The following is a 114023-nucleotide window of genomic DNA, read 5'->3' on the forward strand; positions in this document are numbered from 1 at the left end:
TGAAGGACGGCCAGCTCGTGCAGGACGTGTTCACCCGCAAGATCTTCGCGAAGGACGTGTGCGGGATGCACATGAGCGCTATCCAGATCACGACGGCCGGCGCGATGTGCGCGGTGCTGGATCTGTTCCGCGAAAAGAAGCTGCCGCAAAGCGGTTTCATCCCGCAGGAAAAGGTGTCGCTGAAGGCGTTCCTCGCGAACCGCTTCGGCAAGCTGTACGAAGGCGGCACGATGGAGCGCGTGCACGAAGTCGCCTGACGATCGGTCCCAGGCACGAGGGCCGTGCGACGCCGGGAGCGCAACAGCGCTTCCGGCGTTTTTTTTGACGAGCGCGTCGAAGCCCTTCGCGGCTTCGCGGATCGCATTGGCGTCGGCCGAATCGACACGTTGCGTCGCGATGCCTTCACGCGACATGGTGAAGCGACGAGGAGCAGGGCGGTGCGCGCCGCTCAGGCGGGCAGCGGCGGGACGATCGTTGCCGCCGGCGGGGGCGGCACGATGCGGTACAGCAGCGCATCGATGTCCGCGTCGGACGGTGCGGTGTTGTCGAACATCACGATGCCGTCGCATTCGTGGCCGGTCGGCACGAAGCGGCGTTGCCGGTATTCGTCCCAGTGCGCGAGCTTGTACGCGTCGTTCGGATTGCCGCGCGCGACGATCCGCTGGTGCGCGACGTCTTCCGAGGTGTGGACCCACACGACCGTCAGCGCGACGTCCGGCCCGATGCCGAGCCACGTGCGGTCGAGGATGCGCCGGTCACGCACTTCGCGCGACAGCGGGCCGACCACGAGCGCGCCGATGCCGAGCGCGAGGTTCTCGCGGGCCGTGTCGAGCAGGCCCTGGTATTCGGGATCGCGCAGATGCTTCAGGTAGAGCGGGCTGTCGCGGTCATTCGGATCGGAGGTGAGGGCGCCCATCGCGGCCGAGCTGTAGCGGCCGTAGAGCGTGTCCTTGTCGAGCAGGCAGAAGGCTTCGCCGGTCGCGCGCATCAGCGGCCCGATCAGCCGCTTCGCGAGCGTGGTCTTGCCGGTGCCGGCATGACCGCAGAAGAACACCAGGTGCGTCACGAATACCGGCTCCCCGAATCCGTGCGCGGTGCGGCGGTGCGCTTGCCGTCGCGCGAGAACACTTCCGCTTCAAGCCACATCGCGTTGATGATGCCGAAGCCGAGCGCCACGCCGATGCCGAGTATCCACGAGAAATACCACATGGGTCTGTCTCCTTGAAGGTTGGGCGGCACGGCCGTGCCGTGCACTTGTCGAAGCGATGCCGTGCGCGAGCCGCGGCGCACGCAATCCGATCATGACCAATATCGGCGTGCCGCGCAAGCCGGGCCGCCCGCGCGGCAACCCGGTAAACTGGTGCGATAACGGCAACATGACGGACATCATGCTGATCAACTGTGCTGCATACCAGGACGGCCGCAAGCTGGCCGATATCGATATCGACGCCATCAGCGAATACGTGTCGAAACCCGAGTGTTTCGTATGGGTCGCGCTGAAGGATCCGACGCCGGACGAGATCGACCTGATGGGCGAGGAATTCGGGCTGCACGAGCTCGCGCTCGAGGATGCCCGCAAGGGGCATCAGCGGCCGAAGATCGAGGAGTACGGCGATTCGCTGTTCGCGGTGCTGCACACGGTCGAGCTCGACCACGACGGCGAATTCAATGTCGGCGAGCTGAACGTGTTCGTCGGCCCGAACTACGTGCTGTCGATCCGCAACCATACCGAACAGGACTTCCGCGCGGTGCGCAAGCGCTGCGAGCGCGAGCCGCATCTGCTGCAGGAAGGGTCGGCGTTCGTGTTCTATGCGTTGATGGACCAGGTCGTCGACCGCTATTTCCCGATCCTCGAGACGCTCGGCAACGAGCTCGAGGAACTCGAGGACCGCATCTTCACCAAGGCCACGCCCGCGTCGTCGCGCGCGATCATCGAGGATCTCTATTCGCTGAAACGCCGGCTCGTGATGCTGCACCAGCACACGGCGCCGCTGATCGAGCCGCTCGCGAAGCTCACCGGCGGACGCATTCCGCAGGTCTGCAGCGGGATGGAGCATTACTTCCGCGACGTGTACGACCACCTGCAGCGGATCGTGAAGACGATCGAAGGGCGGCGCGAGATGGTCGTGACCGCGATCCAGGTCAATCTCGGGATGATCTCGCTTGCGGAGAACGAGGTGACCAAGCGGCTCGGCTCGTTCGCCGCGCTGTTCGCGATACCGACGATGATTGCCGGCATCTACGGGATGAACTTCGCGAACATGCCCGAACTGCACCTCAAGTACGGCTTCTACGGCTGCATCGGCGTGATGGTCGTAGCCGATCTCGCGTTGTGGTGGCGCTTCAAGCGGGCGGGGTGGCTGTAGCCGTGGCCCCGTGCACCGTCAGCGCGGGGCGTGCTTGCCGACCACGACGCGCCACGGACGCACGCGCCAGGACTTGACGAGGCCGTTCTGCACGTAGGGATCGGCGCGCGCGAACGATTCGGCGGCTTCCGGCGAATCGCCTTCGAACACGAGCACGGCCTGGTCGGCCGGATCCTGCAATGCGCCTGCGAGCACGAGTTCGCCGCGTTCGGTTGCCGCCCGCGCGAGTGCGAGGTGCTCGGCGCGGTACTGTTCGCGCCGGGACAGGTAATCGTCGACGAGTTCGTAGATCAGCTGGTAATGCATGGTCGCTCCCGGAATCGGCCGCCGCGGGATGGCGGGTGTTGGCTCAGTATAGGGCGAGGTTCTGTCTTTGTCGGCGCGGTTTGCGGTGGCCTCATTGGTGCGTGGCCGGCCGATCCCCGGCGTGCGATGACGACGGTTTTCAGGTCTCGACGTTCTTCCTTAAAATGCAACTAACGGTCTGGCGCAGATCCGCCATCACATGTGGTGGGGTCCTCGTACGGGAACCGTTACCGCCCGTTGCGTCTCGTTGTGTCTTCAGGAAAGGCGGGGGGCAGGCAGACATGTTCCATGCGGATTCCGGGCCCGGATTGCGCGCGCCGGAAAAAGGGGGCCGAAGCCGGGGCGAGCGTCGGTGCGGGCGTCGTGCGAGGGCGTTTCCATTGGCCGCAATGCGACCTATGCTGAACAAACCCGGAGCGAACTTCGTTCGTCCGATTCGTCCAGAGAGGTGTGCCATGCCTGTATCAGCCACCCTGCAGGATTGCCTGCGCCAGAAGTCATCGCGGTACGAAGTCGTGTACCACCCGTATAGCCATACCAGCATGGAGACGGCCGCCGCCGCGCATATCCCCGGCGATCGCCTCGCGAAAACCGTGCTGCTCGAGGACGACGAAGGCTACGTCGCCGCCGTGCTGCCGACGTCGCACGCGGTGCGGCTGTCGGACCTCTGGGTCAAGACCGGCCGCCATCTCGTGCTCGCCAGGGAAATCGAACTGCGCGAACTCTTCAAGGATTGCGACCTGGGCGCGTTGCCGCCGGTGTGCATGGCGTACGGGATGAAGACGTTCCTCGAGGAACATCTCGCGCAGCAGCCGGAAGTGTATTTCGAGGCCGGCGACCACGAAGCGCTGATCCACATGATGCAGGATGAATTCCTGTCGCTGATGGAGACGGCCGAGCGCGCGCATTTCTCGCACAAGATGCAGGGGATGTGGTTGTCCTGATCGTCCTGTTGCGGGCGGTTTGCGGTGGTTGGAGACGGCGTCTGGCGGGCGGCCGTCGGGGGCATTGCGTGCCGCAGGTTTTTGCTGAGGCGGGGTTCACGCTGCAAGAAAGGTGGCTGCGCGTGACTGGTGAGGAAGGAGGCCGGTGGTGTGCGGCGGGGATTTCAGGGGCGTTTTCGGGTGAATTTCATATTTGACATAATCTCAATTATCGATAGTTTTGGTTGTAGTAGCTTTTTAGAAATGTCGTGTTCTGGCTACTTAGAAATGTCGTGTTTTGGCTTGTAGGTTGATCGCCGACACCCCACAGGGAACGCCGGCGATGAACGCGACTGGGACGATAACGATGACGATGCGTGAAGTGGATCGGCTGAAGGTCATTGAGGCGGTGGCCGAGTGCCGGCTCAAGCCCGGCCAGGCAGCCGAACGGCTGGGCCTGAGCGTGCGCCAGGTGGAACGGCTGGTCATCCGGTATCGCGAGCGCGGGCCCGGTGGTGTTGCTTCGGGCCGACGCTGGCCTGCGAGAAGCTCCCAGAATGTCACGGGCGGAGTTGCCTTCCGGCCGGACGCATCGTTGCCGGTTCACATCGACGCCCCGGGCGAGACCGTCATCGCCCGGAGCGCACCGGCCTACGTCGTCACGCTGGCGCTGGGTTCGAGCGCAGAGTGGTTTTCCCCTGCCCCGGGACGGATCTTGAACCAGATCGAGTACATGGCCGGCAGAAACACCAACGTCAGAACCGTTCCGGCGAATGTTCCTCCGATAAGCGTATAAGCCAGCGTGCCCCAGAACACGGAATGGGTAAGCGGAATGAACGCAAGCATCGCGGCGACCGCAGTCAGGATCACGGGCCGCGAGCGCTGCAGCGTTGCCTCCACCACCGCATCGAACGGCGTCATGCCCGCGCGCGCATTCTCTTCGATCTGGCCGATCAGGATCAGCGTGTTGCGCATCAGGATGCCTGAGAGCGCAATGAGTCCCACCAATGCGTTGATGCCGAAGGCCTGATTGAACAGCAGGAGTGTCGGCACCACACCGATCAAACCCAGCGGACTGGTCGCGAACACCATCATCGTGGCGGAAATCGAGCGCGTCTGAAAAATGATGATGAGCAGCGTCAGCGCGATCATGATCGGGAACAGCGGCGCGAGCGCAGTTGTCGCCTTGTTGGCCTCCTCGATGGAGCCGGCCTCCTCGATCCGGTAGCCGCCCGGCAGCTTCGCGATGATGGGCTGAAGCTGCGCGAGCATCGCGGTCGACACATCGGGCGGTTGCAACCCTTCGGCGATATCGCCGCGTACGGTGATCGTCGGCGTTCGGTCGCGCCGGCGCAGGATCGGATCCTCCATGCGGATGTCGACTTTGCCGACCTGCGAGAGCGGCACCCGCTGCCCTGCGGCGCCGATCAGCGTGAATCCGTCGATCCGTTGCGGGTCGAGCCGGATGTCGCCCGCAGAACGCGCGACGAGCTCCACGGAACGAATGTCCTCGCGCACGTGCGTGACGGGAATGCCGGTCAGCAGGAATTGCAGTTGCTGCGCGACCGAGCTGGACGTCAGTCCGAACGCCCCGAGCCGATTTTGATCGAGCGTGAAATGCACGGTGGGAACACGCGGCCCCCAGTCGGCGTTCACCGTTCGCATCATCGGGCTGGCGTTCATGGTCCGTTCGACCTGTGCGGCGATGGTGCGCAACGTCTGGGCGTCCGGGCCCATGACCCTGAACGCAACGGGGTAAGGCGAGTAAGGGCCGAACACCAGCTGCGTGACGCGAACCTGCGCTCCGGGCACCAACCCTTCGGCGATGACCTTGCGCAGACGGAATTTGAGCGCTTCCCGTTGTCGCTCGTCATTCGTGCGGATCACGATCTTCGAGAAGGACGAATCCGGCAGCTCCGGAGACATGGCCAGATAGAAGCGCGGAGCGCCCTGCCCGATGTACGAGGTCACGATCTGCGCTTCCGGCTGCTTCGCGAGCCATGCCTCGACCTTTTCCGTTGCCGACGCGGTCTGCTCGATCGAAGTCCCATAGGGCATCTGCACTTCGACGAGCACTTCCGGGCGATCGGAAGTCGGGAAGAATTGCTTCTTCACGAGCCCCATGCCCATCACGGCGACCACGAACGATGCCACCACGATCCCGGCGACCATCCACTTGCGCGCGACCACGCGCCCGAGGAAGCGGCGAAAGCGCCGGTAGTTCGGCGTGTTGTAGATCGCCTCGTGGCCGCCTTCGATTACGGCGATGTCGGGTAACAGCTTGACGCCGAGGTACGGTGTGAAGACGACGGCCACGATCCACGAGGTGACCAGCGCGATGCCGACGATCCAGAACATGTTGCTGGTGTATTCGCCGGCCGTCGAGCGCGCAAAGCCATTCGGCATGAAGCCGACAGCCGTGACCAGCGTGCCCGACAGCATCGGTGCGGCCGTGTGGCTCCACGCGTAAGCTGATGCCTGGACGCGGCTATAGCCCTCCTCCATTTTCACGACCATCATTTCGATGGCGATGATCGCGTCGTCGACGAGCAGGCCGAGCGCGAGAATCAGCGAACCGAGCGTGATGCGGTCGAAGCTCTTGCCCGTTGCGGCCATGACGACGAAGACGCCCGCGAGTGTCAGCGGCACCGCCGCCGACACGACGATGCCGACACGCCATCCCATGCTCGCGAAGCTCACGACCATCACCACGAGCAGCGCGACAAAGAACTTCACCATGAATTCGTCGATGGCCGAATGGATGTTGACGGCCTGGTCGGTCACTTTCGTGAGGCTCACGCCCAGCGGCAGCCCGGCATTGATCGATGCGACTTCCGTGTCGAGCGCCTTGCCGAGATTGAGCCCGTTCCAGCCGTCCCGCATCACGACGCCGAGGAGCAACGCCGGTTCGCCTTTGTTGCGAATCTGGAACGTGGCCGGGTCTTCGTAACCGCGTTCGACGGTCGCCACATCGGAGAGCTTCAGTGTGCGGCCCTGAACGACGATCGGCGTGTCACGGATGGTCTGCAGCTTGTCGAAGGCGCCTTCGACACGAATGAAGACCTGCGCGCCCGCCGTATCGATCGAACCAGCCGGCGTGAGAACGTTCTGGTTGTTCAGCGCGGCAAAGATCTCCTGCGGCGTCACGCCGAGCGTCGCGAGCCGGTCGTGCGAAAACGACACGTAGATCCGTTCCGCCTGCTCGCCGATGATGTTCACCTTCTTGACGCCCGGCACATGAAGAAGCCGCTGGCGCAATCCCTCGGCGTCGCGCACCAGCAATCGTTGCGGCTCGCCTTTCGCCTTGAGCGCGAACAGCGCGAACGTTACGTCGGAATACTCATCATTGACGAGCGGGCCGATCACGCCGGGCGGCAGGTTGCCCGCTTCGTCGTGCAGCTTCTTGCGCGCCTGATAGAACTCCTCGGGCACGTCCGCGGGCGGCGTACTGTCGAGCAAGGTCACGGTGGTGAAGGCCAGCCCCGGACGCGTATAGGTCTCGGTCCGGTCGTACCAGCGCAGCTCCTGCATGCGCTTTTCGAGCGGCTCGGCCACCTGGTCCTGCATTTCCTGCGCGGTCGCGCCGGGCCATGCCGTAATGACCGTCATCGACTTGACGGTGAATGGCGGATCTTCGGCCCGCCCCAGTTTCAGGAAGGCAATCACGCCGGCGATCGAAATCAGGATGATCAGAAACAGCGTGACCGAGCGCTCCCGCACCGCAAGAGCCGACAAATTGAAGCCGCTCATTGCGCTGCTCCTTGCGTGGAGACGGATGCCGCGGCCAGCTTGTCGTTGGCGAGACGCACGCGCTCTCCGTCGTGCAGCAACTGGGCACCGAGCGCGACGACCTGGTCGCCTTCGCGAAGATCGCCAGTCACCGTCGCACTGTCGTCGCTCAATGCGGTGACACGAACCTTGTGCCAGGTCACACGCGATTGAGATCGATCGACGGTCCAGACGCCGGTGCCCGTGCCCGGATCGAACAAGGCGCCGACCGGCACCACCATGCCGGCCTGTGTCTGGCCGGCATCGCCGGCGAGATCGATGGTCACGGTCGCGCCGAGCGGTGCATTCGAGAGCGCGCCCTCGAGGACGTATCTCGCCTCGTAGGTCCGTGTCAGCCGATCGGCAGAATCGGAGAGCTGGCGCAGGACGGCGGGAACGGGCTTCTGGTCCGCGCCGTAAAGCGTCGCCGCGGCAATCGAGCCGGACGCGGGACGCAGCGTCTCGGGAAGCTGGACGACGGCCTCGCGGGGGCCGGCATGCGCGAGCCGCACGACGATTTGTCCCGGCGCGACGACCTGGCCCGGCTCCGCCAGCGTCTCGACCACCACGCCGTCGGCGTCCGCCATGACGACGGCGTATCCGGAAGCATTGTTGGCGAGCACGGCCTGCGCCTGCGCTGCGACGAGCTGGGCCCTGGCGGAATCGGCCGCCGCCTTGAGCTGGTCGTAGGTCGATGCCGACACCGCGCCCGCCCCGACGAGATCCCGATACCGCGCCTCGTCGGCAGCCGTCTGCGTCGCGCGCGCCTGCGCAGCGTCCACGAGTTTCTGCTGCGCACGGGCCTGCAGCCCCAGATCGATCGGATCGATGCGCATCAGGGGCTGGCCGCGCTTGACCGTTTGGCCCGCGTCGACCAGTCGCTCGATGACTTTACCCTGAACGCGGAAACCGAGATCGCTCTGAACGCGGGCGCCCACGACACCCGAAAACGACCGGCTCGTACGCGCCGCACCGTGAACGGCGCTTGTACGCACAAGTGGCGCCTCGGTACGCGGATCAGCAGCCGGATGCTCGCCGCATGCTGCGAGCGCAAGCGAAGCCAGGCCCAATGTGTAGACAAGACGATGGCGCCGGAACATGAGATCCCCTCTCGCAAAGAACAGGAGACCTCATTCTGATACTAGTGACCAAATCAGTCAATAGTCACAGCGAGATTCATGGAGCAAGACTTCTGAGTACCAGGCTCGCGAGTTGGGCCGTCGCCTCTTCCGCGCCATCGAGGTTGTACTGCAGCAGCAAGGGATTGAAGTAAGGCTTCATCACCAGAAAGATCGCATTCACCGCCTCGTCCGGCGGCGTCTTGCGTTCGAATTCGCCGGTTTCTCGTCCGAGCCGCAGGATATCGGCGATGAGTTGCCGGATCTGGTCCTCATAACTCTGGACAGATGGCCAGAGCGATTCGGCCGACACGGCGGCAATATCGTAGAGCTTGCGATCCTGGAAGAAAAGCTGGCCTCCGGTTGAAAGTAAGGTCTTGAACATGCAGCGAAATTTTTCCGTCGCACTGTGCGCGCCGTCGATGTTTTCCCTGACTGCGGCGATCATCGCGGCGAGGCGATTGGCGCAGATGACCTGACCGATCGCCTGTTTGGAGTCGAAAAACTTGTAAATATAGGCTTTTGAAAACCCGATTTCCTTCGCGAGATCGGAGACCGTGGTTTTTTCGTAGCCGTAACGGCTGAAGTATTCCGTCGCGGCGTCGACGATCTGGGCGCGAACTTCGTGGTCCGAGGGGCCACGGGACGAAGAGGTGGAGGGAGTCGGTTTGTTCATGCCTCAAGCTTAGTCCGACGCTCGTCAGTTGACAACGTGTGACCATATTGTATATTGGTCACTATATTTCCCCTCCCGTTGTCGCTCCCGAGATGATCATGCCCTTGCGCCGTCCACTTGTTCTCCTGACTAGCGTCGCCGCCCTTTCGGCGTGCGCCGTGGGTCCCGACTACCGCCGCCCGGATGCGCCGCTGGCGCAGCACTACATGACCCAGCCGCCCGCCCGCGCGGCAAAGGCGCCGGTTGCCGATCTGTCCGCATGGTGGGAAAGCTTCAACGACCCGCTGCTCACGCATTACGTTTCGCTGGCGCTGGCCCAGAACCTGGACCTGGCCCAGGCCGTCGCGCAAATCACTCAGGCGCGCGCGCGCCTCGGCACGGCCAACGCGGCGCTCCTGCCGTCGGCCTCGGTTTCCGCGTCGGCGGCACGAGCCTATCAGTCTGTCGATACGCCGTTGGGGCGATTGCTCAATGCCACGCCGGGGTACGAGCGCTGGGGCACCGAGTACGAAACCAACCTGGAGGCCGGTTGGGAGATCGACATTTTTGGCGGTCTGCGCCGTCAGCGTGAAGCCGCGCTCGCCGATTACTCGGCAACGCGGGCGGCGGCAGTCGCCACCCGGCTTGCCGTCGCAGCGCAGACCGCCGATATCTACGTCACGATCCGGGGGCTCCAGGCCCGTCTGGATATCGCGACCCGGCAGGTGCAGACGCAGCAGGCGCTTCTCGCAGACGTGAAACTCCTGTATTCGAAGGGCGCGGCGGCCGACTATCAGGTTCAGCAGGCGCAAGGTGCGCTCGACCAGGTGCAGGCCAGCGTGCCCGTCCTCCTCGCGGCGCTTGATGCGGCGTCGAACGCCCTCGACGTGATGCTCGGTACACCTCCTGGCACGCACCGGGCAGAGCTGGGCTCGCCTTCCCCGATCCCCGTCGCGCCGGCGCTCGCGGAAATGGGCACGCCAGCCGATCTGCTGCAAAGACGTCCCGATCTGATCGCCGCCGAACGTCACCTCGCCGCCGCCAATGCGCGCATCGGCGCTGCGATCGGCGAGTACTACCCGACGGTCTCGCTGAACGCCTTCCTCGGCAGCGCGACCTCGGCCGCCGCCGGTACGTTGTTCTCGGGCGGCGCCAACCAGGCGGCCGGCCTCGTCGGGCTGCGCTGGCGACTGTTCGATTTCGCCCGCATCAGTGCCGATGTCGACGCGGCGAAAGGCGCCGACGCGCAAGCGCTCGCGGCCTATCGGCAGGCCGTGCTCCGCGCCTCCGAGGACGTCGAAAACTCGCTCTCGTCATTGGTGAATCGAGAGGCGCAGGCTGCCACGCTGTCGCATGCCGAGTCGTCGTTTTCCCGCGCCAAGGATTCCTCGATGACCGCGTACCGCAGCGGTGCAGCGAGTTTCATCGACGTATTGCACGCCAACGAGACGCTGCTCCAGGCCGCCGACGCGCGTGCACAGGCACAGACGGAATCCGCTCGTGCAGCGATCTCGACGTTCAAGGCGCTCGGCGGCGGCTGGGACCCGGCATCGCACGATGCGCAGACGTCGTTGAGCTCACGCTGACGCCACCGCCCTGCACTGGCGCGCGCAATGGAGCCTCCGCACGTTCCTGGTTCGCGCAATAGCGCACCGCACCATTGACGTGCGCGTCGCGCCCGCAATCGGAGAGCGTCTCGCGCGTCACGACACCAGTCGCGCGCCAGTCATCGAATTGCGCTAAATTGGGCCTGTTTTCATTTGAACCCGCCGTCGGGTAAAGGCACACGACGCCTGTACGGGCGCACTCCAAGGCGCGATGAATGAACGATAGGAATCACGTCGATTTCGGGCAACCCGTTGCAGACGACGCCCTCGCCAAACGGTTTCTACTGCGAGATGCGCCCACCGTGCGGGCCGGCATTTTCTCCCACGGGCAGCCTATCTCGTTCACACGGTTGACGAACCCCCGGCCTCAACCGGGGCGCTCGCTCACGCCGCAACCGGAGGAAGCCTTTGTCTTTCAGATGCCGCTGATACTGAGCCCCGATCCCGGCCTCCGTTATTCAGGCGGTAACCTCGATGCTTCCGCGTCGTGCAGTCCCGGCAGCTGCTTTCTGCTCGACCTGCGCTCGAGCCCCACGCGCCGTCTCGACATGCCGTTCGATACCATGCGGCTCTATCTGGCCCAGAGCGCGATCGAGGAATTCACCGATCAAAAGCGGCGCCGGCGCATAGGCGGACTCGTGCAGCCGCATCTCGGCGCCAGCGACCCGGTGCTGTTCAGTCTTTCGCATACGCTGCAGGCGGTCCTGCAGCAGCCCGACCTGACGAGTGCGCTGTTCATCGATTACCTCGCGCTGGCGTTTTGCGAACACGTCGTCACACGATATGGCCGAGCCGATCCGGCGCTCCGGCCGCGCCGCTCCGGACTCGCTCCGTGGCAGATGCGGCGCATCGAAGATTATTTCGCGTCCCACCTGCACGACAATCCTTCGATTGCCGATCTCGCGCGCGAGTGCAATCTCTCCACCAGCTATTTCGGTGAAGCCTTCAAGCAGACGACCGGCAGCACACCCCATCAGTGGCTGCTCAAGCGCCGCATCGAGCGCGCGAAATCGCTGTTGCGGGAAACAGATGCGAGCCTGGCCAGCGTCGCATCGGACTGCGGATTTTTCGACCAGAGTCATTTTTCGCGCGTGTTCTCGCGCCTCGAAGGGTGCGGGCCGAAAGACTGGGCGCAGCGGAACCGATAGCGCCGGACAGGTGCGAACGTCGTTATCGGCGCTTGCGCGCTCGCTCGATATGCGTCGACGCGCGACGCACCACCGCCTCTGATCCGAGTCCAACCACTGCCCCGGTGTTCGACGGCCGTCCGCGATTCGTCCATCGAATCGTTGTTTTATACAAGATCGTTCTGGCACCCGACAGGTACGCTTCTCTCACATCGACTCGTCGATGCCCGCGCGGCTCGTCACGGATCGAGCGGGTGGCCGTCGCGGTATGGCCGTTTCTTTTCACCGCACCCGCCGGGATAGCACGCTGATTTGCCCGTAAAGTTTCGCGCGGCCGCCAGCCTGGAACGGTATGGCGCTGCGCCGGTCCGCCCAACCCTCCTGGAGTCGAGGCATGAAAAACGGCGATACGTCTACGCGTCTTGATCACGCAACGGGCGCGCCCGTTGCCGACAATCTGAACATCGAAACGGCCGGCCCGCGCGGCCCCGCGCTGCTGCAGGATATCTGGCTGATCGAGAAACTCGCGCACTTCGACCGCGAGGTGATTCCCGAACGACGCATGCACGCCAAAGGATCGGGCGCGCACGGCGTATTCACGGTAACGCACGACATCACGCGCTACACCAAGGCCAAACTCTTTTCGGAAATCGGCAAGGCAACGCCCGTATTCATGCGCTTTTCGACGGTCGCCGGCGAGCGCGGCGCCGCCGATGCCGAGCGCGATATCCGCGGCTTCGCGGTGAAGTTCTATACGGAAGAAGGAAACTGGGACATCGTGGGCAATAACACGCCCGTGTTCTTCTTCCGTGATCCGCTGCGTTTTCCCGATCTCAACCACGCGATCAAGCGCGACCCGCGCACGGGACTGCGCAGCGCAAACAGCAACTGGGATTTCTGGACGCTTTTGCCGGAGGCGCTTCACCAGGTCACGATCGTCATGAGCGACAGGGGCATTCCGCGCAGCTATCGCCACATGCATGGTTTCGGCAGCCATACGTTCAGCCTGGTCGATGCCGACAATCGGCGGACGTGGGTGAAGTTTCACTTCCGTACGCAGCAAGGCGTCGCGAATCTGACGGACGGCGAAGCCGAACAGCTCGTGGGCAAGGACCGCGAAACGCATGGCCGCGATCTTTACGAGAGCATCGAGCGCGGCGACTTCCCGCGCTGGACACTCTTCATTCAGGTGATGAACGACGACGAGGCCAGATCTCTGCCGTTCAATCCATTCGACCTGACCAAGGTCTGGCCGAAAAGCGATTTCCCGTTGATCGAGGTCGGCGTACTCGAATTGAACCGCAACCCGGGCAATTATTTCGCCGAGGTCGAGCAGGCGGCCTTCTCACCCGCGAACGTCGTGCCCGGCATCGGCTTTTCGCCGGACAAGATGCTGCAGGCACGTCTGTTCTCTTACGGCGACACGCAACGGTATCGGCTGGGCGTGAACTTCAATCACATTCCCGTCAATGCGCCGAAGTGCCCCTTCCACAGCTACCACCGCGACGGCGCCATGCGCACCGACGACAACCTCGGCGGCACGCCTTCTTACTATCCGAACAGTTCCGGCGAGTGGGAAGTGCGGCCCGATCTTCACGAGCCGCCGCTGAGAATCGAAGGCGACGCCGCGCATTGGGACCACCGCGTGGACGTCGATCACTTCGCGCAGCCGGGAAACCTGTTTCGCCTGATGAGTCAGGCGCAGCAACAATTGCTGTTCGACAACACCGCACGCCAGATGGCCTCCGTTCAGGCGCATATCCAGGAACGCCACATCCTCAATTGCACGAAGGCCGACCCCGAGTACGGCGCGGGTGTTCGCGAGGCCCTGGCAAGAATCGGGGCGACGACTGCAGCCAAGTAGCCAGCCATTCGCGTGCGGCGTCCGCCACGACGCCGGCGTCCGCTCACATTTCGATGGAGGACCGTCATGTCAGAGTTCATTCAGGATGTCGCGGTGCCCGACAGTCAGCTTGCGCAGGAAATTACCGAGTTCGTGCGCGACACGTCCACCCCGCTGCTCTTTCATCATTCGAGCCGCGTATATTTGTTCGGTGCGCTGGAGGGTGTGCGCCGCGGCCTGAAATTCGATCCGGAACTGTTGTACGCCGGTGCCATGTTTCATGACGTCGGCCTCACCGGAGCGTACAGCAGCGCCACCGAACGCTTCGAAGTCGACGGGGCCAATGCGGCCCGCGACTTTCTCTCGGGCCGGGGCATCGACGCGGCCGACATCGATCTCGTCTGGACGGCGATTGCGCTGCACACCACGCCCGGCATTCCGCGCCATATGCACCCGGTCGTCGCGCTGGTGACCGCCGGGGTCGAGATGGATGTGCTCGGACTGTCGTACCACGCGTTCACGCACGAGGAGCGCGAAGCCGTGACGCATGCGCATCCCCGCCCGCCGCACTTCAAGGAAGAGATCATTCAGGCGTTCTACGACGGCATCAGGCACAAGCCGGAAACCACGTTCGGCAACGTGAAAGCCGACGTGATCGCCGACAAGGAGCCTCATTTCCATCGGGGGAATTTCTGTTCCGTCATCCGCAATTCGGCATGGCCGGGTTGAAGGTGCCGTGTCCCGCGCATCGATGCCCGGCCAGTCGCGCCGCGCCACCCGATCGCGATCGTACGCAGGTCCGCATAGGCAGAAAACACCGGCGATCGCATTGGGCGAGACGGCATGCCGGTGTCCATCAACGGAATCATTCACACTGAGGTGAACATCATGGGCAAGCTTGCACGGAAAGTGGCCGTCGTAACCGGTGCGTCGAAGGGTATCGGTGCCGCCATCGCCAAGGCGCTCGCGGCAGAGGGCGCGTCGATCGTAGTGAACTACGCAAGCAGCAAGACGGGCGCGGATGACGTCGTGTCCGCCATCACCACGGCCGGAGGAAAAGCGGTTGCCGTCGGAGGTGACGTGTCGAAGGCTGCCGATGCAAAAGGCATCGTCGATGCGGCGATCGAAACGTATGGCCGCCTCGACATCCTCGTCAACAACTCGGGCGTCTACGAGTTCGCCCCGATCGAGGCGTTCACGGAAGCGCAATACCGCAGGCAGTTCGACATCAACGTGCTCGGCGTGCTGCTCACCACACAGGCCGCCGTCCAGCACCTGGGCGAAGGCGCCAGCATCATCAATGTCAGTTCGGTCGTCTCGACGCTCACACCGGCGACGACTGCCGTCTACAGCGGCACGAAAGGCGCGGTGGATTCCATCACCGGCGCGCTCGCCCGTGAACTCGGGCCGCGAGGCATTCGCGTGAATACGATCAATCCCGGCGTGATCGTGACCGAAGGCGCGCAAAGCGCCGGGGTGATCGGATCGGAGTTCGAGAGTTCCGCGGTCAGCCAGACGCCGCTCGGGCGCGTGGGCAGACCGGACGACGTTGCGTCGATTGCGGTTTTCCTCGCGTCCGACGACGCAAAGTGGCTGACGGGCGAGCATATCGTCGCCAGTGGCGGCATGCGATGACGCAGGTTCGCGAAACCGCGCACGCACGGTCGGCCTCAAAATCGACGAAACAAGCGTGACGGTCGTTCTGGATTTCTCACGCGTCAGTGCGTCGTCACGTCCAGTTGAAGCGTGACGACCGAAGTTACCGACACGAAACGTCGACGCCCGTACTTTGCAAGTGTGACCTGCATTCGCGGGTCACCTCCCTCTCCCGCTTTTCACGCGTTTTTCGTTCGTTGAACGGTGCGTGGCCGCGGATCGGCGTCAGCACGATCGCACACGCCGGGTTCACGCCGACGTCGCCTTTGACGCTTATCCAATGGCGATCATGAAGCTATGGAAAACACTCCAGGTACCGACGATGTCACGAACGGCATCAGCGACCGGCATCGCTGGGACAGGATTCTCGACGTCCTGCGATCGCCTCCGGCCGCACCGCCCTTTCCGGGAGTGGATGAGCGTGCGTGCATGAGCCACTCAAACCTGGAGGCCGTCCGCATCGTGATTCTCGAGCGCCCGTCAACCGACACCGTTCTCATCTCGTGGAGCAGCTCGACGGCGTGTCGATATGGCGAACAGACCTGGCGGAGAGTTGTTGCCCGAGAGGACGGGGTTTGCATTCTGACGGGCGACTCGATTGCCCGGGGGGATTCGGTCTTTCGTCCAAAGCGCACGCGGAATGCGATGTGCAGCAACTCGATGGCGATGATCAAGGCGTCGTCCATCGATCTGACGCGGTATCGGGCCGGTCAGACATCGGCCAGGTTGGTCGAGGAGCTCGAGCCCTCGACGCCAGACCGGCTCGGAGATCGGCACGCAGATGCTTTCCCCGATCTCGAACCGCACTTTGCCCCACTGTTCTCCGAGGCTTGAGTCGGAGGCCGACGTAGGCGAGAAAACGGAGACGTACGGACCGTTGCCGTGATTGCAGTTCGATTCGATGCGCCAGCAGATGAGCAAGCCCGGGCCGCGGACGGAACAGGAAGCGTATGCAGGTCAGGTCAGACACGTTTTCGTACTCGCCGGTTTCGATTCATATCGATGCTATTGTGATAAGAAAAGTTATCCGGACAGATCCGATAAGCCATCGAAGTACCCGACGTGTCCGAGCACACCATCGCGCGGCATTGACAGCACTTCCTCGCACGAATCCCGGATTTCACGGCGATTCGACGCGCGGTGTCGCCCGCGATTGCTGCTTCGTTCGCAGCCGCGTCGATTCCCCTTCCGCTGCAACGATCGCCGTCGCGGCCGCCCCGTTCTTTCCCGCATTTGTTCCCGCGACGCAAGACTGTTGGTCCACGGTGGGTGTTCGAACTCCGGCGCGACGCGCCTAAAGTCTGGTCCATCGGATTCATCGATCCGGTCGGCACCGAAGCCGAAAACCAGTCACCTGTCGAGGCATATCATGAGCACATCCAAAGTCATCATCGTCACCGGCGCATCGCAAGGCATCGGCGCGGAGACGGTCAACGCATTCCGCGCCCAGGGCCATCGGGTCGTCGCGACGTCCCGTTCGATCGGCGCGTCGGACGATCCCGATCTGGTCACTGTCGCGGGCGACATCGGCGACCCGGCCGTCGCGCGGCGGGTGGTCGATACCGCACTCGAGCGCTTCGGCCGGGTCGACACGCTCGTCAACAACGCCGGCGTGTTCATCGCGAAGCCGTTCACGCAATACACCGCCGACGACTATGCGGCCATCACCCGCGTGAACCTGGACGGGTTCTTCCACATCACGCAGCGCGCGATCGCGGCGATGCAACGCAACGGCGGCGGACACGTGGTCAGCATCACGACGAGCCTCGTCGACCACGCGAACAGCAACGTGCCGTCGGTGCTCGCATCGCTGACGAAAGGCGGACTCAACGCGGCGACGAAGTCGCTCGCAATCGAGTACGCGAAGGCCGGCATCCGCGTGAACGCCGTGTCCCCCGGCATCATCAAGTCGCCGATGCATGCGCCCGACACGCACGCGACGCTCGCCTCGCTGCATCCGGTCGGCCGGATGGGCGAGATGAGCGACATCGTCGGCGCGATCCTGTATCTCGATTCGGCGCCGTTCGTTACCGGCGAGATCCTGCACGTGGATGGCGGCCAGAGCGCCGGGCATTGAGCGGCGACGATGGGAGACTGCGCTGACGCGAATGGCGCGAATGGCGAACGGTGAGCGGAGCGCGGCGGTCCTGCAACGGCGCAGCCGCGCCATTCGCGCCCCGCTCTGCCCCGTTGCCGGCATTCCACCCCGGACGAGCCTAGCGCGCCCGCTTGCCGGGCGCCTGTTGCAGATGTTCGACGAGAAAGTCGACGAACACGCGCACGCGCGAAGACAGATAGCGCGCGTGGGGATACAGCAGCATGAACGGCCGCGACCGGCCGCCCTGGCCGGACAGCACCTCCGTGAGCGTGCCCTCGCGCAGATCCCGGTCGACGATGAAGCGATAGGTCTGGAACAGGCCCGCGCCGCTGCGCGCGAGCGTGACGCCGGCGAGGACGTCGCCCGACGTGCCGTAGCCGCCGGTCGTCGCGACGTCGATTTCCGCAGAGCCGTCGTTGAACAACCACGGAATCGGCCGGCCGCTGCTCGGGAGCTCGAACTGGATGCATTCGTGCGTGTGCAGATCGTCGACGGCGCGCGGCACGCCGGCGCGTTTCAGGTAGCCGGGCGTCGCGACGACAACGAGTTCCGCGTCCTCCAGCTTGCGCGCGACCAGGCTCGAATCCGCCGGCGCGCGGCCGCGGATCGCAAGATCGAAACCCTCCTCGGCGAAGTCGATGTTGCGGTTGCTCAGATGCGTTTCGACGCGCACGTCCGGATATCGCTCGCGAAACGCGGGTAACAGCGGCAACACGCGATAGTGTCCGTACGGCGTCGGCATGCTGATGCGCAGCACGCCGGCCGGCGTGGCCTGCTGGCCCGTCGCTTCGCGCTCGGCGTCGACGAGCTGCGAGAGCGCATCACGGCATTGCTCGAAATAGCGCCGGCCGGAATCGGTCAGGCGGATCTGCCGTGTCGTCCGCACGAACAGGCGTACGCCGAGACGCTCCTCCAGGCGCGCGACCGAGCGGCTGACCGCGGCCGGCGTGACGCTCGCAGCCGTCGCCGCGAGCGTGAAGCTGCCGAGTTCCGCGGCCAGGCAGAACAGCTCGATGCTGCCGAGCAGCAGGTCGTCGAATTTTCTCTGCATGGGGCGCTCCTGCTGCTTCGTGCGTGGCGTGGCCGGCAACGCGAACGTAGGCATCACGGAATCGCGCTCGCGGCGAGCCGGCGCGCGCCGTTTCGTCGCGTGACGCTGAAGCAGCGAGTGTGCATGAATCCCGGCCGGGAAACCAGCGTACCGACGACAGTCGCGGGCAACCGTTCGCGCCACATTGCGCCGCGCGCGATTCGTTACATCGCGTGTCGATTCAATTGCGCGAACGATATTTACCGGCTTCGATCGCCTCAATAGAGTGACTGACAGAGACCCGTGCGAGTGAATCTTCCTGGCCTGGGCGCCACTCAATCTTCCCCGAAGGAGCAAGCGATGACGATCGAACAGAAGCTGGCCGAACTCGGCCTCACGTTACCCGAACCGCCGCAACCGCTCGGCAGCTACACGGCCGTCAGCGAAGCCGGCAATCTATTGTTCATCTCCGGACAACTGCCGCTCGTCGACGGCAAGGTTGCCTATACAGGCCGCGTCGGCGAACGGCTGAACGTCGACGACGGGCGGCATGCGGCGCAACTCGCGGCGCTGAACGTGCTCGCGCAGATCCGCAAGCACCTCGGCGGGTTCGAGCGCCTGCATCACATCGTGCGTGTCGAGGGGCACGTTGCGTCGGCGGACGGCTTTTTCGGCCAGCCGGCCGTGATCGACGGCGCATCCGATCTGTTCGCCGCCGTGCTCGGCGACAAGGCCGGGCATGCGCGCTCGGCGTTTTCCCAGCGCCAGTTGCCGGCCGACGCAGCCGTGATTCTGGTCGTGATCGCCGAAATCCGGCCGGCGTAGCCGCGTTGCGGTTGCGCGGGCAGCCGCCGTTCCGACGGCGGCCGCCCTGTCCGCGCCCGGAATGTCGCGCGACGCGATCTTTTCGATATAAGGGATGGAACACCGCACATCCTTGCCTGGCAAGGCCGTACACGATCCAGATACATTGAAATACAAAATATCGTATGCGATTTAATCGAATCCGCTTGACGAGGTTCGGCGTCTCGACCAAACTGCATCGCATGCGATCGAATCGCATTAGATAGAACCTTCCAACCTGACGGAGTGAACGATGAGCAAGATCGAAAAAGTGCTGTACACGGGCAAGACGCATACGACTTCCGGCGGCCGCGACGGCGCGGCGCGCAGTTCCGACGGTCGCCTCGACATCCAGCTGTCGTCGCCGGGCACCGCCGGAACCGGCACGAATCCGGAACAACTGTTCGCGGCCGGCTGGTCGGCCTGCTTCATCGGCGCGATGCAGCTCGCGGCACGTGCGGCGAAGGTGACGCTGCCGGCCGATCTCGCGGTCGATGCGGAAGTGGACCTGGGCATGGGCGGCAACGCGTACTTCCTGCAGGCCCGCCTGAACGTGAGCGCGCCGGGGCTCGACCGTGACGTCGTGCAGCACATCGTCGACACCGCGCATCAGACCTGCCCGTACTCGAAAGCGACGCGCGGCAACATCGACGTCGAAATCCGCATCGTCTGAACGTTGAATCGGGCGGCCAGGCGCCGCCCTCCCGAATCTCCTGCCATTTTCTTGTCGAGGTAAATGATGAAGACCCAACTGATCGCCGCCCTGCTCGTCGCCGTGTCCGCTGCCGTTGCCGCGCCGGCCTTCGCCAGTGACGCCGTCGTGACGCGTGCGCAAGTGCGCGCCGAACTCGTGCAGCTCGAACGGACCGGCTACCCGCTGAATCGCGCCAGCGACGCGACCTACCCGGACAACCTGCAGGCCGCGCTGACGCAGATCCACGCGGACGACGCGGTGGCCAACGCACCGTCGAACGCGGGCTACGGCGGCGACGCCGTCGCGGCGACGCAGTCGGGCCGACGCGCGGTCGTGCAGATGGCCGAGCGTTCGATCTATTTCGGTCGTTGAGCGCGATCCGCGATTCCGGACGAATCGCGCCGACATGCCGCACACGCCTGAACGCCCCGTTTCTTTCCATTGAATCTGTCGAGGTAAATGATGAAAACCCAAGTGATCGCCGCCCTTCTCGTTGCCGTATCCGCCGCCGTTGCCGCCCCCGCCTTTGCCAATGAAGCCGTCGTGACGCGTGCGCAAGTGCGTGCCGAGCTCGCCCAGCTGCAGCAAGCCGGCTATGTGCCGGGCCGCGCGAACGATCCGCACTATCCGGACGACCTGCAGGCCGCGCTGACGCGTATCCATGCGAACGACACGGCCGCAGCCGATACGGCGACGTCCGGTTACGGCAGCGACGCGGCAGCCGGCACGCAGTCGGGCAGCCGTCCTGCCATGCGGGTCGCCGAGCGCTCGATCTACTTCGGCCATTGAATGAAATCGCGATCGGCGCCGATTGCCGGCGTGCGACGCCCACACTCCGATCACTCTTTTCTGTCGAGGTAAATGATGAAGACCCAACTGATTGCTGCCCTGCTCGTCGCCGTGTCCGCTGCCGTTGCCGCACCGGCATTCGCGACCGAAAGCACCGTCACGCGCGCGCAGGTGCGGGCGGAACTGGCCGCGCTCCAGAAGGCCGGCTACCTGCCGAATCGCCCGAACGATCCGAACTATCCGGAGAATCTGCAGGCCGCGCTGAAGCGGGTGCGCGACAACGCTGCGACAGCGGCCGATACCGACGCATCCGGTTACGGCAGCGACGCCGACGGCGCGACGCAAGCCGGCAGCCGGAACGTCGTTCGCACGGCCGAGCGCTCGATCTACTTCGGTCATTGAGCACCGCGCCGAAATCGACGACGTCATCCATCAAATAAAGCGCATGCGATATAATCGCATGCGCTTTTTGTTCGTCTGAGACCTGAATGGACGATCGCGTCTATGCTGTGCGACGAACGACCTTCAATCAGGGAGCAGGCAATGCGGCAAGCAACGACGGGGAACGAAGGAAGCGGAGCGCATCCGCTCGACAACGCCGTGTGGCATGCGCTCGCCGGCGAGCAGCAGCGTTTTGCGCTCGGCGACGAGCGCGCGCGGCGCTTTCCTCCCGAACTCGCGCCCTTTGCCGGCCTCGCCGAGCGCAGCCCGGCCGCTTTCGACGCGTTGCGCGCATTGATCGACACGCACGGGCCCGCGGCACTGGTCACGCCTGACGAGATCCCGACGCCGGGCGGATGTTTCGTGGTCCGGCGCGCGGTGCTGCATCAGATGATCTGGCAGGGAACGCCTGACGATGCGCAGCCGCTGGAGCATGTCCGGCTGACCGAAGTCGACGTACCGGCCATGCTCGAGCTGATCGCGGCGACGGAGCCGGGTCCGTTCGGCCCGCGCACGATCGAATTCGGCGGCTATCTCGGTGTACGGAGAGAAGGACGGCTCGTGGCGATGGCCGGTCAGCGACTGACTGCCGGCGGCCATACGGAGATCAGCGCCGTGTGCGTGGATCCCGCCTTTCGCGGCCAGGGCCTCGCGGCCGGACTGATCCGCGCATTGATCGCGCGGATTCGCGCGCGGGCGGAAACGCCGTTTCTGCATGTGCTGTCGTCGAATCGCGTCGCAATCGAGCGCTATCTGGCACTCGGTTTCACGATCCGTCGCGACATGCAATTGCTGGTGTTGGGGCGTGAGGATACCGGGACGGGCCAGCCCGAGCGTCAACCGTAAGCAACCGAGCGCAGCATTGCAAAAGTCGGTCCGGACGGCCGGAAAAGCATGGACATCGTGGAGGAAGCCGGCTGCAATCGTATCGCCGGCTCGACATCGAGCCGGCGGTCAGGCTATTCGTGCTTTACTCGTCGATCGAATCGATCAGGTTGCCGCGCAGCGTGACGATCGCCTTCTGCATCTTCGCGAATTCGTCGGGTTTGAGCCCGGTGGCTTCGACGAGATTCATGTCGAGCCCCTTCTCGCGCACGCGGCGACCGCTTTTCGTCAGGCTCACGACCACCTGACGCTCGTCCGACGGATCGCGGTGCCGTTCCAGATAACCCATCGCCTCGAGCTTCTTCAGGATCGGCGTCAGCGTGTTCGATTCGAGGAACAGCTTTTCGCCGAGCTGCCCGACCGTCTGGTCGCCCTCCTCCCACAGCGCAATGATCGTGATGTATTGCGTGTACGTGAGGCCGAGCTCCTCGAGGATCGGCTTGTAGGCCTTGCCGAACGCGAGGTTCGTCGAGTAGATCGCAAAGCACAGGAACTCGGACAGCTTCGGCGTGGCGGGCGATTGGGTTTCGGTCGGTTTCATGAGCATCCTCCATCGACACGGGAGCGTGTCGCAGATGAATGCATTATATATCGCGTGCGATCTTATCGGAAGCATGATTATCGTTTCCGATCGACAGCACGCGACGCGAGCGATGCCCGCTCACGCTCAGGCTCGATCGCCGTCGTTCCGGCCCCGGTGCTCGCCGTGCCGTTGCCGGCTGATCGACAGCAGCGAACACTGCACCGGATGCGCGATTTCGGTCGCGAGGCCGCCCGCGGCGAACAGCAGGATCGTCAGCCAGCGTTTCATGCATCCTCCACGACGGACAGGCTCGCGCCGTCGGCGACGGTCGCGTCGAGCGCATACGGTTCGACGCCTTCGAGGCAGCCGAGATTGACGCGCCAGCACGCGGGATCCTTGCGCGTCTGATGAAACGGGTAGACGCCGCACCGGCTGCAGAAAAAGTGACGGGCCGTGCGCGTGTTGAAACGGTAGGTCGTCAGCGCGTCCTCGCCTGCGACGATCTTCAGGTCGGCGGCGGGGAACATCGGGCTCATCAACGCGCCGCGACGGCGGCAAAGGCTGCAGTTGCAGCGAACGGCCGGCGCAAGCGCGGTCCGGACCTGGAATTTCACGGCGCCGCAATGGCAGGATCCGTTGAACCATGTAGCAGACATGTCGTGCTCCTCGAGAGGTGATGTCTGCTTTATAACGAACCCGGGCGGACGCGTTGTATCGCTCTGTATCCGCGCGGTGCGCAGACACAGAGCATTGCAATTTTGTCGCGAACGGTGCGGATTTCAGCGCCTTCCGGCGCGTCCGCCGCACGCCGCGTGATCCGGCACTCAGTCCAGCGCGTGCTGCAGCCGCGCGATGGCCGCCCGCGTCTCGCGCTCGAGCGTCGCGAACAGTTCCGCCGCCGGCAGCGACCGCACGAGCGGCGCCGCCTGCCCTGCCCACTGCGCGCCGTAGCCGAACTCGCCCTTCGCCTTCGCGGCCGCATGCAGCGCCTTGCCGGCGTCGTACGCGATCGGATAGGCGGGCGTCGCCGGTGCGTGCGGATCGTCGCCGAGCGCCGTCAGCCGGTTCGCGATGCCGCGCGCGACACGGCCGGAGATCGCGGTCGTGAAGGTCGTGCGGTGCGGCGCGTCGCCGAGGATCGCGCGGCGATAACCGTCGTCGATCGACGTTTCCGGACACGCGACGAACGCCGTGCCGAGTTGCGCGGCCTGCGCACCGAGCGCGAGCGCCGCGGCGATGCCGTCGCCGTCCATGATGCCGCCGGCGGCGATCACCGGCAGCGCGCATTCGCGCACGAGCAGTCGCGTCAGCGCGAACGTGCCGAGCCGGTCGTCGTGCGCCGTCGAGTCGAATACGCCGCGATGCCCGCCGGCCTCGATGCCCTGCGCGACGATCGCATCGATGCCGGCCGCGGCGATCTGGCGGGCTTCGTCGGGATGCGTCGCGGACGCGAACAGCGTGATGCCGGCGCGCTTGAGCATCGCGATCGCCTCGTCGGACGGCAACCCGAAATGAAAGCTCACGACCGCCGGTTTTTCCTCGAGCAACATCGCGAGCATCGCATCGTCCGCGACGAAGCTCGTGTAGATCTCCGACAGCGCCGCCGGCGGCGTCGCGCCGTATTCGCGGAACACCGGCGCGAGCCACTCGAGCCACGCGCGTTCGACCGCGGCATCGGCCCGCGCCGGCTGGTGGCAGAACAGGTTGATGTTGAACGGCCGGTCGGTGAGCGCGCGCGTGTCGCGGATCATCTTGCGCGCGCCGTCGGCGTTCGTCGCGCCGACGCCGAGCGAGCCGAGCCCGCCCGCGTTCGACACGGCAGCCGCCAGCGCGGGCGTGCTGACGCCGGCCATCGGCGCCTGGATGATCGGAGTGCGGACGCCGAGCGTGCGCAGCAGCGTCCGGTTGTCGGTCGGTCGATTCATGTCGTTGCCTCCTGCAACGTCCGGGATCGGAAGGCTCGGGCCGGCTGCCGGCCGAAGCGGCTTGGGTGGGTCCGGCGACGTCGCGGATGCGCGGTGCGTCGCGTGGACCCTGTCATGCGAATGCGAAAGCGGTGCCGGGTTCGGCGGCTGACCAAACGACGACGCGGCCGTCGCGACGCGTGGTTGCGGCGTCGTCTCCGCACGGCGTTCGAACCGGCCGCCCCGCAACTGCGCCCATGCTACGCCAGAGCGCCGCCGGCGGGCCAGCGCGCAGCGCTTCTACCGGCTGCGCACCCGATATGCGAGCGCCGCGCAGGCCGCCAGCAGCGCGGCCGTCACGAAGAACACCGAATGCAGGCCGAGCGCGACGCCGATCTGGCCGCCGATCACCGGGCCGATCACCTGCCCGCCGAACTGCGCGGACTGCAGGTAGCCGAGCATCTGGCCCGTCGCGCGCTCGTCGACCGACTGCCGGACCAGCTTGCCGATCGACGGCAGCAACCCGGCGAGCGTCATCCCCATCAGCACGCGCAGCGCGGCGAGCTGCCACCAGTGCGTGACGAACGCCTGCGGCAGCATCGCGAGCGCGGTCAGCAGCAGGCAGCCGACGATCACGTTCCAGCTGCCGATCCGGTCGGCAAGCGCGCCGAGCCGCGCGGCGGTCAGCATGCTGCCGAGTGCGGAGCCGGCCATCACGACGCCGGCGACGCGCGCCAGATGATTGCCGTCCACGCCGAGCCCGCCGATATAGACCGTGATGATCGGCTCGATCGACATGTTCGCGAGCAGCACCATCATCGCCGTCACGAGCAGCGCGGCGACCGCCACGCGATCGGTGCGCCGGGCCGGGTTCGCCGACGTTGCGCGGGCGTGCCGCGCGTGCGCGTCGGTGGCCGGATCGAAGTCCTCCTTCACGACGACGATCGTCAGCAGCGCGGCGACGGCGATCATCGCGCCACCCGCGAAAAACGTGCCGCGAATGCCGAGCCAGCCCGGCAGCAGGCCGCCGACGAGCGGCCCGACGAGATTGCCCGCGAGCGCGCCGGTCGACAGGATGCCGAGCGCCCAGCCCGCGCGTTCGCGCGGCGCCTGGGTGCCGACCATCACGGTCGACGCGGACGCATAGCCGCCGACGAGCCCGGCGATCAGCCGCAGTGCAACGAGTTCCACCACGTTGTGCGCGACGCCGATCAGCGACATCACGACGGCCATCCCGAGTGCCGCGCGCACGAGCATCGGCTTGCGGCCGAAGCGATCCGCGAGGCGGCCCCACAGCGGTGCGGTGACGGCCGTGCCGAGGAACGTCGCGCCGAACGCGACGCCCGACCACTGGATCACGGCCGACTGCGCGTCGACGCCGAGCTGCCGCACATACAGCGGCAGGAACGGCAGCAGCATGCTGAGACTCACGAGCGTCGTGAACGAACCGAATACGCACACGGCAAGATTGCGCCGCCAGTAGCGCGCATTGCGTTCGGCGTAGCCGGCGCTCGGGCGGCCGGCGTGTGCGGCGGCCGGTGCGTGGGCGGTCGTGCTCATCGCGCCCTCGCCGAGGAGATCACGTCGACCGCGAGCGCCAGCAACAGCGCGGCGGTGCCGACGCCGAACAGCGCTTCGTAACGGCCGCCGCTCGATGCGAACAGGTACGACAGACCGTAGGCGGCGACCGCCTGCATGATCGCGAAGCTGGTCGTCGCGCTGCGCCATGCGCGCTTCGCGACCGACGGATGATGCGCGAGCAGCTCGTTTACGCGGCCCAGCGCGAGCGGCACGATGCCGGGCGTGAACGCGCCGACGAGCAGGCTCGACACGATCAGCGCGGCCGGGCCCAGGCCGAGCAGCGGCAGCGCGACCGCGACGGCTTCGATCGCGAATGCGATCCGCAGTGCGCGGCCGAAGCCCGCACGGTCGGCCAGATGCCCGCACGCGAGCGGCCCGACGATCGCGCCGAGGCCGTACAGCACCCAGTACTGCGCGCCCGCGTCGACGCCCTTGCCGAGTCCGCGCGCGACGTAGTCGACGAGGAAGATCATGTGCGGGACGAGCCCGACCGCGTTGAGCCCGTATTCGACGTACAGCGCGCGCAGGCTGCCGGCCGGCAGGTTGCGCGCGTGCGCGGCATGCGCCGCGGCGGCTGCGGGCCGTGCGTCGTCGGCCGGCCAGCCGCGCCACGCGACGGCGGTCAGCAGTAGCGACACGATCGCGAGCCCGAGCCACGTGACGGTGAGCCCTTGCCGCAGCAGGATCGGCACGATCGTGCCCGATGCCGCGATGCCGAGCCCGATCCCGGTGAAGATGCCGCCGCTCGCGAAACCGCGCCGGGACGGCGGCACGTGCGTGAGGATCGCCGGCGCCGCGAGCACCATCAGCGCCCCGCCCGACAGGCCGGACGCGAAACGCCACACGAAGAACCACACGAACGACACTGGTGCCGCGCACGCGACGAATGCGAGTGTCGCGAGCAGCATCATCGCGCGCAGCACGGCGGTCGAGCCGGCGCGGCGCGCGAGCGTGCCGGCGACCAGCGCCCCGGCCAGATAGCCGCCGAGGTTGGCCGCCCCGAGATATGCGGCGGTGGACGCGGGAAACCAGTGCGCACCGATGATCGCCGGCAAGAGCGGCGTGTACGCAAAGCGCGCCAGGCCGATGCCGATCAGGCTCGCACTGGCGCCGGACACCGTGCCGCGCCACACGTTGAATGCGGGGGCGTGCGGCCGGTCGAGAAGCGCTTGTTGCATGGAAACCTCCCATTCGCTGGGCGGATGCACGCGCATCCGCCGGTTGAAGGAAGTCTAGATTGAACCGGGTATCGGGAGAATCCATGCAGCACGGAAGCCATTCTTCCGTAACGCGATTCAATCGCCGTCGGTGATGGCCGCCAGCTGCGCGAAATGCTCGCGCAATCGCGGCGCGGCGAAATCGACGAACGTCCGCACCTTCGGCACCGACAGGCGTCCGTAAGGCGTGACCAGATGAATCGGCAGCGGCGCGTGCTCGCTGTCGCGCAGCACGATGCGCAGCGCGCCGTCCCGCACCGGCTCCGCGACGTGATACGAGAACAGCCGCGTGACGCCGTGGCCGGCGAGCGCCGACGCGAGCGCACCGCGGATCGTGTTGACGATGAAGCGCGGTGCGAACTGGACCACCTGTGGCAGCGCCGACGGCGCGGACGGCGGAAAGCTCCACGAATCGAGCCCGAAGTGCGTCATCGAGATGATCCGGTGCCGGGCGAGATCGGCCGGCGCGGTAATCGGCGGATGGTTCGCAAGGTAGTCCGGCGACGCGACGACGACACGCCGCACCGCGCCGACCGGCATCGCGACGAGCGTCGAATCGCTCAGGTGCGCGATGCGCAGCGCGACATCGATGCCCTCGTCGATCAGGCTGACGGGACGGTCGAGCAGTTGCAGGCGAATCGACACGGCCGGATGGCGGTCGATGAATTCGTCGATGAGCGCACGCAGCACGTCTTCGCCCGCGGCGACCGGTGCGGTGATCGTCAGCAGGCCGCGCGGCGCCGAGCGTTCGTCGGCGATCAGCATGTCGGCTTCCTCGAGATCCGCGAGGATGCGGCGGCACGCTGCCGCATAACGTTCGCCGGCTTCGCTCAAACGGATCGTCCGGGTGGTCCGGTACAGCAGCGCGGTGCCCGTGTGTTCCTCGAGAAACGCGAGCGCGCGGCTGACGGCCGCCGGCGAGCGGCCCAGGCGGCGGCTCGCGCCCGCGAGGCTGCCCTCGTCGAGCGTGGCGACGAACACCTTCATCGCATCGATTCGGTCCATGTCGTGTGCGGAGCGCGTGGGGTCGTGTCGTGGGGGCTGGAAAAGCCAGCGAGCAGTCTACCGTACGCGTTGCGCAACGCGGGGGCAGCGCGGTCGCGCCGCTTCGTGAAATACTTCGGCCACGCGTCCTTGCGGAACTTCGAGATGACCGACTTGCCTGCCGTGCCCGCGTTGCGTTGCGTCGTCATGCGTTGCGCGTCGGCGTGCGTCGTCGCGTGGCTGGTCGCCGGGCCGGCGATGGCCGGCTCGTCGGCGGTGTCGCCGCCCGGGTTGCCGGCGCCCGCAATCCGCTCGCCGCAACGCATCCTGTTCGTCGGCGACAGCCTCACGCACGGCCGTTACACGCCCGTGCGTTCGTACGGCGCGATGCATGCCGGCCGTCAGGCCGCAGGCGCGGCCGCGGCGCGGGTGATCGACGAGAACTTCGGGCAGACCGGCGCCCGCGCGGAACGCGAGCCGGGCCCGTGGGGCGGGATTCCGGGCATCTTCGCGCGGTTTGCCGTCGAAGCCGGGCTCGACTATGACGTCCATCTCGAAGCGATGTCGGCGACGAGTCTCGCCAAACACGACCGCGTTGCATCGGACGTGATCGACCGGCCCGTCTGGGACGCGGTCGTGCTGCAGGAGTTGAGCGCGAAGCCGCTGCCGTTCGTGCTCACGCATAGCCGTGCCAGCGATCCCGCCGCCTTCTGCGCGAGCGTCGCGAAGATCGCGCGCGGCATTCGCGCTGCTGCACCGCAAGCGCGCGTCTATCTGTACGAAACCTGGCCGGGCGCCGATCTCGCGAAGGCGCTGGCGGGCGAGCCGGGCAGCGCCGGCTTTCACGCGCGCTATGTCGAGCGTCTCGCCGAACTCGTCGCCGCGTATCGCGGTGCATTCGAACGCGCCCGCCGCACCGATCCGTCGATCGTGGCCGTCGCGCCGGTCGGCCGCGCATGGCAGCGCGCGTGGATGGCGGGCATCGCCGATCCCGATCCGTATGCGCCGTCGGGCGCCCCGCTGCTGTGGTACGGCATGCGCGCGCACAACGACCCGCCGATCTCGCGGCTCGACTATCAGCATCCGGGCGTGACGGGCGCTTACCTCAGCGCGCTCGTGCTGTTCCAGCAGATCGCCGGCGTCGACGTGCGCACCCTGGGCGCGCGGGAGCAAGCAGCCGCGCAGCTCGGCATCGCGCCGGACCTGGCGGTGAAGCTGCAGGCGGTTGCGTCGGAGACGGTGCGGCATGAACGGGCCGACGTCGGGGGCGGGACCGGCACCGATGCCGGTGCGGCGGCGACGGATGAACGGTCCGATCCGTGCGCGTCGCCATGAGCCGGATGGGCGGACGAGCGGCGGCGCTGCACATTCGGTGCGTCGCAGCGATCGATGAACGCTGACGAATGCAAGGTCCCGCGGCGTCGCTCCGCCGTTCCGTCGCGCGGCGCCGGCGGATTGACCGAGGATACCGAACCGCGCGGTACGCCATCACCATCACCGGCCGCCGAATCCGCGCAGCGCGGCCTATCGTTTTCCCTGCCCTGACCTTCCCGCCTCGGCTCGCCTTCCGTCCGACGCCCGCCCAGCGGGCGTTTCCCGGCCTTTCTGCGCAGGAAAGGATGCTTGAAGCATCCGCAATTATCGCGTCGCGCAAATTCGCCGACCATGTTTCGGACGATCGGCGCCGCCCGCGCATCCGGCCTTTCGCGGGCCTTGCGGGCACGTGCGCCGCGTCGCGCGACCGGGCCCGTGATGCCGGCCGCGAATAGCCGCGAACGGCCGGGCATCGCGCCACGGCAAATCGATAATCAGGAGACACGATGAACAGCCAATCCCTCGACCTTGGCGGCACCGCGGGCGGACCCGCGTCCGCCGCATCGTCCGCGGCCCGGGCCGGCGCCGATGCGACGGCCCTGCCCGCCCGCGGCATCACGCTCGGCGAATTCATGGACGACCTGCCGGTCGGTGCGCTGCACCGGTTCGTCGTCTGGGTGATCGGCATCGGGCTGTTCTTCGACATGTACGAGATCTTCCTCGTCAGCACGATCGGCTCCGCGCTGCAGCACGAATACGGGCTGAGCCGGCAAAGCGCCGATTTCAAGCTGCTGCTCGCGTCTGCATTCATCGGAATGTTCGTTGGCGCGCTGTGCCTCGGCAGCCTCGCCGACCGCATCGGCCGGCGCAAGGCGTTCCTGATGACGCTCGTCTGGTACAGCGCGTTCTCGCTGATCGGCGCGTTCTCCGTGAACGCCGACATGCTCGTCGCATGCCGCTTTCTCACGGGCATCGGCGTCGGCGCGATCTACCCGGTCGCCGACAGCTTCCTGTCCGAGATCCTGCCGAAGGACAAGCGCGGACGGCTTGCCGCATGGGCCTATACGACTTCGTACGTCGCCGTGCCGCTGGTCGGCTTCCTCGCGCTGTGGCTGAATCCGCTGCACGTCGCGGGCGTGGCCGGCTGGCGCATCATCCTCGCGATCGGCAGCCTCGGCGCCGTGTACGTGCTGCTGGTCCAGCATCGCCTGCCGGAAAGCCCGCGCTGGCTGCTCGCGCAGGGCCGCGCCGCGGATGCGCACGCCGCGGCGAAGCGCTTCGCGGACAGCGCGGGGGTGCGCGTGCCCGACCAGTTCGCGGCATCGGCCGAACCGCAGCGGCCGCTGCGCGTCGGCGAGCGCATCGCGCTGCTGCGCCGCCGGCCCTACGGCGCGCGCTACCTGATGCTCGCGGTATTCCACCTGTTCCAGGGCTTCGGCTATTACGGCTTCGGCACGCTCGCGAGCACGGTCGTCAAGAGCCGCGGGTTCGACGTCACCGACAGCACGCTGTTTATCGCACTGTCGTTCATCGGTTATCCGATCGGCTCGCTGCTGTCGATTCCGCTGCTGAACTGGATCGAGCGCCGCACGCTCGTGATCGTGTCGATCCTCTCGATCGCCGCGTTCGGGCTGTGCTTCGCGTATTCGGGCAATACGGCGCTGATCGTCTGCTTCGGATTCCTGACGACCTGCGCGTCGAACGTGTTCAGCAACGCGTATCACGTGTATCAGGCGGAGATCTTCCCGGCGCGCGTGCGCTCGACCGCGATCGGCAGCACCTACTCGCTGTCGCGCATCGTCAGCGGCGCGCTGCCGTTCGTGCTGCTGCCGGTGCTGGCCGAGCACGGCGCCGGAGCGATGTTCGGCGTGATCTCGGTCGCGCTCGGCATCGTCGCGGTCACGCTGCGCGTGCTCGGGCCGCTGACCACGCGGCGCAGCCAGGACGACATCAACCCGGTATGACGCGGTATGCGGCACGGGGCATGCGTGCCCCGTGCGTCGCGCCTGCCGCGCGTTGAACGCAGGTCGCGCATTCTTCGCATTCAGCGCGTTCAGCGCGCCGACATGAAATCGAACAGCTTCGCGATGTCCGTGGTCAGCACGGTGCCGGCCTTCACGCCGACCCACAGCGTGCGCGTCGCCCACGCGTCGTCGAGCGTCACGACGCCGAGCCGCGCCGCGCGCTCGCCCGTCACCGCGTCGCGCGGCAGCACGCCGATCCCGAGCCCGGCCTCGATCATCCGGCTCACGCCGTCGAAATTCGATACCTGGATGCGCAGCTTCAGCGAGCGCTCGGCCGCGAACGCGGCGTCGGTCATCCGCGCGAGCAGCGAACTGCCGTCGCTCAGGCCGACGTAGTCTTCATCGAGCGTATCCGCGAAGCGGATGCTGTCGCGCGCGGCGAAGCGATGCCCGCGCGGCACGAGCAGCACGAGCTCGTCGCGCCGGTACAGCCGGCGTTCGATGCCCGGCGCCGGCACGTTGTCCGCGAACACGCCGAGATCGGCCTTGCCGGACCCGAGCGCATCGACGATCTCGTGACTCAGCCTTTCCTCGAGACTGACCTTGATGCCCGGGTTGTCGGTCAGGAACGCGGCGAGATCGGCCGGCAGGAACTGGACGATCGCCGACGTATTGGTCCACACGTGAATGTGGCCGCGTACGCCGGCGACGTAATCGCTCATCTCGTGCGCCATCCGGTTCACCTGCTCGATCACCTTCGCCGCATGTTCGAGCAGCGCGCGGCCCGCGGGCGTCAGCTCGACGCCGCGCGCATGCCGGACGAACAGCGCGCTGCCGGTCACGCTCTCGAGTTCGGCGATCCGCTTGCTGACCGCGGACAACGTGAGCTGACCGTGTTCGGCCGCCTTGGTCAGGCTGCCGTGCTCGGCGACGAGCGCGAACACGCGCAGCGACTGCAGATCGAAATGAAGCGGGTTCACCATGACGAGGATCCTGGGGTGTGCCGTGCGGCGCGTGCGAACGGCGCCCGACCGGCTTGATGCCGATCATACGCCCGGCCATGCACGCGGCGAAAGCGCGCGAGACGGCGCAGGACGGCGCGCTCAGCGCGGCGCGATCGCCTGCAGTGCGGCGAGCATCGCGCTGTCCGGTCGCGCTAGATCGTCGAGTACCGTGAAGTGCTGCATGCCCGGCAGCCACGCGCGTGCAACCGGCTCGCCGGCCGCCTCGCATGCGTCCGCGTATTCATGCGCATGGCGCACCAGCTCCGGCAACTCGGCCGCGCCGACCGCGACGACGGTCGGCGCACCGGGGCCGACATGACGCAGCGGGCTGTAGGCGGCGATTTCCTGCGCGGTGAGTCGAAGCTTCTCGCCGAGCACGCACAGCGAGATCGGCTCGAGATCGACGAGCGGGCTGATCGCAAGCGCCGACACGACCGCCGGATGCGCGCGATACACGGCGGTCAGGTGACCGCCTGCCGAGTGGCCGCTCAGGTGGATCGGCCGGCCGCCGGTGCCGATGCGATCGGGATCGGCCGCGAGATGGTCGAGCAGCGCGCCGATCTCGCCGACGATGTCGGTCATCGATGCAGCCGGTGCGAGCGTGTATTCGGCGAGCACGACATCGAACCCGCGTGCGAGCGGCCCGGCGGCCGCGTACGCGAAATCTTCCTTCGCGCAGTGCTGCCAGTAGCCGCCGTGAATGAACACGAACAGCGGCGCGCCGGGCAGGCCGCAGCGCAGCCAGTCGAAGCGCTGCGCGGGGCGCGACCCGTAACGCAGGTCGCGCTGCGCGGGCGTCGCGGCGTAAAGCGCGGCACTGCGTGCCTGGCAGGACGCGAGTACCGCGGGGAAGTCGGGAATGGCCTTCGTGTTCAGGTAAGCGGCGTCGAGCGCCGCGCGGTCCATGCCGCGATAGAGGATCGTCATTCGGAATGTGCGTGGGTCGGATTGCGGATCCGCGGGACGCGCGTCGCGCCCGCTGCGAAGGCGGCGGACGGACCGGCGCCGATGCACGCCATTATCCGCAGTACAACGGGGCGCGCCTATCCGGAATCGGCGGGTGCGGTACGCGCCTGTCCGCTTTCGGCGGAGGATTGCTGCGTGGCGGGCGCATCGCGCCGGCGCATGCGGAACCGGCAGAACGGACGCGATGCTGCGCCCACGCCGCACGACAGCTCGGCATGACCGCCGCGCGCGCCGTGCAATTCACGGCAACGCAACTCAGATCAGCTCGGAGATCTCGATCAGGTTCAGGTCCGGGTCGCGCACGTACACCGACCGGATCTTCTGCGTCGCGCCGGTGCGCTCGACGGGCCCTTCGACGATCGGCCATTCGACGAGGTGCAGATGCGCGATCACGTCGTCGAGCGGCACCGACGCGATGAAGCACAGGTCGAGCGCGCCGGGCACCGGCACGTGCGCCTTCGGCTCGAACTCCGCGCCGCGCACGTGCAGGTTGATCTTCTGGTTGCCGAAGCGGAACGCGAGCCGGCCCGCGCCGAAGGTTTCGAGCTGCATCTGCAGCACTTCGGTATAGAAATGCTTCGTCCGCTCCGGATCGACGCAAGTCAGCACGAGGTGGTCGAGGTGGTCAATCAGTGCCATGTGATTCGCTCCGGTTCGGTTACGAGAAAGCCCGCTGCGCCGGCATGTGGCCGGCTTCGGCGCGCGGTGGCGGATGCAGGTCCGAGCGGCGCCCGGCCTTCAGGATCTGGCTCGGCACGTCATGCCCGATCAGCGCGGGCAACCGCGCGGCCGCGGCGAGTACGCCCGCCAAGTCGACGCCCGTATCGTAGCCGTCGAGCGCGAGCATGTGCACGAGCTCCTCGGTGCACGCGTTGCCGGTCGCGCCCGGCGCGTACGGACAGCCGCCGAGGCCGCCGAGCGATGCGTCGAAGCGGTCGATGCCGGCGTCGAGCGCGGCGAGCGTGTTCGCGAGCGCCATGCCGCGCGTGTTGTGAAAGTGCAGCGTGAGCTGCAGCGCGCCGAAGCGTTCGCGCGCGCGTTCGGCCAGGTCGCGCACCTGGGACGGATACGCCATGCCGGTCGTGTCGCACAGCGTGAAGCCGTGCACGCCGAGATCCGCGAAGCGCTGCATCCACGCGAGCACGGTTTCCGCGCGCACGTCGCCTTCCATCGGGCAGCCCATCGCGGTCGACAGCGACACGTTGAGCGCGACGCCGGTGCCGCGCACCCTGTCGATCACGTCGCGCAGCTGCGCGAACGACTGCTCGCGGGTCATCCGCAGGTTCGTGCGGTTGTGGCTCTCGCTCGTCGACATCACGAGGTTCACCTCGTCGACGCCGCACGACAGCGCGCGTTCCGCGCCGCGCACGTTCGGCACGAGCACCGTATAGACGACGCCCGGCGCGCGCACGATGCCGTGCATCACGGCTTCCGCGTCGCGCAGCGCGGGGATCGCCTTCGGCGACGTGAACGACGTGACCTCGATCTTCGCGTAGCCGCACGCGCTCAACGCGTCGACGAGCGCGATCTTGTCGTCGGTGTCGACGAACGCCGCTTCATTCTGGAAACCGTCGCGTGTCGCGACTTCTTGAATATAAAGTCGTTGGGGATGGGGCTGGTTCATGTCGTCGTCCCGGTCGCAGGTTGGTCGCTTCAGATCACGCCGCGCGTGCGCCAGTCGTCGCGCGTCGCGGCATCGATGCCGATCGATTCGAGTACCGCGTCGGTATCGGCGCCGAGCGCGGGCGCCGGACGCTCGATGCATCCCGGCGTCGCGCCGAGTTTCGGCACGATGCCCGGCACGAGCACGGGCGTGCCGTCGGGCAGCGCGGCGTCGACGATCATGTCGCGTGCGCGGTAATGCGGATCGGCCGCGATGTCCGCGACGTCGTAGATGCGCCCGGACGGGATGCGTGCGTCGTGCAGCGCGGCGAGCACGTCGTCGAGATCGAGCCGCGCGCTCCATTCGCCGATCGCCGCGTCGATGCGCGCGACCTGCGCGACGCGCCCGTCGTTGTGCGCGAGCGCGGGATCGTCGCCGAGATCGGGGCGCCCGATCAGCGCCATCAGGCGCCGGAAGATGCTGTCGCCGTTGCCGGCGATCAGCGCGTACCTGCCGTCGCGGCAGCGGTACGCGTTGGTCGGAGCGATGCCCGGCAGGCTGCTGCCGGCCGGCTCGCGCACCGCGCCGAACGCCGAGTATTCGGGCAGCAGGCTTTCCATCATGTTGAAGACGGATTCGTACAGCGCGACGTCGACGACCTGCCCCTTGCCGCCCTGCTGTTCGCGATGGCGCAGCGCGAGCAGGATGCCGATCACGCCGTGCAGCGCCGACAGCGAATCGCCGAGCGACACGCCGACGCGCACCGGCGTGCGGCCGGGCTCGCCGGTCAGGTGGCGCAGGCCGCCCATCGCTTCGGCGATCACGCCGAAGCCGGGCCGGTCGCGATACGGGCCGGTCTGGCCGAAGCCCGATACGCGCAGCATCACGAGCCGCGGGTTGATCGCGGACAGCGTCTCCCAGTCGAGCCCCCAGCCTTCCAGCGTGCCGGGCCGGAAGTTCTCGATCAGCACGTCGGTCCCGGCGACGAGGCGGCGCACGACGTCCTGCCCTTCGGGCGTGCGCAGGTCGAGCGCGAGCGAGCGCTTGTTGCGCGACTGCGCGGCCCACCAGACCGACGTGCCGTCGTGCAGCAGCCGCCATTTGCGCAGCGGGTCGCCGACGCCGGGCGGCTCCACCTTGATCACGTCCGCGCCGAATTCGGCGAGCATCCGGCCCGCGAACGGCCCGGCGATCAGTTGGCCGAGTTCCAGCACGCGGATACCGTCCAGGGGGCGCGTCATGCTGTCTCCTGAAAATCGTGTTGTCGATGACGGCGATCATGACGGCGTTCGCATCCGGCGAAAATCGATCGATGCTCAACCAGCCTTTCCTGAACGGAAAGGGGCGCGTGGCTCATTTCGCGGGCCAGCACGGCGGCTTCGTCGAGCGCCGCACACGCATCGTCCCAGCGGCGCCCGCGTGCGCCATCGCCTGCAGCACGACGGGGCGCTGCCACAGCGGCTCGTGCGACGGAACAGTGAACCGGGAAGTCGTCGGGCCGGCCGTGCACGGATGGCATCGACGTTTTCCACGCGGGAAAGCGCGCTCGCGCAATGCGCAAGCCCGATCGCATGCGCCGTTGGCAGAATCGTTGCCGTTGCGCGCCCGCCGGGCGCCCGTCAGCGAGGCCCGCCATGTTTTCCAGTTCCTCTCCCGCGCAGATCGTGTTTCTCGACCGCGCGACGCTGTCGCCGCAGACCGTGCTGAAGCCGTTTCCGTTTCCGCACGCGCTGCGGACCTTCGAACGGACGGCCGCGGACGAAGTGGCCGCGCGTATCGGCGACGCGGACATCGTCGTGACCAACAAGGTCCGGCTCGACGCGACGGCGCTCGACCGTGCGCCGCACCTGAAAATGATCGCGATCGCCGCGACGGGTACCGACATCGTCGATCTCGATGCGTGCGCCGTGCGCGGCATCGTCGTCAGCAACATTCGCGGGTATGCGGTGCGCACCGTACCCGAACACACGTTCGCGCTGATCTTCGCGCTGCGGCGCAGCCTCGTCGCGTATCGCGACGCGGTGCGCGCGGGGCGCTGGCTCGACAGCGGACAGTTCTGCTTCTTCGATCATCCGATCCGCGACCTGGCCGGCGCGACGCTCGGGATCGTCGGCGACGGCGTGCTCGGCCGCGCGGTGGCCGGCATCGCCCGCGCGCTCGGCATGCGCGTGCTGTTCGCCGCGCACGGCGACGCGCGGGGCGCCGGGCATGTGCCGCTCGACACGCTGCTGCGCGACAGCGACGTGATCACGCTGCACTGCCCGCTCACGCCGGGGACCCGCGGCCCGATCGACGCGGCCGCGTTCGCGCGGATGGCGCGCCGGCCGCTGCTGATCAACACCGCACGCGGCGGGCTCGTGGATGAAGGTGCACTCGTCGACGCGCTGCAGTCGGGGCAGATTTCGGGCGCCGGCTTCGACGTGGTCACGCAGGAGCCGCTGCCGGCCGCGCACCCGTTCCACGCGATCCTGTCGCATCCGGCGTTCATCCTGACGCCGCATGTCGCGTGGGCGAGCGACGAGGCGATGCGGGCACTGGCCGATCAGCTCGTCGACAACGTTGCCGCGTTTGCGCGCGGCGAACCTCGGCAGGTGGTGTGACGCCGGTCGCTGCGGACCGAACCTGCGGACCGCGCGAATTCGGGCCGTGCAGTCAGGGCCGTGTAAATGGGGCGCGCAGATCGACCGCGCAAATGGAGCGGCCCCGCTCGATTGCTCGAAGCGGGGCCGACGGAATGGGGGCTGCTTACGCCAGCGACTCGGCACGGTACGGGTTCGTACATCCGCCCTGTCTTGCGGCCGGTTTCCGAATTCCTGATGGGCGCTACTTCAAGGAAATCAGGCCGCCAAATCTGTAGGACGAGTCCGAAACTGATGAAACGGTGCCCAGGACACCGTTCGCTGCCGCGCCGACCGGCGCGCGAGCCTCGACGCGAAGATCGATCAGTAAGCGGACATCTCGACGCAAGGATCGACCTTGGACGGCGAGCAGATGACCGAATACTTGGCGCTTTCGCGCATCAGCGCTTCGCCTTCGTGCAGCGCGATCTTGATCTCGGGGTGACGCTCGTACGCGAGGAACGCGGAGCAGAAGACTGCGGACATCACGACCAGGGAAAACACAAATTTTTCAAGGGATTGGAGACGTTCGGGCATGGTTCGACCTTTCTTCTAGGTCGTGATTATAGCTCGAATTAAGGGTTTTCCCTATATTCCGATCCGCATACCGAGGATGGGTTCGGTCGATACCCGGTCGCGTTTGCGCCCTTTTTTGCCGCTAATCCGGGCCCGAGCACGGGTCGAACAAGATGGGGCACCGCCGCGGTCGCGGCACCGTTCGCGCAGTCCGCCAGCGGTCCGTGGAGAACGGTACGGTTCCGCGCGCCGGGAGCGTCCTCTGAAGAAAGCGCGACGAAGCCCGTCGCCGGCCGCGTCACTGCGGCGCTGACGCACCGCTCGCCGCGTTGCCGGGCCACGCCTTGCCGATCCGGTCGATCAGCGATTTGGCGGCGCCGGTCGCGATGGCCGCGTCGACGCCCGAGGTCTGCCACGAACCGTCGGCGGCCTTGACGAAGGTCAGGTTCGCGCGCGACGGCGCGTAATCGTGGTTGCGCCACGTGACCACGACGTCGCACGTGTAGGTCCGTTCGCCGACCTTCCTGCAGTCGCCGTCGGGTTTCGCCGAGATCACGTCGGCCGACACGGGCAGCGGCTGGCCGAACAGCGCGTTCAGGCCGCCGTGGTTTTCCGCTTCGAGCGCGCGGCGCACCGCGGCATCGACGTCGCTCGATCCGGGGCCGTCGTGGAGCAGGTTGCAGGCGGCAAGCAGCGTGGCCGCACAGCCGAGCGTGAGCAGCGTGGGAAACTTCATGGAACTCCGCGAATCGGGTGAACGTCGGGCGGCATGCGGCGATGCGAGCGAACGTATCGCCGGGCCGGTACGCTGCGTAGTCTGCAACGTCCGTGCACGGTTCGCGGTATCCATTTGTAACCAATTGCACGGATGGCGCGCGCAAGCATCGGCAGGACCGCCTGCATCGCTGCGCCGCCGCTGTCCTTCGCGTTGAGTCGCGTTAACGCACGCCGCCACACGTGGACGCCTATTGCCGCTCCTGCTTCACGCGACTCACGAGCTGCGTCGGGCTCACGAACTGCAGCGCGATCACGACCCACACGAGCGTGATGGCCATGTAGATCATCGCCATCGCGTCGATCGACTGCGGCGCGCGCACGCCGGTCGAGAACACCGCGTAATACAGCGCGACGACGAGCGTCTGCGTGCTCGGGCCCGCGGTGAAGAAGGTCAGCTCGAACATCCCGATCGTGCGCACCAGCACGAGCAGCCCGGCTGCGAGCATGCCGGGCACCAGCAGCGGCAACAGCACGTAGCGGAAATAGCGCCACGTGTTCGCGCCGAAAATGCGCGCGGCGGCTTCGAGGTTCGGATCGATCTGCTCGATGAACGGCGTCATCACGAGGATCACGAACGGCAGCGCCGGTACCAGGTTCGCGAGGATCACGCCCGGCAGCGTGCCGGCGAGCCCGACCTTGTACATCACGGTCGCCATCGGGATCCCGTACGTGACGGGCGGCACCATCAGCGGCAGCAGGAACACCAGCAGCGCGAAGCGCTTGCCGCGGAATTGCACGCGCGCGAGCGCATAGGCGGCCGGCACGCCGAGCGCGACCGACAGCAGCACCACCGCGCCGACCACTTCGAGCGTCACCCACAGCACGCTCGCGAGCTGGAAGTCTTCCCACGCCTTGGCATACCAGTGCAGCGTGAAGCCCTGCGGCAGCGGCGTGCCGAACCAGCGCGTCGCGACCGAGTTCACCGCGACGGTCGCGATCAGCAGCATCACGTTCAGCAGGAAGAACGCCATCAGCCCCCACACGAGCGCCTTCCATGCACGGCCGGCGAGGCTGCCGCGCAGTTTGCGCGGCTTCATCGCGTTGACCGGCTGCGCGCCGGGCGGGCTGTGCTTCGGCGGCCACGCCGGCGCGGCATGATTGTCGGTCGCCATCAGCCCTTGCCTCCCGTGACCGGACCGGTATAGAAGAAGCGGCGCGCGCCGAGCATCGACGCGACCACCAGCAGCTGCACGAAGCCCATCACGATCGCGATCGCCGACGCGAGCGAATAGTCGTAGCTCTCGAACGCGGCTTCGGCGGCCGCGATCGAGATCACCCGCGTCGGCCCGGCCGGCGCGCCGAGCAGCACGGCTGACGGGAACACCGAGAACGCCTGCACGAACGACAGGCACGCGGCCATCGTGAGCCCCGGCACGAGCAGCGGCAGGTAGATCCGCCGGAACTGCTGCCACGGGTTCGCGCCGAGCGTGGCCGCGGCGCGCGCGAGCGTCGGGTCGATGCCGCTGATGTACGACAGCATCAGCAGGAACGCGAACGGAAAGCCCGACACGATCAGCGACAGCAGCACGCCCCAGTAGTTGTGCGTGAGGCGCACCTCGTCGGTGTACAGGTGCAGCCCTTGCAGCGCCTGCGGGAACCAGCCGTTCGGGCCGAAGTACGTGAGCATCCCGTCGGCGACGAGCACCGTGCCGAGCGTGACGGGAATCACGAGCAGCGTCGTGACGAGCTTCTGGTACGGCGAGTTGCGGCGCAGCGCGAACGCGACGGGCACCGCGATGCCGACGTTGATCAGCGTCGCCGGCACCGCGAGCTTCAGCGTGACGAGCACGGTCGGCCACATCGCGGTGTCGGTGAAGAACTGCACGTAGTTCGCGAGCACGCCGCCGCCGTTCGTCGGCTGGAACGACAGCACGAGGCCGTACGCGAACGGATAGATGAACAGCGCGACGATGAACGCGAGCGCGGGCGTGACGAGCCACGCCTTCGCGTCGCGCGGCGCGCCGCCGGTCGCGAGCGTGCTCATGCGGCACCGCCCTTGCAAGTGCTGTTTCGACAGTGCCCGACAGAAGCATTCCGTTGCGCAAGAATGTGCGTCCGGCGGGGATGAGGGATGGTTTTCATGCTGGCCTCCCGGGGGCGCGCTGCCGCGCACGCGGCGCCGCGGCCGTTCATCGCGCGTCTCCCGCATAGACGAGCGTGCGCGCCGGGCTCACGCGCAGCCGCAGCCGTTCGCCCTGCGCGAATTCGCCGGCGACGCGCGCCCAGATCGGGCCGAACGGCGTGATCGCACGAATGAGCGAGTCGCGGCCGCCGTATTCGACCGTTTCGACGGTCGCGTCGAATGCGTTGTCGGCCCCTGCTTGCGCGCGCTCGATGTCGTCCGGGCGCAGCGCGACCACGACGTCCTTGCCGTCGAAGCCCGCCATCGGCACGCCGGTGATGCGCACACCCGCGGCGGCGACGTTCACGTAATCGCCGGCCATGCCTTCGAGCGTGAACGGCAGCACGTTGCGATAGCCCATGAAGCGCGCGACGTGCAGGTTGTGCGGGCGCGTGTACACGTCCTTCGGCGACGCGACCTGCTGCACGACGCCCTCCTTCATCACGACGATCCGGTCGGCCATCGACAGCGCCTCGTCCTGGTCGTGCGTCACGTAGATCGTCGCGCGTTCGAGTTGCGTGTGGATGCGGCGGATCTCGGCGCGCATCTCGATGCGCAGCTTCGTGTCGAGGTTCGACAGCGGCTCGTCCATCAGCACCAGCGGCGGCTCGATGACGATCGCGCGCGCGATCGCGACGCGCTGCTGCTGCCCGCCCGACAACTGCCCGGGCAGCTTGCCCTCGTGGCCGACGAGCTGCACGAGTTCGAGCGCCTGCTGCGCGCGCCGCCGCGTTTCCTGCTTCGGCACGCCGCGCATCTTCAGCCCGAAGCCGACGTTTTCGAGCACCGACATGTGCGGAAACAGCGCGTAGTTCTGGAACACCATGCCAAAGCCGCGGCGCTCGGGCGGCAGCACGTCGATGCGCGTGTCGTCGAGCCAGATGCCGCCGCTCGTGAGCGGCTGCAGCCCGGCGATGCAGTTCAGCGCGGTCGACTTGCCGCAGCCCGACGGGCCGAGCAGCGCGACGAACTCGCCGCGCCGGATGTCGAGATCGAGCCCGTTCAGTGCGGCGACCTGCGCGCCCTCCGCATTGGTGAAGCTGCGGCACACGCCGTCGAGCCGCAACCGTTCGAAACTGTGCTTCATTACGCGAACTCCGTCGGCGCGGGCGCCGCGGCGCCCGCGGGTTCATCCGTCATTTCGACTTCTGCGACCCGATCTCGCGGTCCCACTTCTGGAACGCGGCCACCATCGCCTGCGCGTTGAGCGGCTGCACGTGCGGACGTTCCGCGAGCAGCTTCGCGTACTCGGGGCGGCCGAACTTCCTGATCACTTCCTGGCTGTGCGCGGGCGCCATCTCGAGCGTCACGCCCTTCACCGCCGGGCCCGGATAGAAGTAGCCGTCGTCGTAGGTCATCGCTTGCTGCGCCGGTTCGAGCAGGAAGTTCATCAGCTTGAACAGCACGTCGAGCTTGTCCTTCGCCACGCCCTTCGGAATCACCATGTAGTGCGCGTCGTTGACCCACGTCATGTTGTCGAACGCCTGGATCCGGAAGTCGGCCGGCACGATGCCGAGCGCGCGCGGGTTGAGGTCCCAGCCGGTGACGGTCACGGTCATGTCACGCGTGCCTTCGCCGAGCTCCTTCATCACGGCCGACGTGCCGCCCGGGTAGTACGGCACGCAGTCGTTGAGCTGCTTCAGGAACGCCCAGGTCTTGTCCCAGCCGTTGATCGGATCCTGCGGGTTCTTGTCGCCCAGCACGTACGGCAGCCCCATCAGGAACGTGCGGCCGGGGCCCGAGTTCGCCGGGCGCGCGTAGATCAGCTTGTTCGGATGCGCCTTGCACCACGCGAGCAGCTGTTCGGGCGTCTTCGGCGGGTCGGCGACCTTCGCCGGGTTGTATTCGAGCAGCGGGCCGGCCGGCATGTAGGTCACTTCGAGGCCGAAGCCCTGCGCGACATCCTGCATCTTGCGCGGGCCGGGCGCGTACCGGTCGAGCACGCCGGGGAACGCGCCCGCGTTGTCGGGCAGCAGCTTCAGCCACAGGTTCTGCTCGATGCCGGCGGCCAGCGCGTCGGTGCCGGTCAGCACGAGATCGATGTCGGCGCGCCCCGCCGCCTGCATCGCCTTGATCTTGCCCGGCAGCTGCGGCGCGGGCGCGTTCGTGAACGTGACGTTCGCGACGAGATTCGGGTTCTTCTCCTTGAACGCCTCGATGGCCTTCTGCGTGAGCTGCAGGTTGCCCGCGACGTCGACGACGTTCAGCGATACGGGTGCGGCAACGGCTGCCGCGGCCGACAGCGTGAAACCCAGCGCGAGTGCGATCCGGCGGACACGGCGAGCGATCGGGGTGGCGTTCATGTCTCCTCACTTCGGTCGGTGGATGGGACCTTTCTTTTCAGGAAATCATGACGGCGTTATACGATGTCGGTCAACAAAAAACCGACTGGCGCGGGGCGGGAATTTCCCTAACAGAAACCTTCCGTTTCCCGAGGATTTGTAGATTGAACGATTTCGCGGCGCGACACGGCGACGGGCACGCGGCGTGTTAGGACGTCGTATGTCGCTGGGCGCTCAAATGGAATCGGTTCACGTTGACGCGCCGGCAGGGAATTCATGCGCGGCGCGTTGCCGATGGCGCTCAGGCCGCGCCGAGCGCGATCACCTTCCCGATCAGCCGCTCCGCATCCCGCCACTCGCCGTACCCGGACGCCGGATTCAGATGCCCGACTTCGCCGAGATCGACGAGCCTGCTGCCCCACCCGGCCGCCAGCACTTCGACGCGTTCGAAGCGCGCGAGCGGATCGTTGCGGCTCGCGGCCACGACGCTCGGAAACGGCAGCCGCCCGGTCGGTACCGGGGTCCAGCCGTTCGCGGCGATCGCGTCGGGCGCCGGGTAACCGGCGGGCATCGGCGTATCGAGATCGGCCGGTGCCGCGAGCAGCGCGCCGTGGATCTTGCGCGTGGCCTGCCGTGCCCAGTGCACCGTGATCATCACGCCCGCGCTGTGCGCGACCAGAATCACGGGGCCGTCGATCGCGGCGAGCGCCGCATCGAGTGCCGCGACGCGCGCGGCCCGGCTCAGCTTGTCGGCTTCGAGCGGCGCGACGGACCGTGCGTTCGGCAGGCGTCGTTGCAGATGCGTCTGCCAATGGTCTTCGACGTGATCGCGCAAGCCGGGCACGATCAGGATGGTGGGCGCGGTCGCCAGGGTCATGCAGCCTCCGGGAGGGTTCGGTTCAGGAAAGGTGGGACGCGCGCCGTTCGCGTTCGACGCGCGCGAGATCGGCCGCGTAGCTCGCGCGTCCGATCGCGAACAGCACGGCGGCCGCGAGCGGCACGACGGGAATCCATTGCAGTGCGCCGACGAGGCCGGCGCGATCGGCGACCCACCCCGTCAGCAGCGGGCCCGGCGCCATGCCGAGCAGGTTGTTGGCGAGCGTGAGCGTCGCGAACGCCGATGCATGGATCGCGGCGGGCGTCAGGTTCGCGACCATCGCGCCCGATGCGCCGGACGCGCCCGCACCGACCAGCATGCCCGCGCAAATCAGCGCGAGTTGCAGCGGCCCGGGCGGCAGCCGGAACGCGGCCGCGAGGCACACGCCCGTCAGCACGCAATACGCGATCGCGGTCAACCACTTGCGCTTGCCGTCGGTTTTGCCGACACGGTCGGTGACGATCCCGCAGCCGACCATCCCGACGCCCGACAGCAGCACAAAGCCGGCCGCAAGCACCGCGGCGCGGTCCGGCGCCATCGCGTAATAACGGTTCAGGTAGCTCGGCAGCCACGCGAACAGCGCGCCGGGCACGAACAGGTGCAGTCCGCTGCCGACATACGCGCAGATCACCGAACGCGATGCGAACAGCCCCGACATCAGCGCGCGCGCGCTGCCGCGCAGGTCGCGCGGCGCATCGGCATGGGGCCGGCACGGTTCGACGCGGCAGGCCGCGAGCCGCCGTTCGGTGACCACGCCGCGGTACGCGACGAGCAGCACGATGCCGAGCGCGGCCATCACGCCGAACGACCAGCGCCAGCCGAGATGCGCGCCGACGAGGCCGCCGAGCGCCATCCCGAACACGGAGCCGAACGCGCCGCCGGCCATGAACGCGCCGGTCAGCGTCGCGCGCAGCCGGGCCGGAAAGATGCTGAGGATCAGTGCGACGCCGACGCTGCCGTACGCGGCTTCGCCGAGCCCGACGAGGCCGCGCGACACGAGCATTTGGGCGTAGTTGGTCGACAGCGCGCAGCCGAGCGTCGCGACGCTCCACAGCGCGGCCATCAGCACGATGCTGCGCACGCGGCCGAAGCGGTCGGCGAGCACCGACAGCGGGAACGTCAGCAGGCCGACCAGCAGCGCGACGACGCCGGAGAGCGAGCCGAGCTGCGTGTCCGACAGTCCCCACGCGTGCTTGAGGAGCGGAAACACGGCATTGAGCACCTGCCGCGACATGTAGTCCGACAGCAGCAGGCCGACGGTCAGCCCGAACACGAGCCAGGCATAGGCCGGCGCGCGCCGCCCGGTGGCCGCCACGTCCTGCAGCGACGGCTCGACGTGATGAATCAGCATGCGTGTCTCCTCCGGCACCGGTGCGGTAACGCGCCGGCGCGGCTTGCGCGGCCCCGCTCCGTTCGTCGGAGCTTGCCTCGCGCACTGCGCGAGGGTGGGTGCGGCGCCACATCGATCGGCGGGCGGCGCTCGCGGGCCGCCCGGTTGCATGGTCGCCCGCTGCGTCAGGCCGCGCGCAGCGGCACGCTCAGCTGGCCCGGCCGGCGGTTCGGCGCCATCCCGAGCTGCGCGAGCGTCTCGTCGACGCCGTCGTACTGCACGCCGATCCGGTAGATCGCCTTCGCCTCCTTGCCGGTGGCGATCTCGCGCCCGAGTTCGCGCGCGATCCGCGCGCACTGCTCGACCTGCTGCACCGACGTCATCCGGTTGCCCTTCTGGTCGATGATCGTGTCCTCGATCCCGCAGCGCGGATGCAGGCCCAGCGCCATCGCGACCGTGTTGATCGGCAGCACGTTCTTCATCAGCGATTCGAGCGTGATGCACGCGCCGTCCGGGCAGCGCCGCACGAATTCCATGAAGTTGTACGGGTTCGGGCCGTCGAAGCCGCCGCCGATGCCGACCCACGTGACGTTCAGCGGCCCGCGATAGACGCCGCGGCGGATGATCCGCTCGAGCGTCTCGAGCGCGTGCATGCCGGTGAGCTGGAAATGCGGCTGGATGCCGGCCGCCTGCAGCCGGCGCAGGTGCTCGTCGACCCAGCCGGGGCCGGCCGGCACGGTCATCTCGCGGTACGCGTCCCACAGCGCGGCCTCGTTCAGCGACGTGCCGGCGATGTCCTTGCGGTTCATCAGCTCGGTGATGTTCATCTGCACGGTGTTGATCGCGACCGTCACCTGGTCGGGCTTCGGCGTCAGCTCGGCGAGCATGTGGCGCGTGTCGTCGGACAGCCATTTCGCCTCGGCGCCGTCGCCTTCCGGCGCGAACGAGATCGAGCCGCCGACCTGCAGGATCATGTCGGGCACCGCCTCGCGCAGCCGGCCGAGCAGCTCGTTGAATTTCGACAGCCGCTTGCTGCCCTTGCCGTCGAGCTCGCGCACGTGCAGGTGCAGCACCGTCGCGCCCGCGTTGTAGCAGTCGACGGCCTTCTGCACGTGCTCGTCCATCGTCACCGGAATGTCTTCCGGAAAGTCGGCGGGCATCCATTCGGGGCCGTACGGCGCGACCGTGATGACTACCTTGTCCTGGTTTTCCGGGTGCAGCGAATCGTCGAGAAATTGCATGTCGTCCTCCAGTGGGAATCGTTTTAGTGCAGGCGTACGGGCGTGCGTATCCCGCCGCGCCGGGCGGCTGGCCTGGCGCGTCGTGTACAGGGTTGCGAGTCGGTTAAGGTGCGGGCGCGCTCAGAACGGCACGTCGCCGACGATGCCCGCGCGCTCCATCCTGCGCACGCACGGCGGGTAGTCCATCACCGCGTAATGCTGGGTGCTGCGGTTGTCCCAGATCGCGACGCTGTTCTTCTTCCAGCGCCAGCGCACCTGGTATTCGGGGATGTAAGCCTGGCTGATCAGGTATTGCAGCAGCTGGCCTGCGCCCGGATTCGCGTCCTGCCCGAAGCGCACGCGCCCGGGCGTATGGAAGTTCGTGAAGTGCGTCGTGAACGCGTTCACGTACAGCACCTTCTCGCCGGTTTCGGGATGCGTGCGCACGACCGGATGCTCTGCGTCCGGATACTGCGCCTTCAGCGCGAGGCGCTTGTCGACCGGCATCGCCGCGCCGAAGCTCGCCTCGATGCTGTGGCGTGCGCGCAAGTCTTCGATCTGCTGCTTCACGTGTTCCGGCAGGTTCTCGTATGCGAGCACCATGTTCGCCCACATCGTGTCGCCGCCAACCGGCGGACCCTCGATGCAGCGCAGCACACAGCCGAGCGGCGGCGCCACGCGCCAGCTCGCATCGCTGTGCCACGCATTCTCGTAGCGGTCGTTCGGCTGGTCGGGCGACTTGTAGATCCGCACGAGCCCCGGGTGCTCGGGATCGCTGCCGGCGACCGGATGATCCTCGAGCTCGCCGAAGCGGCGTGCGAACGCGACGTGCTCGGCGCGCGTGATGTCCTGGTCGCGCAGGAACAGCACGCGATGGCGCAGCAGTTGCGTGCGGATCTCGGCGAACAGGCCGTCGTCGTGCACGGCGTCGGCGAGGCTCACGTCCAGCAGCTCCGCGCCGATCGCACAGGTCAGGGGTTCGACTCGCATGCGCGTCTCCTCAGACGATGAATACCGACGAGCCGGTCGTCTTGCGCGATTCGAGATCGCGGTGCGCCTGCGCCGCGTCCTGCAGCGCGTAACGCTGGTTGATCTCGATCCGGATGCGGCCGGCCGCGACGTGCGCGAACAGCTCGCCGGCCAGGTCGTTCTTCTCGGCCGGATCGGCGATGTAGTCGGCCAGCGCCGGGCGCGTCAGGTACAGCGAGCCCTTCATCGCGAGGCGCTGCGGGTCGAACGGCGGGATCGGGCCCGACGCGGTGCCGACGCAGACCATCAGCCCGCGCCGCTTCAGCGAATCGAGCGAGCCCTCGAAGGTGTCCTTGCCGACGCTGTCGAACACGACGTCGACGCCCGCGCCGCCGGTCAGTTCGCGCACGCGCTTCGCGACGTCCTCGCGGCTGTAGTCGATCGTATGGTCGCAGCCATGCGCGCGGGCGATCGCGGCCTTGTGCTCGCTCGACACGGTGCCGATCACCGTCAGCCCGAGCAGCTTCGCCCATTGCGACACGATCAACCCGACGCCGCCCGCGGCCGCGTGCAGCAGGATCGTGTCGCCCGGCGCGAACGCGTGGATGCGGCGCAACAGGTACGCCGACGTCAGGCCGCGCATCGTCATCGCCGCGGCCGTTTCGCAGGCGATCCCGGCCGGCAGCTTCACGAGCGGCGCGGCGGCGATCAGCCGTTCGGTGCTGTACGCGCCGAGCGTGTTCAGGAAGCCGGTGTAGGTCACCCGGTCGCCGGCGGCGACGTTCGTCACGCCGGGGCCGACGGCCTCGACCACGCCGGCGGCCTCGACGCCGATGCCGGACGGCAGCGGCACCGGATACAGGCCGCTGCGGAAATACGTGTCGGCGAAGTTCAGGCCGACGGCCTCGTGCCGCAGGCGGACCTGCCCCGCGCCCGGGTCGCCGACTTCGACCGCTTCCCAGCGCAGCACGTCGGGGCCGCCGGTTTCGTGGAATCGCACTGCATGTGCCATCTGGTTCTCCGTAGGATTTCAGTCGGATGCGCGTCACGCATCGTCGGGTTCGTCCGCGCCCGGCGTCGTCGCGGCTGAGCCGCTCGCCGGAGGCGCGTCCAGTTCGGTCCAGTCGCCGTCGCTCAAATAGCGCCGCGCGGCCGGGAAAATCACGCCTTCCATGCGCCCCATCTGCTCGAACGCGCCGCGCGCATAGACGGCGAGCGCTGCATCGAACGCGGCCGACGGCAAGCCGTCGGCGGCGAGCCGCGCCAGCGCGCCGAGCGCGTGCGCATCGCGGCGCCGCTGGCGGTCGAGCTCGTCGAGTTCGGCCGCGGTGCTCTCCGCCCGTCTGCGCAATGCCGCGCACAGGCGTGCTTCGGCGGACGGCCCGGAACGCGCGTCCTGCAGCGCCGCGAGCGACGCCAACGCGGCGTGCACCGCGAGCGCGCGGTCTGCATCGGCGGCCGGCCGCGTTGCCGAGTCCGGGTCTTCGCTCGCGAGCGTCGGCGCCTGCAACTGCGTCAGCGCCTGCAACTGCGCGCCGAGCGCGCGATGCGCGGCGAGACAGCGGGCCATCACGCGCGCCTCTGCCGGCGCACGCCGCGCCGGGCACACGAGCACCGGCACGCCGCTCGTCGCCAGCAGCAACCGCCGTTGCGCGGCCGCGCCGGCATCGGCATCGTGCGGCAGCGCCGCGACGCCGATCAGGTCGCAGCCGAGTTCGCCGGCGAGCGTGGCGGGCGACGTGCCGCCGGCCGCCGGCTGACCGGCCCCCGGATCGCCGGCCGCCGGATGGCCGGCCCCCGGATCGCCGGCCGCCGCGATCGCATGGGACAGGCCCTGGGCCCGTGCGGCGGCTTCCACTTTCGCACCGTGTTCCGGCATCCGCGCTCCGGACAAACGCGAGTCGGAGCCAGGCGATTGCGGCGCCGCGCCGGACAGCACGAACGTGACCCGCGCGCCGACCGCACGCGCCAGTTCGAGCGCATGGCCGATCGCGTCGATGCCGCCGGGCACGCCGTCGACCGTCACGAGCAGATGGCGATACATCGTGCCGCTCCGTTTATCCGGCGCTCGGCGCGCTGCGGCGCGCGCCAGTCGATACGATGTTCATGGCCCCCTCCCCGTTGCATTGGTCAATCGCGTTCGTCACGCCTCGGAACCCATGCTATCGGCCGGGCGGCGGCGCGGCCCCACTCGCCGCGGGGGGGATTGACGCGCGAACGCGGTTCGGCCGATCCTTCCCCCCACGCCCACCCCGGACGCCGGCCTGCACGGCAGCGCCGGATTCCGACTGCTGCCCCGATGGCTCACCCACCCGAACGCGCCGACGCGCCCCCGACCGAACTCGTGCTGAAGACGACCGCGCCGCGCGTGCCGGCGCAGTTGCTCGCGCGCGCGCGGCTGAGCCTCGCCGCGGCGGCGTTCGACGCCCGGCCCGTCACGCTCGTGCAGGCGCCGGCCGGCTACGGCAAGACCTCGCTGCTCGCGCAATGGCGACGCGAATCGCTCGCGCTCGGCCGCGCGGTCGTGTGGCTGTCCGCCGACGAGCGCGACGACGCGCCGCGCCTGCTGCAGGGGCTCGTGCAGGCGGTGCGCACCGGTTGCGCGCGACCCGCGTTCGGGCGCCTGATTCCGGACGGCGCGGCCCGGGCGCTGGAGGGGCTGACCGCGTGGCTGGCCGAGGTCGCGCAACTGTCGATCGACGCGCTGCTGATCGTCGACGATGCGGAGCGGCTGCCCGCCGCCGGCCTCGACGCGCTGACCTACGTGCTGCACAACGCGCCGCAGAACCTGCGGGTGGTCGTCGCGGCCCGGCGCGGGCTCGATCACGCGGCCGGCGACCTGCTCGCCGGCGGGCAATGCACGCTCGCGGGCCCCGACTGGCTGCGCTTCACGCTCGACGAAACGATCGCGCTGGTCGGCGCGCGCTTTGCGCAGCGGGTCGACGCCGACGCGTGCGCGCGGCTGTTCGAGCGCGTCGACGGCTGGCCTCTCGGGCTGCAGCTCGCGATGGCCGCGATGGCGCGCTCGGCCGATCCGCGCCAGGCCGTCGATGCGCTCGCCGCACGCATGGACGGCACGCGCGACCGGCTCGTCGAACTGCTGCTCGCGAATTTGTCGGCTGACGACACCGCGTTCCTGACCCGCACGAGCGTTGCCGACCGCCTGCATCCGTCGCTGTGCGCCGCGCTGCTCGACGACGCGGCCGCCCCCGACCGGCTCGCACGGCTCGCGCGCGACACGCCGCTGTTCATCGCGTCCGACGCTTCCGACTGGTGCCGGCTGCATCCGCTCGTGCGCGATACGCTGCGCGACCGTCTGACGACGAGCGCCGAAGCAGACCGCAGCGCGCTGCACGCACGCGCGGCCGCGTGGCTCGACGCGCACGGGATGACGGAGGAAGCGGCGCGCCACGCGTATGCGGCCGGCCAGTTCGAGACGGCATACGCGCTCGCGCAGCGCTGCCTCGAGGACGCGATCAAGCAGGGCCGCATCAACGACGTGCTCGACTGGCTCGCGCTGCTGCCCGATGCGGAACTCGACAAGCGCCCGACGCTGCGGATCGCGGTCGCGTGGGCGCTGGCGCTCGGCGAGCGCCATGTCGAGGCGCGGCGCCAGATCGCCGGCATCCTCGCCGACCCCGGCACGCCGGCCGCGATGCGCTACGAATGCGCGCTGATCCTCAGTGCGGCGGCCTACTACGCGGACGAAATCGACCATTTCGTCGAGCTGTTCGAACCGTGGGCCGACTTCACGCCGCCCAAGGCGACCTGGCTCGCGCAGATGCATGCGAACCGCCTGTCGGCGCGCGCGATCATCGTCGGCGAACCGGCGCAGGCGCGCCGCTTCCAGCAGGCCGCGCCGCGCGGCGCGACCGCGGCCGGGTTCGGCTACGTCGCGCGCTGGGGCGAGCTGATCACCGGCCTGAGCTACCTGCGCGAAGGCCAGATCCGGCTCGCGGACGACGCGTTGTCGCCGGCGCTCGCCCGCGCGGAAGCCGATCTCGGGCGCCGCCATCCGCTGACCTGCATGCTTGCGGCGATGTGCGCGGCGATCGCGTACGAGGCCGATCGCGTCGACCAGGCCGCCGCGCTGCTCGCGAACCGGCTCGACGTGCTCGAGCACGCGGGCACGCCCGACACCGTGCTGCTCGGCTACCGGACGGCCGCGCGCATCGCGCTGCTGCGCGGCGTCGAGCATCGCGCGATCGACCTGCTCGAGGCGCTCGACGCGATGGGCGTCGCGCGCCGGCTGCCGCGCCTGTCGGTCGCGAGCCTCGCCGAGCAGGTGCGCATTCACGCGGCGCGCTATCGCGAGGCGACCTGCCATGCGCTGGTCGAGCGGATCGATGCGATCGCCGCGGCCGAGTTTCCGTCGCACGGGCCGCTGTGGCGGCGCCCCGTCGTGCTGCTGCAGGCGATGGCGCACGCGGGCGCCGCGCTTGCCGCGCGCCGCTGGGACGATGCGTGCGCGGCGCTCGACGAAGCCGCCGTGCTGGCCCGCGAAATGAGCATGGGACGCGAGCGCATCGAGATCATGGCGCTCAGCGCGTTCGCGCTCGAACAGTCCGGGCACGGCGGCCGCGCGCTGCTCGACGAGGCGATGAACCTCGCGGACATGTTCGGCCTCACGCGCACGCTCGCCGACGCGCATCCGGCCGTCGCCGACTGGGCGCGCCGCATCGGCGACGAGACGGCCGCGGGCGACGGACCCGCCCGGCCCGCACAGCCGCAGCCGCGCATCGTGCCGCCCGCGCCGCGCAGCACGGCCAGCCCGCGCGCGGTGCCGAGCGTCGTGCTGACGCCGAAGGAGCGCGCGATCCTCGAACTGCTCGCGCGCAACCTGTCGAACAAGGAGATCGCGGTGGCGCTCGCCGTCGGCGAGGAAACCGTGAAGTGGCACCTGAAGAACCTGTTCGGCAAGCTCGACGCCAGCTCGCGCAAGCACGCGGTGCGCCGCGCGCTGGTGCTCGGGTTGCTCGAAAGCGCGCCTTGACGCGCGCGTTGCCCGCCTGCGCACGTCCGAAGCGACTTAACTGGCCTTGATCCGCCTCGGTCGGCCTTGCCCGGCCGTTGATGACAACCGCGTTGCCCGGGCTCCCCTCCGATTCTCCGCAACCCTGCCCCCCGCGCATGGGGGGGAGCGGCCGCGCGCCGTTGCGTAGTCTTTCCGCACGGCTCGCACCGGCGTCGCACCCGGCGCCCTCCCGCCTGCCTCGATGCTTCCCCTGCTGCACCCGCCCGGGCTCGATCCCGTGCGGTCCATTACGATCCTGGAGACTTCGATGAAGACGAAACTGGCCGCGCTCGCGGCGCTTGCCGGCAGTGCGGCGCTCGCGCACGCGCAATCCTCCGTCACGCTGTACGGGGTGGTCGACACGGGCCTGCTGTACCAGAGCACGTCGGCCGCGTCGTTCGGCCCGAGCGCGCCGAACACCGGCAAGGTGTTCCGCATGAAGGACGGCGGCATCTATTCGAGCTTCTGGGGCATCAAGGGCAGCGAGGACATCGGCGGCGGCTACAAGGTCAACTTCAAGCTGCAGGGCTCGTTCGACAGCGGCACCGGCAGGATGCAGCTGAGCGACACGCCGGGCGCCGTCGCGATCTTCAACCAGGTTGCGTCGCTCGGCGTGTCCGGGCCGTTCGGCACCTTCACGGCCGGCCGCCAGATCGTGCCGATGATCTACGCGATGGCCGACACCGACGTGCGCAACGCGCAGTTCTTCGGCAGCGTGCTGACCGCGTGGCTCGGCCTGAACACCGCGGCCGGCTGGCCGGGCACGAGCACCAACGGCGCGATCGGCGCGCTGTACGACAGCAATGCGCTCGTCTATCAGTCGCCGACCTTCGCGGGCGCGTCGATCGCGCTCGAATACGCGCCCGGCGGCGTCGCCGGGCAGTTCCAGGGCGGCACGCGCGAATCGGTCGTGCTGCGGTATTCGAACTACGGGCTCAACGCGTCGGCCGTCTACTACAACGGCCACGACACGAATCCGGCGCCGGGTGTCGCGCCGACCGGCGTCGACAACAACCGCTTCATCTACGTCGGCGCGAAATACACGATCCGCGATTTCTCGGTGTCGGCGTCGTACGGCAACGGCAGGAATCCGTCGCATGCGGACAAGGTGAACCTCGACATGCTGTCGGCCGGCGTCGGCTATCGCTTCACGCCCGCGTTGCAGGTGACGTCGGCGGTGTATTACCTGAAGGACCGCAACCGTTCGGAAAACCGCTCGACGGCCGTCGTGCTCACGGCCGACTACAGCCTGTCGAAGCGGTCGATGGTCTATGCGCAGGTCGGCCACGTGAACAACCGCGGCACGATGAACCAGATGCTCGTGTACGGGCAGCCGGTCGCGCCCGGGGTCGGCACGACCGCGGCGATGGTCGGGCTGCGGCACAACTTCTGACGATGCGGTGCGGTGTGGCACGGGTGCCGCAGCGCGCAGGGCCTGGCGCGATGTCCACAGGCACCCGTTCGCGACACGTCGATGCGTCGTCTGTTGAGGCGACTGACCGAAACAGGCAGGCGCGCTGCGCGCGGCGGCGCACGGACACGACGCGCGGCCGCCGTCTGCAGCGATCGCGGGGATCGGCTACAGTGGGCGTCTTCGGCGCGCCCCGCCCGCCGGTCGATGCGTTCGTCCCGTTCCCGCCGCCGTGTCAGCGGCTGCCGGCGACGCGTAGCAGGCCGGCGGGGCGCGGATCCTCAACGTTGACGAACGAACCTCCATGCCCGATCTGTCCGCCTTCCCGATCACGAAAAAATGGCCGGCCCAGCATCCCGACCGTCTCCAGCTGTACTCGCTGCCGACGCCGAACGGCGTCAAGGTGTCGATCATGCTCGAGGAAACCGGCCTGCCGTACGAGCCGCACCTCGTGCGCTTCGACACGAACGACCAGCTGTCGCCCGAATTCCTGTCGCTGAACCCGAACAACAAGATCCCGGCGATCATCGATCCGAACGGCCCCGACGGCCGGCCGCTGGCGCTGTTCGAATCCGGCGCGATCCTGATCTATCTCGCGGACAAGACGGGCCAGCTGATCCCGAAGGATCCGGCGGGCCGCTACGAGACGATCCAGTGGGTGATGTTCCAGATGGGCGGCATCGGCCCGATGTTCGGCCAGGTCGGCTTCTTCCACAAGTTCGCGGGCCGCGACTACGAGGACAAGCGTCCGCGCGACCGCTACGTCACCGAATCGAAGCGCCTGCTCGGCGTGCTCGACGCGCATCTCGCGAACCGCAAGTGGGTGATGGGCGATACGTACACGATCGCCGACATCGCGATCTTCCCGTGGGTGCGCAACCTCGTCGGCTTCTATGAAGCGGGCGACCTGGTCGGCTTCGGCGAATTCAAGCATGTCGCGCGGGCGCTCGACGCGTTCGTCGCGCGTCCGGCCGTCGCGCGCGGGCTCAACATCCCGGCACGCGGCTGAGCCGCGCGGCGGGCGCACCCGGTGCGGCCCGCCGTCTGTCCGGCCCGCCGCAGCGCGCGGCGGGCGGTTCACGCGCTGCCTTTCGCGCGTTTTCTTTCGGTGTTTCCATGTCCCGCTCGTCGCGTTCGTTCGACGTGACGATGCGGCGGCGCTACCTTTCGGCCGACGCTGACGCCGACGCTTCTCCTCCCAATCCCGCCAGCAGCTTTTCGAGCAACGCCGCAAGTTGCGCCTGCTCCGCCTCCGACAGCGCGGCCAGCATCGCGCGCTGATTGTCGACGTGCGCGACCACCGCATCGTCGATCAGCGCGCGGCCGGCGTCGGTCAGCGCGACGAGCGTGCCGCGGCCGTCGGCCGGGTTCGGCCGGCGCTCGACCCAGCCGGCCTTCTGCAGCCGGTCGATGCGCGCGGTCATCCCGCCCGACGACATCATCAGCGCGTCGTACAGCGCGGTCGGTGTCAGCGCGAACGGCGCGCCGCTGCGCCGCAGCGTCGCCAGCACGTCGAACTCGCCCGGCTGCATCCCGTAGCGCGCGAACAGCGGATTGAGACCGTCGCGCGCGATCACGAGCGCGGCTTCCTGCAGCCGTCCCATCACGAGCATCGACGACGCATCCAGATCCGGACGCTCGATGCGCCATTGCGCGAGCGCATGCGCGGCTCGATCCATTAACCCTCCTCGGCTCACCAGTTATCTTGACGTCGAGATAAATACGCATTTATCTTGATGTCGAGATACTTTACATGAAAATGCACGGCACGCAGGACGGAGGTGTCGTGCACCGATATCGAGGGCCACTCCATCATGAATCGCTCCACTTCCCCCGGCTGGCGGCTGGCCGCCGTCGTACTGGTCGGGTTGAACCTGCGGCCCGCGCTGGCCGCGATCGGTCCGCTGCTCGACATGATCCAGCGTGCGACCGGCATCGGCGACGGCGCGGCGAGCCTGCTGACCACGATCCCGATCCTCCTGATGGGCCTGGGCGCGCTCGGCGCGCGGCGGCTGCAGCGCATGACGGGGATCGCCGGCGGCGTGTGGCTCGGCGTCGTGCTGATCGGGCTCGCGTGCGCGTCGCGCTTCGGCGCGCAGCACGCGTGGCTGCTGCTCGCGAGCGCAGGTTGCGCGGGCATCGGGATCGCGATGGTGCAGGCGCTGCTGCCGGGGTTCGTGAAGGCGCATTTCGCGCCGCGCATCGGCGGCGCGATGGGCGTCTATTCGACGTCGATCATGGGCGGGGCGGTGCTCGCGAGCGTCGTCGCGCCGTTCGCCGCGGCCCGCTGGGGCTGGCTGGTCGCGCTCGCGGGCTGGGCGCTGCCGGCCGCGGTCGCGGCGCTCGCGTGGCCGCTGGCCAGTCGTGGCGGTGACGCACCGGCGTCCGGGCCGACGGCTGCGCCGCCGATGCAGGCGCGGCCGTCGCGCTCGCCGCGGGCCTGGCGGCTCGCGATGTTCTTCGGGATCGCGACGGGTGCCTACACCCTCGTGCTCGCATGGCTGCCGCCGTACTACATGCGGCTCGGCTGGTCGCCGACCGCGGCCGGCAGCCTGCTCGGCGGCGTGACGCTCGCGGAAGTCGTCGCGGGGCTGGCGATCTCGGCGACGATCGACCGCCTGCCCGATCGCCGGCCCGCGCTGCACGCGGCGATCGCGTCGCTGTTCGCCGGATTGCTGGTGATGCTGGCCGCGCCGGACACGCTCGCGATGCCGGCCGCGCTGCTGCTTGGCGCGGGGATCGGCGCGCTGTTTCCGCTGTCGCTGATCGTCACGGTCGATCATGCGGCGACGCCGGCCGATGCGGCATCGCTGACGGGGTTCGTGCAGGGCGTCGGCTATCTGGTCGCCGGGTTGTTTCCGTTCGCGGCCGGCATCGTGCGCCAGCATCTCGCGGATCTGACGCCGGCATGGATCGCGATGGCATGCCTGTGCGTCGTGCTGTTCGCGCTGGCGGCGGGCTTCGCGCCGCAGTTTGCGCGGCGTGTCGCGCGTGCGTAGCGCCGTTCAGAAGCGGCGCGTGAAGGCGTCGACCCGGTTCGTGGCCGGCGCGCGGTTGCCCGTTGCCGGTTCATGCAGTGCCGTTCGACGATGGACATCGATCGGCGGCCCGGTTCGCGCGGTTGCCCGTTGTCACCCGGTCGCGCCGGTTCACGCGGAGAGCGCCGCTCGACGATGGGTATTGATCGGTTGCCCCGCTCGCGAGGCAACCCATTGTCGCGATGCCTCGCAACGCGAAGTGCGTTGCGTTCGGTACACGCGTCATCACCCCCCGCTCGCGTACAGCGTCGAATCCGCGAACCCTTCCGCATCGAGCACGCGCCCGATCAGGATCAGCGCGGTGCGTTCGATCTGCGTGCCCTGCACCTTGCCGACGATGTCGGCCAGCGTGCCGGTCACGCGCTCCTCGTCGGGCCAGCTCGCGCGATAGATCACGGCGACCGGGCACGCGGGCCCGTAATGCGGCAGCACTTCGTCGACGATCCGCGCGAGATGCCGCACGCCGAGGTGAATCGCGAGCGTCGCGCGATGCGCGGCGAGCGCGCCGAGCGCTTCGCCTTCCGGCATCGTCGTCTTGCCCGCGAAGCGCGTGAGGATCACCGTCTGAGCGACACCGGGCAGCGTCAGCTCGACCCCGAGCGTCGCCGCGCAGGCGGCCGTGGCCGTCACGCCCGGCACGATTTCATAGGGAATCCCGAGCGCTTTCAGCCGGCGGATCTGTTCGCCGATCGCACCGTACAGCGACGGATCGCCCGAATGCACGCGCGCGACGTCCTGCCCTTTCGCATGCGCGTCGGCGAGCAGCGCGACGATCGCGTCGAGGTCGAGCTCGGCGGTATTGACGACCCGTTCCGCACGATGGCCGTCAAGCACGGCCGGCGGCACGAGCGACCCTGCATACAGGATCACCGGGCACGTGCGCACGAGGCGCTGGCCCTTTACCGTGATCAGCTCCGGGTCGCCGGGGCCCGCGCCGATGAAATACACCGTCATCGAAAAATCTCCGTCAATTCATGGGACAGCCGGGTTGCGTGGCATCAAGCACGCGCGGCCGGGTCGAGCGCATCGAGCAGCGCGGCGGCCGAGTTGAACGCGCGGTCGGCGTCAGGCAGCGGCGGCCGGCGCAGCATCACGACCGGCAGCCGGCGTTCGCGCGCGACGTCGAGCTTGGCTTCGGTCGCGGCGCCGCCGCTGTTCTTGCTGACGACGACGTCGATGCCCGCGAGCGCGAACAGCGCGCGCTCATTTTCGAGCGTGAACGGCCCGCGCGCGGCGACGATCTGCGCGCGCGCGTTGCCGGGATGCGCATCGAGGCAGCGCACCAGCCAGAACTGGTGCGGCGGGATCGCGTCGAGATGCGCGAGCGGTTCGCGGCCGAGCGTGAACAGCGGCCGCCGGAACGGCGCGAGCGCGGCCTCGATGCCGGCCCAGTCGTCGACCATCCGCCAGTCGTCGCCGGGTTGCGGCGCCCACGGCGCGCGGCGCAGCGCCCACAGCGGCACGCCCGCGTCGCGCGCGGCGGCCGCCGCGTTCGCGCTGATGCGCGCGGCATACGGATGCGTGGCGTCGATCACGAGGCCGATGCCGGCACCGCGCAGATACGCGGCGAGCCCCGCCGCCCCGCCGAAGCCGCCGACGCGCACGTCGCAGCGCAGGTCGTCGGGCACCTTGCCGAGACCCGCGAGGCTATAGACGTGCCGCGGACCGAGCGCGCGTGCGATCTTCAGCGCGTCGCCGGTGCCGCCGAGCACCAGGATGCGCGCGCTCATCGTGCGATCCCGACGAAGCGGCCCTGCCGGTCGATCGCGAACATCTCGACGGCGACCGATGGCGGCACGATGTCGCGCGCGACGCGCAGCGCGTGCGCGCAGACGAGGTCGCCGAGCGGCACGCCTTCGGCCTGCGCGAGCTTCAGCGCTTCCTGGCTGGTGTTCGCCGCGCGCATCGCGGCCTGCAGCGCGTCGTTCGCGCCCGCCTCGGCCGCCCACTGCGCGAGCAGCGGCAGGTCGATGCTCGAATGGCGGCTGTGCAGGTCGAGATGGCCGGCCGCGAGCTTGCTGAGCTTGCCGAAGCCGCCGCACATCGACAGGCGCGCGACCGGCGCGCGGCGCAGGTGCTTGAGCACCGCGCCGGCGAAATCGCCCATTTCGATCAGTGCCATGTCGGGCAGGCCGTAGTGCGCGCGCATCGCATCCTCGCTCGCGTTGCCGGTGCACGCGGCGATGTGCGCGATCCCGTTCGCGCGCGCGACGTCGATGCCCTGATGGATCGACGCGATGTACGCCGAGCACGAGAACGGCCGCACGATGCCGGTCGTGCCGAGAATCGACAAGCCGCCGACGATGCCCAGCCGCGGGTTCATCGTCTTCAGCGCGAGCGCCTCGCCGCCCTCGACACCGATCGTCACGTCGAAGCCGCCCGTGTAGCCGTATTCGGCCGCGAGCGCGTCGAGGTGCGCGGTCATCATCTGGCGCGGCACCGGATTGATCGCCGGTTCGCCGACCGGCAGCGTGAGCCCCGCGCGCGTGACGGTGCCGACCCCCGGCCCCGCGTGAAAACGCACGCCGGGCACGGCGGCGAGCGCGACCCGCGCGAAGATCAGCGCGCCGTGCGTGACGTCAGGATCGTCGCCGGCATCCTTGATCGTGCCGGCTTCCGCGCCGTCGGCCGTGGCCCGGCAGAACTCGAGCCGCATCATCACGCGCTGCCCCTTCGGCAACACGATCTCGACCGCATCGTCCGCGCGGCCCGCGAGCAGCACGCGTGCGGCGGCGAGCGACGTCGCGGTCGCGCAGCTGCCGGTCGTGTAGCCGAACCGCAGCGGTGCCGGTTGTTCGGGGGTTTCGTCGCGCATCAGGCAGGGTCCGCGAGGTCGGTCGCCGTGGAAGCGGGCTTGTGCACGTCGTACAGCGTGACGGGCAACGGCTGCCGCCACGTGTCGAAGCGGCCGAGCGGCTCGGCGTGCGCGAGCGATACGCGCGTGAGCGTGCCGCCGTGCGCGTCGCGCCACGCGGCGAGCGCCAGCTCGCCCTGCAGCGTGACCGCGTTCGCGACGAGCCGGCCGCCGGGCTTCAGTGCCGACCAGCACGCGTCGAGCACGCCGGGCACGGTCGCGCCGCCGCCGATGAAGATCGCGTCGGGCGCGGCGAGCCCCGCGAGCGCATCGGGCGCGCGCCCGGCCACGAGTTGCAGGCCCGGTACGCCGAGCGCGTCGCGGTTGTGCTCGATGTAGCGCTGTCGCTCCGCATGCGACTCGATCGCGATCGCCTGGCACGACGGATGCGCGCGCATCCACTCGATGCCGATCGAGCCGCTGCCCGCGCCGACGTCCCACAACAGTTCGCCGGGGGCAGGCGCGAGGCGTCCGAGCGTCAGCGCGCGCATGTCGCGCTTGGTGAGCTGGCCGTCGTGGCGGTACGCGTCGTCGGGCAGGCCGGGCGTGAGCGCGCGGCGCGGCGCATCGGGGCCCGCCCGGCAGTCGAGCGCGACGAGATTGAGCGCGGCGGTTTCGTCGATGTGCCAGTCTTGCGCGAGCCCGTCGATGCGCCGCTCGAGCGGGCCGCCGAGGTGCTCGAACACGCTGATGCGCGTCGGGCCGAAGCCGCGCGCGGCGAGTTCGGCGGCGACCGTGGCCGGCGTGCGGCCGTCGGCGCTCAGCACGAACAGGCGCCGGCCCGGCAGCAGGTGACGCGCCAGCGTCGCGAGCGGCCGGCCGACGAGCGACACCGCGCCGACGTCCTGCAACGCCCAGCCGAGCCGCGCGGCCGCCAGCGACAGCGACGACGGTGCGGGCAGCACGCGCCATTCGTCGGGGGACAGTTCGCGCGCGAGCGTCGCGCCGACGCCGAACAGCATCGGGTCGCCGCTCGCCAGCACGCAGACGGGCGAACCGCGCTGCGCGAGCAGGCCCGACAGGTCGAACGGCGACGGCCATGCGGCGCGTTCGGCCGGCAGCCGCGCGGGCAGCATGTCGAGGTGCCGCTTCGCGCCGACGACCCGCTTCGCCTCGAGCAGCGCGCGCCGCGCGCCGCGCCCGAGCCCCGCGTAGCCGTCGTCGCCGATGCCCACTACCGTCAGCCACGCCGTCATGCACCCTTCCCCTTCGTCCGATTCCATCGAGTCGCCGCACGGCGGCCGTGAAGGCGCCGGTGCGGCCGTCCGCATTGCGAAAGTCGGCATGGTACCGTGTTCCACCGCGCGTTTCATCTGCGAGCCCGCCGACGCCGGGCCGCGTTTCGCGTCGGCCACGGCGCCTGCCCGACGGTCGCCCGACGGTCGCCTGGGGGTCCCGAAACGCCGGTGAAATCGGGTATCCTACGGCCGTTCGTTCGCCGGTGCCCTTCGGGGCCGAAGAGGGAACACAGGGCGCGCCGCGCGCCGCTGTGGCTGCCCCCGCAACTGTAGACAGCGAGCCGATCTCCCCCCTCATGCCACTGGTTTCACCGGGAAGGCCGGGAGCCGGCGCCGACCTGTCAGCCAGGAGACCTGCCGGCCTGAAAGTGCGTGCGTGCCAGTCGGCGTCGGGCGGGGTGTACCGATGCGTTGGCCGCGGCGCGACACTGTCCCGGTATCCCGTTGAGATCCGCCCCCGATTCGAATCCTGCTTCGCCCGTCGTGCGCCCTTCGGCTTGCCCGGGGCTCGTGCGCGTCGTCGCGGCCGCCGACGGCGGGCTGTGCCGGATCAAGCTGCCGGGCGGCCGGCTCGACGCGCGGCAGGCGCGCGCGATCGCCGCCGTCGCGCGTGCCTGCGGCTCCGGCGCGATCGACGCGACCAATCGCGCGAATCTCCAGTTGCGCGGCATTCGCGACGGCACGGCCGATACGCTGGTCGACGCGTTGCTCGACGCGGGCCTGGGCCCACGCATCAACGCGGGCGAGGCCACTGACGACCGCGCCGCGCTCGCCGCAAGCGACGACGTCCGCAACCTGATGCTCAGCCCGCTTGCGGGGCGCGATCCCGACGCGCTGCTCGACAGCCGCACACTCGCGCTTGCGCTGCTCGACATGCTGACGCACGAGCCGCGCCGCGGCGAACTGTCGCCGAAATTCTCGATCCAGCTCGACGGCGGCGAATCGGTCGCGGCGCTCGATCATCCGCACGACATCTGGCTCGCCGCGTGGCGTCGCGGCGACGGCGCGGTCCGCATCGCCGCGGGCCTGGCCGGCTGTCCGCCGGTCGCGCCCGGCGATCCGCCCGCCGCGTTCGACGTGGCGCCGGACCAGGCCGTCGCGCTCGTGCGCGCGTTGCTGCTGGCGTTCCTCGATCTCGCGCCGGCCGACGTCACGCGGATGCGCGCGTGGCTCGCGACCGGCGGCGCACGCGCGTTGCGCGAGCGTGCGCAGCATTACGTACCGTTCCCGCTCGAAGCCGACCCGGCACTGGCCGGCTGGCGGCGCACGCAAGCGGATGCCGCGCTGCGTTTCGGCGCACGGCCGTCGCGCGACGCGGATCGCTGCAGCGTCGGCGCGCAGTTCGTGCTCGGCCGGCTCGACGCGTCGCAACTGGAACGGCTCGCGGCACTGGCCGACGCCGACGGCGACGGCACGCTGTCGATGACGCCGTGGCAAGGCGTGTTCGTGCACGGCGTGCGGCACGAACGTGCGCCGGCCGTGCTCGACGCGCTCGCGTCGCTCGGGCTCGTGTGCACGACATCCGACCCGCTGGCGGCGCTGGTCGCCTGCACCGGCAGCGCGGGCTGCGCGAAGTCGCGTGCCGATACGAAACGCGATGCGCTCGCGCTGGCCGCGCGCGTCGGCCATCCGGTCGACGTGCACCTGACCGGCTGCGAGCGCCACTGTGCGCTGCCGCACCCCGCGACGCATACGCTGGTCGCGGTCGCGCCCGCGCGCTACGACCTTTACCGGCGCGACGCCGCCGCGGGCCTCGGCGCCCCGCTCGCGCGCCATCTGACGATTGACCAGGCCGCGGCCCGACTGACGGGCGCGCGCCACAGCCAGGACACCACCGATGCTTGACTACATTCGCGACGGGCAGGAAATCTACCGCCAGTCGTTCGCGACGATCCGCGCCGAGGCCGACCTGTCGCAGGTTCCGCCCGATCTCGAGAAACTCGCGGTGCGCGTGATCCACGCGTGCGGGATGGTCGATGTCACCTACGACCTGCGCTTCTCGGCCGGCGCCGGCACGGCGGGCCGTATGGCGCTCGCGGCCGGCGCGCCGATCCTGTGCGACGCGAAGATGGTTGCCGAAGGCATCACGCGCGCGCGGCTGCCGGCCGGCAATCGCGTGATCTGCACGCTCGGCGAACCGGAAGTGCCCGACCTCGCGCGGCATCTCGGCAACACCCGCTCGGCCGCGGCGCTCGAACTGTGGCGCCCGCATCTGGCCGGCAGCGTCGTCGTGATCGGCAATGCGCCGACCGCGCTGTTCCACCTGCTCGACATGATCGACTCCGGTGCGCCGCGCCCCGCGCTGATCCTCGGCTTTCCGGTCGGCTTCATCGGCGCGGCCGAATCGAAGGCAGCGCTCGACGCCGACAGCCGCGGCGTGCCGTACGTCGCGCTGCTCGGCCGGCGCGGCGGCAGCGCGATGGCGGCCGCCGCGGTCAACGCACTCGCGACGGAGGCCGAATGACGGCCCCGCGCGGACGCCTGTTCGGGGTCGGCGTCGGCCCCGGCGATCCTGAACTGATGACGATCAAGGCGCTGCGCGTGCTGCAGGCCGCGCCGGTGGTCGCGTATTTCGTCGCGAAGGGCAAGAAGGGCAATGCGTACGGAATCGTCGAGGCGCACCTGCGCGACGCGCAGACGCAATTGCCGCTCGTCTATCCGGTGACGACCGAGGCATTGCCGCCGCCACTGTGCTACGAGACCGTGATTGCCGACTTCTACGACACGGCGGCCGGGATCGTCGCGTCGCATCTCGATGCCGGGCGCGACGTCGCGGTGATCTGCGAGGGCGACCCGTTCTTCTACGGGTCATACATGTACCTGCACGATCGCCTCGCGCCGCGCTACGACACCGAAGTGATCCCGGGCGTGTGCGCGATGCTCGGCGGCACGGCCGTGCTCGGCCAGCCGCTCGTCTATCGCAACCAGAGCCTGTCGGTGCTGTCCGGCGTGCTGCCGGAGGACGAATTGCGCGCGCGGCTCGCGCAGGCCGACGCGGCCGTCGTGATGAAGCTCGGCCGCAACTTCGACAAGGTGCGGCGCGTGCTCGACGAACTGGGGCTCGCGAAGCGCGCGCTGTACGTCGAGCGCGCGACGATGGCGGCCCAGCGCATCGTGCCGCTCGACGAAGTCGATCCGATGGCGTCGCCGTATTTCTCGCTGCTCGTCGTCCCGGGGGAAAAATGGCAAGGATGACGACTCCGCCCGTGATCGTGATTCTCGGCGCGGGCGCGCTCGATACCGCGCGGCGCATCCAGGCGCGTTATCCGGGGGCCGCCGTGCACGGGCTCGCGTCGCGCGTCGAGGCTGACGTGCCGTTCGACGAACTCGGCGCGCACCTGCGCGAACTCTACGCGCGCGGCTTGCCGATCGTCGCGCTGTGCGCGGCCGGCATCGTGATCCGTTGCGTCGCGCCGGCACTCGCCGACAAGGGTGTCGAGCCGCCGGTACTCGCGGTCGCGGAAGACGGGGCGGCCGTCGTGCCGCTGCTCGGCGGGCTGACGGGCGTCAACGTGATCGCGCGCGAAATCGCCGAATGCCTCGGCGTCGCGCCGGCGATCACCACGAGCGGCGAACTGCGCTTCGGCGCATGCGTGCTCAACCCGCCCGACGGCTATGCGCTCGCCGATCTCCAGCAAGGCAAGCGCTTCGTGTCCGACCTGCTCGCGGGCGCGGCCACGCGCGTCGACGGCGCGGCGCCGTGGCTCGACGACGTCGCGCTGCCGCGCGACGACGCGGCCGCGCATGCGATCCGCGTGACGCCCGATGCGTGGCGCGGCGCGCGCGACGAACTCGTGATCCATCCGCGCAGCGTGGTGGTCGGCGTCGATGCGCGCGGCGTGCGGGCCGATGCGGCGCCGTCGCTTGCCGAACGCATCGACGCGCTGCTCGACGCGCACGGCCTCGCGCGGCTGGCGCTTGCCGCGCTCGTCGCACCGGCGAGGTTGCTCGGCGATGCACGGGTCGAAGCCGCCGCACGGATGCTGGAGGTGCCGCTGCGCTTCGCCGATGTCGAAGGCGATGTCGAAGGCGATGTCGAAGGCGATGTCGAAGGCGATGGTGATAGCGAAGGCGATAAGGCCCGCGCTGGCAACACCGCTGCCGCCACCCTGCTCGCCCGCACGTTGCGCGTCGCGCATACGCTGCGCGCAGCGACCGATGGCCTCGCGTGCGCGGTCGCTGCCGAGCCCGTCGACCCCGCCACGCTCGGCCGTGCACGCGGCCGCCTGACGGTGCTCGGCCTCGGCCCGGGCGACGCCGCATGGCTCACGCCCGCGGCGCGCAGCGCGCTCGCGGACGCCACCGATATCCTCGGCTATACGACCTACGTGACGATGGCCGGCCCGTTCCGCGCGGAGCAGCGCGTGCACGGCACCGACAATCGCGAGGAAATGCAGCGTGCGCGTCATGCGTTCGAACTGGCGGCCGAGGGCCGGCGCGTCGCGGTCGTGTCGTCGGGCGATCCCGGCGTGTTCGCGATGGCCGCGGCCGTGCTCGAAGCCCTCGACGAAGCGCGCGATCCGCGCTGGGCCGCGGTCGAACTGCGCATCGAACCCGGCGTATCGGCATCGCTCGCGACCGCCGCGCAGGCCGGCGCACCGCTCGGCCACGATTTCTGCGCGATCTCGCTGTCGGACAACCTGAAGCCGTGGGACGTGATCGAGACGCGCCTGCGGCATGCGGCCCAGGCCGATCTCGTGATGGCGTTCTACAACCCGATCTCGCGTGCGCGGCCGTGGCAGCTCGATCGTGCGCTCGATGCGGTGCGCGCGCATCGCGCGGCCGACACGGTCGTCGTGCTCGGCCGCGACATCGGCCGGCCCGGCGCGACGCTCGCGACGACGACACTCGGCGCGCTGCGCAGCGATCAGGTGGACATGCGCACGATGGTGATCGTCGGTTCGTCGACGACGCGGCGTTTCGCGATCGGCGACGGGCGTGAGTGGGTGTATACGCCGCGCTGGTATCGCTGAACTTTGATGCGGATTGAGCCACAGCCCAGCCTTGCTGGCCGGGGCGGTGGCGTGGTTCGGGCGTCGAGCTGCCCGGATATCGCGCAGCAGCCGTACGCGTTCGCAGCGACCTTCGGGACGCTCGACGGCGAGCGGCGTACCGGCACGTGATGCGATGCGGCCGTTCGCGGTCGCTATCCGCTATCCGGCATCTGGCATTGCGGTGAACGAGACGCGAAGCGAAGCAGGCGCCCCGCCCCGCTTCGCGGCCTTTGCTAGCCGCGCCCCTGCTCGGCCAGCAGCCGCGCCTTCGCATCGACCAGCAGCGCTGCATGCGTGTCGCGATGCTGGCGGATCCGCTCGGTCGGCCCGACGACCGACAGCCCGTACCAGTCGCCGTCGAGCGTCAGCGCGACCGCGATCGCCGACAGCTCGGGCGCGCTCTCGCCGAAGTTCTCGGCCCAGCCGAGTTCGCGAAACCGCGCGGTTTGCGCGACGAGCGCCGGCAGGTCGGCCACCGTCGCATCGGTGAAGCGCTCGAACGACAACTGCGCGCCGAGCGCCTGCTGCGCATCGCTCGCGAGTTCCGCGAAGATCGCCTTGCCGATCGAGTTCGCATGCAGCGGGCGCAGCTCGCCCGGCTGGCGCGTATAGCGGATCGCCTGCTCCGACTCGACGACGTCGAGATACGTGACCGACGCGCCCTGGATCTTGCCGAGCACGGCCGTCTCGCGGCTCGCGTCGCGCAGCGCGACGAGATGCGGATGCACGATGTCGACGACGGGATCGGTCGCGTCGATCGCGGCGGCGATCGTCTGCAGGCGCCGCGTCGGATAGTAGCCGCCGCGCTTGCGCACCTCGTACAGATAGCCGCGGCTCACGAGCGTGCGCGCCATCGCCAGGCAGCTCGACGCCGGCACGTTGAGCAGGCGCGCGAGTTCGGTGAGCGGCAGCGGCCGCCGTTCGGCGGCGAACAGCTCGAAGAGATCGAGCGTGCGGGCAACGAGTTTGACGTCCATGACGAGCGCTTGATTCGGAACGGGAAACGCGCGCCGGGCGAGCCGCCGCGTGTCAGTACGACTTCGGCAGCCCGAGCACCTTCTCCGCGATGTAGCACAGGATCAGTTGCGGACTCACGGGCGCGAGCCTCGGAATCATACACTCGCGCAGGTAGCGCTCGACATGGTATTCCTTCGCATAGCCCATCCCGCCGTGCGTCGCGATCGCCGTCTGGCAGGCCTGGAACGCGGCTTCCGCGCCGAGGTACTTCGCGGCGTTCGCCTCCGCGCCGCACGGCTGCCCCGCGTCGTAGCGCGTCGCGGCCTTCATCACCATCAGCCACGCGGCCTCGAGCTGCATCCACGCCTGCGCGAGCGGATGCTGGATCGATTGGTTCTGCCCGATCGGCCGGCCGAACACGACGCGCTCGCACGCATACTGCGTCGCGCGTCGCAGCGCGGCCTGACCGAGGCCGATCGCCTCGGCGGCGATCAGGATCCGCTCGGGGTTCAGCCCGTGCAGCAGGTAGCGAAAGCCGTCGCCTTCGTTGCCGATCAGGTCGTGGCGCGGCACGCGCAGGTTGTCGATGAACAGCATGTTCGAATCGACGGCCTTGCGGCCCATTTTCTCGATCTCGCGCACCTCGACGCGCGCATGGTCGAGGTCGGTGTAGAACAGGCTCAAGCCGTCGGTCGGCTTCGCGACCTGGTCGAGCGGCGTCGTGCGCGCGATGATCAGCATCTTGTTCGCGACCTGCGCGGTCGAGATCCAGATCTTGCGTCCGCTCAGCACGTAGTGGTCGCCGTCGCGGCGCGCCTGCGTGCTCAGGTGCGTCGTGTCGAGGCCGGCGTCGGGCTCGGTCACCGCGAAGCAGGCCTTGTCGCGCCCGGCGATCAGCGGCGGCAGGAAGCGCGCCTTCTGCGCGTCGTTGCCGAACACCTGCACCGGGTTCAGCCCGAAGATGTTCATGTGGACGGCCGAGGCACCCGACAGGCCGGCGCCCGACGCGCTGATCGTGCGCATCATCAGCGCGGCCTCGGTCATCCCGAGCCCGGCGCCGCCGTGGGCCGGATCCATCGCGATGCCGAGCCAGCCGGCCTCGGCGAGCGCCGCGTGAAAGTCGGACGGAAATCCGCCCGCGCGATCGCGCTCGAGCCAGTAATCGTCGCCGAAGCGTTCGCAGATTTTCTCGATCGCGCTTTCGATCACGCGCTGGTCGTCGGTCAGGTCGAACTGCATGGATTGCTCTCCAGGAAAACGTGAACGGCCGCGCCGCACTCGAGACGATGTCGGCCTTCGAGGGGGCGCGGTGGCGGCCGGCGCGGCGCGACAGGCACGCGGACGCTCACAACGGAAACACGCCCGCCACGACCGCGGCGAAGACCATCAGCACGGTGGCGGCGAACAGGAACGGGATCGTGAACTTCTGGTGCTCGGCCAGCTCGACGCCGGTCAGGCCGACGATCAGGAACGTCGCGGGCGTGAGCGGACTGACTGGGAACCCGGTGGTCATCTGGCCGAGCAGCGCGGCCTGCGCCATCTGGATCGGCGGTACGCCGAGCAGCTTCGCGCTTTCCGCGAGCACCGGCAGCACGCCGAAGTAGAACGAATCGGGATCGAACAGCAGGCTGAGCGGCATCGACAGCAGGCCGAGCACGAACGGCATGTGGCGCGCATGCTCGACCGGCACGTACGCGACGACGACCTCGGCCATCGCCTTCAGCATCCCGGTGCCGGACATGATCCCGGTGAACGCGCCGGCCGCGAGCAGCACGCTCGCCATCATCAGCGCGGCCTTCGCGTGCGCGTCGATCCGCTCGCGCTGCGCCTGCACGTCCGGATAGTTGATGACGAGCGCGGCGACCGTGCCGAGCATGAACATCACCATCGGGTCGACGATGCCCGACACCAGCGTGCCGAGCACGACGAGCGTCAGCGCCAGGTTGATCCGGAAGCGGCCGGGCCGGCGCAGCACGCGCTCGGCGTCGGTCAGCTCGCGCGGCGCGACCGCGAGCGACGCCGCGCCGGCGCGATCGAGCCCGAGCCGCTTGGCCTCGCGCACGCCGAGCATGTAGGCGGTGCCGAACACGAACGCGAGCCCGACGATCTGCACCGGGATCATCGGCATGAAGATCGCCGAGCCGGGAATGTGCAAGGCCGCCGACGCGCGCAGCATCGGCCCGACCCACGGCAGGAAGTTGACCCCGGCCGCCATCGACGCGACGCACGCGAGAATCCGCCGGTCCATGCCGAGCCGCGTATAGAGCGGCATCATCGCGGGCAGCGTGACGAGAAACGTGACGGCGCCCGAGCCGTCCAGGTGGATCAGCAGCGCGAGCAGCGCCGAGCCCGTCACGATGCGCGGCGGATGGCAGCCGATCACGCGCAGCACGCCCGCGATGATCGGGTCGAGCATCCCCGCATCGGTGAGGATTCCGAAAAATAGAATCGCAAAAACGAACATCCCGGCGATCGGGCCGATGTTCTGCACGCCGCGCACGATGAACGTGCCGGTCGAGAGTCCGAAGCCGGCCGCGAGCGACGCGGCCACCGGCACGACGATCAGTGCGACGAGCGGCGACAGCCGCTTCGTGATGATCAGGCCGAACAGCGCGACGATCGCGATCGCGCCGATCCATGCGAGCATGATGTGTCTCCTCTGGCGCCGGCGCGCGTCGGGCGCGGTGCGGCGCGATGTCCGAAGCGGCGTGCGGGCGTGCGGCGGCGTCGGGCGCCTTCGCACGGCCGCCGGCCGCCAGGCGTGTCAGTTGCGGCGCGTGCGGCCGGCGTTGTCGTTGGTGTCGTTGGCGTCGTTGGCGTGGCCGGCGTCGCATGCATCCTCGGCAAACACCTGTGCCGCGTGTTCGTTCAGCGCCGGCGGCGGCCGCCGGTACGTGGCCGGTGTGCGGCCGAGCTTGATCGGCGACGCGATGCCGCGATGCCGGCCCAGTTCGACCTTCATCTGCCGATGTGCGACGTGCGGATGGTCGAGCGCCGCATCGAGCCCGAGCACCGGCGCGCACGGCACACCGCGGCGCATCAGCTGCTCGGCGAGCGCCGCGCCGTCGTGCGCGGCCAGCGCCGTTTCGAGCAGCGCGCGCAACGCGGCGCGGTTCGCGCTGCGCGCGCGGTTGTCGGCGAAGCGCGGATCGGCGGGCCAGTCGCGCGTGCCGAGCACGTCGCATAGCGCGGCGAACTGCCCGTTGTTGCCGACCGCGAGAAAGATGTCGACGCTCGCGGTCGGAAAACTGTCGTACGGCGTGATGTTCGGATGCGCGTTGCCGGTGCGCGCCGGCGCCTTCCCGGAATGGAAGAAATTCGGCGTATGCGGATGCAGGATCGACAGCGCGCAGTCGAACAGCGTCGCTTCGACGAACTGGCCGCGCCCGCTCGCATCGCGTTCGCGCAGCGCCATCAGCACGCCGAGCGCCGCGTTCAGCCCGGTGACGAGATCGACGATGGGCACGCCGACGCGCAGCGGCGCGCCGCCCGCCTCGCCGTTCACGCTCATCAGCCCGGCCAGCGCCTGCACGGCCGCGTCGTAGCCGGGCAGGCCGCCGAGCGGGCCGTCCGCGCCGAAGCCCGAGACGCGGCAATGGACGAGGCGCGGAAAGCGCGCGTGCAGCGTGTCGAAGCCGAGGCCCCAGCGCTCCATCGTGCCGATCTTGAAGTTCTCGACCAGCGCATCGGCGTGCTCGAGCAGGCCGAGCAGCCGCTCGCGATCCGCCGGCTGCGTCAGGTCGAGCGCGATGCCGAGCTTGTTGCGGTTCACGCCGAGGAAATACGACGCCGTGTCGCCGTCGAACGGCGGCCCCCAGGTGCGCGTCTCGTCGCCCGACGGCGGTTCGACCTTGATCACCTCCGCGCCGTGGTCGGCGAGGATCTGCGTCGCGTACGGGCCGCCCAGCACCCGCGACAGATCGATGATGCGCAACCCCGCCAACGCGCCCTGCTGCTTCGGTTCCGCCATGCGTCTCACTCCTGCTTCCGGTTGATCGGACCGCCGGTTCCGCCGGGCCGACAGCAGCGGCACGGTTGTCCGGACTCGAAGAATAATTCTTGTGTGTGAATTTATATTCACACTCGAGAATTTCATTGTCAAGCAGGAGATGCCCCGGCGGCCGCGCCGAGAACGCGGCCGGCCGCAAGTGGGGACGCCACCGAACGCCGGCCGGTTGCCGCGCCGGGCCGCGATTCGCTAAGCTGGCGGACGGTGCTCAACTGAAGAAAGGCGGAGATTTCATGAAACGCATGCTGCTCGCGGCCATCCTGCTGGCGTCGACGCTGGGCGTCGCCCGCGCGCAAACCCAGACCTTCCATTTTGGCGAGGGACAATTACAGCCGCGGGCCGCCGCGCCGGTGGCACGACCCGCGCCGGTGCGCCCGCATGTGACGCCGCCGCATCACCACCGGCGTACCGTCCACAAGCAGCGCCACGGGCGGTCCGGAAAGCCGGCGCGCGCGGGGATCGACACGCACGCGTGAGGTGATCCGCGTTGCGCGCGACAACGCACGGAACTGTCACGAACGGCCGGTATGATCGGCGCGGCGGCTTGCATGCCGTCGTGCCCGGCGATCGGCCGACGTGCATTTCCCTTCACGATTGAGCACCAGTTTTGTTTTGCCGAACATGAATACCGGGCCGGATACCGTCGTCAGAATCAAGGAACGCGCCACGATCGTGTGCCGCCAGCGCAGCAGCGTGCTGCTGGTCGCCCGTACCGCGGCGCGCTGGTCGCTGCCGGGCGGCACGATCCGGCGCGGCGAGACGCCGCTGGAGGCCGCGCAGCGGGAACTGGCGGAGGAAACGCGGCTGGAGGGGCTCGCGCTCGACTACGCGGTGCAGTTCGGTGGCCTCACGAAGCTCCATCACGTGTTCGTGGCCGACGTGCCGAAACACCTGACGCCACGCGCGAGCAACGAGATCGCGCGCTGCAAGTGGTTCGACGTCGAGCGGCTGGAGACGCTGCGTGCGAGCGTGCCGACCCGCAAGATCATCGAGCTGCTGCACCTCGACCGCTTTTCCGCGCTCGCGGACGGGCCGCCTCGCTCGCGCTGAACCGACCCGCGCGGCTCACGCGCGCAGCAATGGCCCGGCCTTGCGCTCGAGCAGTGCGACCAGCTCGGGCTGCATGTAGGCGTAGCGGTCGGGGATGTCGAGACAGACGATCTTCTTTTGCTTCAGCCGGGCGCCGAATCGGGCGTGCAGCTTCGCCTGGTGCGCGCGTTCCATCACGAACACGATCTCGGCCCATTCGAGCTGTTCCGCGGACAGACGCGTTTCCGCGTCGGGCGCGAGGCCCGCGGAGTCGGTTTCGACGCCCGGCCACGCGGCGAACACCGCCTCGGCCGTCGGGCTGCGCAGCCGATTGCGGCTGCAGATGAACAGGGCGCGTGTCATGCCGGTGCGCGGCGGCGGGATCGTCCGCTCGACCGTTCAACCCTGCGGAATCGTGCCGGGCCGCACGTAGGCCAGCATGTGCGGCACGTAGTCGGCCTTGCCCAGCTCGACGCCGTGATGGCGCAGGATCGCGTACGCAGCGATCGAATGAAAATAGAACTGCGGCAGCGCCCAGTCGCGCACGTACTGCTCGCCGGTCATGTCGAACGCAATACCGTTCGGCAGTGCGAGCGCGATCGGCAGCGCGGCGCCACCGTCGAGTGCGTCGGGCGCGAGTTCGCCGAGGAACGCGATCGTGCCGGCGAGGATGCCCTGTGCGTCGCCCAGCGTGCCGGGCTGCGCATCGGCATGCCAGCCGGCTTCCCGCAACGCCAGCAGCGCGTCCGGCAGCGGTTCGCCGCGCAGCCGGTAGACGGGTTCCATCGCCTGGAAGCACGAAAACCGCACCTGGGCGGCAAGCGGATACATGTCGGGTGCGAGCTTCAGCGCGAGCACCGCATCGGGCGCGTCGCCGGCGGCCTGCCGGTGCGCCACGGCCTTGTCGAGCCACGCGGATTGCGCGCGCAGCATCTGGGTGAAGGTTGGAACGAGAAGTTGAGTCGGTGACATCCATGCCCTCCGGTGGGTCGTTCGCGCCACGACATCGATGCCGGGGCAGCATCCGTATTCTGCCGTAGCGGACGGTTCGACGCGAAACCGGTGGCGTATCGCACGATCGACGCGCGGGGCCTGATGTGTCACGGCTTGCCGTGGCGTGCCAGGAACCGGTCGAGCTGCGACGCGAACGCCTTGCCGTCGCGTGCGCTGAACGGGGCCGGCCCGCCCGTATCGATGCCCGCGCTGCGCAGCTGATCCATCATCGCGCGCGTCGACAGGCGCTCCTCGATGTTCTCGCGGCTGAACCAGTTGCCGCGCGGGTCGAGCGCATGCGCGCCCTTGTCGAGGACGGCGGCGGCCAGCGGGATGTCGGCGGTGATCACGAGATCGCCGGCTGCCGCGAGCTCGACGATCCGCGCATCGGCCACGTCGAAGCCGGCCGGCACCTGCAACGCCTTGATGAAAGGCGACGGCGGCGTGCGCAGGAACTGGTTCGCGACCAGCGTCACGCAGATCTCGGCGCGACGCGCGGCGCGAAACAGCATGTCCTTGATGACGGCGGGACACGCGTCGGCATCGACGAGTACTTGCATGGAAGGCATTCCGGTGAGTAGAAACGGCGATCATAGCGCAGCGCCGGCAATCGGCCCGCCCGGCCCGCGCGCCCGAGCACCGGATCAGCCGACCAGCCGTGGGCACAGCGACGCGGCCGTCATCCATTGCGCGCCCCATGCATCGGCGAGCCGCCTGCCCTGCCCGATCCGCACGGCTGCATCGTCGAAATCGACGAACACGACGTGATCGGCGGCCGCCGGTTTCGGCGGTGTTTCGCGCGTGCGCCCGTCGGACAGCACCCACAGCCAGCGCTGCTGGTCCGGCGTGCGCCGTGCGGCGCCGGCGAGCAAGTGTGCGGCGGCGGCGATGCCGTCCGCAAGCGGCGTGCCGCCGCCGCCGTCCACCGGCTCGAGCCAGCGCGCATTCCACCAGCGCGGCACGGCCGGGCCGAAGCGCCGCTCGGCGCCGTTGCCGCCGAAACAGATCAGCGCGGTTGCCACGCGGTCGCGCGCGGCCTGGTCGAAGTACGCGACGATCAGCCCTTTCGCGAGCGCGAGCCGTTCGTGCGACAGCATCGACGCCGAACAGTCGAGCACGAAGCAATGGAGTGCGCGCGGCGTGCCGACCTGCTTGCGAAAACGCAGGTGGTCGGCGTGCAGCGGGCCGCCGCGCTTCGCGGCGAGCGTCGCCGGCCATGCAACGGCCGTGCCGGCATGCACCGTACCCGGCACGCGCGCGGCGGCGCCTAGCAGCCATCGAGGACCGCGAACGGTGTTCGCGGCGGCGTCGGCTCGATGGCTCAGCGTTTTTTTAGCGGCAGCGGCACCACGCCTTTCACGTCGCGCAGTCCGGCGGGCTCGGTCGGCAGGTAGCCCCAGTCGCCTTGCGACGCCGTTGCATCGTTTCGTGCCGCGCCCGGTCGATGATCGGGCTGCCGGCGCAGGTCCGGCGGCGCAGGGTCGTCGCGGTCGCCGCCGCCCTCTGCATTCGACTGCGACGCGCCCGACGACGGCGGCGCACCCGCATGACGCCGATGCCGCAGCACCGCGTCGGCCACGCGTTCGACATCTGACACCGTCACCGCGTCGGCCTGTTCCAGCGCCGCGAGCGCGCGCGCGGCCCGCAGCATCACGAGGTCGGCGCGCAGGCCGTCGACGGCCGCGTCGATGCACAGCGCGCTGACGCGCGCGTGAACCGCATCGTCGAAATCCAGCGTCGACAACTTTGCCCGCGCCGCGTGGATGCGGTCGCGGAGGTCGCGCTGTGCAGTCGCGTGACGTGCGCGAAACGCATCCGGATCGAGATCGAACGCGAGGCGCGCCTTCACGATCTGCTCGCGCTGCGCGGCGTCGAAGCAGTTCGAGAGCTCGACCATCAGCCCGAAGCGGTCGAGCAATTGCGGGCGCAGTTCGCCTTCCTCGGGGTTCATCGTGCCGACCAGCACGAAGCGCGCGTCGTGCGCATGGGACACGCCATCGCGCTCGACCACGTTTACGCCGCTCGCGGCGACGTCGAGCAGCGTATCGACGAGCCCGTCGGCGAGCAGGTTCACCTCGTCGACGTACAGCACGCCGCGATGCGCGCGCGCGAGCAGGCCCGGCCGGAAGCGCACGCCGTTTTCGGCGAGCGCATGCGCGAGATCGAGCGTGCCCGTGACCTGCTCGTCGCTCGCCGACAGCGGCAGCGTGACGAATGCCCCTTCGGGCAGCAGTTCGGCGAGCGCGCGCGCGGCGGTCGATTTCGCGGTGCCGCGCGGCCCGCTGACGAGCACGCCGCCGAGCGACGGGTCGATCGCCGCGAGCAGCAGCGCCTGCTGCAGCGGTTGCTGCGCGACCAGCGCCGCGAACGGGAACACCGCGCGTGCGTGCTGCGTCGTCGGATCGGTCATCGCCGTCCTCCTTCCTGAAGTTGTTCGCTGTCGAGCCAGACCGCTTCGATCCGCTCGCGATAGTCGCCCGGCTGCTGCCACAGCCCGCGCTGCATCGCTTCGACGAAGCGTTCGCAGATGCCGTGCAGCGCCTTCGGGTTGTGGCGTTCGAGGAACGCGCGCGTGTCGTCGTCGAACAGGTACGCGTCGGCGACGAGCGCGTACTGGTGGTCCGACAGCACGCGCGCGGTCGCGTCATAGCCGTACAGGTAGTCGACGGTCGCGGCCATTTCGGCCGCGCCCTTGTAGCCATGGCGCTTGACGCCGTCGAGCCATTTCGGATTGACGACGCGCGAGCGGATCACGCGCGCGATCTCCTCGCGCAGCGTGCGCATCTTCGGCGCGGCCGGGTTCGCATGGTCGCCGTGATAGATGCTCGGCTGCTGCCCGGACAGGTGCCGGACGGCCGCCGTCATCCCGCCCTGGAACTGGTAGTAGTCGTTCGAATCGAGGATGTCGTGTTCGCGGCTGTCCTGGTTCTGCACGACCACGTCGATCGTCGCGAGCCGCTCGCCGAACACGTCGGGCGCGGGCTCGCCCGCGCTGTTCTGCGCGTATGCGTGGCCGCCCCACTGGCGGTACGCATCGGCGAGATCGGCGTCGCTCTGCCAGTGGCGCTGGTCGATCAGGTCCTGCAGGCCGGCGCCGTAGCTGCCCGGCCGCGCGCCGAACACGCGCCAGCCGGCACGGCGTCGCGCTTCGTCCGGCGCCACGCCCCGCTCGATCCACGTTGCGCGTTCGCGCTCGACGCGCGCGCGGATCGGGTTCAGGGCCTCCGGCTCGTCGAGCGCGGCGACGGCCTGCACGGCGGCGTCGAACAGGTGCATCAGGTTCGGGAACGCGTCGCGGAAGAAGCCGGACACGCGCAGCGTCACATCGATGCGCGGCCGGTCGAAGATCTCGATCGGCAGGATCTCGAAGTCGGTCACGCGATGGCTGCCGTGCGCCCATTTCGGCCGCACGCCGAGGAGCGCGAACGCCTGCGCGATGTCGTCGCCGCCGGTGCGCATCGTGGCCGTCCCCCAGACCGACAGCCCGATCGCGCGCGGATAGTCGCCGTGATCCTGCAGATGACGTTCGATCAGCTGCTGCGCGGATTTCAGCCCGAGCGACCACGCGGCCTGCGTCGGCACCGCGCGCGTATCGACCGAATAGAAGTTGCGGCCCGTCGGCAGCACGTCGGGGCGGCCGCGCGACGGCGAGCCGCTCGGCCCCGGCGGCACGAAGCGGCCATCGAGCCCGCGCAGCAGCTGGCGCATTTCCTCGCCGCCGCACGCGTCGAGCGCGGGCATCAGCGTCGCGCGCACGCGTTCGATGACGGCGAGCGTATGCGGCCAGTCGCCGGGCGGCGTCGTGCCGATCCCGGAAGCGCCGGACGTGCCGGCCGCACACACGCCGTCGAGCCACTGCTGCGCGAGCCGTTCGAGCCGCTCGCGCGTGTCGCCCGCATGGCGCCACGGCGATGTGTCGAGCGCCTGCAGCACGGCCGGCCGCGGGCCCGTCCACGGCGCGGCCCAGTCGGCCGCGAGCGGATCGAAATCGTCGCCGAGCGCGAGATCGCGCGCGAGCGCGCCGATCAGCCCCGCACGTTCGCCCTTGCCGTCGCCGACCGGAAAGCGCGCGAGCGCGAGCAGCGTGTCGCGGCGCTGACGGTCGGCCGGCGACGCGCCGAACACATGCAGCCCGTCGCGAATCTGCGCTTCCTTCAATTCGCACAGCCACGCGTCGACGCGTGTCAGCAACGCATCTTCGTCGCCCGCATCGCGCGGCGGCGACACGCTCAGTTCGTCGTGCAGCCGGTGTTCGGCGATCGTCGCGAGGATCGTCTTGCGCAGCAGCTTCGCGCGCCGCGCATCGACCATCAGCGCCTCGTAGTATTCGTCGACCTGCCGTTCGAGATCCTGCAGCGGGCCGTAGTTTTCCGCGCGCGTGAGCGGCGGCATCAGGTGATCGACGATCACCGCCTGCGCGCGGCGCTTCGCCTGGCTGCCCTCGCCCGGATCGTTGACGATGAACGGATACAGGTGCGGCAGCGGCCCGAGCGTCAGGTCGGGCCAGCACGCGTCGGACAGCGCGACGCTCTTGCCCGGCAGCCATTCGAGGTTGCCGTGCTTGCCGAGGTGGATGACCGCGTCGATGCCGAACGCATCGCGCAGCCAGAAATAGAACGCGAGGTACGCGTGCGGCGGCACGAGATCCGCGTCGTGGTAGCTCGCATAGTCGTTCTCGCCGCGCGAACGCGACGGCTGGATGCCGACGAACACGTTGCCCGCGCGCCAGCCGGCGATCGTGAAGCGCCCCTGCCGCAGCGTCGGATCGGCTTCGGGCGGGCCCCAGCGTGCGTTCAGCGCGTCGCGCACGGCGGCCGGCAGTCGCGCGAAATGCGCGACGTAATCGGCCAGCGCGAAACTCTGGAACGCCGGGCGCAATGCGCGCACGGCCGGGTCGTTGGTCACGCCTTCGGTGAGCCGCGCGATCAGCGCGTCGCCGTCGGCCGGCAGGTCGGCCACGCTATAGCCCGCGTCGCGCAGCGCCGCCAGCACGCGCAGCGCGGACGCCGGCGTGTCGAGCCCGACGCCGTTGCCGATCCGCCCTTCGCTTTGCGGATAATTCGCGAGGATCAGCGCGATGCGCTTGTCGGCAGGGTCGAGCGTGCGCAGCCGGCACCAGCCGCGCGCGAGCGCCGCGACGAACGCGATCCGTTCGGCGTCCCGCTGGTAGCGCACGACGTCGACTTCGGTGTGCGGACAACGATATGCCAGCCCCTTGAAGCTCACCGCGCGGGTGACGATGCGCCCGTCGACTTCGGGCAACGCGATGTGCATCGCGATGTCGCGCGCGTGCAGCCCCTGGTTGTCGGCGACCCACGCGTCGCGGTTGCCGCCGGACAGGATCACCTGCAGCACCGGCGCATCGCCGGCGAGCACGTCGGGCTCGGGGCTGTCGATCGCGCCGGCCGCGAAGGCCGTGGTGTTCAGCACGAGCGCGACACCGTGCGTGTCGCACAGCCGCGTGATGACCTCGCGGCTCACGGCATCCTTCAATGACGTGACCGCGATCGGCAGCGGATTGAGCCCTTCGCGCACGAGCGCATCGGCCAGCGCGTCGAACACGACGGTGTTCGCGGCCTGCCAGTGCGCGCGATAGAACAGGATCGCGACGACGGGCGCGCCGGGCGTCCAGCGCGGACGCCAGTCGTCGACGCTCGCCGGGTCGCGCGCCGGGTGATACAGCGCGGCGGCCGGCAGCGGGCGCGGCAGCTCGGGTTCGTCGCCGACCCCGAGCGTATGGAACGCGATGCTGCGCAGCAACGCTTCGGCGTTGTGCATCCCGCCTTCGCGCAGATAGCGCCACCACAACCGGCACAGGTCCGGCGCGACCGTGCTCTTCGCGACGAGGTTCGGATCTTCCTGCAGGTCGCCCGAGAACATCGCGAGCTGCTGCCTGCGTTTCGACGCGAGCGACACGGCCTGTTCGATCCCGTACGGCCAGTACGCTTCGCCGCCCAGATGATCGATCACGACCGTCTTTGCATGACGCAGCACGTCGTCGACATAGAAATCGACCGACGCCGGCTGCCGCAGGAACGTGACGTTCGCGAGCCGCACGCTCGGAAAGCCGGCCGGCAGCTTCGGCACGACGCTGGCCAGAAGCGACAGCGTCGTGTCGGCCGAGCTCAGGATCACGATGTCAGCCGGCTGCTGGTCGATCCGGACGACACCCTGCGTATCGTCGACGAAGCCGCCCGGCGTGGTGCGCAGCAGATGCATCGTGCGTTACGCCTGTTGCGGCTCGGCCGCGCACGCGACGTCGAACGCGCGCTGCAGCGCGGCCGCGTCGAGATCCTCGCCGATCAGCACGAAGCGGCTCGCACGCGGTTCGCCGTCCTGCCAGCGACGGTCGAAATAGCTGTCGAAGCGACGGCCGACGCCCTGGATCACGAGCCGCATCGGCGCATCGGGCAGCGCCGCGAAGCCTTTCGCGCGGTAGATCGTGTGCGTCTCGACGACACGCTGCAGCGCGGCGATCGTCGCCTCGCGCGAGCCCGCGTCTCCCGACACCACCACCGAATCGAATTCGTCGTGGTGATGGTCGTGATCGCCGTCGTCGGCCGAGCCGTGATGGTCGTGCCGCAGGTGGATCGTTTCCTCCGATGCCGATTCGAGGCCGAGCAGCATCGCGAGGTCAAGCTCGCCGCGCGTCGCGCGCACGATCTTCACCTGCGGCGGGATCTCCTCGCGAATCGCGGCTTCGACCGCGGCGAACTGCGCGTCGGCGACGAGGTCGGCCTTGTTCACGATCACGAGATCGGCGGACGACAGCTGGTCGGCGAACAGTTCATGCAGCGGCGATTCGTGGTCGAGGTTCGGATCGGCGCGGCGCTGCGCGTCGACGGCCTGCGGGTTCTCGGCGAACTGGCCGCTCGCGGCGGCCGGCCCGTCGACGACGGTCACGACCGCGTCGACCGTGAAGCTGTTGCGGATCGTGGGCCAGTTGAAGGCCTGCACGAGCGGCTTCGGCAGCGCGAGGCCCGACGTCTCGATCAGCACGTGATCGATGTCGGCGCGGCGCTCGACGAGCGCTTCCATCACCGGATAGAACTCCTCCTGAACGGTGCAGCACAGGCAGCCGTTCGCGAGTTCGTACAGCTGGCCCGACGCTTCGCTGCGGGCGCCCTCGGCATCCTCGCAGCCGATCCCGCAGCCCTTGAGGATTTCGCCGTCGATGCCGAGCTCGCCGAATTCGTTGACGATCACCGCGATGCGGCGGCCTTCTGCATGCTGCAGGATGTGGCGCATCAGCGTGGTCTTGCCGCTGCCGAGAAAGCCCGTGACGATCGTGACGGGAAGCTTGCGTAGGGTCATGGTGGGTCCTGTATCTAAGAGGGAGTCAGGCCGAGAGCGTCACGTCGATCTCGTCGTAGCGTTTGAGGCGGTAGATCGCGGCCGATACGATCCAGCACGCGACGAACAGGCCGATCACGACGTAGCCGAGCATGCCGAAATGCGATGCGACCATCGTCGCGAAATCCCATACCGGGCCCTGCAGCGAGAGTTTGTCCGCGAGCAGCGCGAGCACCTCGATGCCGCCGATCAGCGCGGCAACCAGCACCGACACGAACGTGATCGTCATGTTGTAGTAGATCTTGCGGATCGGCCGCACGTACGCCCAGCGGTACGCGCCCATCATCAGGATGCCGTCGGTCGTGTCGACGAGCGTCATGCCCGCGGTAAACAGCACCGGCAGCGCCATCACCGACCAGAACGACAGGCCGCCCTGCACCTGCGTGGCCGAAATGCCGAACAGCGCGATCTCGGTCGCGGTATCGAAGCCGAAGCCGAACAGGAAGCCGACCGGATACAGGTGCCAGCTGCGCGACACGAGGCGGAACAACGGCCGGAACAGGCGGGCCAGCACGCCGCGCTGGTTCATCAGCATGTCGAGGTCGGCGTCGACGATCGGCTCGCCGCGGCGGGCCGCGCGAAACGTCCGGTACACGGAGATCAGGATCAGCAGGTTCGCGGCCGCGAGCACCAGCAGGAAGAACGCCGACACGCTCGTGCTGATCACACCGCCCCAGGTCTTCATGCTCTCGAAGCGCGCGAGCGACGCCGCGGTCAGCGCGACCGCGACCGACATCACGATCACCACCGTCGAATGGCCGAGCGAGAAGAACAGGCCCGCGCCGAGCGGGCTGCGGCCCTCCTGCATCAGCTTGCGCGTGACGTTGTCGATCGCGGCGATATGATCTGCGTCGACCGCGTGGCGCAGCCCGAACACGTAGGCGAGCAGCGCGGTACCCAGCAGCACGGGCTGGTCGCGAAACGCGATGAAGGCCCAGATCCACGCGCCGACGTTGAATGCGACGAGCAATGAATAGATCGCGGCGATTTTGCCGCGCAGCCCGGACGGGCTGTCGTTGAACAGGCGGAAGAACGAGTCGAGCATGATGCTCCTTTGCGAACGGTCGACATGATGAATGCCAACACGGCCGTCGTCGGCCTGCCCGCGGAGCTGACCGTTCTTCGCCCCGGCCCGCACGCGTGCAGCGGCTGACGGATCGGCGAAGGAAGGGCAACGCCCGGGCGTCCGGCGAACTGCGGCCGTGGACGATGCGCCGCCTCCCCGCGGCGCTGAACCCCAACGTCTCGGCCGGTATCCGGGCTGACGAACACGCCGCTTCGCCTTCCCGGATGCGCGGCATCCAGTGGCGGTCGTCCGCATGCGGCAGGCATGCGGCGAAGCGGCGCTGCATCGCGCTGGGCGCGACGCGTTCGCTTACCGTTGCGGGGGCAGCACAGGTTGGCCCGACTGCGGCGCAGGCAGGCTCCCTGTTTCCCGTTTAACTGCGCGCGCCGGAGGAGCGCGCGCGAGCACCGAAACGCGTGCGAGTGTAGGCGGCGGTGCGGGGAGCGTCAAGGTAAAGGCGGAACGGCCCGCCGCGGCGCGTCCGGCGTGGTGGCGGCATCGCGCCGGGGGCGCTTGCGGCGCCCGCGCGGCGGGTTCGCGCGGGCCGACCGCTGTGCTATCGTATGCGCCGCGTTCGGTGCTCGCATGCGCATTCCGCGCACGCAGTTAAACGGGAAACAGGAGGCGGAAGTCCGCCCGGCCTGTGCTGTCCCCGCAACGGTACGCCGCCCGCGCGCCGCGGTTCCCCCCGCACGCGCCCAGGCCGCCCGCGATGCCACTGCCCTTCAGCGGGCGGGAAGGCTGCGGCCTGGCAAGCGGCCAGCCCGGATACCGGCCGACGCAAGGGGCGAGCCCGCTGCTCGCCGAACGCCCGATCCGCGGGGGACGGATGGGGTGCGCTTTCCGCCCGCGTTCGCGCGGGCTTCGCCCAATCCGTCATGCCTTGCCTGTCCGCCGGCCGCCGATGCGCCGCTCGCTGTCCCCTTTCCACTGCCACGACACGGTGTGCGCCGTGCCGCGTCCGATGAGCCGCGCCTGGCTCGTCGGCGCCGGCCCCGGCGACGCCGATCTGCTGACGCTGAAGGCCGTGCGCGCGATCGCCGCGGCCGACGTGCTGCTCGTCGACGATCTCGTGAACCCCGATGTATTGCGCCATGCGCGCGCCGACGCGCGCATCGAGCACGTCGGCAAGCGCGGCGGCCACGCGTCGACGCCGCAGGAAACGATCGTCGCCGCGATGCTCGCGCACCTGCGCGCGGGCCGCAGCGTCGCGCGGCTCAAGGGCGGCGATCCGTTCGTGTTCGGCCGCGGCGGCGAGGAGCTGCTCGCGCTCGGCGCGGCGGGTTTCCCGGTCGAGGTCGTCAATGGCATCACGGCCGGTATCGCGGCCCCGGCCGCGCTCGGCATTCCGGTCACGCATCGCGGCGACGCGCAGGGCGTGATCTTCGTCACGGGCCACGGCGCGGGCGCCGACGAGCCCGACTGGCGCGCGCTGGCCGCGACGCGGATGACGATCGTGATCTACATGGGCATACGCCGGCTCGACACGATCGTGGCCGCGCTGCGTGACGGCGGCGTGCCCGGCGACATGCCGTGCGCGGCGATCGAGAACGCGACGCGCGACGGGCAGCGGCACGCGCTCGCGACGCTCGACACGGTCGTCGAACGCGTGGGCGCCGCCGGTATCGGCTCGCCCGCGATCGTCGTGATCGGCCGCGTCGCGGCGCTCGCCGGCGATCCGGCGGTGCGCGCGGCGCTCGGCGGCAGCGCATGATGCGCGTCGCGCTCGGCGTCGGTTTCCGCGCGGGCGTGACGGCCGCGCAACTCGATGCCGCGATCCGCGCGGCGCTGGCGCGCTACCCGGGCGCCGAGCCGGCCGTCGTCGCGACGCTCGCCGACAAGGCGCGTGCCCGGCCGTTGCGCACGCTGTGCGCACGCCGCGGCTGGCCGCTCGTCGCGTTCGACGCGGCGCAGCTCGCGCGGTGCCCCGAACCGGCCTTGAGCGGCCCGTCGGCTGCGGCGCTCGCGCGTTTCGGCGTCGCGGGCGTGGCCGAGCCGTGCGCGCGGCTCGCGGCGCCCGACGGCCGGCTGCTCGGCCCCAAATCCATCCGGGACGGCGTGACGGTCGCGCTCGCCGGCCCGCTCTGAACCTTTTGTTTCGCTTTCGACAGGACGATTCCCGATGAAGACCGATGCCGAATCCCATCAGCGGATGACCGAACGCCGCCGCGCCGGCCATGAAAAGAAGCAGGCTGCCGCTACCCAGGAAAAGGGCCTGCTGATCGTCAATACCGGCAACGGCAAGGGCAAGAGCACGGCCGCGTTCGGCATGGCCGTGCGCGTGCTCGGCCATGGCATGCGGCTCGGCGTCGTGCAGTTCATCAAGGGCGCGCTGCACACGTCCGAGCGCGACTTCCTCGGCGCGGTCGCGCAATGCGACTTCGTGACGATGGGCGACGGCTATACGTGGAACACGCAGAACCGCGACGCCGACATCGCAACCGCGCGCAAGGGCTGGGACGAGGCGCGCCGGATGATCGAAAGCGGCGAGTACCGGATGGTGATCCTCGACGAGCTGAACACCGTGCTGAAGTACGAATACCTGCCGCTCGACGAAGTGCTCGCGACGCTCGTCGCGCGCCCGGAATCGGTGCACGTCGTCGTCACCGGGCGGCATGCGCCCGATGCGCTGATCGACGCGGCCGACCTCGTCACCGAAATGCGTCTCGTCAAGCATCCGTACAAGGAGCAAGGCGTGAAGGCGCAACCCGGCGTGGAGTTCTGAGCGATGCCGGCCTGCCCCGCGCTGTTCGTCAGCGCGCCCGCGTCCGGCCAGGGCAAGACGTCGGTGACGGCCGGCCTCGCGCGGCTGCACCGGCGGCTCGGCCGGCGCGTGCGCGTGTTCAAGACCGGGCCGGATTTTCTCGATCCGATGCTGCTCGAACGCGCGAGCGGCGCGCCCGTGCACGCGCTCGACCTCGGCATGGTCGGCGAAGCCGGCTGCCGCGCGCTGCTCGCCGATGCGGCGCGCGACGCGGACCTGATCCTGATCGAAGGCGTGATGGGGTTGTTCGACGGCACGCCGAGCAGCGCCGATCTCGCGGTCGCGTTCGGCGTGCCGGTCGTCGCGGTGATTGCCGCGAAGTCGATGGCGCAGACGTTCGCGGCGATCGCGTTCGGGCTCGCGCGGTTCCGGCCGGAGGTGCCGTTTCACGGCGTGCTGGGCAATCGTGTCGGGTCGCCGCGACACGCGGAACTGCTGCGGCAGGCGCTGCCGGACGACCTGCGCTGGCTCGGGCACGTGCCGGCCGATGCGGGCATCGCGCTGCCGGAACGGCATCTCGGCCTGCACCAGCCGGCCGACATCGACGATCTCGACGCGCGGCTCGAGCGTGCGGCCGACGTGCTCGCGCGGACGGCGCTCGCCGAATTGCCGCCGGCCGTCGCGTTCGCGGAACCGGACGTTCACGCCGCGCTGCCGCGCGTGCTCGCCGGCAAGCGGATCGCGATCGCGCGCGATGCCGCGTTCTCGTTCATCTATCCGGCCAATCTCGCGCTGCTCGACGCGCTGGGTGCGCAGCTGCGGTTCTTTTCGCCGCTTGCGGACGAACCCGTGCCCGACGATTGCGACGCGCTGTTCCTGCCGGGCGGCTATCCGGAACTGCATGCGGCGGCGCTCGCGGCGAATGCCGTGACCGCGCGGACGATTCGCGCGCATGCGGCGGCCTGCCTGCCGATCGTCGCGGAATGCGGAGGGATGGTGTATCTGTGCGAATCGCTGACCGACGTGGACGGCGCGACGACGCCGATGCTCGGACTGTTGTCAGGCCATGCGACGATGCAGCGCCGGTTCGCGGCGCTCGGGATGCAGCAGCTGGACACGCGCACCGGGCCGATGCGCGGTCATACGTTTCATTATTCGCGGCTCGATACGCCGCTGGCGCCGGTGGCGACGGCTGCGCGGCCCGACGGCGCGCCCGGAAGCGGCGAAGCCGTATATCGCGCGGGCCCGATCGTCGCGACCTACATGCACATGTACTGGCCATCGAATCCGGAGATGGCAGCCGCGCTGTTCGGCGGCACGGTATTCTGACGAAAAATACCCCGGGACACCGCGCGGCCGCGCGGTCAGGGTTTTTCGCGGCCCGGCGCTTCCGAGCGCGAAGTCCGGATCACGGTGCCGTCGGGGGAGAAATGCGCGTTGAACATCGCGTCGCCCGATACGCCGCCCTCGGCCCAGTGCCAGCTCCATACTTCCTCATGGCTCAACGCGTATTGCGCGACCTCGGTCGGCTTGCCGAGCAGTTGCCGTACGTCGTCCTTCGACATCCCCGGCACGACCTTCGCGATGTTCGCCGCCGTCAGCGCCTGCGTGATCGACACGAGCCGGCCGTCGGGCCCGAAATCGAGCATGTACGTGCTCGTGCCGTACGGGCCGCGCGGATATTCGAAGCGCTGCGAGCCGTCGTCGCCCTGCCGGACCATCTCGGGCTTGCCCGCCTGGCGCGGCACGTCCTCGGTCGTCGAGACGCCCGGCTGCAGATTGCCGAACGCCATCGGATCGGGCTTGATCGCATTCACCGCGTCAGCCACCTTCTGGTCGTCGCATCCGGCCGCCAGAACGCCGACCGCGCAAGCCGTCAGCACGGTCAGAAACTGTTTTCGCATGTCGTCCACACCTGTATTCATCGAGCCGATCCGGCGTCGCGCGCAGCGTAGCACGCGGCCCGTGCCGTCGATGTCAAGGAGCGTCAAATTCAGCGCGTGAGCGCTTTCCAATGGAACATGAGCCTGGGCGAGGGTTTGCGGTAGCTCTTGTGTAGCGCCTTTGGCGCGTTTCCAATGCGTCCCGCGCGGCCGGTGTCATGGCCGCGCGGGCGTGCACCGGGCGGCGGTGCCCACGTCGATGCGCCGCGGCGTCACACCAGGAAAGTCTCCGCCAGCTTGACCCAGTACGATGCGCCGATCGGCAGCGCCGCGTCGTTGAAGTCGTAGCCGGGGTTGTGCACCATGCAGCCGCCCTCCCCGTCGCCGTTGCCGATGATCAGGTAGCAGCCCGGCCGCTTCTCGAGCAGGAACGCGAAATCCTCGCTGCCGGTGAGCGGCACCATCCCGTCGATCAGGTTCGCTTCGCCGACCCACCCGCGCGCGACGCCCCGTGCGAACGCGGTCATCTCCGCATCGTTGACGAGCACCGGATAGCGACGCTGGTAGTCGATCGTCGCGGTCGCGCCGAACACGGCCGCCTGCGCATGAACGACTTCCTTGATGCGTGTCTCGAGCAGGTCGCGCACCTCGGGCTTCAGCGCGCGAACGGACAGGCGCATCTGCGCACGGTCGGGAATCACGTTCGGCGCCTCGCCCGCGTGGATCGCACCGACCGTGACGATCGCCATGTCGAGCGGCGATACGTTGCGCGAGACGATCGTCTGCAGCGCGATGACGATCTGCGCGCACACGACGACCGGGTCGATCGCCTTGTGCGGCACCGCGCCGTGGCCGCCGCGCCCCTGCACGTCGATGGTCACGGTATCGGACGACGCCATGAACGGCCCCGGCAGGAAGCCGAACTTGCCCGTCGGGAAGCCCGGCATGTTGTGCATCGCGAAGATCGCGTCGCACGGGAACTGCTCGAACAGCCCGTCGTCGAGCATTTTCTTCGCGCCGCCGAGCCCTTCCTCGGCCGGCTGGAAAATCAGGTTCAGCGTGCCGGAAAAGCGGCGCTCGCGCGCCAGGTGCTTCGCGGCCGCGAGCAGCATCGCCGTGTGGCCGTCGTGACCGCACGCGTGCATCTTGCCGGGGATCGTGCTCTGGTACGGCAGGCCGGTCGACTCGTGGATCGGCAGCGCATCCATGTCGGCACGCAGGCCGAGGCGCTGCGTGCCATTGCCCACCTTCAGCTGCGCGACGACGCCCGTGCCGCCGAGCCCGCGCTGCACCGTGTAGCCCCACGCCTGCAACTGCCCGGCGACGAGATCGCTCGTCGCGAATTCCTCGAAGCCCAGTTCGGGGTGGGCATGAATGCGGTGCCGGATCTCGATCATTTCGTCGGCGAGGCCTGCGGGGATCACGCTGTGCGTCACGGTGTCGTCTCCTGGGTTCCGTGGGGAATGTGCAGGCAAGGATAGTCGGTTGAGCGGCAACCGGACAGACAGAAAGTCGTCGCGGCGACAACCTGGAGTTGCCAGTCTGCTCGCCGGCACACGACGAATCGCACGGCGGGAGGAAGCTGGCCATTCGGGTGACTGCCGGCCACGATCGGGATGCGCGACACTGCGAGTTCGTCTTGATTTCTCAGGTGGGAGTGCACGTTGAGTTCCGTTCGTCATTCCGGAATAATCTCGCCTTATCAAAGAGTTGAGCGTTCGTGTTCATTTTTTGACGGTTGTACATTTTTTGTGTACGCTGGCAGAAAAGTGAACAAGCGATCCATCCCGATGCCCGAGAACGCCACCCTGCCGATAGCGGAACAGCACGTGCTCGACGAAGCCTGCGCCGCGTTCGAACGCGCGACCCGGCACTTCCATGCGCGGCCCGTGCGCGTGCCGGCCGCCTATGAAGCGCATGCCGACGCGATGATCCGTTTCGCCATTGCCGGGCAGGCCTTCGAGATGCCGGCGGCGGTGAGCATCGGGGTCGAATCGGTGCAGGACGCACGCGCGGCGCTGCGCCGGCGCGGCGGCGCCCCGCTGCCCGGCGAGCGGCCGCTGATGCTGGTTGCGCCGTACGTATCGGTCGAGCTGGCTGCCCGCCTGACCGATCAAGGCATCCCGTTTCTCGATACGGCCGGCAATGCGTGCCTGATCCAGCCGGAAGCGACCGTGATGATCGCCGGCCGGCCGAAACCCGCCCGCACGCCGCGCCGGCAGGCATCGCGCGCGACGACGCCCAAGGGGCTGGCCGTGATGTTCGCGCTCGCGACGCAGCCGGGCCTCGTCGCGCAACCGTACCGGGCGATCGCTGCCGCGTCGGGCGTCGCGCTCGGCACGGTCAATCTCGCGATGGACGACCTGCTCGCGCGCGGCCTTGTCGCGCAGCGGCGCAACGGCGAACGGCTGATGCCCGACTGGCCGCGCTTCATGCAGGAATGGGTCGCACTGTATCCGAGCCGCCTGCGCGCGAAACTGCCGGCCCGGCGGTTTGCCGCGCTCGCGCCCGACTGGTGGCGCGGCTTCGATTTCGCGGCATTCGACGCGCGGCTGGGCGGCGAACCCGCGGCCGACTTGCTGACGCACGACCTGAAGCCGGCCGCGATCACCGTCTATACGCATGGCGCCGTGTCGAACCGCCTGCTGCTCCAGGCACGCCTGCGCCCGGACGAGCGTGGCGACGTCGAGCTGCTCGAAGCCTTCTGGCCGCCGTCGCCGGCGCTCGACTGGCGCGAGCAGGACGTGCCGCTCGTGCCGCCTCTGCTGATCTACGCGGATCTCGTCTCGTCCGGGGACAGTCGCAATCTCGCCGCCGCCGAACACATCCATGACCGATACCTCGCCCGCCCGCCCGCTTGAAGTCGACGCGCGCCGGCCGCTCGAGCCGGCGGCGGTCGCGCTGCTGCAGGCGGTCCGCGCGGCCTGCGCGCAGCTCGACGCGGCATTCGTCGTCGCCGGTGCGACCGCGCGCGACATCCTGATGTGGCATGTCCACGGCATCCGCCCGGTGCGTGCGACGCGGGACGTCGACGTCGCGGTGTGCGCGGTGAGCTGGCCGTTTCACGAACGGCTCGTCGATGCGCTCGTCGCGACCGGGCAATTCGCGCGTGCGCCGAAGCATCGGCAGAAACTGCTGTTCGACAGCGGGACGCAAGGCTTTCGCACGGAACTCGATCTCGTGCCGTTCGGCCCGCTCGAAACGCCGCCCGGCGAAATCGCGTGGCCGCCTGGCGGCGATTTCGTGTTGAACGTGCTGGGCTTTCAGGAGGCGATCGATACGGCGCTGGTCGTGTCGATCGCGGCCGACGTCGCGGTGCCGGTGGCGAGCCTGCCCGCCCTTGCGCTGTTGAAGTTGCTCGCGTGGAAGGACCGGCGCGCGCGCCAGAACAGCGACGCGTACGACCTGTTGTTCCTGCTCACGCATTTCCACGACGCAGGCAATCGCGAGCGCATCTGGGAGGTGGCGCCCGACCTGCTCGAGCAGCACGGTTTCCAGCCTGAGGTGGCGGCGGCTGCGCTGCTGGCGCGCGATGCGCAGCGGATTGCTTCGCCGCAGACGTACGATGCGATCCGCGCGCTGTTGTCCGACGAAGCAATCTACGCGACGCTCGGGCAGGATCTGCAGGCCCGCGCGTTCGCGCTGCTGCCGGGGGAATTCAGCGCTGACGCCGACCGGTATCTCGACGCGTTCCGCAGCGCCTTCCTCGCGGATCCGCCTGTTCCTCGCGCGTGACGTGCGACCGCGCGGGCGCCACGCCATCGCGCATTCACGACCTCAGGCCGAGGCCGCCCAGTCTTCGAGCGACAACCCCGCGACGCGGCCGAACTCGCGACGATTGTTCGTGACGAGCACGGCACCGGCCGCGATCGCGTGACCGGCGATCGACGCATCGTTTGCGCCGATCGGCGTGCCGCGCGCGGCGAGGTCGGCGCGAATCGCCGCCGTTGCATCGACCGCCGCGGTATCCCACGACAGCACGCCGTCCAGCCGAGCGACAAAGGCCGTCACGAGTTCCGCATGCTTCGGCGATGCCTTTCTGCCGACCGCGCCGAACCGCATTTCCGCATAGGTAATCGCCGACACGACGATCCGGTGCTGCGCATTGACGCACGACTGCAGCCGGGACAACACCACGGACGGTCGCTCGCGCATGATCAACGAACAGATGTTCGTATCGAGCATGTAGAGCGTGGTCACCGGCCCGACTCCGTCGGTGCGGCGTCATCGGCGCCGGACAAGTCGAAACGGCCGGATTCGACGACAGCCTGGCGCTCGACGAGGAGGTCGGCATCGGCCAGCGGTTCACTCGCGAGCGACAGCCACGTCGGCCGCACCGGCCGCAGCAGCAACGTGTCGCCCTCGCGGCGGATCTCGAGTTCCGTCACCCCCTCGAATTCCATGTCCTTCGGGATGCGGATTGCCTGGTTACGGGCGTTCTTGAAAATGGAAACGGTGCGCATGAGCCACTCCAATGGAGTACGATGCACCCACTCTAGGCATATGCCGGCATATGTCAATATCGGGCGGCGCTGATGCGGGATCGCGCCTGATGCTGTCGCGGGTGTGCTTGCCATGTCGTCACGACCTGTCTGCGATGAGGGAGCGACCATTCTTCCTCATGCCGCCCACCCGATCCATATCCCGAACGGCCGATGCGCGCCCCCTGCAAGCCGCGCGAAACGTCGATGCTTGCGAATCGACGTATCGACGAATCGACGCCTCGCGCCCCCGTCCCCGTCACGGCAACCGGAAAGTGTCGAAGAATGTTTCGCGCTCCATCACGGTAAGCGCCGCGCGCTTGTGCGGGAAATCGAACTCCTTCAACGTATGGAACCCGAGCCGGTGCATGTACGCGATATGCCGCACGTGATCGACGCGCGGCTCGCCGACGAGCCGCTGCGTGCGCGGTTCGTCGACGAACATGTAGTGCAGCACCCCGCTCCACCATGCATGCAGCTTGCCCGCGCTCTGGAAGCGCGAGTCGCCGATCAGCAGGTGCAGCCCGCGATCGTAATCGTGCGCGTCGTAGAACGGCGCGAGGCGGTCCTCCTTCGCCCAGTAGAACTCGAAATAGCCGAACGGCGTGTCGTCGAAATAGCCGATCATCGGATGCATGTGCGGATCGGCGAGCCGCTCCGCGAGATACGCGGCGTGCTCGTCGAGCGTGCCGCGCTGATCCCAGAAATGCGCGACGCGATCGAGGTTCATCCAGTCGCTGAACAGCTGCGCATGTGCAGCGATGTCGACGGTGCGCAGGCTGAACGTCATCCCGACCTGCGGCATGTAGCGCGCATAGATCTCGCCTGCCGGCGACGGCGGCCGCACCGGGTGCCGGTGGCCGTTCGTGATCGTGTAGCGCAGCGGCATCCCGCCCGACGCGGGGGCCTTCAGCCACGGCCGCGGGTTCTGCCAGAACGTCGCGCGCGATGCGGTGACGCGCAGCCGGTCGCCCGCGATCCGCGCGCCGTCGATCACGCCTTCGCGCACCGCGCGCGCGACGTACGACGCGACGGCCGCCGGATCGGCGCCGCCGAGCGGCACCGACACCGTCGCCGCGTCGTGCCGCGTGTCCGTGTTGAACAGCGCGACGAATTCCGCGAGCAGCGCCGCCGGCGGATCGCCGGGCCGCCACGCGTCGAGCGTGCACTCGACGGCGGGCGGTTCCTGCCCGTGCGCGGCGCCGTCGCGTGCCGCGGCCACGTCGCCTTCGACCGCGTCTGCCGCGTTGGCCGGTTTCGTCAGCGTGTCTTCCATCACAGTGCTCCCGCGTCGTGGCGGTCGGCGAGGATGTGCAGCCCCCGCTCGAGCGCCGGAAACAGGCTGCGCTGGAAGTTGTTCCAGCGCAGTTCGAGAATCGTGTCGTCCGGCGCGATCGGCGTGTCGAGCACGTCGCAGATCACCTCGCCGGAATCGATGCCGTTGTCGACGTAGTGGAACGAGGCGCCCGTCATCGTCACCGGTTCGACGCGCGAGGTCGCGCCGCTCGCCCAGTCGACCCGTTCGCCGCGCGCGCCGTGCAGCGCGTCGAGCGTCGCCCACGCACCGCGCCGCTGGTACGGCGAAGCGTCGGCCGTAATGCCGGGGTGGATGTTCGCGATGCGGCGGTGAAAGCGCGCGCCGGGACGCACGAGCTCGTCGAGGATCACGAGCAGCCCGTCGAGCACGACCACGTCGGCGTCGAGTTCGAGCAGGCGTTCGAGCAGGCGGCGCTCGAACGCTTGCTTGCCCGTCACGCGCTCGCGTGCGTCGCGCGGCAGCCGGCGGTACGTCGATGCAATCGTGCAGAACAGTTCGTCGACCGGCCGGCCCTGCACCGTCAGCCCGTCGGGCAGGATCCACGGGCGGCCCGGCGTGCGCGCGAAGCCGTAGTCGGCGACCTTCGCGCGGTCGGCCGGCGAGCCTGCGTCGTCGTCGACGATCACGCCCTTGAGCGCATAGCGTTCGCCGAGCGGCGAGTCGTTCAGGCGCTCGACGAGGAATTCGAGCGGCGCCTTCATGTAGCGCGTGCCGCCCCGGTAGGCGACCGGCTGGCCGGCGCGATCGGCCGCGCCGTTGCGCAGCGACTGGATGTAGACGAGATTTTTCTTCGGCATGGAGGCGTCGTGGAAAAAACGGACGACGGCGCCGCGGCCCGCCCGCGCCGGCCCGAAGGCCGGCCGGCGCGCCGCGGCGCGCGGCGTCACCAGTTGTATTTCGCGGTGGCGAGCACCGTGCGGTCGGTCCCGAAAATGCAGACGCTCGTCGACTGGCAACCGCTGATGTAGTGGCGGTTGAACAGGTTCGTCCCGTTCACGGCGAAGCGCCAGTTGCGCGTGTCGTAGTGCACGCCCGCGTCGAACAGCGTGTAGCTCGCGACCGTCAGCGAGTTGTCGGCCGCACCGGCCGACGCGCTCTGGTAACGCACGCCGGCGCCCAGGCCGAAGCCCGTGAGCGGCCCCGTGTGCCACGTCCAGTCGGCCCACAGCGACGCCATCTGGCGCGGTCGCGGAATGTCGACCGGCCAGTTGTTCAGCGATGCGTCGTTCGCCTTCACGTTCTTCACGTCCTGGTAGACGTAGGACGCGATCAGCGACAGGTTCCGCGTGAGCTTGCCGGTCGCGTTCAGCTCGATCCCGCGCGAGCGCACTTCGCCCGTCTGGACCGACGTCGTGCCGGACGGATCGAGATTGAGCGGCGTCGACGTGAGCACGTTGGTCTGGTTGATCTGGTAGATCGCCGCGCTCAGCATCAGGTTCTTGCCGGGCGGCTGCCAGCGCAGGCCGGCCTCGATCTGCTTGCCGCGGGTCGGCTGCGGCAGGCCGCCGCCGTACAGGTTCACGCCGATCAGCGGGTTGAACGACGTCGCGTAGCTGACGTACGGCGACAGCCCGTAGTCGCCCTGGTAGGTGAGGCCCACGCGGCCGGTGAACGCACTGATGTCGGCCTTCGACTGCGTGCCGCCCTCGCGGTCGTCCATCCGCTGGTTGACCCAGTCCTCGCGGCCGCCGAGCGTCAGCGTCCAGCGGTTCCACTTGACCTGGTCCTGCACGTACAGCCCGAACGTGTTCATCGTCGTGTACGTGTTGGTGCGGTACGTGGTATTCGGCGGCGAGAACACGGACAGCGTGACGGGCGTGTAGACCGGGTTGTAGATGTTCAGCGTCGGCGCGGCGGCCAGCCATTCGCTGTCGGTCGCGGTCTGCCGGTTGTACTGGAAGCCGAGCAGCAGCGTGTGCTCCAGCGGCCCCGTGCCGAAGCGGCCCTGCAGGTTGTTGTCGATGTCGAAGCGGCTGTAGTTCGTCTGGAACACGCCGGCCCAGCGGTTGATGTCGGTCAGGCTGCCGTCCGCGAAGCCCGCGCCGAACACCGAGCCGTTGTCGAGCGACAGGTGCATCCAGCGCACGTTCTGGCGGAACGTCCACATCGAATTCAGATTCCGCTCGAACTGGTAGCCGAGCGACCACTGCTTCTTGCGGTAGTAGTTGAAATCCGGGTCGCCGCCGTAGACGTCCTTGCTGAGCTGCCCGTTCGGGTTCGGCAACACCGTGCCTTGCGCCGGCAGGAAGTTCGACGAGATGTCGCCCCAGTCCTGCAGGTAGGTGGCGGACAGCGTCAGCGACGTATCCGCGTCCGGGCGCCAGCGGAACGACGGCGCGAGCGCGACGCGCTGGTCGTTGTTCGGGCCGGTCAGCGCGTTGCCGTCGCGCGCGACGCCGACGAACCGGTACGCATACTTGCCGTCCGCATCGAGCTTGTCGCCGACGTCGATCATGAACTGCTTGCGCGCATAGTTGCCGAACTGCACGCCGGCTTCGCGCACGCGCTCGCCGTCGGCCGTCTTGGTCTGCACGTCGATGATCGCGCCCGGGTCGCCGGCGCCGTACAGCACCGACGTCGGCCCGCGCAGCACGGTGATGCTGTCGATCATGTACGGATCGACGCGCCAGCTCGACAGGTTCAGCGTGTTCGGCACCTGCAGGCCGTTCACGTACGCGGTCGGCGTGAAGCCGCGCAGCGCCGCGTACCAGTCGGAACGGTTGTCCGAGCCGTACGACGAGAAACCCGGCACGTAGCGCAGCGCCGCGTTCACGTCGGTCGCGCCGGTCATCTCGATCTGCTGCGCGGTGACGATGTTGATCGTCTGCGGGATTTCGTTGATCGACGTATCGGTCTTGGTGCCGGTCCGGCTGCGCCTCGCGACGAGCCCGACCGTGCCGTCGCCTTGCGAGCCCGCGTTGACGTTGATCGCCGGCAGCGTGCCGGACGTCGAGCCATTCTGCGCGCCGGTCGACGTGCTTGCCGCCGCACTAGCCGCCGCACCGTTCTGCGCACCGCCGGCCGACACCGCGGCACCTGCGTTCACGGCCGGCGCCGTCTGGGCGTATGCATGCCCTGCCGCCATCCCGAACGCCACGCTCGCCGCGGCTGCGATCGCACGCACACGCGTGCCTGTTGCCCACTCCATCTTTCTCTGCTCCACTTTCTTGATGCGGTCTCCGACCGCGCCTTTGTCAAAGAGCGAAAGCCATGCGGCCCGCGCTCGCCCCGTTTTGGTGTCGTTGTTCATGCAGCGCCCGGACCGCCCCGTCGTCATGGCCGGGCGCGATCCCTTCCTCGAGCGACGCGCAGATCTCGTCCGCGCGGCGCGCGAGGACCGACAGCAGCGTGTCGGACAGGCCGTGGCTGTCTTCGCAGCAGCCTTGCAGGTAGATGCGCGGCGCGAAGTGCTCGGGCGTCGCGAGCAGGTAGTCGCGCGTGACGTCGCCGCGCGTGAGCGCATCGCCCAGGTGCGGCGCGAGTCCTTCGAGCAGCGCCGAATGCGTGTCGCGCCGGTAGCCGGTCGCCAGCACCAGCGCGTCGAAGCGTTCGACGTGCGTCGCGCCGCTCATCCGGTCGCGCAGCGTCAGCTCGATGCGGCCGTCGGCGGTGCGCACCGCGGCCTCGATCGCGCTGTTCGCGCGCAGCGCGTGACGCGGCGTGCCGTCGATGCGCTGCAGGTACAGCATTTCGTAGATCTGCTCGATCAGCGGCCGGTCGACCACCGCGTAGTTGGTGTCGCGATAGCGCTCGAGCAGCGCGCGGCGCGCGTCGTGCGGCTGCGCGTAGACGACGTCGGTGAACGCCGGGCTGAAGATCTCGTTGACGAACGGGCTGTCGTCGGCCGGTTTCAGTGCGCCCGCGCGCATCACGAGGCTCGCGTCGACGTGCGGGAAGCGGCGCGCGAGGTCGATGAACACCTCGGCCGCGCTCTGCCCCGCGCCGATCACCGCGACGCGACGGCGCTCGCCGTCCGGCGATGCGACCAGCCGGTCGATGTCGGTCAGGTAGGATGACGAATGGATCACGCGGTCGCGACCGAGCGCGGCGAACGCGTCCGGCACCGCCGGCGTGCCGCCGACGCCGACCGACAGCGCACGCGTCACGCGCTGGCGTTCGTGGCCGGCCGCATCGCGCGACAACACGCGCAGCGCGTCGACGCGCGCGCCGTCGCCGCGCACGGGCTCGATCGCCGTGACGGTTTCGCTGTAGTGGACGTGTTCGTCGAACGCGCCGGCGACCCAGCTCAGGTAGTCGTGGAATTCGACGCGGGTCGGATAGAAGTTCTTCAGGTTGACGAATTCGTTCAGCCGGCCGCGTTCGAACAGATAGTTGATGAACGTGTAGCGGCTCTTCGGATCGCGCATCGTGACGAGATCCTTCAGAAACGAGATCTGCATCCGGCAGTCGTCGAGCAGCATGCCGCGGTGCCAGCCGAATTCCGGCTGGCGTTCGACGAAGCAATGCGCGAACGGACGCGTGCCGTGGCGTTCCGCGAGGCGCACGGCCAGCGCCAGGTTCGACGGCCCGAAGCCGACGCCGATCAGGTCGAATACGGTTTCTCTCTGCATGTCTCTCAGCTCCCTTGTCGGTGAAACCGGCCCGTCAGACGTGACGGCCGGAGAAGAAGGTCTCGCGCAGCGTGCGCATCCACAGCGGCTGCCCGTCGGCGAGCGCCAGGCGGCGCTGCCGCGCGAAGCCATGCCGCGCGAGGGTATCGACGACCCGCGCGCGGCCGGCCGGGACCGCGCAGCCGACCGCTTCGGTGCGCGGGTCGTCGAGAAACAGGTAATGCACGACGGACGGCAGCCAGCCCGCCACGCAATGCGGGCCGCGCCAGCGCGATGCGCCGACCAGCATCCGCAGCCCGCGGTCGTAGTCGCGCGCGCCGACGTGCGGCGCGAGCGGGTCTTCCTTCAGCCAGTACGCCTCGACGTACGCGAACGGTTCGCCGTCGAAGCAGCCGACGAGCGGGCTCACGTGTGGATCGGCATCGGGCGCCGTGCCGTGCGCGCCGGGCTGCGTGCCCGGCCAGCCGTCGCGCACGCGCGGCTCGTCGAACCAGTGCGCGAGGCGCGCGGCATCCTCGCCCGGCTGCCAGCCGCGCAGCGTGAAGCGCACGCCAAGCGCCGGCAGGTCGCGCGCATACACGTCGCCGCGCGGCGCGGGCGGCCGGCGCGGATGACGCCGGCCGTCGGTCAGCATCGGCAGCGTCGCGCACGGCAGATGCGCGCCGACGCGCCACAGATCGGCCTGCTGGGCCCAGCCCTCGCGCATGCACCGGCCGCCGTCGGCCAGCACGCCGCTCGCGCGCAGCGCATCGAGCGCGACCGCCGGCCATGCGGCCGGGTCGAGCCGGATCGCCGCGTGGCGCGCGCTGTCCGAAAACGCCGCGGTGAGCGCGGCCAGCAGCGCGCGGCGCTGGTCGGCCGGCGCCGCGCGGTGGTTGTAGGCGACGAGGCGCAGCGCGCCGTCGTCGCCGAGTTGCGCACGCAGCAACTGCGCGCCGATGCCGTCGCCCTGTGCGACGCGGATCTCCGTGCCGTCGCGCACCGCGAACAGGCCGCCCGCGAACGCGAGGCGGTACGTATCGAGCAGCGTGAATCCGTCCGGGCGCACTTCAGCCAGCATCGCGCACCTCCAGTCGCGTGTGCGCCGCTTCGTCGAGATGCGTGCCGAGCGCCGCGAGCGTCGGCGACGTGAACACGTCGGCCACCGTCAGCGCGTGCCCGGCGCGGCTCGCCGCATCGACGAAACGCACGACGTCGAACGACGTCGCGCCGGCCTCGAACAGATCGGCATCGGGCGCGGGCGCGGCCGTCGCGAACGTGTCCGGCCACAGCGCGGCGAGCGCGGCAGCCGTGTTCGGCACGCGCGATGACGCCGCCGCATGGGTCGCGTTGCCGACCGGTGCGACCGCTGCCGGCGCGGCGAACAGCGCATCGGGCACGCCGAGTGGCGCTTGCGCCGCACCGGCGAAACGCGCGACTTCGTCGTGGTAAAGATCGACGAGCGCGTCGACGAAGCGGCCGTCGAGCAGTTCGTCCGCATAGGAGAACGCGGCGCTCACGCGGCCGTCCGGATGCTCGACGACGTCCAGCTCCAGCGTGAACACGACGCGATGACGCACGTCGTCGAAGCCGGCGAGCGACAGGCCGGCCCAGTCGCGTGCGGCCGCGCCGGTCGGGCGCAGGTAGTTGAACATCACCTGGAACAGCGGATTGGCCCGCGCGGCACGCGGCGCGCGCAGCGCCGCGACGACGTCGGCGAACGGCACGTCCGCATGCGCATAGGCGGCAAGCGCCGTATCGCGCACCTGGGCGAGCACCTCAAAACGGCTAGCCGCCGCGTCGATCCGCGTGCGCACGACCACGGCATTGATGAAGAGACCGAGCGCATCGCGCGCGGCATCGCCCGTCAGCTCGCGCGTCGATGCCAGCACGCCGACTGGCTGGTCGGCCGCGCCGGTCACGCGGAACAGCGCTGTATTGAGCGCCGCATGCAGCAGCATCGGCAACGTCGCGTGCGACGCCGACGCGGCATCGCGCGCGGCACGGATCAGCGACGCGTCGAACTCGAACGCGATGCGCGCCGCACGCCATTGCGGCACGGCCGGCGCGTCGGCGCGCTGCGGAAGCATGGGCGGCGGCAGGTCGGCCAGCGCGTCGCGCCAGTACGCGACACGGGCCGGCTGGCACGACGCGGGCAGCACGAGCGGCGTGTTTTCTGGCGTCGTTGTCGTCGTCGAAGAGGCCCGGGCCGCTTCGCCGCGCACGAGCGCGACATAGCGCGCGCGCACCGCGTCGAGCCACAGCTCGATCGATTCGCCGTCCGACACGATGTGATGGATCGTCACCGACAGCACGTGATCGTCCGCGCCGAGCCGCAGCACGCGCGCGCGCCACAGCGGCGCGTCGGCCGCGAGATCGAACGGTGCGAGCGCATCGGCGCCGGTCAGCGCGGCCGCGCGCGCGAGCGCGTCGGGCAGCGCGGACAGGTCGACGACCGGCAGCGCGACGCTCGCCGCGGCGTCGATCCGCTGGCCCGGCAGCATGCCGTCGCGCGCGACGAGCCGCGTGCGCAGCGCCGGGTGCGCGGCCGCGACCGCCGAAAACGCCGCGCGCAGCGCATCGACGTCGAGCGGGCCGCGCACGCGCAGCGCGACCGGAATGTTGTATGCGGCGCTGTCCGGCTGCGCGCGCCACAGGAACCACAGGCCGAGTTGCGCGGGCGACAGCGGCCACACGCCGTGCGCATCGGGCTTCACCATCGTGACGCCCGGCGCCGCGGCGCCGGCGTGCGCGGCGCGCGGCGCGTCGGCCACCTGGCGCGCGTATTGCGCGAGCACCGGCGCTTCGAACAGCGCGCGCACCGGCACGTCGCGGCCGAGCCGCTCGGCGACACGCGTCGCGACGCGCACCGCCGCCAGCGAATGGCCGCCGAGTTCGAAGAAGTGATCGCCGCGGCCGACACGCCCGACGTTCAGTACGTCGCGCCAGATCGTCGCGAGCGCGGTTTCGTCGCCGTCGTGCGGCGCCTCGTAGGTACGTTCGACGCGCACCGGCGCCGGCAGCCGCGCACGGTCGACCTTGCTGTTCGCGTTGCGCGGCAGCGCGTCGAGCACGATCAGCTGCGCGGGCACCATGTAGTCGGGCAGCGTGCGGCGCAGATGCGCGTCGAGCGTCGCGGCCTCCACCGGTTGCGCGGCCGCCTGCGCATCGGCGGTCAGTTCGACGTAGGCGACGAGCTGCGCCTGCGCGCCCTGCCCGTGCACGACCGCGCACGCTTCGCGCACCGCATCGTGCGCGGCCAGCTGCGCCTCGATCTCGCCGAGTTCGATGCGCAGGCCGCGCAGCTTCACCTGGTGATCGACGCGGCCGATGAAGTCGAATACGCCGTCCGCGCGCCGCCGCACGAGGTCGCCCGTGCGATACAGGCGTGCGCCCGGCGCGCCGTACGGGTCGGGCACGAAGCGCTCGGCCGTCAGCGCGGGACGATCGAGATAGCCTCGCGCGACGCCGATCCCCTCGCCGCCGAGGTACAGCTCGCCGATCACGCCGACCGGCAGCGGATGCAGCCGCGCGTCGAGCACGTGCGCGGTGCGCGCGCCGACCAGCGTGCCGATCGGCAGGTACGCGGCGTCGCCGAGCGTCGCGAGATCGTCGCCGGGACGGAACATCCACAGCGTCGGCGTGATCACGGTCTCGGTCGGCCCGTAGCCGTTGACCACGCGCACGTTCGGCATCGCGCGGCGCAACATCGCGAAGGCTTCGCGCGACGTCGCCTCGCCGCCGACGGTCAGCGAGCGCAGCGTCGGCGGCGCGCCGTGCACGAGCGCCCATTCGGCGAGCTGCGCGGCGCAGCCGGGCGGCACGTAGGTCATCGTCACGCCGTCGCGAATCATCATCGCGCAGGTCTGCGCGGGCGGCCACAGCACGTCGGCCGTCACCGACACGGCGGCACCCGACAGGTACTGCGAAAACCAGCCTTCGTGCGCGCCGTCGAAGTTGACCGACTGGAACAGCAGGAACACGTCGTGCTCGCCCGCGCCGTAGCGCTCGGCGATCGCCGCGCAATGCCGCGCGAACGCCGCGTGATCGACGATCACGCCCTTCGGCTTGCCGGTCGAGCCGGACGTGTAGATCGCGTACGCCGCATGGCCGGGCAGCACGTCCGGCAGCGCGACGTCCGCGGCTTCGTCGAGCGCGTCGACTTCGTCCGCGCGCCAGACGCGCAGCGCCGGCAGCTCGGGCAGCGAGGCGGCGCTCGCGGCGTCGGTCAGCACGTGCGCGATGCCCGCGTCGCCGACGATCTGCGCGAGCCGTTCGCGCGGATGCGCCGGATCGAGCGGCACGAACGCGGCGCCCGACTTCAGTACCGCGATCAGCGCGACCAGCAGGTCGACCGAACGCTGCAGCGCGACGCCGACGCGCATTTCCGGCCGCACCCCGGCGGCGACGAGGTTGCGCGCGATGCGGGCCGCGCGCGCGTCGACCTCGCCGCGCGTCAGTGCGCGATCGATGTCGGCGACACCGCGTGCGTCGGGCCGTGCGTGCGCGTGTGCGGCGATGCGTGCGTGCACCGGCACGAACGGTTCGGCATCGGCCGCGCCTGCCGGCGCATTCCACGCGAAGAGTTGCGCTTGCTCGTCGGCCGGCAGCCAGTCGAGATCGCCGATCGGCATGTCGGGGCGCGCGAGCGCATCGCCGAGCAGCGTGACGAAGCGCGCGGCCAGCCGCGCGATCGCGTCGCCGTCGAACAGGTCGAGCGCGTAGATGAATGCGGCGTCGAACGTGCCGTCGGGCGTCGCCTCGACGGCAAGCGTCAGGTCGAATTTCGCGGAAGGCGTGCCGGACGGCAGCAAGGATGCCGATGCCGCGCCCAGCGCCGGCAGCGCGCGGCGCTCGCCGTACGCGGCCATCACCTGGAACAGCGGATGGTGGCTGGCGCTGCGCGGCACGCCGAGCGCGTCGACGACCTGCTCGAACGGCACGTCCTGGTGCATCTGCGCATCGACGAGCGCGCGCTGCGTGCGTGCGACCAGCGACGCGAAATCGCCGTGCGCGGGCACGTCGACATCGATCGCGAGCGTGTTGACGAAAAAGCCGATCAGGCCGGCCGTTTCCGCGCGCTCGCGGTTCGCGGCCGGCACGCCGACGCAGATCCGCGCATCGCCGGTCGCGCGCGCGAGCAGCGCGTCGAGCGCCGCGAGCAGCGCCGCGAACGGCGTCGCGCCCGACGCGGCCGCGAACGCGCGCAGCCGCGCGCCGGTGTGTGCGTCGAGGGAAAACACGTGACGCGCACCGCGTGCGCTGCGGCGCGCGGGCCGTGCGGCCGCGCCGGGCAGCGTCAGCACGCCGCGTTGCGGGTCGAGGCGCTCGCGCCAGAACGCCAGTTGGCGATCGCGCTCGCCGGCATCGAGCCAGCGGCGTTGCCACAGCGCATAGTCCGCATACTGGATCGGCAGCGGCGCGAGCGGCACCGGCGCGCCCGACGCATACGCGCGATAGAACGCCGCGAGCTCGAACCGCATCACGTCCGACGACCAGCCGTCCGACACGATGTGGTGAACGGTCAGCGCGAGCCAGTGATGCGTCGCGTCGAGACGGATCAGGTGTGCTCGCATGAGCGGCGCCGCGCCGAGATCGAACGCGGCGGCTTCGTCGGCCGTCGCGATGCTTTCGGCGCGTGCCATGCGCTGCGCGTCGGGCAGCGCTTCGAGACCGGTCTCGCGCCACGGGCAGCGCAGCGGCGGATGGATCGTCTGTGCGACGCCGTCCTCCGCTTCGTCGAAGGTGGTGCGCAGCGCTTCATGGCGCGCGATCAGCGCATCGCACGCGAGCCGCAGCGCGTGCGCGTCGAGCGGACCGGTCAGCGCGAGCCGCTCGGTGATGTGATACGCGTCCGGCGCGTCGATCAGCCGCGCGTGCAGCCACAGCCGCGTCTGCGCGAACGATGCCGGCACACGGTCGCCGCGCGGCGTGCGCGGCGGGATCGGCAGCATGCGAAAGTCGATGCCGGCCGCGCCGAGCTTGTCGATGAACACCGCGCGCTGCGCGTCGGGCAATTGCGCGAAACGCGTCGCGAGTGCGAGCCAGTCGGGTTGCATCCTCGTCATCCGTCGTCCTTATTGGGTTTCCAGTTCGCCGAGCAGCGCGTCGATCGCGCTCGCCGCGTCGGTCGCGCCGCGTGCCGCGCAGGCCGCATCGATCGCGTCCGCGCAGCGTGCGAGCGTGCGGGTGTCGAACAGCGTGCGCAGCGGCAGCGCGAGGCCCCAGTGCAGGTTCGCCTGCGCATGGGCTTGCGTCGCGAGCAGCGAGTGGCCGCCGAGCAGGAAGAAATCGTCGTCGCGGCCGATCGCGTCGACGTGCAGCACGCGTTGCCAGATCGCCGCGAGCGTGCGCTCCGTGTCGGTCGCGAGTTCGCTGGCCGCGGCCGCCTCGCGCACCGGTGCGGGCAACGCATGGCGGTCGCACTTGCCGTTCGGCGTGACCGGCAGCGCGTCGAGTTCGATCAGCTGCGACGGCACCATGTAGGCCGGCAACTGCGCGCGCAGCGAATCGAGCATGGCCGCACGGTCGAGCGGCCCCGCGTCGCCGCGTGCGACATAGCCGATCAGCTGATCGTCGCGCACGATCACGACCGCGTCGTGCACGCCCGGCGCCGTGCGCAGCAGCGCCTCGATTTCACCCGGCTCGATCCGCTGGCCGCGCAGCTTCACCTGCGTGTCGACGCGGCCGAGGTAGTCGAGCGCGCCGTCGGCGCGACGCCGTGCGAGGTCGCCGGTGCGATACATGCGCGCGCCCGGCACGAACGGATCGGGCACGAAACGCTCGGCGGTCAGCCCCGGGCGGCCGAGATAGCCGCGCGCGAGCCCCGCGCCGGCCAGATACAGTTCGCCGGTCGCGCCGGCCGGCACCGGCTGCCAGGCCGCGTCGAGCACGTGCAGCTGCAGGTTCGCGATCGGATGGCCGATCGGCACCGCGAATGCGTTGGCGTCGTCGGGGCCGCAGGTCCAGTGCGACACGTCGATCGCGGCTTCCGTCGGCCCGTACAAGTTCACGAGCGTCGCGTTCGGCACGAGCCGCGCGACCTTCGCGACGAGTTCCGGCGCGAGCGCCTCGCCGCTCGCGACGATCAGGCGCACGCTGTCGCATTGCGCGGCGGCCTGGAAATCGTCGAGATACGCGGCGAACGCGGCCAGCATCGACGGCACGAAGTGCAGCACCGTCACGCCGTGCGCATGGATCGCGGCCGCGAGGCGGGCCGGATCGCGGTGGTCGCCGGGCGCGGCGATCGCGAGCTTCGCGCCGGTCGCGAGCGGCCACACGAATTCCCACACCGACACGTCGAAGCCGAACGGCGTCTTGTGCAGCACGACGTCGTCGCGCGTGAGCCGGTACGCGTGCTGCATCCACGCGATCCGGTTCGCGAGCGCGCCGTGCGAGTTGCCGGCGCCCTTCGGCTTGCCGGTCGAGCCGGACGTGTAGATCAGGTACGCTAGCTGGGCGGCGTCGATGTCGGTCGCGATCTCGGCGGCATCGCCCGCTTCGCCGTACTCGCCGCCATCGTTCGCTTCATCGGCGAGCAGATCGGCGACCGTCAGCAACTGCGTCGTCGCGTCGTCGCCGAGCGCAGCCTCGACTCGCGCGCTCAGATGGGCCTGCGTGATCGCGACCGCGGGCCGCGCGTCGCGCAGCAGGTACGCGATGCGCTCGGCCGGATAGTCGGGGTCGACCGGCAGGTACGCGGCGCCGGCCTTCAGCACGCCGACGAGCGCCGTCACCATGTCGAACGAACGCTCGACGCACAGCGCGACCGGCGTGTCGGGCTGCACGCCGCGCCGGCGCAAGGCGGCGGCGACGCGCGTCGTGTTCCGGTCGAGTTCGCGATAGGTCGCGCGTTGCACGTGGCCCTGGGCATCCGCGTATTCGAGTGCGATCGCATCGGGCGTGGCGCGTGCGGCGTCCGCGAATTGCAGATGCAGCGGTTGCCGTTGCGCGTCCGGCCAGCTCCGTGCGGTATCCTGCGCGCGGGCCAGCGCGTCGCGCGTCGCGTCGTCGGCGATCGACAGCGTGCCGAGCAGCGCGTCGGGCGTGCGGGCCAGCGCATCGAGCGCGCACGCGAACGCGCGGTGCCAGGTCTCGACCTGGTGCGCATCGACGCGCGCGGTGTCGTAGCCGTAGTCGATCGTCAGCTCGGCGCCGCTTTCGATCACGAGCGTCAGCGCGAAATCGGTCGACTCGATGCTGCACACGCTGCTCAGCGCGAGCGCACGCGGATCGGCATCGCGCGCCGTGTCGTCGACCGGGTAGTTCTCGAACACGACCAGCGTGTCGAACAGTGCGCCGCCGGCGCCGCGCGCCCAGCGCTGGATGTCGGCGAGCGGCGTATGCGCATGCTCGGCAGCCGCCGCGTTCTCGCGCTGCAATCCCTGCAGCCAGTCGGCCGCGCGTTGTTGCGGCGCGGGTGCCGTGATCACCGGCAGCGTGTTGATGAAAAGGCCGAGCACCGTATCGACGTCCGCGAGCGCATCGGGACGGCCCGCGACGGTCGCGCCGAACGCGACGGCCGGCTGGTGCGTCATGCGCTGCAGCGCGAGCGCCCACGCGCCCTGCACCAGCGTGTTGACGGTCAGCTTCAGCGCGCGCGCCGTGTGCGCGATACGCGTCGTCGCGGCCGCGTCGATCGTCGCGCGCCACGTGAGCATCTCGGCGTCCGCGCGGTCGGCCACACGCTCGGCGATCAGCGTCGGCGCGTCGAGGCGCGCGAGTCGCCCGGTCCAGAAACGCTCATCGGCGTCGCGGTCGCGCGTGCCGAGCCACGCGATGAAGTCGCGATAGCGCAGCGCCGGGCGGCTCGCGAACGGCGACACCGCATCGGGGTCGCGATAGTCGCGCAGCACGTCCGCGAGCAGGCGCGCGGTGCTCCAGCCGTCGAGCAGCACGTGGTGGCGCGTCCACACGACGCGCCACGCGTCGTCCGTCACGCGGATCAGCGTGAGCCGCATCAGCGGCGGCTCGCGCCAGTCGAAGCCGCGTGCGCGATCGGCCGCGAGCCACGCGTCGAAGTCGGCGTCGAGCGTGTCGCCGCGCGCACGCCAGTCGAGTTGCTCGACCGGCATCCGCGCATGGCGATGCACGCATTGCAGCGGTGCGGCCTCGTCGGGCATCACGCTGGTGCGCAGGATGTCGTGACGTGCGACCGATGCGGCGAACGCGGCCGCGAGCCGGTCGGCATCGAGCGCCGTCGCGGTCGCGACGAGCTGGTTCACGTAGCTCGCATGACCGGGCGCGAACAGCGCATGGAACAGGATCCCCTGCTGCATCGGCGACAGCGGATACACGTCGTCGATCGTGCGCCAGTCGAGCGGCGCGCGCTCGATCGCGGCCTGCGTGAGGCCGGCAGCCTGCGCGAGCGGGAAGTCGCCCGGCGTCGCGCCGCCGCCGCGATGCGCGACACGCGATGCGCATGCGTCGGCGAGTTCGCGCAGTGCGGCCGCAAAGCGTTCCGCGAGCGCATCGATCGTCGCGCGCTCGAACTGCGGCGCGCCGTATACCCAGTGAACCTTCAGCGTGCGTGCGCCGTCGCGGTCGGTATCGAGATACGCATGGATCGCGAGCGTGTTGCCGAGCGGCCCTTGCGGGTCGCGCTCGATGCCGGTGCCGCCGAAGCGCGGCACGAGCGTCGCGTCGCGCGGTGCGTCGAACTGGCCGAGATAGTTGAACGTGACGCGCGGACGCGGCACGGCGGCCAGCGCCGCCCGCGTCGCCGCGTCGCCGTAGTGCGCGAGCACGCCGAAGCCGAGCCCCTTGTGCGGCACCGCGCGCAGCGTGTCCTTGACCGCGCACAGCGTGTCGCGCGCGGTGGCTTCGACCGGCAGCGTGACCGGATAGTGGCTCGTCAGCCAGCCGATCGTGCGGCTCGCGTCCGCATCGTCGAACAGCGCCTCGCGGCCATGCCCCTCGAGTTCGACGCGGCACGACGCGGCGCCGTCGGCACCGGCAAGCGCCAGCGCGAGCGCCGCGCCCAGCAGTTCGATCGTCTGCGTGCGATACGCGGCGTGCGCGTCGGTCAGCGCGGCGCGGGTCAATGCCGCGTCGATGGTCTGCACGACGACCGCCGCGTCGGCGTTCGTCGCCGGTGCGTCGGGATGATCGGGCACCAGGTCGTCGCCCTGTGCCATGCCGGCCCAGTAAGCCGCTTCAGCCGCGAACGGCGATGCCGGCTCCGTCGCGGCACGCGCGAGGCGCGCGGCCCACGCATCCGCGCGCAGGCCCGGTTGCGACAGGCGAACGGGCGTGCGCTCGCATGCGGCGCGATACGCGGCGTCGAGGTCGTCGAGCAGGATGCGCCACGACACGCCGTCGACGATCGCGTGGTGAATCGCCAGATACAGCCGCGTCGCACCGTCCGGCAGCCGCGCCGCGCATGCGCACGCGAGCGGCCCGCGGCCGAGGTCGAGGCGACGCTGCAACGCGTCGAAGCGCGCCAGTGCGTCGGCTTCGTCGCGCGCGGCGACTTCGACGAACGGCAGCGCGTCGTAGGGTTTCGGCGCATCGCTCGCGCGCCACTTGCCGTCCGCGCCACGCGCGAAGCGCTGGCGGAATGCGTCGTGATGGGTGAGCAACGCGTCGAATGCACGCGCGAATGCGTCGGCGTCGAACGAACCGCGCACGTCGAACGCGACGGACTGGTTCCAGTGGCCCGGATGCGGCACGTCGAGCGCGAAGAAGCGCTGCTGTGCAGGCGTCAGGACCGCTGCGGAAACCGTTGCGGACCGAGCCGGCGCGGTCGATGTCGTTGCGGCGGCAACGTCCTCGATCTTCGCGATGCGCGCGAGTTCGGCGACCGTCGGGCCGTCGAACAGCTGCTTCGGCGTGAAGCGCACGCCGCGCTTGCGGGCGCGTGCGATCACCTGCAGCACGAGGATCGAATCGCCGCCGAGCTCGAAGAAATTGTCGTCGCGGCCGACGTGCGGCGCCTTCAGCACCGCTTGCCAGACTTCGGCGAGCGCCGTTTCGACCGGCCCCTGCGGCGCATCGCCGGCGGCCACCGCCACCGGCGCTGCGGCCAGTTCGCGCAGCGCCGCGCGATCGAGCTTGCCGTTCGCGGTCACCGGCAGGCGTGCGAGCACGACGAACTGCACGGGCACCATGTAGTCGGGCAACGCCGCGCCGAGCGCCGCGCGCACGGCCGCTTCGTCGAATGCCGCGCCGTCGCGCATCACGACGAACGTGGCGAGCCGCAGGCGGGCGTCGTGCTCGATCGCGAGCGTCTCGGCCTGCGCGATCGGGCCGGCCGCGCGTACCGCCGTGCTCACCTCGCCCGGCTCGACGCGATAGCCGCGAATCTTCACCTGGTCGTCGATGCGGCCGAGGAACGCGAGACGGCCGTCCGCGCGCAGGCGTACGCGATCGCCGGTTCGATACAGGCGCGCACCGGCCACGAACGGATCGGGCACGAAGCGCTCGGCGGTCTGCGCGGGCCGGTTCAGGTAGCCGCGCGCCACGCCCGGGCCGCCGAGATACAGTTCGCCCGCCGCGCCGGCCGGCACGCACGCGCCGAACGCGTCGAGCACCAGCGCGCGCGCATTCGGCAGCGGGCCGCCGAGCGGCACGCCGCTCGCGGGGTCGCGGGCATCGGCGGCGATCGACGCGGTGTCGCACGCGATCGCGCCGACGGTCGCCTCGGTCGGCCCGTAATGGTTGATCACGCGGCAGGCCGGCGCGAGCGCGGCGATTCGCGCGACGAGCGCCCACGTCAGCGTTTCGCCGCCGGTCACGAGCGCATGGCGCGGCAGCACGTCGGCCGGCACGCGCGCGTCGAGCAGCGCCTGCAGGTGGCTCGGCACGATCTTCAGCACGCCGACGTCGCGGCGGCGCATCTCGTCGGCGAACAGGTCCGGATCGAACGCGCACGCGGCCGGCAGCAGGTGCAGCGTGCGGCCCGCGCACAGCGCGCCGAACAGCGTCGTATGGCCGAGGTCGGCGGCGACGGTCGACACCATCGCGAACGACGCGTCCGGTGCGAACGCGAGTTCGTCGAGCATCCCCTGCACGTAGTCGGCCAGTGCGCCGTGCGACACGACGACACCCTTCGGCGTGCCGGTCGAACCCGACGTATAGATCAGGTACGCGCCCTGTTCCGGATGCGGCGCGACGCGGATGCCCGCCGCATGCGCGAGCGTCGCGTCCTGCGCGAGCGTGTCGACGTCGAGCGGCCGTGCGGCGCTGCCGGCCGGCCACGCGGCCCCGTCCGGCTGCTGCGCGACGAGCGCCCAGCGCGCGCCGCAATCGGCGGCCGCGGCCACGAGGCGCGCGGCCGGCTGGGCCGGGTCGAGCAGCACGGCCAGCGCGCCGGCCTTCAGTGCGCCGAGCAGGCCGACGACGAAGCGGGCCGAGCGCTCGATGCAGACGATGACGGGTGCTTCGGCCGTCGCGCCGCGCAGTTTCAGCGCATGTGCGATACGGTTCGATGCATCGTCGAGTTCGGCGAACGTCAGCGACGCCGACGCATCGGCGAGTGCGACGCGATGCGGATACGCGGCGGCCTGCCGCGCGAAAGCGGCGACGATGTCGGCGTGTTCGATCCGCAACGCACGGCCGTCGCGCGGCTGGCGCGATGCCGGCGACGCATCGCACGGCAGCGCGGCCGTCGCGCGGTGCGGTTCATGTGCGGCGGACGCGACGAGCGCCGCATAGCTGTCGAGCCATGCGCGCGCGGTGTCGGCCTCGATGCAGTCGGTCGCATAGGCGGCGACCAGTTCGATCCCGTGCGCGTCGTCGGTGAAATCAAGCGCGAAGTCGAAGCGCGCGGCGAGATCAGGCCCCGGCGTCGCAACGGCGGTCGCGTCCGGCAGCACGCTGTCGTGCCGCGCATCGAACTGCTGCGCGAATTTCACGCGCAGCCATTCGTCGCCGCGCCGGACCGGCGGTTTCACCGCATCGACGACGCGCTCGAACGGCACGTCCTGGTGCGCGACCGCGTCGAGTGCCGCCGTGCGCGCCGCGTCGACCAGCGCGCGGAACGGCAGCGTCGGCGCCACCCGCACGCGCAGCGCGACCGTGTTCAGGAACAGGCCGAGCAGCGCGCGGGTTTCCGGCCGCTGCCGATGCGCGACCGGCACCGCGACGACCACGTCGGTCTCGCCGGTCAGGCGCGACAGCCATGCATCGAGCGCGGCCAGCAGTACCGTGAAGACCGTGGCCTGCGCGTCGCGCGCGAGACGCCGGACGTCCGCCGCAACCGTGTCGGGCAGGCGAACCGACACGCGTGCGCCCTGCAGCGTGCGCGTCGCACCCGGCTTCCGATCGACCGGCAGCGCGAGCGGGCCCGGCACGTCGCGCAAGGCGTCGCGCCAGTAATCGAGCTGACGCTCGCCTTCGCCGCCGGCGAGCATGTCGCGCTGCCAGTCCGCATAGTCGGCGTACTGGATCGGCAGTGGCGGCAACGACGGTTCGCGCCCTTCCGCATACGCACGGTACGCGGCCGACAATTCGTCGAATGCGCAGCGCGAGCTCCAGCCGTCGGTGATCGCGTGGTGCGCGGTCAGCAGCAGCCGGTGGCGATCGTCGGCGAGCACGACGAGCGTCGCGCGCAGCAGCGGCCCGTTCGACAGATCGAACGGTGCGCCCGCGTCGCGCTCGGCGATACGCGCGGCTTGCGCGTCGCGAGCGGCCGGCGGCTGGTCGCGCAAGTCGAGCGTCGCGATCGTAACCGGCAGACGGGCATGGATGCGCTGCATCACGATGCCGTCGTCGTTGTCGACGAGCGTCGTGCGCCACGCGTCGTGCCGCCCGATCACGTGATCGAGCGCACGCTGCAGCGCAGCGCGATCGAGCGCGCCGTCGATCGTCCAGTGTGCGGCGATGTGATACGCGGCGCTGGCATCGCGCGTTTGCGCGAGCACCCAAAAGCGTTGCTGTGCGAGCGATGCCGCGCGATCGACATACGGGGCACCCGATGCGGCGGCGTCGCCAGGTACGCGGCGTGCGGCAATCGCGGCCAGCGGCTCGCCCGTCTCGCGCTCCGCCTGATCGACGTGCGCGGCCAGCTCGGCCAGTGCCGGATCGGCGAACAGCGTGTCGAGCCGCAGGTTCACGCGCAACGCGGCGCGGACCGCGGCCTGCAGTTGCATCGCGGCGAGCGAATCGGCGCCCAGCGCGAAGAAGCGGTCGTCGCGCGACGGCGTCGCGTCGAGGCCGAGCAGCGTCTGCCAGAAGCCGGCGATCTGCGCTTCGGTCGGCGTGCACGGCGCGGCGCCGGCGGGAGCTTCGGCGTCGCGCGCGGCGGCGCTGCGCTCGCGCAGCGCGGCACGGTCGAGCTTGCCGTTTAGCGTGTACGGCAGCGCAGCGCAGCGCACGAAGCGGTGCGGCTGCCACGCGGCAGGCAATTGCGCGCCCACGTGCGCCTTCAGCTCCGCATCGTCGGCGGCCGCGCGCAGCGCGACGCACGCGATCAGCCGCGTCGGCCCGTTGCCGGTTTCGGCGATCACGGCCGCGTCGGCCACTGCCGGATGCGTGCGCAGGCACGCGGCGATTTCCGCGGGCTCCACACGCACGCCGCGCACCTGGACCTGATCGTCGAGGCGGCCGAGATAATCGAACGCACCGTCGGCGCGCAGGCGTGCAAGATCGCCGGTGCGATAGACGCGGGCACCGGGCTCGCCGTGCGCATCGGGAATGAAGCGTTCGGCCGTCAGCGCCGGGCGGCCGTGATAGCCGCGCGCGAGACACACGCCGCCGAGCAGCAGCTCGCCGCCCTCGCCCGCGTCATTCGGCTCGCCGGCCGCGTCGCCGTCGATGCGCGCGACACGCGGGCCGATCGCGCGACCGATCGGCAGCGACGCATACGCATCGTCCGCTTCCAGCGCGGGCATTTCACCCGGCTCGACCGGCCACAGCATCGGCGAGATCACGGCCTCGGTCGGCCCGTAGCCGTTGATCAGGCGTACCGACGGGAACGTGCGGCGCACGAATTCGAATGCCTGTTGCGGCAGCGCTTCGCCGCCGAACGCGAGCACGCGCAAGGCCGGCGGCACGCCGTCGCGCGCGGCGACGGCCGCGAATTCGCGCAGGTAGGCCGGCGGGAACGCGGCGACGCTGACCGCTTCGTGCACCATCAGCGCATGTGCGGCGTCCGGCGCGAACGGTTGCGGGGGCGCGATCGTCACGCTCGCACCCACCGCGAGCGGCGCGAGCCAGCACTCGTGCGCGGCATCGAAATTGACCGACGCGAAATGCAGCAGGCGGTCGCCGCCCGCGATCGGCAGCGCGGCCGCGAGCGCATCGCAATGCGCGGCGAGCGGCCCGTGCTCGACGACCACCGCCTTCGGCGTGCCGGTCGAGCCCGACGTATAGATCATGTAGGCGGCCGAGCGCGGATGTACCGGCGCGTCTTCGTCGTCGACGCAGGCAGCGGCATCCGCGGAGCTTGCGTCGAACGCGTGATCGAACGACGCGCCGAGCGCCGCGCGGCCGGCCGCATCGACGACGCCGTGCCGCAGTTGCGCATCGCGGACGATCCAGTCGAGGCGCGCGGCCGGATGACGCGGATCGAGCGGCACGAATACGCCGCCCGCCTTCAGCACGGCGAGCAGCGCGACGAACAGCTCGCACGAGCGCTCGACGCAGACACCCACCCGCACTTCCGCGCCGACACCGGCCGCGCGCAGTTGGCGGGCAAGGTGCGACGCACGCGCGTCGAGCGCGCCGCGCGACAGGCGCAGGTCGTTCTGAAAAGGCGCGGCGAGCGCGGGCGCGTCGGGCGCGCGGCGCGCCAGTTCGCGGATTCGGTGATGCAACGCAGTCGGGAAACTCGTCATGTGCGTGAAGTCCTTCGGTCCGGCCGCTTCGGCCAAGTCTCGGGGCCGCATGGGGCGGCTTCACTGGTGTGACGAACGGCGCGGCCGATTTTTTACCGTTTTGCGCGCAAAGCCGGCACGGATGCATTTTTTGAAGGCAGGGCTAAATATTTGCGCGGCCCGTTCGTCTATCAGGGAGGAAAGTCGCAACCGGGCCCGCCCCGCGCGCCGCTTTCGCATCAGTCTTGCCGTTTCCGCAGGGTTTGCCTGCCCTTCATTTATCGACGTTGCCGATGACCGCTGCCCACGAGCCTTCTTCCCCGCCGTCCCTCGACGCCTCCCCCGGCCGCCCCGCGGCCCGCCTGATCCTCGCGTTGCTGCGCGAAAGCCGCGCGTCGCTCGCGCTGGCGCTCGTCGCCTGCGTGCTCAACGGCGTCGCGAGCGTGCTGCTCGTCGCGACGCTGAACCGCGCGCTCGCGACGCCCGGCGCGGCCGACGCGGCGCTCGCGTGGCGCTTCGCGCTGTGCGCGGTGATCGCGCTCGTCACGCGGATCGTGTCGGGCACGCTGTTCGCGCGGCTGTCGCAGGACACGATGGCGCGGCTGCGCGTGCATCTCGCGCGGCGCGTCGGCGCGGCCGAGCTGCGCGACATCGAGCGGATCGGCGCGGCGCCCGTGCAGTCGGTGCTGACCGACGACGCGACCAACGTGTCGATGCTGTTCTTCGCGCTGCCGAACCTGGTGATGCACGGCTCGATCGTGTTCGGCTGCCTCGGCTATCTCGCGTGGCTGTCGTGGCCCGTGTGCGTGCTCGCGCTGACCGCGATCGTCGCCGGCTCGCTCGGCTATCACACCGGCGATCGCCGCGCGATCGCGTCGCTGGAGGCGGCCGGCCACGCGCAGGACCGCCTGTTCGGCTATCTCGGCTCGCTGTTCTCCGGCGCGAAGGAACTGAAGCTGCACGACGCGCGCGCGCGCCAGTTCGTCGACGGCCAGCTCGGCGCCGCGATCGGCGAGGTGCGCGACCACCGCCGCCGCGCGTTCAGCGCGTATGCAGTCGGCGTCGGCTGGATCATCTTCCTGTTCTACGTGTTCCTCGGCGCGGCCGCGTTCTGGCCGCAGCTCGGCGTGCATGCCGATGCGGGCACGGCGGCCGGCTACGTCGTCGTGTTCCTGTTCATGCTGGTGCCGCTCGACGGTCTGCTGAACAACCTGCCGACCGTCAACGCGGCGCGCGTGTCGCTCGGGCGCATCGAAGGCGTGATGGCCGAATTCGGCGCGCTGCGGACGGTGCCGCCTGCGAGCGACGCACCCGACGTGCCGCCGGCAGGCGCCGTCACGCTGCGCGGCGTCACGCACGCGTATTTCCACGAGCGCGACGAACGGATGTTCCGCATCGGACCGATCGACCTGACGATCCGGCCGGGCGAGCTCGTATTCATCGTCGGCGGCAACGG

Annotated in this window: 95 protein-coding genes, 1 pseudogene and 3 riboswitches (2 of these 99 running past the window's edge); of the genes and pseudogenes, 37 read left to right on the top strand and 59 right to left on the bottom strand. The window is 69.4% G+C overall.

The features are described from left to right. Positions 1 to 257, top strand: the final stretch of a protein-coding gene (locus DIE16_RS09330; protein ID WP_040144221.1) for a saccharopine dehydrogenase family protein. The gene continues 844 nt to the left of window position 1, outside the view; 257 of the gene's 1101 nt are visible here — the last part of the coding sequence; its start codon lies beyond the left edge, outside the window; its stop codon occupies positions 255 to 257. Positions 258 to 448: 191 nt separating this feature from the next. Here the strand turns inward: DIE16_RS09330 and DIE16_RS09335 are convergent, their stop codons facing one another. Both DIE16_RS09335 and cydX read right to left on the bottom strand, forming a co-directional pair. After that, positions 449 to 1066, bottom strand: coding sequence for an ATP-binding protein (locus tag DIE16_RS09335; protein WP_044848242.1), 618 nt, complete (start codon positions 1064 to 1066; stop codon positions 449 to 451). Next, on the bottom strand, positions 1063 to 1209 hold the full coding sequence (gene cydX, locus DIE16_RS09340; RefSeq protein WP_044848241.1) for a cytochrome bd-I oxidase subunit CydX: 147 nt from the start codon (positions 1207 to 1209) through the stop codon (positions 1063 to 1065). Before cydX ends, DIE16_RS09335 begins: the two co-directional genes overlap by 4 nt. A gap of 179 nt (positions 1210 to 1388) precedes the next feature. Between cydX and corA the strand changes: the two genes are divergently transcribed. Continuing rightward, on the top strand, positions 1389 to 2366 hold the full coding sequence (gene corA, locus DIE16_RS09345; RefSeq protein ID WP_044848267.1) for a magnesium/cobalt transporter CorA: 978 nt from the start codon (positions 1389 to 1391) through the stop codon (positions 2364 to 2366). An 18-nt stretch (positions 2367 to 2384) separates the two neighbouring features. On the opposite strand, the gene DIE16_RS09350 is transcribed toward corA, so the two are convergent. Further along, positions 2385 to 2672 (bottom strand): YciI-like protein, encoded by a 288-nt coding sequence (locus tag DIE16_RS09350; protein WP_124485447.1) that lies wholly within the window; start codon positions 2670 to 2672, stop codon positions 2385 to 2387. 455 nt (positions 2673 to 3127) lie between these two features. On the opposite strand from DIE16_RS09350, the gene DIE16_RS09355 reads away from it, so the two are divergent. After that, positions 3128 to 3616, top strand: coding sequence for an aminoacyl-tRNA deacylase (locus DIE16_RS09355; RefSeq protein ID WP_044848239.1), 489 nt, complete (start codon positions 3128 to 3130; stop codon positions 3614 to 3616). Positions 3617 to 3938: 322 nt separating this feature from the next. After that, positions 3939 to 4162: pseudogene (locus DIE16_RS09360) on the top strand (helix-turn-helix domain-containing protein); the annotation flags it as partial. Between the two features lie 84 nt (positions 4163 to 4246). Here DIE16_RS09360 and DIE16_RS09365 read toward each other — a convergent pair. The 3 genes from DIE16_RS09365 to DIE16_RS09375 all read right to left on the bottom strand — a co-directional run bounded on the left by DIE16_RS09365 (position 4247) and on the right by DIE16_RS09375 (position 9157). Continuing rightward, positions 4247 to 7345: an efflux RND transporter permease subunit gene (locus DIE16_RS09365; protein ID WP_124485448.1), complete on the bottom strand. Its 3099-nt coding sequence runs from the start codon at positions 7343 to 7345 to the stop codon at positions 4247 to 4249. Then, the gene (locus DIE16_RS09370; protein ID WP_124892164.1) at positions 7342 to 8463 is read right to left on the bottom strand and encodes an efflux RND transporter periplasmic adaptor subunit; all 1122 of its coding nucleotides are present in this window, start codon (positions 8461 to 8463) and stop codon (positions 7342 to 7344) included. The genes DIE16_RS09365 and DIE16_RS09370 overlap by 4 nt, the downstream gene beginning before the upstream one ends. Positions 8464 to 8539: 76 nt before the next feature. After that, entirely contained in the window at positions 8540 to 9157 is a 618-nt protein-coding gene (locus DIE16_RS09375) for a TetR/AcrR family transcriptional regulator (protein ID WP_124485450.1), read from the bottom strand. A gap of 98 nt (positions 9158 to 9255) precedes the next feature. On the opposite strand from DIE16_RS09375, the gene DIE16_RS09380 reads away from it, so the two are divergent. The 7 genes from DIE16_RS09380 (at position 9256) to DIE16_RS09410 (ending at position 17446) form a co-directional block, all read left to right on the top strand. Continuing rightward, complete coding sequence (locus DIE16_RS09380) at positions 9256 to 10722, top strand: efflux transporter outer membrane subunit (RefSeq protein WP_124892165.1); 1467 nt, start codon at positions 9256 to 9258, stop codon at positions 10720 to 10722. Between the two features lie 236 nt (positions 10723 to 10958). Beyond that, positions 10959 to 11891 (top strand): AraC family transcriptional regulator, encoded by a 933-nt coding sequence (locus DIE16_RS09385; protein WP_124892166.1) that lies wholly within the window; start codon positions 10959 to 10961, stop codon positions 11889 to 11891. A gap of 373 nt (positions 11892 to 12264) precedes the next feature. Continuing rightward, positions 12265 to 13734, top strand: coding sequence for a catalase (locus tag DIE16_RS09390; RefSeq protein WP_124892167.1), 1470 nt, complete (start codon positions 12265 to 12267; stop codon positions 13732 to 13734). Between the two features lie 66 nt (positions 13735 to 13800). Beyond that, a complete protein-coding gene (locus tag DIE16_RS09395) occupies positions 13801 to 14442 on the top strand; it encodes an HD domain-containing protein (RefSeq protein WP_124892168.1) in 642 nt (213 codons plus the stop codon). A gap of 159 nt (positions 14443 to 14601) precedes the next feature. Continuing rightward, positions 14602 to 15348 carry a glucose 1-dehydrogenase gene (locus tag DIE16_RS09400; RefSeq protein WP_124485714.1) on the top strand — a complete coding sequence of 249 codons (747 nt, stop codon included), beginning with the start codon at positions 14602 to 14604 and terminating at the stop codon, positions 15346 to 15348. A gap of 318 nt (positions 15349 to 15666) precedes the next feature. Further along, on the top strand, positions 15667 to 16203 hold the full coding sequence (locus DIE16_RS09405; RefSeq protein ID WP_124892169.1) for a DUF3331 domain-containing protein: 537 nt from the start codon (positions 15667 to 15669) through the stop codon (positions 16201 to 16203). 535 nt (positions 16204 to 16738) lie between these two features. Continuing rightward, positions 16739 to 17446: an SDR family NAD(P)-dependent oxidoreductase gene (locus DIE16_RS09410; protein ID WP_124892170.1), complete on the top strand. Its 708-nt coding sequence runs from the start codon at positions 16739 to 16741 to the stop codon at positions 17444 to 17446. A gap of 139 nt (positions 17447 to 17585) precedes the next feature. Here the strand turns inward: DIE16_RS09410 and DIE16_RS09415 are convergent, their stop codons facing one another. After that, complete coding sequence (locus DIE16_RS09415; RefSeq protein WP_124521726.1) at positions 17586 to 18518, bottom strand: LysR family transcriptional regulator; 933 nt, start codon at positions 18516 to 18518, stop codon at positions 17586 to 17588. A 339-nt stretch (positions 18519 to 18857) separates the two neighbouring features. Here DIE16_RS09415 and DIE16_RS09420 point away from each other — a divergent pair, with 339 nt between their 5' ends. From DIE16_RS09420 to DIE16_RS09445, 6 genes are all read left to right on the top strand, one after another. Continuing rightward, complete coding sequence (locus DIE16_RS09420; protein WP_124485458.1) at positions 18858 to 19322, top strand: RidA family protein; 465 nt, start codon at positions 18858 to 18860, stop codon at positions 19320 to 19322. A gap of 271 nt (positions 19323 to 19593) precedes the next feature. Then, positions 19594 to 20013 carry an organic hydroperoxide resistance protein gene (locus DIE16_RS09425; protein ID WP_124485459.1) on the top strand — a complete coding sequence of 140 codons (420 nt, stop codon included), beginning with the start codon at positions 19594 to 19596 and terminating at the stop codon, positions 20011 to 20013. Positions 20014 to 20079: 66 nt separating this feature from the next. Continuing rightward, on the top strand, positions 20080 to 20406 hold the full coding sequence (locus DIE16_RS09430; protein ID WP_124892224.1) for a DUF4148 domain-containing protein: 327 nt from the start codon (positions 20080 to 20082) through the stop codon (positions 20404 to 20406). Between the two features lie 90 nt (positions 20407 to 20496). After that, positions 20497 to 20823 carry a DUF4148 domain-containing protein gene (locus DIE16_RS09435; protein WP_124521797.1) on the top strand — a complete coding sequence of 109 codons (327 nt, stop codon included), beginning with the start codon at positions 20497 to 20499 and terminating at the stop codon, positions 20821 to 20823. Between the two features lie 72 nt (positions 20824 to 20895). Next, a complete protein-coding gene (locus DIE16_RS09440) occupies positions 20896 to 21225 on the top strand; it encodes a DUF4148 domain-containing protein (protein WP_124892171.1) in 330 nt (109 codons plus the stop codon). 141 nt (positions 21226 to 21366) lie between these two features. Next, positions 21367 to 22110, top strand: a complete 744-nt coding sequence (locus DIE16_RS09445; RefSeq protein ID WP_124892172.1) for a GNAT family N-acetyltransferase — start codon at positions 21367 to 21369, stop codon at positions 22108 to 22110. 124 nt (positions 22111 to 22234) lie between these two features. Here DIE16_RS09445 and DIE16_RS09450 read toward each other — a convergent pair whose 3' ends face one another. The 7 genes from DIE16_RS09450 to DIE16_RS09475 all read right to left on the bottom strand — a co-directional run bounded on the left by DIE16_RS09450 (position 22235) and on the right by DIE16_RS09475 (position 28379). Then, positions 22235 to 22690, bottom strand: a complete 456-nt coding sequence (locus DIE16_RS09450) for a MarR family winged helix-turn-helix transcriptional regulator (protein WP_044843621.1) — start codon at positions 22688 to 22690, stop codon at positions 22235 to 22237. Between the two features lie 126 nt (positions 22691 to 22816). After that, a complete protein-coding gene (locus DIE16_RS36565; RefSeq protein ID WP_185641311.1) occupies positions 22817 to 22960 on the bottom strand; it encodes a hypothetical protein in 144 nt (47 codons plus the stop codon). Next, on the bottom strand, positions 22957 to 23328 hold the full coding sequence (locus DIE16_RS09455; RefSeq protein ID WP_124485462.1) for a GFA family protein: 372 nt from the start codon (positions 23326 to 23328) through the stop codon (positions 22957 to 22959). Before DIE16_RS09455 ends, DIE16_RS36565 begins: the two co-directional genes overlap by 4 nt. 168 nt (positions 23329 to 23496) lie before the next feature. Then, positions 23497 to 24597, bottom strand: a complete 1101-nt coding sequence (locus tag DIE16_RS09460) for a nitronate monooxygenase family protein (protein WP_124892173.1) — start codon at positions 24595 to 24597, stop codon at positions 23497 to 23499. A 279-nt stretch (positions 24598 to 24876) separates the two neighbouring features. Next, on the bottom strand, positions 24877 to 26136 hold the full coding sequence (locus DIE16_RS09465; protein ID WP_124892174.1) for an MFS transporter: 1260 nt from the start codon (positions 26134 to 26136) through the stop codon (positions 24877 to 24879). Next, positions 26133 to 27335, bottom strand: coding sequence for a YbfB/YjiJ family MFS transporter (locus tag DIE16_RS09470; RefSeq protein WP_124485465.1), 1203 nt, complete (start codon positions 27333 to 27335; stop codon positions 26133 to 26135). The genes DIE16_RS09465 and DIE16_RS09470 overlap by 4 nt, the downstream gene beginning before the upstream one ends. Before the next feature lie 117 nt (positions 27336 to 27452). Next, positions 27453 to 28379: a LysR family transcriptional regulator gene (locus DIE16_RS09475; protein ID WP_044843518.1), complete on the bottom strand. Its 927-nt coding sequence runs from the start codon at positions 28377 to 28379 to the stop codon at positions 27453 to 27455. Between the two features lie 144 nt (positions 28380 to 28523). Here DIE16_RS09475 and DIE16_RS09480 point away from each other — a divergent pair, with 144 nt between their 5' ends. Then, positions 28524 to 29693 (top strand): hypothetical protein, encoded by a 1170-nt coding sequence (locus DIE16_RS09480; protein WP_124892175.1) that lies wholly within the window; start codon positions 28524 to 28526, stop codon positions 29691 to 29693. Between the two features lie 485 nt (positions 29694 to 30178). Continuing rightward, positions 30179 to 31636 carry an MFS transporter gene (locus DIE16_RS09490; RefSeq protein WP_124892177.1) on the top strand — a complete coding sequence of 486 codons (1458 nt, stop codon included), beginning with the start codon at positions 30179 to 30181 and terminating at the stop codon, positions 31634 to 31636. An 89-nt stretch (positions 31637 to 31725) separates the two neighbouring features. On the opposite strand, the gene DIE16_RS09495 is transcribed toward DIE16_RS09490, so the two are convergent. The 5 genes from DIE16_RS09495 to DIE16_RS09515 form a co-directional block, all read right to left on the bottom strand. Further along, on the bottom strand, positions 31726 to 32619 hold the full coding sequence (locus tag DIE16_RS09495; protein ID WP_124485468.1) for a LysR family transcriptional regulator: 894 nt from the start codon (positions 32617 to 32619) through the stop codon (positions 31726 to 31728). Positions 32620 to 32739: 120 nt separating this feature from the next. After that, complete coding sequence (locus DIE16_RS09500) at positions 32740 to 33567, bottom strand: alpha/beta hydrolase (RefSeq protein ID WP_124521742.1); 828 nt, start codon at positions 33565 to 33567, stop codon at positions 32740 to 32742. 294 nt (positions 33568 to 33861) lie between these two features. Further along, positions 33862 to 34245 carry a VOC family protein gene (locus DIE16_RS09505; RefSeq protein ID WP_124485470.1) on the bottom strand — a complete coding sequence of 128 codons (384 nt, stop codon included), beginning with the start codon at positions 34243 to 34245 and terminating at the stop codon, positions 33862 to 33864. A gap of 19 nt (positions 34246 to 34264) precedes the next feature. Beyond that, positions 34265 to 35230, bottom strand: coding sequence for a hydroxymethylglutaryl-CoA lyase (locus tag DIE16_RS09510; protein WP_124892178.1), 966 nt, complete (start codon positions 35228 to 35230; stop codon positions 34265 to 34267). Between the two features lie 29 nt (positions 35231 to 35259). Then, positions 35260 to 36450, bottom strand: coding sequence for a CaiB/BaiF CoA-transferase family protein (locus DIE16_RS09515; protein ID WP_044843524.1), 1191 nt, complete (start codon positions 36448 to 36450; stop codon positions 35260 to 35262). A gap of 393 nt (positions 36451 to 36843) precedes the next feature. Here DIE16_RS09515 and DIE16_RS09520 point away from each other — a divergent pair, with 393 nt between their 5' ends. After that, positions 36844 to 37809 carry a D-2-hydroxyacid dehydrogenase gene (locus DIE16_RS09520; RefSeq protein WP_124892179.1) on the top strand — a complete coding sequence of 322 codons (966 nt, stop codon included), beginning with the start codon at positions 36844 to 36846 and terminating at the stop codon, positions 37807 to 37809. A 342-nt stretch (positions 37810 to 38151) separates the two neighbouring features. Here the strand turns inward: DIE16_RS09520 and DIE16_RS09525 are convergent, their stop codons facing one another. The 12 genes from DIE16_RS09525 to DIE16_RS09580 form a co-directional block, all read right to left on the bottom strand. Further along, positions 38152 to 38364 (bottom strand): hypothetical protein, encoded by a 213-nt coding sequence (locus DIE16_RS09525; protein WP_044843526.1) that lies wholly within the window; start codon positions 38362 to 38364, stop codon positions 38152 to 38154. A 277-nt stretch (positions 38365 to 38641) separates the two neighbouring features. Then, positions 38642 to 39079 (bottom strand): hypothetical protein, encoded by a 438-nt coding sequence (locus tag DIE16_RS09530; RefSeq protein ID WP_124485474.1) that lies wholly within the window; start codon positions 39077 to 39079, stop codon positions 38642 to 38644. A 229-nt stretch (positions 39080 to 39308) separates the two neighbouring features. Further along, positions 39309 to 40232 (bottom strand): ABC transporter permease, encoded by a 924-nt coding sequence (locus tag DIE16_RS09535; RefSeq protein WP_124485475.1) that lies wholly within the window; start codon positions 40230 to 40232, stop codon positions 39309 to 39311. Continuing rightward, positions 40232 to 41104, bottom strand: coding sequence for an ABC transporter permease (locus DIE16_RS09540; RefSeq protein ID WP_124892180.1), 873 nt, complete (start codon positions 41102 to 41104; stop codon positions 40232 to 40234). Before DIE16_RS09540 ends, DIE16_RS09535 begins: the two co-directional genes overlap by 1 nt. A gap of 145 nt (positions 41105 to 41249) precedes the next feature. Further along, positions 41250 to 42329, bottom strand: coding sequence for an ABC transporter ATP-binding protein (locus tag DIE16_RS09545; RefSeq protein WP_124521754.1), 1080 nt, complete (start codon positions 42327 to 42329; stop codon positions 41250 to 41252). A 49-nt stretch (positions 42330 to 42378) separates the two neighbouring features. Then, positions 42379 to 43545, bottom strand: a complete 1167-nt coding sequence (locus DIE16_RS09550) for an ABC transporter substrate-binding protein (RefSeq protein WP_044843531.1) — start codon at positions 43543 to 43545, stop codon at positions 42379 to 42381. A gap of 280 nt (positions 43546 to 43825) precedes the next feature. Continuing rightward, positions 43826 to 44401, bottom strand: a complete 576-nt coding sequence (locus DIE16_RS09555) for an alpha/beta hydrolase (protein ID WP_124892181.1) — start codon at positions 44399 to 44401, stop codon at positions 43826 to 43828. Between the two features lie 22 nt (positions 44402 to 44423). Then, positions 44424 to 45752, bottom strand: a complete 1329-nt coding sequence (locus tag DIE16_RS09560; protein ID WP_124892182.1) for an MFS transporter — start codon at positions 45750 to 45752, stop codon at positions 44424 to 44426. 164 nt (positions 45753 to 45916) lie between these two features. After that, positions 45917 to 46972: a 3-keto-5-aminohexanoate cleavage protein gene (locus DIE16_RS09565; protein WP_044843535.1), complete on the bottom strand. Its 1056-nt coding sequence runs from the start codon at positions 46970 to 46972 to the stop codon at positions 45917 to 45919. A 120-nt stretch (positions 46973 to 47092) separates the two neighbouring features. Beyond that, positions 47093 to 47941 (bottom strand): TauD/TfdA family dioxygenase, encoded by an 849-nt coding sequence (locus tag DIE16_RS09570; RefSeq protein WP_124521758.1) that lies wholly within the window; start codon positions 47939 to 47941, stop codon positions 47093 to 47095. A gap of 10 nt (positions 47942 to 47951) precedes the next feature. Then, on the bottom strand, positions 47952 to 48932 hold the full coding sequence (locus DIE16_RS09575) for a quinone oxidoreductase (protein ID WP_124666982.1): 981 nt from the start codon (positions 48930 to 48932) through the stop codon (positions 47952 to 47954). A 33-nt stretch (positions 48933 to 48965) separates the two neighbouring features. After that, positions 48966 to 49964, bottom strand: coding sequence for a universal stress protein (locus tag DIE16_RS09580; RefSeq protein WP_124892183.1), 999 nt, complete (start codon positions 49962 to 49964; stop codon positions 48966 to 48968). 255 nt (positions 49965 to 50219) lie between these two features. Here DIE16_RS09580 and DIE16_RS09585 point away from each other — a divergent pair, with 255 nt between their 5' ends. From DIE16_RS09585 to DIE16_RS09595, 3 genes are all read left to right on the top strand, one after another. After that, entirely contained in the window at positions 50220 to 52913 is a 2694-nt protein-coding gene (locus DIE16_RS09585) for a LuxR C-terminal-related transcriptional regulator (RefSeq protein ID WP_124892184.1), read from the top strand. A 289-nt stretch (positions 52914 to 53202) separates the two neighbouring features. Further along, positions 53203 to 54327 carry a porin gene (locus DIE16_RS09590; RefSeq protein ID WP_124485483.1) on the top strand — a complete coding sequence of 375 codons (1125 nt, stop codon included), beginning with the start codon at positions 53203 to 53205 and terminating at the stop codon, positions 54325 to 54327. Positions 54328 to 54649: 322 nt separating this feature from the next. Continuing rightward, the gene (locus DIE16_RS09595) at positions 54650 to 55354 is read left to right on the top strand and encodes a glutathione S-transferase N-terminal domain-containing protein (RefSeq protein WP_124485484.1); all 705 of its coding nucleotides are present in this window, start codon (positions 54650 to 54652) and stop codon (positions 55352 to 55354) included. Positions 55355 to 55505: 151 nt separating this feature from the next. Here DIE16_RS09595 and DIE16_RS09600 read toward each other — a convergent pair whose 3' ends face one another. Next, on the bottom strand, positions 55506 to 56024 hold the full coding sequence (locus tag DIE16_RS09600; protein ID WP_124892185.1) for a MarR family winged helix-turn-helix transcriptional regulator: 519 nt from the start codon (positions 56022 to 56024) through the stop codon (positions 55506 to 55508). A gap of 135 nt (positions 56025 to 56159) precedes the next feature. Between DIE16_RS09600 and DIE16_RS09605 the strand changes: the two genes are divergently transcribed. Next, a complete protein-coding gene (locus DIE16_RS09605; RefSeq protein ID WP_124892186.1) occupies positions 56160 to 57344 on the top strand; it encodes an MFS transporter in 1185 nt (394 codons plus the stop codon). Positions 57345 to 57608: 264 nt separating this feature from the next. Here DIE16_RS09605 and cobM read toward each other — a convergent pair whose 3' ends face one another. From cobM to cbiE, 4 genes are read right to left on the bottom strand one after another with little or no spacing between them, the layout of a single operon-like run. Next, positions 57609 to 58337 carry a precorrin-4 C(11)-methyltransferase gene (gene cobM / locus DIE16_RS09610; protein ID WP_124485487.1) on the bottom strand — a complete coding sequence of 243 codons (729 nt, stop codon included), beginning with the start codon at positions 58335 to 58337 and terminating at the stop codon, positions 57609 to 57611. 44 nt (positions 58338 to 58381) lie between these two features. After that, positions 58382 to 59113 carry a cobalt-precorrin-6A reductase gene (locus DIE16_RS09615; RefSeq protein ID WP_124892187.1) on the bottom strand — a complete coding sequence of 244 codons (732 nt, stop codon included), beginning with the start codon at positions 59111 to 59113 and terminating at the stop codon, positions 58382 to 58384. Then, positions 59110 to 60198 (bottom strand): cobalt-precorrin-5B (C(1))-methyltransferase, encoded by a 1089-nt coding sequence (locus tag DIE16_RS09620; protein ID WP_124892188.1) that lies wholly within the window; start codon positions 60196 to 60198, stop codon positions 59110 to 59112. Before DIE16_RS09620 ends, DIE16_RS09615 begins: the two co-directional genes overlap by 4 nt. Continuing rightward, positions 60198 to 61433 carry a precorrin-6y C5,15-methyltransferase (decarboxylating) subunit CbiE gene (cbiE, locus tag DIE16_RS09625; protein WP_124892225.1) on the bottom strand — a complete coding sequence of 412 codons (1236 nt, stop codon included), beginning with the start codon at positions 61431 to 61433 and terminating at the stop codon, positions 60198 to 60200. Before cbiE ends, DIE16_RS09620 begins: the two co-directional genes overlap by 1 nt. Before the next feature lie 226 nt (positions 61434 to 61659). Beyond that, a riboswitch (cobalamin riboswitch) is annotated at positions 61660 to 61852 on the top strand. A 106-nt stretch (positions 61853 to 61958) separates the two neighbouring features. On the opposite strand from cbiE, the gene cobG reads away from it, so the two are divergent. From cobG to cobJ, 4 genes are read left to right on the top strand one after another with little or no spacing between them, the layout of a single operon-like run. Beyond that, positions 61959 to 63320 (top strand): precorrin-3B synthase, encoded by a 1362-nt coding sequence (gene cobG / locus DIE16_RS09630; RefSeq protein WP_311769708.1) that lies wholly within the window; start codon positions 61959 to 61961, stop codon positions 63318 to 63320. Continuing rightward, positions 63313 to 63939, top strand: a complete 627-nt coding sequence (locus DIE16_RS09635) for a precorrin-8X methylmutase (protein ID WP_124485491.1) — start codon at positions 63313 to 63315, stop codon at positions 63937 to 63939. Before cobG ends, DIE16_RS09635 begins: the two co-directional genes overlap by 8 nt. Next, positions 63936 to 64670: a precorrin-2 C(20)-methyltransferase gene (locus DIE16_RS09640; protein ID WP_124892190.1), complete on the top strand. Its 735-nt coding sequence runs from the start codon at positions 63936 to 63938 to the stop codon at positions 64668 to 64670. Before DIE16_RS09635 ends, DIE16_RS09640 begins: the two co-directional genes overlap by 4 nt. After that, entirely contained in the window at positions 64667 to 66448 is a 1782-nt protein-coding gene (gene cobJ, locus DIE16_RS09645) for a precorrin-3B C(17)-methyltransferase (RefSeq protein ID WP_124892191.1), read from the top strand. Before DIE16_RS09640 ends, cobJ begins: the two co-directional genes overlap by 4 nt. A gap of 254 nt (positions 66449 to 66702) precedes the next feature. Here cobJ and DIE16_RS09650 read toward each other — a convergent pair whose 3' ends face one another. From DIE16_RS09650 to DIE16_RS09665, 4 genes are all read right to left on the bottom strand, one after another. After that, positions 66703 to 67446, bottom strand: a complete 744-nt coding sequence (locus DIE16_RS09650; RefSeq protein ID WP_124485494.1) for an IclR family transcriptional regulator — start codon at positions 67444 to 67446, stop codon at positions 66703 to 66705. Positions 67447 to 67498: 52 nt separating this feature from the next. Further along, on the bottom strand, positions 67499 to 68665 hold the full coding sequence (locus tag DIE16_RS09655; protein WP_124892192.1) for an acyl-CoA dehydrogenase family protein: 1167 nt from the start codon (positions 68663 to 68665) through the stop codon (positions 67499 to 67501). A 106-nt stretch (positions 68666 to 68771) separates the two neighbouring features. After that, positions 68772 to 70073 (bottom strand): CitMHS family transporter, encoded by a 1302-nt coding sequence (locus tag DIE16_RS09660; protein ID WP_124892193.1) that lies wholly within the window; start codon positions 70071 to 70073, stop codon positions 68772 to 68774. 117 nt (positions 70074 to 70190) lie between these two features. Next, positions 70191 to 71396 carry a CaiB/BaiF CoA-transferase family protein gene (locus tag DIE16_RS09665; protein ID WP_124892194.1) on the bottom strand — a complete coding sequence of 402 codons (1206 nt, stop codon included), beginning with the start codon at positions 71394 to 71396 and terminating at the stop codon, positions 70191 to 70193. Positions 71397 to 71668: 272 nt separating this feature from the next. Between DIE16_RS09665 and DIE16_RS09670 the strand changes: the two genes are divergently transcribed. Together DIE16_RS09670 and DIE16_RS09675 are read left to right on the top strand one after the other, a co-directional pair. Continuing rightward, positions 71669 to 71911, top strand: coding sequence for a hypothetical protein (locus DIE16_RS09670; protein WP_124521779.1), 243 nt, complete (start codon positions 71669 to 71671; stop codon positions 71909 to 71911). Positions 71912 to 72056: 145 nt separating this feature from the next. Then, positions 72057 to 72485, top strand: a complete 429-nt coding sequence (locus DIE16_RS09675) for an NUDIX hydrolase (RefSeq protein ID WP_124892195.1) — start codon at positions 72057 to 72059, stop codon at positions 72483 to 72485. 15 nt (positions 72486 to 72500) lie between these two features. On the opposite strand, the gene DIE16_RS09680 is transcribed toward DIE16_RS09675, so the two are convergent. The 8 genes from DIE16_RS09680 to DIE16_RS09715 all read right to left on the bottom strand — a co-directional run bounded on the left by DIE16_RS09680 (position 72501) and on the right by DIE16_RS09715 (position 81855). Then, positions 72501 to 72827, bottom strand: coding sequence for a low molecular weight protein tyrosine phosphatase family protein (locus tag DIE16_RS09680; protein WP_124485499.1), 327 nt, complete (start codon positions 72825 to 72827; stop codon positions 72501 to 72503). A 36-nt stretch (positions 72828 to 72863) separates the two neighbouring features. Next, complete coding sequence (locus DIE16_RS09685; protein ID WP_124485500.1) at positions 72864 to 73436, bottom strand: DUF1993 family protein; 573 nt, start codon at positions 73434 to 73436, stop codon at positions 72864 to 72866. 128 nt (positions 73437 to 73564) lie between these two features. After that, the gene (locus DIE16_RS09690; protein WP_044843557.1) at positions 73565 to 74017 is read right to left on the bottom strand and encodes a YaiI/YqxD family protein; all 453 of its coding nucleotides are present in this window, start codon (positions 74015 to 74017) and stop codon (positions 73565 to 73567) included. An 84-nt stretch (positions 74018 to 74101) separates the two neighbouring features. After that, entirely contained in the window at positions 74102 to 74710 is a 609-nt protein-coding gene (locus tag DIE16_RS09695) for a VWA domain-containing protein (protein ID WP_124892196.1), read from the bottom strand. 68 nt (positions 74711 to 74778) lie between these two features. Further along, complete coding sequence (locus DIE16_RS09700; RefSeq protein ID WP_124892197.1) at positions 74779 to 75867, bottom strand: ATP-binding protein; 1089 nt, start codon at positions 75865 to 75867, stop codon at positions 74779 to 74781. Then, on the bottom strand, positions 75864 to 79676 hold the full coding sequence (gene cobN / locus DIE16_RS09705; protein ID WP_124892198.1) for a cobaltochelatase subunit CobN: 3813 nt from the start codon (positions 79674 to 79676) through the stop codon (positions 75864 to 75866). The genes DIE16_RS09700 and cobN overlap by 4 nt, the downstream gene beginning before the upstream one ends. Before the next feature lie 6 nt (positions 79677 to 79682). Continuing rightward, positions 79683 to 80771, bottom strand: coding sequence for a cobalamin biosynthesis protein CobW (gene cobW / locus DIE16_RS09710; protein ID WP_124570484.1), 1089 nt, complete (start codon positions 80769 to 80771; stop codon positions 79683 to 79685). A gap of 25 nt (positions 80772 to 80796) precedes the next feature. Beyond that, positions 80797 to 81855, bottom strand: a complete 1059-nt coding sequence (locus DIE16_RS09715; protein ID WP_124892199.1) for a HoxN/HupN/NixA family nickel/cobalt transporter — start codon at positions 81853 to 81855, stop codon at positions 80797 to 80799. A gap of 184 nt (positions 81856 to 82039) precedes the next feature. Then, a riboswitch (cobalamin riboswitch) is annotated at positions 82040 to 82303 on the bottom strand. 131 nt (positions 82304 to 82434) lie between these two features. Further along, positions 82435 to 82671, top strand: a riboswitch (cobalamin riboswitch). 109 nt (positions 82672 to 82780) lie between these two features. On the opposite strand from DIE16_RS09715, the gene cobA reads away from it, so the two are divergent. The 4 genes from cobA to DIE16_RS09735 are packed head-to-tail and all read left to right on the top strand — an operon-like array spanning position 82781 to position 85909. After that, a complete protein-coding gene (gene cobA, locus DIE16_RS09720; RefSeq protein ID WP_185500366.1) occupies positions 82781 to 83590 on the top strand; it encodes a uroporphyrinogen-III C-methyltransferase in 810 nt (269 codons plus the stop codon). Further along, positions 83587 to 83964 (top strand): cobalamin biosynthesis protein, encoded by a 378-nt coding sequence (locus DIE16_RS09725; RefSeq protein WP_124892200.1) that lies wholly within the window; start codon positions 83587 to 83589, stop codon positions 83962 to 83964. The genes cobA and DIE16_RS09725 overlap by 4 nt, the downstream gene beginning before the upstream one ends. 34 nt (positions 83965 to 83998) lie before the next feature. Beyond that, entirely contained in the window at positions 83999 to 84601 is a 603-nt protein-coding gene (cobO, locus tag DIE16_RS09730; protein WP_044843565.1) for a cob(I)yrinic acid a,c-diamide adenosyltransferase, read from the top strand. Positions 84602 to 84604: 3 nt separating this feature from the next. Next, positions 84605 to 85909 (top strand): cobyrinate a,c-diamide synthase, encoded by a 1305-nt coding sequence (locus DIE16_RS09735; RefSeq protein WP_124892201.1) that lies wholly within the window; start codon positions 84605 to 84607, stop codon positions 85907 to 85909. A gap of 35 nt (positions 85910 to 85944) precedes the next feature. Here the strand turns inward: DIE16_RS09735 and bamE are convergent, their stop codons facing one another. Together bamE and DIE16_RS09745 are read right to left on the bottom strand one after the other, a co-directional pair. Next, positions 85945 to 86484 carry an outer membrane protein assembly factor BamE gene (gene bamE, locus DIE16_RS09740; protein WP_124892202.1) on the bottom strand — a complete coding sequence of 180 codons (540 nt, stop codon included), beginning with the start codon at positions 86482 to 86484 and terminating at the stop codon, positions 85945 to 85947. 251 nt (positions 86485 to 86735) lie between these two features. Beyond that, positions 86736 to 87899, bottom strand: a complete 1164-nt coding sequence (locus DIE16_RS09745) for a M20 aminoacylase family protein (protein WP_124485510.1) — start codon at positions 87897 to 87899, stop codon at positions 86736 to 86738. A 354-nt stretch (positions 87900 to 88253) separates the two neighbouring features. Here DIE16_RS09745 and DIE16_RS09750 point away from each other — a divergent pair, with 354 nt between their 5' ends. After that, a complete protein-coding gene (locus DIE16_RS09750; RefSeq protein ID WP_124892226.1) occupies positions 88254 to 89324 on the top strand; it encodes a type IV toxin-antitoxin system AbiEi family antitoxin in 1071 nt (356 codons plus the stop codon). After that, positions 89293 to 90198: a nucleotidyl transferase AbiEii/AbiGii toxin family protein gene (locus DIE16_RS09755; protein ID WP_124892203.1), complete on the top strand. Its 906-nt coding sequence runs from the start codon at positions 89293 to 89295 to the stop codon at positions 90196 to 90198. Before DIE16_RS09750 ends, DIE16_RS09755 begins: the two co-directional genes overlap by 32 nt. Positions 90199 to 90240: 42 nt before the next feature. On the opposite strand, the gene DIE16_RS09760 is transcribed toward DIE16_RS09755, so the two are convergent. From DIE16_RS09760 to DIE16_RS09800, 9 genes are all read right to left on the bottom strand, one after another. Continuing rightward, on the bottom strand, positions 90241 to 90663 hold the full coding sequence (locus DIE16_RS09760; protein WP_124485512.1) for a PIN domain-containing protein: 423 nt from the start codon (positions 90661 to 90663) through the stop codon (positions 90241 to 90243). Next, positions 90660 to 90926 carry a type II toxin-antitoxin system VapB family antitoxin gene (gene vapB, locus DIE16_RS09765; protein ID WP_124667003.1) on the bottom strand — a complete coding sequence of 89 codons (267 nt, stop codon included), beginning with the start codon at positions 90924 to 90926 and terminating at the stop codon, positions 90660 to 90662. Before vapB ends, DIE16_RS09760 begins: the two co-directional genes overlap by 4 nt. 277 nt (positions 90927 to 91203) lie before the next feature. Then, a complete protein-coding gene (locus DIE16_RS09770; RefSeq protein ID WP_124892204.1) occupies positions 91204 to 92220 on the bottom strand; it encodes a GNAT family N-acetyltransferase in 1017 nt (338 codons plus the stop codon). Next, positions 92220 to 93059, bottom strand: coding sequence for a formyltransferase family protein (locus DIE16_RS09775; protein WP_124485516.1), 840 nt, complete (start codon positions 93057 to 93059; stop codon positions 92220 to 92222). Before DIE16_RS09775 ends, DIE16_RS09770 begins: the two co-directional genes overlap by 1 nt. 86 nt (positions 93060 to 93145) lie before the next feature. Then, positions 93146 to 95410 carry a TonB-dependent siderophore receptor gene (locus DIE16_RS09780; protein ID WP_124892205.1) on the bottom strand — a complete coding sequence of 755 codons (2265 nt, stop codon included), beginning with the start codon at positions 95408 to 95410 and terminating at the stop codon, positions 93146 to 93148. Positions 95411 to 95456: 46 nt separating this feature from the next. Further along, positions 95457 to 96833, bottom strand: a complete 1377-nt coding sequence (locus DIE16_RS09785; RefSeq protein WP_124667007.1) for a lysine N(6)-hydroxylase/L-ornithine N(5)-oxygenase family protein — start codon at positions 96831 to 96833, stop codon at positions 95457 to 95459. 34 nt (positions 96834 to 96867) lie between these two features. Next, complete coding sequence (locus tag DIE16_RS09790; RefSeq protein ID WP_124892206.1) at positions 96868 to 97893, bottom strand: GNAT family N-acetyltransferase; 1026 nt, start codon at positions 97891 to 97893, stop codon at positions 96868 to 96870. Continuing rightward, positions 97883 to 102880: a non-ribosomal peptide synthetase gene (locus DIE16_RS09795; RefSeq protein ID WP_124892207.1), complete on the bottom strand. Its 4998-nt coding sequence runs from the start codon at positions 102878 to 102880 to the stop codon at positions 97883 to 97885. The genes DIE16_RS09790 and DIE16_RS09795 overlap by 11 nt, the downstream gene beginning before the upstream one ends. A gap of 9 nt (positions 102881 to 102889) precedes the next feature. After that, entirely contained in the window at positions 102890 to 112588 is a 9699-nt protein-coding gene (locus DIE16_RS09800; protein ID WP_124892227.1) for a non-ribosomal peptide synthetase, read from the bottom strand. Between the two features lie 272 nt (positions 112589 to 112860). On the opposite strand from DIE16_RS09800, the gene DIE16_RS09805 reads away from it, so the two are divergent. Continuing rightward, on the top strand, positions 112861 to 114023 hold the 5' portion of the coding sequence (locus DIE16_RS09805) for a cyclic peptide export ABC transporter (protein ID WP_124892208.1). It continues 583 nt past the right edge of the window; the window shows 1163 of its 1746 coding nt (coding positions 1–1163); its start codon is at positions 112861 to 112863; its stop codon lies off the right edge, out of view.

It is taken from the genome of Burkholderia sp. Bp9090 (assembly GCF_003857985.1).
Taxonomy (GTDB): domain Bacteria; phylum Pseudomonadota; class Gammaproteobacteria; order Burkholderiales; family Burkholderiaceae; genus Burkholderia.

Bases quoted from the DNA above. Each gene is read 5' to 3' on its own strand.
- cydX (WP_044848241.1), bottom strand. From the start codon at position 1,209: ATGTGGTATTTCTCGTGGATACTCGGCATCGGCGTGGCGCTCGGCTTC.
- corA (WP_044848267.1), top strand. From the start codon at position 1,389: ATGCTGATCAACTGTGCTGCATACCAGGACGGCCGCAAGCTGGCCGAT.
- DIE16_RS09350 (WP_124485447.1), bottom strand. From the start codon at position 2,672: ATGCATTACCAGCTGATCTACGAACTCGTCGACGATTACCTGTCCCGG.
- DIE16_RS09355 (WP_044848239.1), top strand. From the start codon at position 3,128: ATGCCTGTATCAGCCACCCTGCAGGATTGCCTGCGCCAGAAGTCATCG.
- DIE16_RS09365 (WP_124485448.1), bottom strand. From the start codon at position 7,345: ATGAGCGGCTTCAATTTGTCGGCTCTTGCGGTGCGGGAGCGCTCGGTC.
- DIE16_RS09370 (WP_124892164.1), bottom strand. From the start codon at position 8,463: ATGTTCCGGCGCCATCGTCTTGTCTACACATTGGGCCTGGCTTCGCTT.
- DIE16_RS09375 (WP_124485450.1), bottom strand. From the start codon at position 9,157: ATGAACAAACCGACTCCCTCCACCTCTTCGTCCCGTGGCCCCTCGGAC.
- DIE16_RS09380 (WP_124892165.1), top strand. From the start codon at position 9,256: ATGCCCTTGCGCCGTCCACTTGTTCTCCTGACTAGCGTCGCCGCCCTT.
- DIE16_RS09385 (WP_124892166.1), top strand. From the start codon at position 10,959: ATGAACGATAGGAATCACGTCGATTTCGGGCAACCCGTTGCAGACGAC.
- DIE16_RS09390 (WP_124892167.1), top strand. From the start codon at position 12,265: ATGAAAAACGGCGATACGTCTACGCGTCTTGATCACGCAACGGGCGCG.
- DIE16_RS09395 (WP_124892168.1), top strand. From the start codon at position 13,801: ATGTCAGAGTTCATTCAGGATGTCGCGGTGCCCGACAGTCAGCTTGCG.
- DIE16_RS09400 (WP_124485714.1), top strand. From the start codon at position 14,602: ATGGGCAAGCTTGCACGGAAAGTGGCCGTCGTAACCGGTGCGTCGAAG.
- DIE16_RS09405 (WP_124892169.1), top strand. From the start codon at position 15,667: ATGGAAAACACTCCAGGTACCGACGATGTCACGAACGGCATCAGCGAC.
- DIE16_RS09410 (WP_124892170.1), top strand. From the start codon at position 16,739: ATGAGCACATCCAAAGTCATCATCGTCACCGGCGCATCGCAAGGCATC.
- DIE16_RS09415 (WP_124521726.1), bottom strand. From the start codon at position 18,518: ATGCAGAGAAAATTCGACGACCTGCTGCTCGGCAGCATCGAGCTGTTC.
- DIE16_RS09420 (WP_124485458.1), top strand. From the start codon at position 18,858: ATGACGATCGAACAGAAGCTGGCCGAACTCGGCCTCACGTTACCCGAA.
- DIE16_RS09425 (WP_124485459.1), top strand. From the start codon at position 19,594: ATGAGCAAGATCGAAAAAGTGCTGTACACGGGCAAGACGCATACGACT.
- DIE16_RS09430 (WP_124892224.1), top strand. From the start codon at position 20,080: ATGAAGACCCAACTGATCGCCGCCCTGCTCGTCGCCGTGTCCGCTGCC.
- DIE16_RS09435 (WP_124521797.1), top strand. From the start codon at position 20,497: ATGAAAACCCAAGTGATCGCCGCCCTTCTCGTTGCCGTATCCGCCGCC.
- DIE16_RS09440 (WP_124892171.1), top strand. From the start codon at position 20,896: ATGATGAAGACCCAACTGATTGCTGCCCTGCTCGTCGCCGTGTCCGCT.
- DIE16_RS09445 (WP_124892172.1), top strand. From the start codon at position 21,367: ATGCGGCAAGCAACGACGGGGAACGAAGGAAGCGGAGCGCATCCGCTC.
- DIE16_RS09450 (WP_044843621.1), bottom strand. From the start codon at position 22,690: ATGAAACCGACCGAAACCCAATCGCCCGCCACGCCGAAGCTGTCCGAG.
- DIE16_RS36565 (WP_185641311.1), bottom strand. From the start codon at position 22,960: ATGAAACGCTGGCTGACGATCCTGCTGTTCGCCGCGGGCGGCCTCGCG.
- DIE16_RS09455 (WP_124485462.1), bottom strand. From the start codon at position 23,328: ATGTCTGCTACATGGTTCAACGGATCCTGCCATTGCGGCGCCGTGAAA.
- DIE16_RS09460 (WP_124892173.1), bottom strand. From the start codon at position 24,597: ATGAATCGACCGACCGACAACCGGACGCTGCTGCGCACGCTCGGCGTC.
- DIE16_RS09465 (WP_124892174.1), bottom strand. From the start codon at position 26,136: ATGAGCACGACCGCCCACGCACCGGCCGCCGCACACGCCGGCCGCCCG.
- DIE16_RS09470 (WP_124485465.1), bottom strand. From the start codon at position 27,335: ATGCAACAAGCGCTTCTCGACCGGCCGCACGCCCCCGCATTCAACGTG.
- DIE16_RS09475 (WP_044843518.1), bottom strand. From the start codon at position 28,379: ATGGACCGAATCGATGCGATGAAGGTGTTCGTCGCCACGCTCGACGAG.
- DIE16_RS09480 (WP_124892175.1), top strand. From the start codon at position 28,524: ATGACCGACTTGCCTGCCGTGCCCGCGTTGCGTTGCGTCGTCATGCGT.
- DIE16_RS09490 (WP_124892177.1), top strand. From the start codon at position 30,179: ATGAACAGCCAATCCCTCGACCTTGGCGGCACCGCGGGCGGACCCGCG.
- DIE16_RS09495 (WP_124485468.1), bottom strand. From the start codon at position 32,619: ATGGTGAACCCGCTTCATTTCGATCTGCAGTCGCTGCGCGTGTTCGCG.
- DIE16_RS09500 (WP_124521742.1), bottom strand. From the start codon at position 33,567: ATGACGATCCTCTATCGCGGCATGGACCGCGCGGCGCTCGACGCCGCT.
- DIE16_RS09505 (WP_124485470.1), bottom strand. From the start codon at position 34,245: ATGGCACTGATTGACCACCTCGACCACCTCGTGCTGACTTGCGTCGAT.
- DIE16_RS09510 (WP_124892178.1), bottom strand. From the start codon at position 35,230: ATGAACCAGCCCCATCCCCAACGACTTTATATTCAAGAAGTCGCGACA.
- DIE16_RS09515 (WP_044843524.1), bottom strand. From the start codon at position 36,450: ATGACGCGCCCCCTGGACGGTATCCGCGTGCTGGAACTCGGCCAACTG.
- DIE16_RS09520 (WP_124892179.1), top strand. From the start codon at position 36,844: ATGTTTTCCAGTTCCTCTCCCGCGCAGATCGTGTTTCTCGACCGCGCG.
- DIE16_RS09525 (WP_044843526.1), bottom strand. From the start codon at position 38,364: ATGCCCGAACGTCTCCAATCCCTTGAAAAATTTGTGTTTTCCCTGGTC.
- DIE16_RS09530 (WP_124485474.1), bottom strand. From the start codon at position 39,079: ATGAAGTTTCCCACGCTGCTCACGCTCGGCTGTGCGGCCACGCTGCTT.
- DIE16_RS09535 (WP_124485475.1), bottom strand. From the start codon at position 40,232: ATGGCGACCGACAATCATGCCGCGCCGGCGTGGCCGCCGAAGCACAGC.
- DIE16_RS09540 (WP_124892180.1), bottom strand. From the start codon at position 41,104: ATGAGCACGCTCGCGACCGGCGGCGCGCCGCGCGACGCGAAGGCGTGG.
- DIE16_RS09545 (WP_124521754.1), bottom strand. From the start codon at position 42,329: ATGAAGCACAGTTTCGAACGGTTGCGGCTCGACGGCGTGTGCCGCAGC.
- DIE16_RS09550 (WP_044843531.1), bottom strand. From the start codon at position 43,545: ATGAACGCCACCCCGATCGCTCGCCGTGTCCGCCGGATCGCACTCGCG.
- DIE16_RS09555 (WP_124892181.1), bottom strand. From the start codon at position 44,401: ATGACCCTGGCGACCGCGCCCACCATCCTGATCGTGCCCGGCTTGCGC.
- DIE16_RS09560 (WP_124892182.1), bottom strand. From the start codon at position 45,752: ATGCTGATTCATCACGTCGAGCCGTCGCTGCAGGACGTGGCGGCCACC.
- DIE16_RS09565 (WP_044843535.1), bottom strand. From the start codon at position 46,972: ATGCAATTTCTCGACGATTCGCTGCACCCGGAAAACCAGGACAAGGTA.
- DIE16_RS09570 (WP_124521758.1), bottom strand. From the start codon at position 47,941: ATGCGAGTCGAACCCCTGACCTGTGCGATCGGCGCGGAGCTGCTGGAC.
- DIE16_RS09575 (WP_124666982.1), bottom strand. From the start codon at position 48,932: ATGGCACATGCAGTGCGATTCCACGAAACCGGCGGCCCCGACGTGCTG.
- DIE16_RS09580 (WP_124892183.1), bottom strand. From the start codon at position 49,964: ATGTATCGCCATCTGCTCGTGACGGTCGACGGCGTGCCCGGCGGCATC.
- DIE16_RS09585 (WP_124892184.1), top strand. From the start codon at position 50,220: ATGGCTCACCCACCCGAACGCGCCGACGCGCCCCCGACCGAACTCGTG.
- DIE16_RS09590 (WP_124485483.1), top strand. From the start codon at position 53,203: ATGAAGACGAAACTGGCCGCGCTCGCGGCGCTTGCCGGCAGTGCGGCG.
- DIE16_RS09595 (WP_124485484.1), top strand. From the start codon at position 54,650: ATGCCCGATCTGTCCGCCTTCCCGATCACGAAAAAATGGCCGGCCCAG.
- DIE16_RS09600 (WP_124892185.1), bottom strand. From the start codon at position 56,024: ATGGATCGAGCCGCGCATGCGCTCGCGCAATGGCGCATCGAGCGTCCG.
- DIE16_RS09605 (WP_124892186.1), top strand. From the start codon at position 56,160: ATGAATCGCTCCACTTCCCCCGGCTGGCGGCTGGCCGCCGTCGTACTG.
- cobM (WP_124485487.1), bottom strand. From the start codon at position 58,337: ATGACGGTGTATTTCATCGGCGCGGGCCCCGGCGACCCGGAGCTGATC.
- DIE16_RS09615 (WP_124892187.1), bottom strand. From the start codon at position 59,113: ATGAGCGCGCGCATCCTGGTGCTCGGCGGCACCGGCGACGCGCTGAAG.
- DIE16_RS09620 (WP_124892188.1), bottom strand. From the start codon at position 60,198: ATGCGCGACGAAACCCCCGAACAACCGGCACCGCTGCGGTTCGGCTAC.
- cbiE (WP_124892225.1), bottom strand. From the start codon at position 61,433: ATGACGGCGTGGCTGACGGTAGTGGGCATCGGCGACGACGGCTACGCG.
- DIE16_RS09635 (WP_124485491.1), top strand. From the start codon at position 63,313: ATGCTTGACTACATTCGCGACGGGCAGGAAATCTACCGCCAGTCGTTC.
- DIE16_RS09640 (WP_124892190.1), top strand. From the start codon at position 63,936: ATGACGGCCCCGCGCGGACGCCTGTTCGGGGTCGGCGTCGGCCCCGGC.
- cobJ (WP_124892191.1), top strand. From the start codon at position 64,667: ATGACGACTCCGCCCGTGATCGTGATTCTCGGCGCGGGCGCGCTCGAT.
- DIE16_RS09650 (WP_124485494.1), bottom strand. From the start codon at position 67,446: ATGGACGTCAAACTCGTTGCCCGCACGCTCGATCTCTTCGAGCTGTTC.
- DIE16_RS09655 (WP_124892192.1), bottom strand. From the start codon at position 68,665: ATGCAGTTCGACCTGACCGACGACCAGCGCGTGATCGAAAGCGCGATC.
- DIE16_RS09660 (WP_124892193.1), bottom strand. From the start codon at position 70,073: ATGCTCGCATGGATCGGCGCGATCGCGATCGTCGCGCTGTTCGGCCTG.
- DIE16_RS09665 (WP_124892194.1), bottom strand. From the start codon at position 71,396: ATGGCGGAACCGAAGCAGCAGGGCGCGTTGGCGGGGTTGCGCATCATC.
- DIE16_RS09670 (WP_124521779.1), top strand. From the start codon at position 71,669: ATGAAACGCATGCTGCTCGCGGCCATCCTGCTGGCGTCGACGCTGGGC.
- DIE16_RS09675 (WP_124892195.1), top strand. From the start codon at position 72,057: ATGAATACCGGGCCGGATACCGTCGTCAGAATCAAGGAACGCGCCACG.
- DIE16_RS09680 (WP_124485499.1), bottom strand. From the start codon at position 72,827: ATGACACGCGCCCTGTTCATCTGCAGCCGCAATCGGCTGCGCAGCCCG.
- DIE16_RS09685 (WP_124485500.1), bottom strand. From the start codon at position 73,436: ATGTCACCGACTCAACTTCTCGTTCCAACCTTCACCCAGATGCTGCGC.
- DIE16_RS09690 (WP_044843557.1), bottom strand. From the start codon at position 74,017: ATGCAAGTACTCGTCGATGCCGACGCGTGTCCCGCCGTCATCAAGGAC.
- DIE16_RS09700 (WP_124892197.1), bottom strand. From the start codon at position 75,867: ATGACCGATCCGACGACGCAGCACGCACGCGCGGTGTTCCCGTTCGCG.
- cobN (WP_124892198.1), bottom strand. From the start codon at position 79,676: ATGCATCTGCTGCGCACCACGCCGGGCGGCTTCGTCGACGATACGCAG.
- cobW (WP_124570484.1), bottom strand. From the start codon at position 80,771: ATGACCCTACGCAAGCTTCCCGTCACGATCGTCACGGGCTTTCTCGGC.
- DIE16_RS09715 (WP_124892199.1), bottom strand. From the start codon at position 81,855: ATGCTCGACTCGTTCTTCCGCCTGTTCAACGACAGCCCGTCCGGGCTG.
- cobA (WP_185500366.1), top strand. From the start codon at position 82,781: ATGCGCCGCTCGCTGTCCCCTTTCCACTGCCACGACACGGTGTGCGCC.
- DIE16_RS09725 (WP_124892200.1), top strand. From the start codon at position 83,587: ATGATGCGCGTCGCGCTCGGCGTCGGTTTCCGCGCGGGCGTGACGGCC.
- cobO (WP_044843565.1), top strand. From the start codon at position 83,999: ATGAAGACCGATGCCGAATCCCATCAGCGGATGACCGAACGCCGCCGC.
- DIE16_RS09735 (WP_124892201.1), top strand. From the start codon at position 84,605: ATGCCGGCCTGCCCCGCGCTGTTCGTCAGCGCGCCCGCGTCCGGCCAG.
- bamE (WP_124892202.1), bottom strand. From the start codon at position 86,484: ATGCGAAAACAGTTTCTGACCGTGCTGACGGCTTGCGCGGTCGGCGTT.
- DIE16_RS09750 (WP_124892226.1), top strand. From the start codon at position 88,254: ATGCCCGAGAACGCCACCCTGCCGATAGCGGAACAGCACGTGCTCGAC.
- DIE16_RS09755 (WP_124892203.1), top strand. From the start codon at position 89,293: ATGACCGATACCTCGCCCGCCCGCCCGCTTGAAGTCGACGCGCGCCGG.
- vapB (WP_124667003.1), bottom strand. From the start codon at position 90,926: ATGCGCACCGTTTCCATTTTCAAGAACGCCCGTAACCAGGCAATCCGC.
- DIE16_RS09770 (WP_124892204.1), bottom strand. From the start codon at position 92,220: ATGGAAGACACGCTGACGAAACCGGCCAACGCGGCAGACGCGGTCGAA.
- DIE16_RS09775 (WP_124485516.1), bottom strand. From the start codon at position 93,059: ATGCCGAAGAAAAATCTCGTCTACATCCAGTCGCTGCGCAACGGCGCG.
- DIE16_RS09780 (WP_124892205.1), bottom strand. From the start codon at position 95,410: ATGGAGTGGGCAACAGGCACGCGTGTGCGTGCGATCGCAGCCGCGGCG.
- DIE16_RS09785 (WP_124667007.1), bottom strand. From the start codon at position 96,833: ATGCAGAGAGAAACCGTATTCGACCTGATCGGCGTCGGCTTCGGGCCG.
- DIE16_RS09790 (WP_124892206.1), bottom strand. From the start codon at position 97,893: ATGCTGGCTGAAGTGCGCCCGGACGGATTCACGCTGCTCGATACGTAC.
- DIE16_RS09795 (WP_124892207.1), bottom strand. From the start codon at position 102,880: ATGACGAGGATGCAACCCGACTGGCTCGCACTCGCGACGCGTTTCGCG.
- DIE16_RS09800 (WP_124892227.1), bottom strand. From the start codon at position 112,588: ATGACGAGTTTCCCGACTGCGTTGCATCACCGAATCCGCGAACTGGCG.